General features: G+C 65.4%; 87 protein-coding genes and 1 tRNA gene (1 of these 88 running past the window's edge). 35 read left to right on the top strand and 53 right to left on the bottom strand.

The genetic code is table 11. The annotated features are described in order from the left end of the window. The first annotated feature begins 9 nt into the window (after nt 1-9). Nucleotides 10-1,356: a choice-of-anchor Q domain-containing protein gene (locus FG323_RS13945; RefSeq protein WP_141455262.1), complete on the top strand. Its 1,347-nt coding sequence runs from the start codon at nt 10-12 to the stop codon at nt 1,354-1,356. 95 nt (nt 1,357-1,451) lie between these two features. Continuing rightward, nucleotides 1,452-2,309: an alpha/beta hydrolase gene (locus FG323_RS13940; protein ID WP_141455261.1), complete on the top strand. Its 858-nt coding sequence runs from the start codon at nt 1,452-1,454 to the stop codon at nt 2,307-2,309. A gap of 55 nt (nt 2,310-2,364) precedes the next feature. Here the strand turns inward: FG323_RS13940 and FG323_RS13935 are convergent, their stop codons facing one another. Beyond that, complete coding sequence (locus FG323_RS13935; protein ID WP_141455260.1) at nt 2,365-3,375, bottom strand: glycoside hydrolase family 43 protein; 1,011 nt, start codon at nt 3,373-3,375, stop codon at nt 2,365-2,367. A 180-nt stretch (nt 3,376-3,555) separates the two neighbouring features. Here FG323_RS13935 and FG323_RS13930 point away from each other — a divergent pair, with 180 nt between their 5' ends. The 12 genes from FG323_RS13930 (at nt 3,556) to FG323_RS13875 (ending at nt 18,335) form a co-directional block, all read left to right on the top strand. After that, nucleotides 3,556-4,476 carry a 2-dehydro-3-deoxygalactonokinase gene (locus FG323_RS13930; RefSeq protein WP_141455259.1) on the top strand — a complete coding sequence of 307 codons (921 nt, stop codon included), beginning with the start codon at nt 3,556-3,558 and terminating at the stop codon, nt 4,474-4,476. A 142-nt stretch (nt 4,477-4,618) separates the two neighbouring features. After that, nucleotides 4,619-5,746, top strand: coding sequence for an aldose epimerase family protein (locus FG323_RS13925; RefSeq protein ID WP_181444233.1), 1,128 nt, complete (start codon nt 4,619-4,621; stop codon nt 5,744-5,746). A gap of 103 nt (nt 5,747-5,849) precedes the next feature. Next, nucleotides 5,850-7,001, top strand: a complete 1,152-nt coding sequence (locus FG323_RS13920) for a cellulase family glycosylhydrolase (RefSeq protein WP_141455257.1) — start codon at nt 5,850-5,852, stop codon at nt 6,999-7,001. Nucleotides 7,002-7,070: 69 nt separating this feature from the next. After that, nucleotides 7,071-9,830 (top strand): TonB-dependent receptor, encoded by a 2,760-nt coding sequence (locus FG323_RS13915; protein WP_141455256.1) that lies wholly within the window; start codon nt 7,071-7,073, stop codon nt 9,828-9,830. Then, nucleotides 9,827-11,407: an exo-alpha-sialidase gene (locus FG323_RS13910; protein ID WP_255470182.1), complete on the top strand. Its 1,581-nt coding sequence runs from the start codon at nt 9,827-9,829 to the stop codon at nt 11,405-11,407. Before FG323_RS13915 ends, FG323_RS13910 begins: the two co-directional genes overlap by 4 nt. 102 nt (nt 11,408-11,509) lie before the next feature. Continuing rightward, the gene (locus FG323_RS13905; RefSeq protein ID WP_141455255.1) at nt 11,510-12,229 is read left to right on the top strand and encodes a FadR/GntR family transcriptional regulator; all 720 of its coding nucleotides are present in this window, start codon (nt 11,510-11,512) and stop codon (nt 12,227-12,229) included. Between the two features lie 10 nt (nt 12,230-12,239). Further along, nucleotides 12,240-12,875, top strand: a complete 636-nt coding sequence (locus FG323_RS13900) for a 2-dehydro-3-deoxy-6-phosphogalactonate aldolase (RefSeq protein ID WP_141455254.1) — start codon at nt 12,240-12,242, stop codon at nt 12,873-12,875. Further along, nucleotides 12,872-14,020 (top strand): galactonate dehydratase, encoded by a 1,149-nt coding sequence (dgoD, locus tag FG323_RS13895; RefSeq protein WP_141455253.1) that lies wholly within the window; start codon nt 12,872-12,874, stop codon nt 14,018-14,020. The genes FG323_RS13900 and dgoD overlap by 4 nt, the downstream gene beginning before the upstream one ends. Nucleotides 14,021-14,025: 5 nt before the next feature. Further along, complete coding sequence (locus FG323_RS13890; RefSeq protein WP_141455252.1) at nt 14,026-14,811, top strand: SDR family oxidoreductase; 786 nt, start codon at nt 14,026-14,028, stop codon at nt 14,809-14,811. Between the two features lie 2 nt (nt 14,812-14,813). After that, complete coding sequence (locus FG323_RS13885; protein WP_141455251.1) at nt 14,814-15,710, top strand: SMP-30/gluconolactonase/LRE family protein; 897 nt, start codon at nt 14,814-14,816, stop codon at nt 15,708-15,710. 25 nt (nt 15,711-15,735) lie between these two features. After that, on the top strand, nt 15,736-17,295 hold the full coding sequence (locus tag FG323_RS13880; protein ID WP_141455250.1) for a sodium/sugar symporter: 1,560 nt from the start codon (nt 15,736-15,738) through the stop codon (nt 17,293-17,295). A gap of 35 nt (nt 17,296-17,330) precedes the next feature. Beyond that, nucleotides 17,331-18,335 (top strand): sialidase family protein, encoded by a 1,005-nt coding sequence (locus FG323_RS13875; RefSeq protein ID WP_141455249.1) that lies wholly within the window; start codon nt 17,331-17,333, stop codon nt 18,333-18,335. A 30-nt stretch (nt 18,336-18,365) separates the two neighbouring features. On the opposite strand, the gene FG323_RS13870 is transcribed toward FG323_RS13875, so the two are convergent. From FG323_RS13870 to FG323_RS13835, 8 genes are all read right to left on the bottom strand, one after another. Then, nucleotides 18,366-20,516 (bottom strand): TonB-dependent siderophore receptor, encoded by a 2,151-nt coding sequence (locus FG323_RS13870; RefSeq protein WP_255470181.1) that lies wholly within the window; start codon nt 20,514-20,516, stop codon nt 18,366-18,368. A 71-nt stretch (nt 20,517-20,587) separates the two neighbouring features. Then, nucleotides 20,588-20,920: a DUF3325 domain-containing protein gene (locus tag FG323_RS13865; protein ID WP_141455248.1), complete on the bottom strand. Its 333-nt coding sequence runs from the start codon at nt 20,918-20,920 to the stop codon at nt 20,588-20,590. Then, a complete protein-coding gene (locus tag FG323_RS13860) occupies nt 20,913-22,580 on the bottom strand; it encodes a PepSY-associated TM helix domain-containing protein (protein WP_141455247.1) in 1,668 nt (555 codons plus the stop codon). Before FG323_RS13860 ends, FG323_RS13865 begins: the two co-directional genes overlap by 8 nt. Nucleotides 22,581-22,594: 14 nt before the next feature. Continuing rightward, nucleotides 22,595-22,912: an iron uptake protein gene (locus FG323_RS13855; protein WP_141455246.1), complete on the bottom strand. Its 318-nt coding sequence runs from the start codon at nt 22,910-22,912 to the stop codon at nt 22,595-22,597. 35 nt (nt 22,913-22,947) lie between these two features. Then, nucleotides 22,948-25,131, bottom strand: coding sequence for a TonB-dependent siderophore receptor (locus FG323_RS13850; protein ID WP_141455245.1), 2,184 nt, complete (start codon nt 25,129-25,131; stop codon nt 22,948-22,950). Nucleotides 25,132-25,448: 317 nt separating this feature from the next. Further along, complete coding sequence (locus FG323_RS13845; RefSeq protein ID WP_220094162.1) at nt 25,449-27,038, bottom strand: MFS transporter; 1,590 nt, start codon at nt 27,036-27,038, stop codon at nt 25,449-25,451. Further along, entirely contained in the window at nt 27,035-28,036 is a 1,002-nt protein-coding gene (locus FG323_RS13840) for an HlyD family secretion protein (RefSeq protein ID WP_220094161.1), read from the bottom strand. The genes FG323_RS13845 and FG323_RS13840 overlap by 4 nt, the downstream gene beginning before the upstream one ends. A 134-nt stretch (nt 28,037-28,170) precedes the next feature. Beyond that, on the bottom strand, nt 28,171-28,926 hold the full coding sequence (locus FG323_RS13835; protein WP_141455243.1) for an SDR family oxidoreductase: 756 nt from the start codon (nt 28,924-28,926) through the stop codon (nt 28,171-28,173). Nucleotides 28,927-29,160: 234 nt separating this feature from the next. On the opposite strand from FG323_RS13835, the gene FG323_RS13830 reads away from it, so the two are divergent. Beyond that, nucleotides 29,161-30,735, top strand: coding sequence for a winged helix-turn-helix domain-containing tetratricopeptide repeat protein (locus FG323_RS13830; protein ID WP_141455242.1), 1,575 nt, complete (start codon nt 29,161-29,163; stop codon nt 30,733-30,735). A 42-nt stretch (nt 30,736-30,777) separates the two neighbouring features. On the opposite strand, the gene FG323_RS13825 is transcribed toward FG323_RS13830, so the two are convergent. Further along, entirely contained in the window at nt 30,778-31,782 is a 1,005-nt protein-coding gene (locus FG323_RS13825) for a LacI family DNA-binding transcriptional regulator (protein WP_141455241.1), read from the bottom strand. Nucleotides 31,783-31,874: 92 nt separating this feature from the next. On the opposite strand from FG323_RS13825, the gene FG323_RS13820 reads away from it, so the two are divergent. From FG323_RS13820 to FG323_RS13800, 5 genes are all read left to right on the top strand, one after another. After that, nucleotides 31,875-32,927 carry a sugar phosphate isomerase/epimerase gene (locus tag FG323_RS13820; protein WP_141455240.1) on the top strand — a complete coding sequence of 351 codons (1,053 nt, stop codon included), beginning with the start codon at nt 31,875-31,877 and terminating at the stop codon, nt 32,925-32,927. A 27-nt stretch (nt 32,928-32,954) separates the two neighbouring features. Continuing rightward, on the top strand, nt 32,955-34,172 hold the full coding sequence (locus tag FG323_RS13815) for a nucleoside permease (RefSeq protein WP_141455239.1): 1,218 nt from the start codon (nt 32,955-32,957) through the stop codon (nt 34,170-34,172). Between the two features lie 11 nt (nt 34,173-34,183). Continuing rightward, nucleotides 34,184-35,308, top strand: a complete 1,125-nt coding sequence (locus FG323_RS13810) for a Gfo/Idh/MocA family oxidoreductase (protein ID WP_141455238.1) — start codon at nt 34,184-34,186, stop codon at nt 35,306-35,308. Nucleotides 35,309-35,374: 66 nt separating this feature from the next. Beyond that, complete coding sequence (locus FG323_RS13805; protein ID WP_141455237.1) at nt 35,375-36,229, top strand: sugar phosphate isomerase/epimerase; 855 nt, start codon at nt 35,375-35,377, stop codon at nt 36,227-36,229. After that, the gene (locus FG323_RS13800; RefSeq protein WP_141455236.1) at nt 36,229-36,543 is read left to right on the top strand and encodes a cytochrome c; all 315 of its coding nucleotides are present in this window, start codon (nt 36,229-36,231) and stop codon (nt 36,541-36,543) included. Before FG323_RS13805 ends, FG323_RS13800 begins: the two co-directional genes overlap by 1 nt. A gap of 30 nt (nt 36,544-36,573) precedes the next feature. Here FG323_RS13800 and FG323_RS13795 read toward each other — a convergent pair whose 3' ends face one another. The 6 genes from FG323_RS13795 to FG323_RS13770 all read right to left on the bottom strand — a co-directional run bounded on the left by FG323_RS13795 (nt 36,574) and on the right by FG323_RS13770 (nt 42,801). Then, entirely contained in the window at nt 36,574-37,317 is a 744-nt protein-coding gene (locus FG323_RS13795) for a DUF1080 domain-containing protein (protein ID WP_141455332.1), read from the bottom strand. Nucleotides 37,318-37,361: 44 nt separating this feature from the next. Then, nucleotides 37,362-37,940 carry a gluconate 2-dehydrogenase subunit 3 family protein gene (locus FG323_RS13790; RefSeq protein ID WP_141455235.1) on the bottom strand — a complete coding sequence of 193 codons (579 nt, stop codon included), beginning with the start codon at nt 37,938-37,940 and terminating at the stop codon, nt 37,362-37,364. Continuing rightward, the gene (locus FG323_RS13785; RefSeq protein WP_141455234.1) at nt 37,940-39,625 is read right to left on the bottom strand and encodes a GMC family oxidoreductase; all 1,686 of its coding nucleotides are present in this window, start codon (nt 39,623-39,625) and stop codon (nt 37,940-37,942) included. Before FG323_RS13785 ends, FG323_RS13790 begins: the two co-directional genes overlap by 1 nt. Nucleotides 39,626-39,660: 35 nt before the next feature. Next, nucleotides 39,661-40,491: a TIM barrel protein gene (locus tag FG323_RS13780; protein WP_255470190.1), complete on the bottom strand. Its 831-nt coding sequence runs from the start codon at nt 40,489-40,491 to the stop codon at nt 39,661-39,663. 521 nt (nt 40,492-41,012) lie between these two features. Beyond that, nucleotides 41,013-41,798 (bottom strand): phytanoyl-CoA dioxygenase family protein, encoded by a 786-nt coding sequence (locus tag FG323_RS13775; RefSeq protein WP_141455233.1) that lies wholly within the window; start codon nt 41,796-41,798, stop codon nt 41,013-41,015. A gap of 154 nt (nt 41,799-41,952) precedes the next feature. Then, nucleotides 41,953-42,801 (bottom strand): LysR family transcriptional regulator, encoded by an 849-nt coding sequence (locus tag FG323_RS13770; protein ID WP_141455232.1) that lies wholly within the window; start codon nt 42,799-42,801, stop codon nt 41,953-41,955. A gap of 104 nt (nt 42,802-42,905) precedes the next feature. On the opposite strand from FG323_RS13770, the gene FG323_RS13765 reads away from it, so the two are divergent. Next, nucleotides 42,906-43,397, top strand: coding sequence for a lipocalin-like domain-containing protein (locus FG323_RS13765; protein ID WP_255470180.1), 492 nt, complete (start codon nt 42,906-42,908; stop codon nt 43,395-43,397). A 14-nt stretch (nt 43,398-43,411) separates the two neighbouring features. Here FG323_RS13765 and FG323_RS13760 read toward each other — a convergent pair whose 3' ends face one another. From FG323_RS13760 to FG323_RS13715, 11 genes are all read right to left on the bottom strand, one after another. Then, nucleotides 43,412-43,996, bottom strand: a complete 585-nt coding sequence (locus FG323_RS13760; protein ID WP_141455231.1) for a TetR/AcrR family transcriptional regulator — start codon at nt 43,994-43,996, stop codon at nt 43,412-43,414. A gap of 28 nt (nt 43,997-44,024) precedes the next feature. Continuing rightward, nucleotides 44,025-44,510 (bottom strand): hypothetical protein, encoded by a 486-nt coding sequence (locus FG323_RS13755; RefSeq protein WP_141455230.1) that lies wholly within the window; start codon nt 44,508-44,510, stop codon nt 44,025-44,027. 290 nt (nt 44,511-44,800) lie between these two features. After that, nucleotides 44,801-47,995 (bottom strand): TonB-dependent receptor, encoded by a 3,195-nt coding sequence (locus FG323_RS13750; RefSeq protein ID WP_141455229.1) that lies wholly within the window; start codon nt 47,993-47,995, stop codon nt 44,801-44,803. 468 nt (nt 47,996-48,463) lie between these two features. Then, the gene (locus FG323_RS19730) at nt 48,464-48,616 is read right to left on the bottom strand and encodes a hypothetical protein (RefSeq protein WP_181444231.1); all 153 of its coding nucleotides are present in this window, start codon (nt 48,614-48,616) and stop codon (nt 48,464-48,466) included. Between the two features lie 37 nt (nt 48,617-48,653). Then, complete coding sequence (locus FG323_RS13745) at nt 48,654-49,490, bottom strand: aldose epimerase (protein WP_141455228.1); 837 nt, start codon at nt 49,488-49,490, stop codon at nt 48,654-48,656. Further along, complete coding sequence (locus FG323_RS13740; protein WP_141455227.1) at nt 49,480-50,517, bottom strand: glycoside hydrolase family 43 protein; 1,038 nt, start codon at nt 50,515-50,517, stop codon at nt 49,480-49,482. The genes FG323_RS13745 and FG323_RS13740 overlap by 11 nt, the downstream gene beginning before the upstream one ends. Next, a complete protein-coding gene (locus tag FG323_RS13735) occupies nt 50,514-52,019 on the bottom strand; it encodes an MFS transporter (RefSeq protein ID WP_141455226.1) in 1,506 nt (501 codons plus the stop codon). The genes FG323_RS13740 and FG323_RS13735 overlap by 4 nt, the downstream gene beginning before the upstream one ends. 61 nt (nt 52,020-52,080) lie before the next feature. Continuing rightward, nucleotides 52,081-54,786, bottom strand: a complete 2,706-nt coding sequence (locus FG323_RS13730; RefSeq protein ID WP_141455225.1) for a glycoside hydrolase family 3 protein — start codon at nt 54,784-54,786, stop codon at nt 52,081-52,083. A 13-nt stretch (nt 54,787-54,799) separates the two neighbouring features. Next, nucleotides 54,800-56,491 (bottom strand): glycoside hydrolase family 43 protein, encoded by a 1,692-nt coding sequence (locus FG323_RS13725; protein ID WP_141455326.1) that lies wholly within the window; start codon nt 56,489-56,491, stop codon nt 54,800-54,802. Between the two features lie 92 nt (nt 56,492-56,583). Beyond that, nucleotides 56,584-58,530, bottom strand: coding sequence for a sialate O-acetylesterase (locus tag FG323_RS13720; RefSeq protein WP_181444242.1), 1,947 nt, complete (start codon nt 58,528-58,530; stop codon nt 56,584-56,586). A 50-nt stretch (nt 58,531-58,580) separates the two neighbouring features. Continuing rightward, nucleotides 58,581-60,701, bottom strand: coding sequence for an alpha-glucuronidase family glycosyl hydrolase (locus FG323_RS13715; RefSeq protein ID WP_255470189.1), 2,121 nt, complete (start codon nt 60,699-60,701; stop codon nt 58,581-58,583). A 194-nt stretch (nt 60,702-60,895) separates the two neighbouring features. On the opposite strand from FG323_RS13715, the gene FG323_RS13710 reads away from it, so the two are divergent. Continuing rightward, entirely contained in the window at nt 60,896-61,957 is a 1,062-nt protein-coding gene (locus tag FG323_RS13710) for a LacI family DNA-binding transcriptional regulator (protein WP_141455222.1), read from the top strand. A 276-nt stretch (nt 61,958-62,233) separates the two neighbouring features. On the opposite strand, the gene FG323_RS13705 is transcribed toward FG323_RS13710, so the two are convergent. From FG323_RS13705 to FG323_RS13675, 7 genes are all read right to left on the bottom strand, one after another. Beyond that, nucleotides 62,234-63,643, bottom strand: coding sequence for a sugar porter family MFS transporter (locus tag FG323_RS13705; protein WP_141455221.1), 1,410 nt, complete (start codon nt 63,641-63,643; stop codon nt 62,234-62,236). Between the two features lie 51 nt (nt 63,644-63,694). Then, entirely contained in the window at nt 63,695-65,029 is a 1,335-nt protein-coding gene (gene xylA / locus FG323_RS13700; protein ID WP_141455220.1) for a xylose isomerase, read from the bottom strand. Nucleotides 65,030-65,065: 36 nt separating this feature from the next. Next, nucleotides 65,066-66,559, bottom strand: a complete 1,494-nt coding sequence (gene xylB / locus FG323_RS13695; protein WP_141455219.1) for a xylulokinase — start codon at nt 66,557-66,559, stop codon at nt 65,066-65,068. A gap of 199 nt (nt 66,560-66,758) precedes the next feature. Next, nucleotides 66,759-68,288 carry a tryptophan halogenase family protein gene (locus tag FG323_RS13690; RefSeq protein ID WP_141455218.1) on the bottom strand — a complete coding sequence of 510 codons (1,530 nt, stop codon included), beginning with the start codon at nt 68,286-68,288 and terminating at the stop codon, nt 66,759-66,761. Between the two features lie 24 nt (nt 68,289-68,312). Beyond that, on the bottom strand, nt 68,313-69,335 hold the full coding sequence (locus tag FG323_RS13685) for a cupin-like domain-containing protein (protein WP_141455217.1): 1,023 nt from the start codon (nt 69,333-69,335) through the stop codon (nt 68,313-68,315). A gap of 3 nt (nt 69,336-69,338) precedes the next feature. Continuing rightward, nucleotides 69,339-70,082 carry a SapC family protein gene (locus tag FG323_RS13680; RefSeq protein WP_141455216.1) on the bottom strand — a complete coding sequence of 248 codons (744 nt, stop codon included), beginning with the start codon at nt 70,080-70,082 and terminating at the stop codon, nt 69,339-69,341. 166 nt (nt 70,083-70,248) lie between these two features. Beyond that, entirely contained in the window at nt 70,249-73,425 is a 3,177-nt protein-coding gene (locus FG323_RS13675; protein ID WP_181444230.1) for a TonB-dependent receptor, read from the bottom strand. A 460-nt stretch (nt 73,426-73,885) separates the two neighbouring features. Between FG323_RS13675 and FG323_RS13670 the strand changes: the two genes are divergently transcribed. Further along, nucleotides 73,886-74,959: a LacI family DNA-binding transcriptional regulator gene (locus tag FG323_RS13670; RefSeq protein WP_141455215.1), complete on the top strand. Its 1,074-nt coding sequence runs from the start codon at nt 73,886-73,888 to the stop codon at nt 74,957-74,959. A gap of 300 nt (nt 74,960-75,259) precedes the next feature. Next, nucleotides 75,260-76,594, top strand: coding sequence for an ATP-binding protein (locus FG323_RS13665; protein ID WP_181444229.1), 1,335 nt, complete (start codon nt 75,260-75,262; stop codon nt 76,592-76,594). Between the two features lie 49 nt (nt 76,595-76,643). On the opposite strand, the gene FG323_RS13660 is transcribed toward FG323_RS13665, so the two are convergent. After that, the gene (locus FG323_RS13660) at nt 76,644-77,015 is read right to left on the bottom strand and encodes a YciI family protein (protein ID WP_141455213.1); all 372 of its coding nucleotides are present in this window, start codon (nt 77,013-77,015) and stop codon (nt 76,644-76,646) included. 621 nt (nt 77,016-77,636) lie between these two features. Here FG323_RS13660 and FG323_RS13655 point away from each other — a divergent pair. Next, nucleotides 77,637-77,945 carry a hypothetical protein gene (locus tag FG323_RS13655; RefSeq protein ID WP_141455212.1) on the top strand — a complete coding sequence of 103 codons (309 nt, stop codon included), beginning with the start codon at nt 77,637-77,639 and terminating at the stop codon, nt 77,943-77,945. A gap of 191 nt (nt 77,946-78,136) precedes the next feature. On the opposite strand, the gene FG323_RS13650 is transcribed toward FG323_RS13655, so the two are convergent. The 6 genes from FG323_RS13650 to FG323_RS13625 all read right to left on the bottom strand — a co-directional run bounded on the left by FG323_RS13650 (nt 78,137) and on the right by FG323_RS13625 (nt 89,100). Continuing rightward, the gene (locus FG323_RS13650; RefSeq protein WP_181444228.1) at nt 78,137-78,469 is read right to left on the bottom strand and encodes a hypothetical protein; all 333 of its coding nucleotides are present in this window, start codon (nt 78,467-78,469) and stop codon (nt 78,137-78,139) included. 885 nt (nt 78,470-79,354) lie between these two features. After that, nucleotides 79,355-79,681, bottom strand: a complete 327-nt coding sequence (locus FG323_RS13645; protein ID WP_141455210.1) for a hypothetical protein — start codon at nt 79,679-79,681, stop codon at nt 79,355-79,357. A 406-nt stretch (nt 79,682-80,087) separates the two neighbouring features. Further along, on the bottom strand, nt 80,088-80,285 hold the full coding sequence (locus FG323_RS13640; RefSeq protein WP_141455209.1) for a hypothetical protein: 198 nt from the start codon (nt 80,283-80,285) through the stop codon (nt 80,088-80,090). 232 nt (nt 80,286-80,517) lie between these two features. Continuing rightward, nucleotides 80,518-80,892, bottom strand: a complete 375-nt coding sequence (locus tag FG323_RS13635; protein ID WP_141455208.1) for a DUF6869 domain-containing protein — start codon at nt 80,890-80,892, stop codon at nt 80,518-80,520. Continuing rightward, nucleotides 80,889-85,748, bottom strand: a complete 4,860-nt coding sequence (locus tag FG323_RS13630) for an RHS repeat protein (protein ID WP_181444227.1) — start codon at nt 85,746-85,748, stop codon at nt 80,889-80,891. The genes FG323_RS13635 and FG323_RS13630 overlap by 4 nt, the downstream gene beginning before the upstream one ends. A gap of 355 nt (nt 85,749-86,103) precedes the next feature. Then, nucleotides 86,104-89,100 carry a TonB-dependent receptor gene (locus FG323_RS13625; protein WP_141455206.1) on the bottom strand — a complete coding sequence of 999 codons (2,997 nt, stop codon included), beginning with the start codon at nt 89,098-89,100 and terminating at the stop codon, nt 86,104-86,106. Nucleotides 89,101-89,489: 389 nt separating this feature from the next. Between FG323_RS13625 and FG323_RS13620 the strand changes: the two genes are divergently transcribed. Beyond that, nucleotides 89,490-90,353, top strand: coding sequence for a hypothetical protein (locus FG323_RS13620; RefSeq protein ID WP_141455205.1), 864 nt, complete (start codon nt 89,490-89,492; stop codon nt 90,351-90,353). A 174-nt stretch (nt 90,354-90,527) separates the two neighbouring features. Here the strand turns inward: FG323_RS13620 and FG323_RS13615 are convergent, their stop codons facing one another. The 7 genes from FG323_RS13615 to FG323_RS13590 form a co-directional block, all read right to left on the bottom strand. Then, nucleotides 90,528-91,517, bottom strand: a complete 990-nt coding sequence (locus tag FG323_RS13615) for a cyanophycinase (RefSeq protein ID WP_181444226.1) — start codon at nt 91,515-91,517, stop codon at nt 90,528-90,530. A gap of 199 nt (nt 91,518-91,716) precedes the next feature. Continuing rightward, nucleotides 91,717-92,022, bottom strand: coding sequence for a hypothetical protein (locus FG323_RS19725; RefSeq protein ID WP_181444225.1), 306 nt, complete (start codon nt 92,020-92,022; stop codon nt 91,717-91,719). Between the two features lie 604 nt (nt 92,023-92,626). After that, nucleotides 92,627-92,914, bottom strand: a complete 288-nt coding sequence (locus FG323_RS13610; RefSeq protein ID WP_255431464.1) for a M48 family metallopeptidase — start codon at nt 92,912-92,914, stop codon at nt 92,627-92,629. Nucleotides 92,915-92,955: 41 nt separating this feature from the next. Beyond that, on the bottom strand, nt 92,956-95,904 hold the full coding sequence (locus tag FG323_RS13605) for an HsdR family type I site-specific deoxyribonuclease (RefSeq protein WP_141455202.1): 2,949 nt from the start codon (nt 95,902-95,904) through the stop codon (nt 92,956-92,958). After that, entirely contained in the window at nt 95,901-97,154 is a 1,254-nt protein-coding gene (locus FG323_RS13600) for a restriction endonuclease subunit S (protein WP_141455201.1), read from the bottom strand. Before FG323_RS13600 ends, FG323_RS13605 begins: the two co-directional genes overlap by 4 nt. Further along, the gene (locus FG323_RS13595; RefSeq protein WP_141455200.1) at nt 97,151-98,983 is read right to left on the bottom strand and encodes an N-6 DNA methylase; all 1,833 of its coding nucleotides are present in this window, start codon (nt 98,981-98,983) and stop codon (nt 97,151-97,153) included. The genes FG323_RS13600 and FG323_RS13595 overlap by 4 nt, the downstream gene beginning before the upstream one ends. Nucleotides 98,984-99,113: 130 nt before the next feature. Then, nucleotides 99,114-99,617, bottom strand: a complete 504-nt coding sequence (locus FG323_RS13590; RefSeq protein WP_141455199.1) for an Lrp/AsnC family transcriptional regulator — start codon at nt 99,615-99,617, stop codon at nt 99,114-99,116. 268 nt (nt 99,618-99,885) lie between these two features. Here FG323_RS13590 and FG323_RS13585 point away from each other — a divergent pair, with 268 nt between their 5' ends. From FG323_RS13585 to proC, 7 genes are read left to right on the top strand one after another with little or no spacing between them, the layout of a single operon-like run. Further along, nucleotides 99,886-102,135: a TonB-dependent receptor gene (locus tag FG323_RS13585; RefSeq protein WP_181444224.1), complete on the top strand. Its 2,250-nt coding sequence runs from the start codon at nt 99,886-99,888 to the stop codon at nt 102,133-102,135. 22 nt (nt 102,136-102,157) lie between these two features. Then, complete coding sequence (locus FG323_RS13580; RefSeq protein ID WP_255470179.1) at nt 102,158-103,693, top strand: amino acid permease; 1,536 nt, start codon at nt 102,158-102,160, stop codon at nt 103,691-103,693. Further along, nucleotides 103,690-105,129 (top strand): amidase family protein, encoded by a 1,440-nt coding sequence (locus FG323_RS13575; RefSeq protein ID WP_141455197.1) that lies wholly within the window; start codon nt 103,690-103,692, stop codon nt 105,127-105,129. Before FG323_RS13580 ends, FG323_RS13575 begins: the two co-directional genes overlap by 4 nt. Further along, the gene (locus tag FG323_RS13570) at nt 105,129-105,767 is read left to right on the top strand and encodes an FMN-binding negative transcriptional regulator (protein ID WP_141455196.1); all 639 of its coding nucleotides are present in this window, start codon (nt 105,129-105,131) and stop codon (nt 105,765-105,767) included. Before FG323_RS13575 ends, FG323_RS13570 begins: the two co-directional genes overlap by 1 nt. Next, nucleotides 105,764-106,756: an alpha/beta hydrolase gene (locus FG323_RS13565; protein WP_141455195.1), complete on the top strand. Its 993-nt coding sequence runs from the start codon at nt 105,764-105,766 to the stop codon at nt 106,754-106,756. The genes FG323_RS13570 and FG323_RS13565 overlap by 4 nt, the downstream gene beginning before the upstream one ends. Then, a complete protein-coding gene (locus FG323_RS13560) occupies nt 106,753-108,753 on the top strand; it encodes a S9 family peptidase (protein WP_255470178.1) in 2,001 nt (666 codons plus the stop codon). Before FG323_RS13565 ends, FG323_RS13560 begins: the two co-directional genes overlap by 4 nt. Then, nucleotides 108,750-109,571, top strand: a complete 822-nt coding sequence (proC, locus tag FG323_RS13555; protein WP_141455194.1) for a pyrroline-5-carboxylate reductase — start codon at nt 108,750-108,752, stop codon at nt 109,569-109,571. Before FG323_RS13560 ends, proC begins: the two co-directional genes overlap by 4 nt. 170 nt (nt 109,572-109,741) lie before the next feature. On the opposite strand, the gene FG323_RS13550 is transcribed toward proC, so the two are convergent. The 5 genes from FG323_RS13550 to dtd all read right to left on the bottom strand — a co-directional run bounded on the left by FG323_RS13550 (nt 109,742) and on the right by dtd (nt 113,963). Then, nucleotides 109,742-110,422: a L,D-transpeptidase gene (locus FG323_RS13550; RefSeq protein WP_141455318.1), complete on the bottom strand. Its 681-nt coding sequence runs from the start codon at nt 110,420-110,422 to the stop codon at nt 109,742-109,744. 162 nt (nt 110,423-110,584) lie between these two features. Continuing rightward, complete coding sequence (locus tag FG323_RS13545; protein WP_141455193.1) at nt 110,585-110,854, bottom strand: hypothetical protein; 270 nt, start codon at nt 110,852-110,854, stop codon at nt 110,585-110,587. 529 nt (nt 110,855-111,383) lie between these two features. After that, a tRNA-Ile gene (locus FG323_RS13540) sits at nt 111,384-111,459 on the bottom strand. Between the two features lie 94 nt (nt 111,460-111,553). Then, the gene (gene rpoD / locus FG323_RS13535) at nt 111,554-113,410 is read right to left on the bottom strand and encodes an RNA polymerase sigma factor RpoD (protein WP_141455192.1); all 1,857 of its coding nucleotides are present in this window, start codon (nt 113,408-113,410) and stop codon (nt 111,554-111,556) included. Nucleotides 113,411-113,522: 112 nt separating this feature from the next. Continuing rightward, nucleotides 113,523-113,963, bottom strand: coding sequence for a D-aminoacyl-tRNA deacylase (gene dtd / locus FG323_RS13530; protein WP_141455191.1), 441 nt, complete (start codon nt 113,961-113,963; stop codon nt 113,523-113,525). A gap of 52 nt (nt 113,964-114,015) precedes the next feature. Here dtd and FG323_RS13525 point away from each other — a divergent pair, with 52 nt between their 5' ends. Both FG323_RS13525 and FG323_RS13520 read left to right on the top strand, forming a co-directional pair. Beyond that, nucleotides 114,016-114,915, top strand: coding sequence for a lauroyl acyltransferase (locus tag FG323_RS13525; protein WP_141455190.1), 900 nt, complete (start codon nt 114,016-114,018; stop codon nt 114,913-114,915). Nucleotides 114,916-114,951: 36 nt separating this feature from the next. Next, on the top strand, nt 114,952-115,343 hold the start of the coding sequence (locus tag FG323_RS13520) for an SEL1-like repeat protein (protein ID WP_141455189.1). The gene runs 1,051 nt beyond the window's last position; only the first 392 of its 1,443 coding nucleotides appear in the window; its start codon is at nt 114,952-114,954; its stop codon lies off the right edge, out of view.

Raw genomic sequence — 115,343 nt, 5'->3', positions numbered from 1 at the left:
GATTCCGCCATGATGCGTCGTGGTTCGTTTGCAGGACTCCTGCTTGCCGTGTTGTCCGGGATGGCGGCGATCACCGGATCCGGCCAGGCGCGCGCGGCCACGATCACGGTGGGCAATTGCAATGACACTGGCCCCGGCAGCCTGCGCGCGGCAGTGGGTTCCGCCGCCAGCGGTGACATCATCGACCTGCGCGGCCTGGCCTGCTCGCGCATCGTGCTCGGTGGCAGCCTGTACTTCGGGCAGGCGGATCTGACCTTCAAGGGCCCTGGACGCGCGCGGCTGTCCATCGATGGCAACTGGTACGGCAACCGGGCCATCGAACACTGGGGGCGCGGGACGCTGCGCATCGAGGATCTTTCCATCGAGAATTCACGCGACGAGCTCGGCGGCTCGCACGACATGGGCGGCTGCATCAAGTCGCTGGGCAGCATCGAGATCGTGCGTTCCCGCGTGCATCACTGCCTGCTGGTCGTCCGCGATGACATCTACTGGACCGAGGAAGGCCGTGGCGGCGCGATCTACGCTTTCGGCAACGTGCTCATCGATCGCAGCATCGTGTCCGATGCCCACGTGACGACCTTCGGCTATGGCGGTGCGGTCAACGCGGGCGGCACGGTGACGGTCCTGGACAGCCAGATCCGCGACAGTTCGGCGTACTACGGCGGCGGCATCGCCGCGAACGACCTGACCCTGCGGCGTTCGGTCGTGAGCGGGAACCGGGCACGGGTCGGCGGCGGATTGAACATCGATGGCGCCGCGCTGATCGAGGACTCCACGATTTCCGGCAATGCCGCCTCCGAGCCGCAGCATCCTGCCCGCGACGAGGCCCTGGCCGGGGGAGGGATCAACGCCTATTCCGGTCCCGTCATCGTCAACAGCACCGTCAGCGGCAACACCGCCGAATACTGGGCGGCGATGCTTCTGCAGGGCGGCGGGGCAAGGATCCTCAACAGCACCATCGTCTTCAACGAGAACACCCTGGATTGCAGGGGCGCGCTGCGGTCGGTCCTGGAACTCGACCTGGAAAGCACCGTGGTCGCACGCAACACCTGCCTCGGCGCGCCATCCATCGACGTCTCCGTCTACGTCGATGGCGTCGTGGGCGGCCACAACCTGATCCCGTCGTCGCAGGCCTCGTTGCCGGCCGACACCCTCCAGGCCGATCCGCTGCTCTCGCCGCTGGCGGATCACGGCGGCCCGTCGCCCACCCACCTGCTCCTGCGCGGCAGCCCGGCCATCGATCGTGGCAGCAACCTGCTCGATCTCCGCCACGACCAGCGTGGGCGTCCGTTCGCGCGCGTGCGCGGCAACGCGCCGGACATCGGCGCGACCGAGAGCAGGTACCGCGCGGAGTGATCCCTGCAGGCCGGATGCCATCCGGCCGGCGGGATCCGTCCTTCAGGCATCCGCATCGGCGTGGGCGGACAGGAGCGCGAAGCAGCGGAGTCCACATGCGAACCACCACCGTCCAGGTCGACGCGATGACGCTCGCGGCCACCCTTGCCGGCGATGACCGGCTGCCACCGCTGCTGTTGCTGCATGGATGGCCCCATTGCCGCCACCTCTACGTCCCGGTAATCGACGCATTGGGCGGGCACGCGTTCGCGATGGCCCTCGATCTGCCGGAAATAGGCGAATCGCGCGGGCCGCCGCCCTCTTCCGGCAAGGCGGCCCTGGCCGACGTGGCGATCACGGCGGCCGAACGACTGGGGGGATCGCGCCCCGTCGTGGCCGGCATCGACGTCGGCGGAATGATTGCCTACGCGGCGGCCCGTTACCACGGCGGCCGCATTGCCGGAGCGATGGTGATGAACACGGCGGTGCCGGGACTCGATCCGTGGGATGAGGTGATGGCGAATCCGGCCATCTGGCATTTCGCTTTCCATCGTGTGCCGTCCCTTCCCGAAGCGCTGGTGGCGGGCCGGCAGCGTGCCTACTTCGATTACTTCATCGATGCCCTGTCACGCGACAGGCAGGCGATTGGAAGCGATGTGCGCCGACGGTTCGCCGAAGCCTACCGGCGACCGGAAGCCCTGCGCGCCGGATTCGAGTGGTACCGGGCCATGCCCGAGGACGCGAAGCGGAACCGGGAATGCGTGCCCTTCGATACGCCCCTGGCCTACGTTCGTGGCGATGCGGACCCCGCCGACCTGCAGGAGTACCTGGCTGGACTGCGCGCCGGCGGCGCGGTCAATCCCGCCGGAAGCCTGATCCCGCGATCCGGGGAACTTCTGCCGCTGGAGAATCCCTCGGCATTCGTCGCCACGGTGCTGGCGTTCATGCGGCGGGCAAACGCGTCGGGCCACTGACCGCGCGGCTAGCCGGGCGCACCGCCAGACGTCCGCGGACGCCACGGGCCGACTTTCATCTACGCTCGGCTGCGGGCGCGGCACTCTCGCCGACCGGCGGATCCAGCCAGGGGGTTCCGTCGTCGCGCCAGCGCACCGGCTGGATCCGCGGGGATCGTTTCGGCGTGCACTTCATGTCGGGCCCGGGATTGGCGTGATACACGATCCAGGTACTCCCGTCGGGCATGTCGAAGAAGCCGTTGTGGCCGGGTGCGTGGACATGGCCGGCGGGATTCTTCGCCAGGATGGGTTGCGTTGCCTTGGTCCACGACGACGCTTGCATCGGATCGCTTCCGGCACGCGCATGCAGCAGGCCGATCGCATAGTCGTCCGACCAGCAGGCGCTGCCCGAGTATGAGAGGAACAGATCGCCCCGGGGCCCGGCGAGGAATTCCGGCCCTTCCAGGATCTGCCGGCCGCCCTGCCGCTCCCAGGCCTGGTCCGGGCGCGCGAGGATGGTTTCCTCGCCGACCAGCGTCCACGGATCGGACATCGCCACGATCGCGAGCACGCTGTCCGGCCCGACGTAGGGCGAATAGACGAAGTAGCGCTTGTCGCCGATGGCGAACGTGGTGCCGTCGATGCCGGGATGCCGGGTGGCGAGGCGACCACGATCGCGCCATTCGCCGGTGGTCGGATCGGCGTTTCCGTTTTCCAGCACGAAGACGCCGCGATGATCGTCGTCATCGTGGCCGCTGGCCGCGGCGGTGTAGTACACGTACCACTTGCCGTCGATCCGATGCAGCTCCGGCGCCCAGATCGACTGGGCGTTCGGACCGCGCGCCGGCGGCCGCCAGATGGTCGTCTCTTCCGCCTCGGCCAGTCGCGCGAGATCGCGGGTCTTGCGGATCGCCAGCCGGTTGCCGTGCGTGCCCATGTAGTAATAGACCTCGCCGTCGCGGACGATCCAGGGATCCGGCCCGGAAGGCAGCAGCGGATTCCGGAATTCGGGGGGTTCGGCGGCGGTCGCCGCGATCGCGTGCAGCAGGATTGCGCCCAGCAGCAGGCGTGCCGGCCAATGGAACATGAGCCCTCCTCGGTGTCCGGTCGGTGCCGCCGCGTGATGCCCGGCGGCGGGGGGAACACGGGCCGCGCGCGACCCGGTTTGCATGGAGCCGCCAACGTAATCATATAATCCGACAATATACAAGCCGACTCCGCGCCGCTCGCCGGCAACGGATCGCACCGCCCACATTCGAGCCTCGCCATGGACCACGCGCACGCGGACAGCATCGTCGGAATCAACTGGGGCAGTTCCAATTTCCGCGCTTATCTCATCGCCGCGGACGGCCAGGTGATCGACACGTTCGAATCCGCCTCCGGCATCACCACGCTTTCGCGCGAGGGCATGGTCGATGTCGCCAATCGCGTGCGCGGACGCTGGCCGCAGGCCGATGCCGTCTACGCGGCCGGCATGATCGGCTCCAACATCGGCTGGATCGACGCGGGCTATGTCGACTGCCCGGCCGGCCTGCGGACCGTGGGCGAGAGCCTGGTCCCGGCCCGCATCGGGGACCTGCCGCTGCACATCGTGCCCGGCCTGGCCTGCGTGCGCGAGGCCGATGGCGCGCCGGACATCATGCGCGGCGAGGAAACCGAACTGTTCGGCCTGCTGGCCGGCGATCGCATCGGCGATTCACCCGTGATCGCCCTGCCCGGCACGCACACCAAATGGGTGCGCCTGCGTGACGGGCGCGTGCACGACTTCATGACCGCGATGTCAGGCGAATTGCACGACCGCCTGTCCGCGACGGGCCTGCTTGCCTCGGTCGTGGAAGGTCCGGGCCACGATGGTCCGGCGTTCCAGGAAGGCGTACGTGCGTCCGCGGCCCGCGCGCTCGGCCTGGGGGCGCTGCTGTTCGGCGTCCGCGCACGGGTGATTCGCGACCTGTTGCCGCGCGCGGACGCCAGCGCCTACCTGCGCGGCCTGTTGATCGGAGCCGAGATCGCCGACGCGCTGGCGCTGTTTCCGGAACTGCGCGCCGCCACCGTGCCGCTGGTCGGATCGGCACCGGTGTGCGCGCTGTACCGGGCCGCGCTGGCGGCGCTGGGCATCGCGTCGCGGCCGGTCGCCTCGGCGGACGCCGTGGTACGCGGGTTCACCAGCCTCCACGCGCTGCGCCGCTAGGCCACGGACATGGCCCATGCGGGCCAGGCGGCCGGGTCGCCGGCCATGTGCTGCGCCGCAACGTGCATATTGTCTGATTATATGTTTTTGTAACCTTCCACGCCGTTGGGAGAGGTCAAGAGCGATGTTGCTTGGCAAGGGGATGGCAGTTGGTTGCATGGGTGCGCTGGCGCTCGCGGTCGCCGCATCGGCGGGCGCGCAGCAGCGCACGGTTGTCGGTACGCTGCCGGACGGCACGAAGGTCGAATCGATCCTGCTGCGCGACGGCAGCGGCATGCAGGCGCGCGTGCTGACGCTGGGCGCGGCGCTGCATTCGCTGGAAGTGCCGGATCGCGAGGGCAAGTACGCCGACGTGGTGCTGGGTGACGCGACGCTGCAGGCCACGCTGGCCAAGCCGCAGTATTTCGGCACCGTCGTCGGGCGCTTCGCCAACCGCATCGCACGCGGCAGGTTCACCCTGGACGGGCGCGAGTACAGCGTGCCCGCCAATGATGGCCCCAACAGCCTGCACGGTGGCACCCGCGGCTTCGACAAGGTGGTCTGGGACGTGGTCGAGGCCAAGCCCGATCGCACCACCCTGCGCCATGTCAGCGCCGACGGCGACCAGGGCTATCCCGGCACGCTGACGGTCACCGCCACCTACGCGCTGGAAGGCGATGGCCGCCTGGCGATCGAATACCGCGCGACCACCGACGCGCCGACCATCGTCAACCTGAGCAACCACGCCTACTGGAACCTGTCCGGCGAAGGATCCGGCACGGCGATGGATCACGAACTGATGATCGCCGCCGACGCCTACACGCCGGTCGACGCCACCTTGATTCCCACCGGCGAATTCCGGCCGGTGGCCGGTACCGTGTTCGACTTCCGCACGCCCAAGCCAATTGGCCGCGATCTGCGCACCGGCAGCGAGCCGCAGTTGCTGCACGGCCGCGGCTACGACCATAACTGGGTGATCAGCCGCGAGCCGGCGAAGGAACCCCGCGAAGTGGCGCGCGTGCACGACCCGCGTTCCGGCCGGGTGATGTCGCTGGTGTCCGCGCAGCCCGGCCTGCAGTTCTATTCCGGCAACTTCCTGGACGGCACCACGGTCGGCAAGAGCGGCCGCGTGTACCGCCAGGGCGATGCCATCGCGCTCGAACCCCAGTTGTTTCCCGACACGCCGAACCAGCCCGCTTTCGGTTCGGCGCGCCTTGCGCCCGGCCAGCAGTACGTGAACCGCATGGTCTACCGGTTCTCCACGGACAAGGACGCCAGCAGCACCCGTTGATCCCGGCGCCTACCGGCGCCGCATGCCACCCACCGCGACGGCCCCGGCCGTCGTGGATGCCGGAGGCATGCCCGAATCCTCTCAGGTAATGGAGATGCATCCGATGCAAAAGTGGCTCACCCCCCTGCTGGCGATCCTGCTCGCCGCGACCGCGCCGATGGCGACGGCCGCCGACGGCGAACGCTGGTCGCCCGCCGAAGCGAAAAACTGGTACGAACAGCAGCCCTGGCTGGTCGGTGCCAACTACACCACCTCCAACGCGATCAACCAATTGGAGATGTTCCAGGCCGAGAGTTTTGATCCGGTGGCGATCGATCGCGAGCTCGGCTGGGCGCGCGAGAAGTTCGGCATGAACACCATGCGCGTCTACCTGCATGACCTGCTGTGGAAGCAGGACCAGAAAGGTTTCCTGAAGCGCCTCGACCAGTTCCTCGCCATCGCCGCGAAGCACGGCATCCGGCCGATGCTGGTGCTGTTCGACAGCTGCTGGGATCCGGATCCGGTGCTCGGCGCGCAGCACCGCCCGATTCCCGGCGTGCACAACTCCGGCTGGGTCCAGAGCCCGGGTCGCCACGAACTGGTCGATCCGGCCAGCGACGCGCACTTCCGCGCCTACGTGCAGGGCGTGGTCGGTGCCTTCGCCAACGACAAGCGGGTGCTGGCCTGGGACCTGTGGAACGAACCGGACAACCCCGGCGGCGGCAACTACATGGACAAGCAACTGGACCGCGAGCAGGCCCGCATCGGGGAACTGCTGCCGAAGGTCTTCGAATGGGCACGTGCGAAGAAGCCGATCCAGCCGCTCACCAGCGGCGTGTGGATCGGAGACGACTGGTCGCCGGGCGCCAAGAGCCTGAATGCCATCCAGCGCACCCAACTGGAACAGTCCGACGTCATCACCTTCCACAACTACGAACAGCCCGAAGCCTTCGAGGCGCGCGTCGCCCAGTTGCGCGGTTATGACCGTCCGCTGATCTGCACGGAGTGGCTGGCGCGCGGCAACGGCTCCAACGTGGACACCATCCTGCCGATCGCGCGGCGCGAGAACATCGGCATGATCAACTGGGGTTTCGTCGACGGCGCCATCCAGACCCGCTTCCCGTGGGACAGCTGGCAGCGCCCGTACACCATGCAGGAACCGACCCTGTGGTTCCACGACCTGCTCAAGGCCGACGGCACGCCCTACCGCGCGCGTGAAGCCGAGCTGTTCCGCAAGCTTGCCGATACGCCCGGGAACGCCGTTCCCAGTCACTGAACCGAGACGCCCCACCGGCCGCTCCCGCGGCCGGCGGGTCGCTCATGCCCCTCTTCCGGAGAAGATGTCATGAACACTCGTTTTCCCCGCTCGCTGCTGTCGCTTTCGATCCTGTCCGCCCTCATGTTGCCGACGCTGGCCATGGCCCAGGATGGCAACGCCGGTACGACCGCGCAGCAGGCGCCGGCCGACCAGAATCCTTCCTCCCAGGACGCCACCAACCTGGACACCGTCGTGGTCACCGCACTGCGCCAGAGCCTGCAGACCGCGCAGGCGATCAAGCAGGATGCGGACATGGTGGTCGATTCGATCGTCGCCGAGGACATCGGCAAGCTGCCCGACAACAGCGTGGCCGACGCGCTCCAGCGCGTGACCGGCGTGCAGATCGCGCAGGGCGGCCAGGGCGAGACGACCTCGGTGGTGATCCGCGGCCTGCCCAACGTCATCAGTACCCTCAACGGTCGCGAGATCTTCAGCGGTTCCGGGCGCGGTTACGCTTTCCAGAACCTGCCGGCCACCGCGGTGAAGACCCTGCGCGTCTACAAGAGCAGCGAGGCCAGCCTGCCGCTGGGCGGCATCGCCGGCCTGGTCGACATCGAGCTGCGCCGTCCGTTCGACTTCGACGGCGCCGAAGTGGCCGGCACCCTCACCGGTACCCACAGCGAGTACGGCGGCAAGGTCGATCCCAACGCCAGTCTGCTGCTCAGCAACCGTTGGGACACCGACGCCGGCGAATTCGGGGCGCTGGTCAACTTCGGCTATCTGGGCAAGCACTATGCCTACGACGCCGTTTGGGGCGACTTCCCGAAGATCGTCAACAGCGGCGGCGACACGCCTCCGCTGCGCACCGCCGAGGGCAACCTGATCGCCGCGCCGAACGGCTGGGGCACGGCCTACAACCAGGGCGATCGCAAGCGTGGCGCGTTCAACTACGCCCTGCAGTGGAAGCCCAACGATCGCACCGAGGTCTACCTGGAAGGGCTGTACGACTGGGTGCGCGATGATTTCGACCAGGCGTTCTACTTCTCGTTCCCGAATGGCGCGGTGGCCCCGTCGCAGCTCAACGTCGGCAACCACTGCTATGCCAACCAGCTGGACGGCCCGCTGGCCGGCGAGACCGTCTGTGACGCAACCGGCGGTTCCTGGACCGGCGACACCTACGCCGCGACCAGCACCCAGGCGCACAAGCAGCGCGGCCAGGACATCCAGAACGCGTTGGGGATGAAGTGGGATGGGGACCAACTGCACCTGTCCACCGAGTTCACCCGCACGTCCGGTTACTACCGCGACGAGAACTTCATCATCGACACCTTCCTGAGCGGTCCGATCACCACGGTCTGGGAAGGTACCTCCGGCAGCCACCAGAACTGGTATCTGGCCGGCGATCCGGCGCTGGATCCGTCGCGCTTCTACCTCAACGGCCTGTTCCAGACCTGGGCGCATTCGCGCGGCGAGGAGAACAGCTGGCGCGGTGACGGCCGCTTCGAGTTCCTCGACGGCCCGATCGCGTCGATCCAGTTCGGCCTGCGCTATGCGGATCGCACCGCCAGCGCCAAGGGCAGCGTGGAAATCTCCACGCCGCCGCCGGGCGGCGCGGGCACCGGCAACATCACCGCCAACCCGAACCCGGACAACCAGGTCGTGGGCCTGTTCCCGGCCTCCAGCTTCTTCTGCAGCAAGCGGGACAACGCCGCGCTGCACCAGAAATTCCTGGTGCCCTGCTACGACTACCTGATCGACAACGCCGACGCGCTGCGCGCGTTCTACGGCCTGCCTGCCGGATTGGCGCCGGAGAATCCCGGCCGCTTCTTCGATATCGGCGAACGCAAGGCCGCCGGCTACCTGCAGGCCAAGTATGACTTCGAACTGTTCGGCCTGCCGGTCGATGGCCTGGTCGGCGTGCGGGTGGAGAAGGTCAAGCGCGATCTCAGCGCCTTCTCCTTCGATGCCAGCACCAGCGTCTACAGCCCGATCACCCGCCAGACCGACGACATCAACACGTTGCCCAACGCCAGCATGAACCTGCACTTCAACGATGAATGGCAGTTGCGCCTGGTCGCGGCCAAGACCCTGAGCTATCCGGACTTCGGCGCACTCAATCCGTCGATCTCGCTGAATCCCGGCACCATCAACCGCCCCGGCATCGCCTCCAGCGGCAATCCGGATCTGAGCCCGATCGAGTCGATGAACTACGACGCCTCGCTGGAGTGGTACTTCTCGCCGGTGGGCTACGCCAGCGCGGGCGTGTTCTATCGCGACATCGATGGCTACATCCAGACCTACGTCACCAACGTGACCATCGGCGGCGCGCCGTACGAGCTGTCCTCGCCGCAGAGCGCGGGCAGCGGCCACCTGCAGGGCGTCGAGCTGGCCTACCAGCAGACCTTCGACTTCCTGCCCGGCGCCTGGAGCGGCCTGGGCGCGCAGTTGAACTACACCTACATCGATGGGTCCACCCGCTCGCCGCAGTTCATCGGCGGGCCGGAAATCTCGCGGCCGCTGCAGAACGTGTCGAAGAACAACTACAACGCGGTACTGTTCTACGAGAACCAGGGGCTTTCGGCGCGACTGGCCTACGGCTATCGCAGCCGCTACATCGACTTCTTCACCCAGCCCACGGTGTCGGGCAACGAAGACCAGGTCGAGCCGGCCAGCTCGCTGGACTTCTCGGTCAGCTACGACGTGACCCCGCAGACCACGCTGGTGTTCTCGGCCACCAACCTGCTGGGCAACAACCTGCACCAGTTCTGGGGCGACGGCGATACCCGTCCGCGCGATATCCGCTTCCAGGACAAGACTCTCGCCCTGGGCCTGCGGTTCAAGCTGTGAAGAAGCACGCGCCGCCCCGCGTGAAGTGGCTGGCACCGGCGCTGCTGTGCGCCGGTGCGGCCACCGCCGCGCCGGCCACGGACGATGCCGTCCGCGGTGCGCGCCTGGCCGCGGGGGTCGGTTACGTGTCGGCGGTCCAGTTGGCGCATCAGCCGCGTGCGGATGACAACGGGCGCATGCTGCTGGTGTTCGAGCCATCCGCCCCGGGCGGCATCCCGCTATACGAAAGCCGCGACGAAGGCGGACATTGGCGGCAGGTCGGCGAGATCACCGACCGGCCGCACGGCGACGCGCGCCGCTGGCAACTGCGCTGGCAACCGCACCTGAGCGAACTGGCCCGTTCCAGCGGCGACCTTCCGGCAGGCACCCTGCTGCTCGCCGCCAATTCGACCGGCCGCAACGAACATGATCAGGTGATCGCGCAGGATCTGCAGCTCTACGCCAGCCGTGACGGCGGCCGGCATTGGGAGTATCGCGGCAGCATCGTGCAGGGTGGCGGCCAGCCCTCCGATCGGCTCAACCAGGGGGTCTGGGAACCCTACATCGTGGTGCTGGACGACGGCCGCATGGTCGCCTTCTACTCCAGCGAGCAACACAAGCCGGCCGGTTTCAACCAGTTGCTGGCGCACAAGGTTTCACTCGACGGTGGCCGCAGCTGGGGCGAGGAGACCGTGGACGTCGCGCTCCCGGGCGGCGTCGAACGCCCCGGAATGGCCATCGTCGAACGCGTCCCCGGTCGCGGCTACGCGATGGTGTTCGAGAACATCGACGGTGAACGCAACGGCCAGGTCCATCTGAAATTCAGCGCCGATGGACTGGACTGGGGTGCGCCGGAGGATCCGGGCATCGCCCTGCGCACCGCCGCAGGCGCCTGGCCGGCGGCGTGCCCGAGCATCCGCTGGCTGCCTGGCGAAACCGCGGATGGCGTGTTGCTGGTGGCCGCGCAACGGGCCGGCGGCGGTGGCGATGCGGGTGGCCGCACGCTCTATCGCAATGACCATGGCGGACGCGGACCCTGGTGGGAAGTCGACGCCCCGGTGCGCAAGGCCAGCGGCAACATCCACGCCGGCTGGACCCAGGCCATGCTGGTCCGCGCCGATGGCCAGTTGCTGCACATCACCTCCTCCTCCATCGCCTCGGCGCCCGCGCGGGCCGAGTCCAACGAGATCCTGCATGCCACCGCGCCGCTGGCGCTGGGGCGGTACGAAGCCGAGAACGCGGCCCGCCGCCGCGCCGCGCAGATCGACGACGCCGGCGCATCGGCCGGCCGCAAGGTGCGCCTGGCCAGCGGCGCCGGCGCCGATCTCGTGTTCGAGGTCCGGGCCGGACGCGCCGGCGATCGGCACATCCGCCTGCGCTACGCCGACGTCGGCTTCGCCGCCGCGCCGCGCGTGCGGGTGAATGGCCGGGAGCTGCCCGCCCCCGCTTCCGCCGCCAGCACGCCCCGCGCCGGCTGGCGCGAGGCGGCGTTCGTCGCATCCCTGGAGGAAGGCGACAACCGCATCGTCGTCAGCAACGGCGACCGGCCGCTGGACTACGACTACCTGGACATCGCCCCCGCGACGGTGGCGCCATGATTTCCCGCGGTTCCCATGCCATGCCCCCAGTCGTGCTATACCCCTATTGTCGGATAATCAGAGTGGCCGCCGGACGCGGCGCACCGAACCCAAGGGGCTCCAGTGAAGCAAATCGCGGTACGCAATCTCTACGATCAGGTCATCCAGGCGATCGGCCGGATGATCGTCAGCGGCGAGATCAAGCCCGGCGAACTCCTGCCGCGCGAGGAAGTGCTGGCCCAGCGCATGGCGGTGAGCCGGACCGCGCTGCGGGAAGGATTGAAGGTACTCGGTTCCAAGGGCCTGATCGAAACCAAGCAGAAGACCGGCACCCGGGTGCGCGAACCGCGCCACTGGAACCAGCTCGACGGCGACATCCTGGCCTGGCGATGCGCCTCGATGCCGACCGAGGACTTCGTCGAGAAGCTGGTGGAGATGCGCGAAATCATCGAACCGGCCGCGGCGGCGGCGGCGGCACGGCGGCGCTCGCCGGAGCAGTTGGCGAAGATCAAGGCGGCCTACGAGGCGATGGCCGCGGCCACGGACCAGGATGCCTGGGCCAAGGCGGACCTGGACTTCCACGAGAGCGTGCTGGACGCGACCAACAACGAACTGATGGCTTCGCTGTTCTCGGTCATCGACGCGGCGCTGGGCGCGTACTTCCTGCTGTCGGCGCAGACCGCGGCGGACTTCAAGTACTCGTTGCCGCGCCACTTCGACGTCTACGACGCGATCCGGCTCAAGCGGCCGGAATCCGCGCGCGAGGCGATGCTCGGCATGATCGAGGACTCGCGCGCCAACATCAAGAAAGGACGAGGGCGCACGCGCAAGTCCGCCCGCTGAAGGAGTTCCCATGAGCACCGCCTGGATGCAACCCCTCCCTCTGGTTGCCATCCTGCGCGGGCTCACCCCGCAGGAAGCGCCGGCCATCGGCCTGGCGCTGGCCGAGGCCGGCTTCCGGATCCTGGAAGTCCCGCTCAACTCGCCGCAACCGCTGGAAAGCATCGCGCTGCTGGCGCGCGCGCTCGGTGACCATTGCCTGGTCGGCGCCGGCACGGTGCTCACGCCTCGCCAGGTCGAGGACGTGAAGGACGCCGGTGGCCGGCTGATCGTGATGCCGCACGCCGACGTCGACGTCATCGCCGCGGCGCACGCGCTCGGGCTGCGCTGCACGCCCGGCGTCGCCACCCCCACCGAGGCTTTCGCCGCGCTGCGCGCCGGCGCCGATGCGCTGAAGCTGTTTCCCGCCGAGCAACTGCCACCGCCGGTGCTGAAAGCCTGGCTCAGCGTGCTGCCGCGCGGCACCGGCGTGTTGCCGGTGGGCGGCATCACCCCCGAACGCATGGCCGCCTATCGCGATGCCGGTGCAACGGGCTTCGGCATCGGCTCGGCGCTGTACGCGCCCGGCACCCCGCCCACCGAAGTGGCGCGGCGCGCGCGCGCCTTCATCGATGCATGGAACAAGACCAACCGGGACCCCACCCCATGAAGATCACCGCCATCACGCCTTATCTCGTGCCGCCACGCTGGCTGTTCGTCCGCATCGATACCGATGCGGGCATCAGCGGCTGGGGCGAACCCATCGTGGAGGGCCGCGCGCATACCGTGGCCGCCGCGGTGGAGGAGCTGTCCGACTACCTCATCGGCCAGGATCCGCGCCTGATCGAGGATCACTGGAACGTGCTGTATCGCGGCGGTTTCTACCGCGGCGGGCCGGTGCTGATGAGCGCGCTGGCCGGGATCGACCAGGCGTTGTGGGATATCCACGGCAAGGCGCTGGGCGTGCCGGTGCACGCGCTGCTCGGTGGCAAGGTGCGCGACCGGATCCGGGTGTACTCGTGGATTGGCGGCGACCGCCCGGCCGACACCGCGCGCGCGGCGAAGGAAGCGGTAGCGCGTGGGTTCACCGCGGTCAAGATGAATGCCACCGAGGAAGTGCAGTTCGTCGATTCCCACGAAAAGGTCACCCACGTGCTGGAGAACGTGCAGGCCGTGCGCGACGCGGTCGGCCGCGAGATTGGCCTGGCGGTGGATTTCCATGGCCGCGTGCACAAGCCGATGGCCAAGGTGCTGATGCGCGAGTTGGCGCCATTCGGACTGATGTTCATCGAGGAGCCGGTGCTTTCCGAGCACCTGGAAGCCATCCCCGAGTTGGCCGCGCTGTCGCCCGCACCGATCGCGCTGGGCGAACGCCTGTACTCGCGCTTCGACTTCAAGCGCGTGCTGCAGACCGGTGGCGTCGACATCATCCAGCCGGATCCCTCGCACGCCGGCGGCATCACCGAGACCCGCAAGATCGCCGCGATGGCCGAAGCCTACGACGTCGCCCTGGCCCTGCACTGTCCGCTCGGGCCGATCGCGCTGGCCGCCAACCTGCAGCTGGACGCGATCTGCTACAACGCCTTCATCCAGGAGCAGAGCCTGGGCATCCACTACAACGCCGCCAACGATCTGCTCGACTACCTGGCCGACCGCGCGCCGTTCGCCTACAACGACGGCTACGTGGCGATTCCGGACGGGCCAGGCCTGGGCATCGAAATCAACCAGGCCTATGTGGACGAGCGGGCTTCGGAAGGACATCGCTGGCGCAATCCGGTCTGGCGCCATGCCGACGGCAGCGTGGCGGAGTGGTGATCCCGATGGCTGAAACGACACCTCCCACGGGCGCGATGGCGCGCTATCCCAGCCTCGTAGGCCGCAGCGTGCTGATCACCGGCGGCGCCACCGGCATCGGCGCCAGCTTCGTCGAGCACTTCGCCCGCCAGGGCGCGCGCGTCGCCTTCCTGGATATCGACGATGCCGGCGCGAAAGACCTGCTGGCCGGCCTCGGCGCGGTCGAGCACGTCCCCGTCTACCTGCGTTGCGACGTGACCGACCTGGATGCGCTGCACGCCGCCATCGCCGATGCGCGCCGGCACGTCGGGCCAATCGCGGTGCTGGTCAACAACGCCGCCAACGACGGGCGGCATGGCTTCGGCGACACCACGCCGGCCGACTTCGAGCGCAACATGGCGGTGAACCTGCGCCACCAGTACTTCGCGACCCAGGCGGTGGTGGACGACATGCGCGCGCTCGGCGGCGGCTCGGTGATCTGCCTGGGCTCCACCGGCTGGATGATCAAGAACGCCGGCTACCCGATGTATGCGATGGCCAAGTCCGCCGTGCATGGGCTGATCAACGGGCTGGCGCGCGAACTGGGCGCGGACCGCATCCGCATCAACGCGCTGGTGCCGGGCTGGGTGATCACCGAAAAGCAGCAGCGGTTGTGGCTGGATGCGGAAGGCGAGGCGCAGATCCGGCGCGCACAATGCCTGCCCGGCCATCTGCAGGCCGAAGACCTGGCGCGCGCGGCACTGTTCCTGGCCGCCGACGACAGCCGCATGTGCACCGGCCAGGACTTCATCGTCGACGGTGGCTGGGTGTGAACATGGACGTGAGCATCGTGGTGCCCGCCGGCAACCGGCTCGGCGAAGGCGTGCTGTGGTGCGATCGCGAGCAGGCGCTGTACTGGACCGACATCCATGCCGCGCGGCTGTGGCGGTACATCCCCGCAAACGGCAAGATCGACCAGTGGCCGCTGCCGGAGCGCCTGGCCTCGTTCGCGCTGTGCGAGGCGGAAGGGTGGCTGCTGCTGGCGCTGGCGTCGCGGCTGGCATTCTTCCACCCGCAGCGCTACGAACTGCGCGAACTGCACCGCATCGGCATCGTGCCCGAGACCCGCGCCAACGACGGCGCCTGCGACCGGCAGGGACGCTTCGTGTTCGGCACCCTGCACGAACCGGCGAGGGGGCCCCGATACGCGCTGGGCGGATTCCATCGCCTGCACGCCGACCTGTCGCTGGAGGCCCTGCCGCTGCCCCGCGTGGCGATCGCCAACAGCGTCGCCTTCAGCCCCGACGGCGCGACCATGTACTTCTGCGATTCACTACAGAAGATCATCCAGCGTTGCGACTATGGCGACGCATTGGGCCAGGCCTCCCCCTTTGCCGACCTGACCACGCAGGACGGCGAACCCGATGGCAGCGTGGTGGATGCCGAAGGCGGCCTCTGGAACGCGCAGTGGGGCGCGGCGCGGGTGGTGCGCTACCTGCCCGACGGCCGCGAGGATCGCCGCGTGTCGATTCCCGCCACGCAGCCGACCCGCCCGGTCTTCGGCGGCGCCGATCTGCGCACGCTGTATGTCACCAGCGCGCATGACGGCCTGGACGCAAACGCGCGCGAGCGTGATCGCCATGCCGGCGACGTGTTCGCCTTCACTCCCGGCATCGCCGGGCTGCCCGAGCCCCGGTTCGCCGGCAACCCCGACGCCAAGCCACGCCGCTGACGCGCGCCCCTCCCGCGGAGATTCCATGACGCTTTCCACCCTCGACGTTGGCATCGTGCTGGCCTACCTGGCCGCCATCTTCATCCTGGCCCAGTGGGTCTCGCGCGAGAAGGCCGGACACGAGAAATCCGCGCAGGATTATTTCCTCGCCAGCCGCGCCCTGCCCTGGTGGGCGATCGGCGCATCATTGATCGCGGCCAACATCTCGGCCGAACAGATCATCGGCATGTCCGGTTCCGGCTACGCGATCGGCCTGGCCATCGCCTCCTATGAGTGGATGGCGGCGCTGACCCTGTTGATCGTCGGCAAATGGTTCCTGCCGATCTTCCTGCGCAACGGCATCACCACCATGCCGCAGTTCCTGGAGGAGCGTTACGGCAATCGCATCCGCACCCTGATGGCGGTGTTCTGGCTGGGCCTGTACGTGTTCGTCAACCTGACCTCGATCCTGTGGCTGGGATCCATCGCGGTCTCGCAGGTGGCCGGCATCGATCAGAACCTGGCCCTGGTCCTGCTCGGCGCATTCGCCCTGGCCTACCAGTTGTACGGCGGGCTGAAGGCGGTGGCGTTGACCGACATCGTGCAGGTGTCGTTGCTGGTGCTGGGCGGCCTGCTGGTCACCGGCATCACCCTGGGCCAGATCGGCGACGGCAGCGTGATCGATGGGTTCACCACGCTGTGGCGGCAACAGCCGGAGAAGTTCGAGATGATCCTCGACCCGGCCAATCCCTTCTACAAGGATCTGCCCGGCCTGTCGGTGCTGCTGGGCGGCATGTGGATCGCCAACCTGAGCTACTGGGGTTTCAACCAGTACATCATCCAGCGCGCGCTCGCCGCCAAGGATATCCGCGAAGCGCAGAAGGGCGTGGTGTTCGCCGCGTTCCTCAAGCTGCTCATGCCGGTGATCGTGGTGCTGCCCGGCATCGCCGCGGTGGTGCTGGCGCCGCAACTGGAACGCCCGGACGCGGCCTATCCGACCATGATGCGGTTGCTGCCCAGCGGCGTCCTGGGCCTGGTGTTCGCCGCGCTGGTGGCGGCGATCGTCGCCTCGCTGGCGTCCAAGATCAATTCGGTGGCGACCATCTTCACCCTCGATTTCTACGCCAAGCGCGATCGCGAGGCCTCGCAGGCCAAGCTGGTGCGGGTGGGCCGCATCACCGCGGCCGTGGCGATCCTGGTGGCGGTGCTGACCGCGCGTCCGCTGCTGGGCGGCTTCGACCAGGGCTTCCAGTACATCCAGGAATTCACCGGTTTCTTCACCCCCGGCATCGTGGTGATCTTCCTGCTGGGGCTATTCTGGAAGCGCGCCAACGAAGCCGGCGCGCTCGCCGCCGCGGTCGGTTCGTTCCTGCTGTCGCTGCTGCTCAAGCTGGCGTGGCCGGCGCTGCCGTTCATGGATCGCATCGGCCTGGTGTTCCTGCTGGCGCTGGTCCTGGCCGTGGGCGTCGCGCTGGCGACACGCGCCAGCGGCGATCGCGATCGGATCCGCACCGCCGACGTCAGCTACGCCACCGCGCCGTCGTTCAACGTCGCCTCGCTCGCGGTGATCGCCATCCTGATCGCCCTGTACGCGGTTTTCTGGTGATGGGTATCCGGACCATTCGTGCCCCGCTTCAATGGATGCTGCTGGCTGGCCTGGCACTGATCGCGGCACCGATCTGGGCCGTGGAAGTGCGCTGGACCGATACCGCCACCGTCGCCGCACGGGACGCCGGTTGGGGACGCATGACGCGGCTGGAGGATGGCCGCTGGCTGGCGGTGACCACGCGCTTCCACAAGGACCGGCCGACCACCCTCGCGCTGTCCGTCAGCGAGGATCGCGCGCGCAGTTGGCAGCCCTGGTCCGAACTGGCCGAACCCGGACGCAAGATCGACAACGGCGAAGTCCTCGCCCTGCCCGATGGGCGGGTGCTGCTGGCGATGCGCTCGCTGGTGGACGGCGCCTCCTACCGGTTGCACCTCTACGCCAGCGATGACGGCGCCCGCAGCTGGCGGTTCCTGAGTGTCATCGACCAGAACGAAACGCCCGGCGGCCGCAACGATCGCGGCGTATGGGAACCGGTGCTCACCCTCCTCGACGACGGCACGCTGTCGGTCCTGTATGCGGACGAGACCCTGGCCGACGGCCAGCCCGCCTACAACCAGGTGGTCTCGCAACGCCTGTCGCGTGACGGGGGACGCAGTTGGGAATCCAAGGCGGTGATCGCCGCCCAGTCCGGCGGCGGCGCGCTGCGACCCGGCATGCCGGTGATGGCGCGGCGTCCACAGGGTGGCTACGTGCTGGTGTTCGAAATCTGCGGCGAGGACAAGCACTGCCCGGTTTCTTCGAAAATATCGCCCGATGGCCGTTCCTGGCCCGCCGGACTGGGCACGCCGCTGGCCGATCAGCGCTGCGGGCCGCAGATCACCACCACCACCCGCGGCACGATGTTCGTCACCTCCTGCCAGAACGAGATCAGCGCGAGCGAAGACGGTGGCGGAAACTGGCAACGCTTGCCCGAACCCGCCTGGCCAATCGGTTTCCGCCATTCATGGCCGGCGGTCTACGAGATCGCGCCGGACGAAATCGGCGTCATCAACGTCACCGAGGGCGGCCGCGTGCAGATCCGGTTCGGCACCTACTGAAACCGCGACATCGCGCGGCGAGGCGCAGGCTTACCAGTCGATCCGCAACGCGAGCGATCCGTTCCTGGCCTCGCCCAGGGTGTCCAGGTTCCAGTACCGCCGGTTGAACAGATTGTTGACGTTCGCGGTCACGGTGGCCATGCGTCCGCCGATCTGGGTCCGGTACTGCAAGCCCATGCTGGCCAGCGTGCGTCCGGGGATCAGCACCCGGTTCGCGTCCTCGTAGTACTGATCGCCGGAATGGCGCACGTTGCCGTGCAGGCTCAGGCCACTCACCGACGGCGGCCGGTATTCGAAATTGGCCACGATCTGGCGGCGCGAGGATCCGGCGGGGCGATTGCCCTGCAAAGCGGCGTTTTCCGGCGACAGATCCTCCAGGCTCGCGTCCAGCCACAGGAAACCCAGGCCGAGGTCGAGATCGTGGGTGACGCCGAAGCTGCCGATGGCCTCCAGGCCGCGATACAGGGTCAGGCCGTCCTGCACCCGATACCGCTCCGCGCCGCGCCACTGGTCCACCTGGGCCGCACGCTCGACGCGGAACGCCGCGGCGGTGAAGCCGAAGCGGCCGGCCTGGTACTTCGCGCCGATTTCATATTGTTTGCTGGTGGTCGGATCCAGCGCTTCGCCCGCATTGACGTAAGGCGGCTGCGCATCCATCGCCACCCGGCCGGCGGCCTCCAGCGATTCCACGTAGCTGGCATAGAGGGACAGTGAATCCACCGGCTTGTAGACGAGGGCGACCGTCGGCGTCAGCGAGGAGGTGGTGTAGCGCGAATCGGATTGGGGATCGCCATCCAGGTCCTTTTGCTCGTAGTCCACGTGGCGCACGCCCAGGACGGCCTGCCAGTGGTCGCCGAAATGCATCGTGTCGCTGACGAACAGCGACTTCTGCCGTTCGTCGTAATCGACCGGGCCAAAATCAAAGTCGGGGACGTGCGTCGACAGGAAATCCAGCCGCCGATACAGGTTGCCGTTGAAATCGTTGCTCCAGTACGACTCCCTTCCCCAGCGCTCCCACTTGCGCTGGTAACTGGCGCCGAACACCAGTTCGTGCCGGAGCGTTCCGGTCGTCGCTTCCCCCGTCACCAGCAACTGGCCCACGCTGTTGCGCAGATCACCGGCAAAGTTGTAGACGCTGCCGGCATAGTCGCCCGCCTCGTTCAGCAGGTCGGCGAACATCTTGTTGGAGTAGTGCTCGCGCCGGCTGCCGCCGATCGTCAGGTCGATGCGCCAGGCGTCGCCCACGCGCCATTCCAGCCCGGTGGTCGCGTGCAGCGTCTGGGATTTGTAGTAGGCGTTGCGGACGATGACATCTTCGTAGTCGTAGGTCGGCTTCGGCAGGCGCGCGCCCTCGTAGCGATCCCAATAGAAATACAGCGGTTCGTGCTTGAGCCTGCTGTCCTCGCGCACCACCTCGGCGTGCCAGCGCAGGGCTTCGCCGATGGGCCGATCCAGCGCCAGCGACAGCAGCGTGCGGTCGATGCCCGCGCCGTTGTAGGCGTCGCCCTGTTCGGTCGCCGCGTTGACGCGCAGGCCCAGCGAATCCGGGCCGTCCACCCGTTCGCTGGCGTCCACGCGCAACGCGTACGCGCCGTCGTCGCGATAGCCCAGCGTGGTGGCCAGCAGTGGCGTGGCCGTGGGGCGCTTGAGCCGGTAGCTGATGATCCCGCCGGGCGAACCGAAGCCATACATGAAACCGCCCAGGCCCTTGAGCGCCTGCACCGATTCCACGGCTTCCAGCGGGAATTCGCCACCCCATTCCATCAGCATGGGCACGCCGTCCACGTAGTGGTTCAGCACGCCGATGCCACGGATCTGCGTGCCCCACCAGTTGGTGGTGGCCGAAGGCTCTGCGGCGAACACCGACGGGTCGTTGATGAATACCTGGCCCAGCGTGGTGGCGCCACGCCTGTTGATGTCCTCTTCGTCCACCACCGTCACCGAGAACGGCGTGTCCAGCAGGCGCTTGTTGCCCAGCACGCCCACGCCGGCTTCCTGTTCCAGGTTCAGGCCGACACGCTGGCCCTCGACATGGACCGTATCCAGTTGCCTGGCCCCATCATCCGCGGGCGGATCCTGCGCGGTCGCTTCCTGCGCGCGCGCGCCGGAGATCGCCAGCATCAGGCCGAAGTAGAGGATGGAATGGCGCGGCAGCGCGGCGCGAATGGCATGCGGGAACAAGGCGGTACCCCTGGCGGAACGGAACGGGAGTCGTGATGTGGATACAGCGGGAAGCCGCGGGTGCGGCGATGTCAGCGGGCGGATCGCGTCCATGGCGCCAGCACGCGCAGCGCGCGCGGACGCCATGCCAGCGACATCGCGACCACCAACGCCGAAAACGCCAGCGCCATCACCCAGACCAGGACCGCCATGGAGGCGTGATCCACGCGCAGGCACAACACCAGGGCCACGCCGATGCCCGCGGTGCCCAGCCAGCGCAGCAGGCGCGATGCGGTGGCGGGCAATGCCCTGCCCCATACCTGCTGGGCGTGCGCCTGCATCGACAGCGCCAGCCAGCCCATGCCGGCCAGGCCGGCCAGTACGGCGGCCGCGAGCAGCCAGTTCGACACGGCAGTGTCAGACATGCGCGGCCTCCCCGCCTGTCATGCGCGCATCCGCCGCGACCGCGCGGCGCCTCAACCGGCGCGCGGCCAGTGCGGCCAGCCCGGCGGTGGCCAACAGCGCCAGATCGATGCCGGCCACCGGCCAGTAGCCGGCCGACAGCGTGCGCAGCAGATGATCGCCGGTGGTGACCCAGTTCAATCCGACCGCCGCCAGTGCGAACACGGCGATGGTCCAGCATTGTTCGCGCCATGCCGGGTTCGGCAGCCCCTTCGATACCGGCGCGCTGCGCAGGACGGCATGCACCAGCGCCAGGCACCACGTGCCCCAGAACGCGTATTTCTCCCAGTCGCCGCGCCCGGGCATCGTCTCCGGCAACCACCGGTTGGCGATCAGGATGCCCAGGGTCGCCAGCACCATGCCGGTCACCGTGGTGACGGCCAGCGCATCGACCACCCGCGCGCCCTGGCTGCCCTGCTGCGCGTGCTGGCGCTTGCGCTTTTCGACGAAAAAGATGAAACCGGTGGCGATGCACACCGCGCCGGCCAGTCCGCCCAGCACGTACAGCCAGCGCAGCAGCCAATGGCGGAAGTGCTGCAGGTGCAGGCCGGTGAGGAATTCGCTGACGCGGCCGACCGCGGTGGCGGGCGGATCCTCGCGGATCAGCTCGCCGGTGGCCGCCTTGAAGTGGACGCCGTCGCCGACCAGCGCGATGCGATCGGTACCGGCGCGGTACACGCTGACGTAGCCGTTGGCATCGCCCACGTGCTGCAACACCAGGAAGCCCACATCACCGGCCTTGTCCTTTGCCGCCCAGCGCCGCTTCGCCTCGGCCACCATCGCATCCACCGGGGCCAGCCCGGCCGGCACGCCGGCGCGCTCATGCGGCAGGCCGGTCTCCTGCGCTTCCACCTGCGCATGCAGGTCATGCAGCTCGTGCAGCTGGGTATGGCCGACCGGGAAATAGTAGGCGGCGGCGAAAATCACCAGGCCGGTGAAGGCGAAGAAGAAATGGAACGGCAGCGCCACCACGCCGGTCAGGTTGTGCAGATCCAGGGTGCTGCGCAGGCGCGCCTTGCCCGGGCGGAAGGTGAAGAACTCGCGGAACAGCTTGCGGTGCATGACCACGCCGCTGACCAGCGCGGCCAGCATCACCAGCGCCGAGAAACCGACGATCCAGAAACCCAGGTTCTTCCAGTCCCAGGTCAGGCTGTAGTGCATCGGATAGAAGAACTCGCTGCCGATCTTCAGCTGGTCGTCGCGCAGCGCCGTTCCATTGCGCGGATCGATGGTGCCGTAGGCCCAGATGGCTTCTTCCGGATCCTTGGCGTTGGGCACCTCGTAACCCGCGTACAGGGCCAGCACCGGATCGCGGTGGGTGGTGTAGGCGCTCCAGCTGACCACCGTGTCGAACCGCCGCGGCATGTCGCCGTTCACGCGTGGGCGCATCTGCTCGATCGCCTCGGACGTGGGCTGCATGCGTTCGAAGGCCGGACGCAGGACCTGTTCGAACGAAGGCATCGGCTGGGGCTCGAAACGGGTGGCCGGCAGCGCCCAGCGATCGAATTCGCGGTCGAACACCGACAGCGCCCCGAAGAAGAACGCGGCCATCAGCACGAAACCCAGCACCAGCCCGAACCAGGTATGCAGCCAGGCCATGGCCTGCCGGAAACTGTTGTGCATGGCGTCTCTCCGTCTCAGGCCAGCATCGATTGCAACAGCGAGGCCGCGCCGGCCATCAACGCGCCGCCCGCCAGCAGCACCGCCCACGCGCGGCCCAGCCGGCGCGTGGCGATGGTCCACAGGAACACCACCAGATAGGCCAGCAGGCCCAGCAGCGCGCCCATGAATTCGGCATCGTGGAAATCCAGACCGGCGGCGAACAGCAGCGCGGTCACCAGCGCGACCACGCCCCAGGCGAAGGCGTAGCCGCCCAGCACCGCCGCGCACACGCGCGAGGCCACGCGAAGGCGGGAGGGGCTGGTGGCCGGGGACAATGTCGTCGTGCGTGGCATGTCGGTACGGAAGCCTCTTCAGCGGAGAGCGGCGATCAGAAGCGCCAGTTCAGGCTCAGCGTGTAGTTCGCGGGCGCGCCGTAGTAACCGCTGTAGCGCAGCGTGTTGATGTATTTCTCGTCGGTCAGGTTGTTGGCGTTCAGGCGCACGGTGGCGTTGGGCAGGAAGTCCCAGGCCAGGTAGCCGTTGATCACCGCGTAGCTCCCCTGCCGCACGGTGAAGCCGTTGCTCTCCACATTGGAGATCTCGCTCTGCCAGCGGCCACCGATGCCGTAGGAGAACGCCGTGTGGCCCGGCAGGCGCGCGCTGAGCATCAGGTTGGCGGTGCGGCGCGGCACCCAGCGATAGGTGTCGTCGCCATCCTGGCCGGTCAGCTTCAGCGCGGTGGCGCCGAACACCAGGTTCATGTGCTCGCCGATCCGGCCGGTGGCCTCGAACTCGATGCCGCGGGATTCCACGTCCACGCCGGTGTAGTAGAACTGGCCGTTGTCGTTGTAGCCGGCGCCGGTGGCCAGGTTGTCCTGCTTGGCCTGGAACACCGCCAGCGTGGTCAGCAATCGCTTGTCCAGCCAGTCGGCCTTCACGCCGATTTCGTAGTTGGTGCCCTTGGTCGGATCGAGATAACGCTCGTTCTCGTCGGACTGGCTCTGCGGCTGGTAGATGTCCGAATAGCTGACATAGCCCAGCACATGCGCGTTGAAATCGAAGGTGAGGCCGGCGTAGGGGCTGGTGTGGCCTTCGGTCTGGTCGAACACCACGCCGTAGTTCACGCCATCGCGATGGTACTGCGCGTAGTTCGCGCCCACGACGGCCTTCAGGCGGTCGGTCAACGCCAGCCGGGTGGCGCCGAAGGCGCGCTTCAGGCGCTGGTTCAGGGTGCTGTAGAGCGAAGCGCTGCCCCACTCCGGCTCGGGGATGACGTTGCCGGCCCAAGGGAAGCCCGGCATCTCGATGTAGCCGAACAGATCGCTGTCATAGACCGCGTTGGCGTACTCGTAGCTGCGGGTCTCGCTCTTGGACCAGCTGACGCCGAACATCACTTCCTGATCGCGCCCGCCCATCTGGAAATGGCCGTTGGCGGTCAGCGTGCCCAGGTGCGCGGTCATCTCGTCCTCGCCGCGCCATGGATAGCCGTACAGGCCCAGGCGGGTGCCCGGTTCCAGCCCGGTGCCGGCGTAGTCGGTGGCGTAGAACAGCTTGTCGTCGTTCTCCACCTTGCGATAGTTGTAGGTCGCCTTCAGTTGCCAGTCCGCACCCAGCTGGTGGGTGTACTCGGCGAACGCGTTCTGCTGGGTGGTGTCCCAGTAGGTCCAGTCCTGGGTGGTGGAGGCGCTGCGATCCCACTCGGCCTGCGTGCCGTCGCTGTACATGAAGGCCAACGCGCCCCACATGTTGCCGTCGGTCTGGCCCTTCTGCCAGGAATAGCCGAGGGTGAGCGTGCCGTTCTCGCCGATCTGGCCATCGACGACGCCGTACAGGAAATCACGCTGATCCTGCTTGGCGCGCAGCCAGGAGTCGCCCTTCTCATGCGCGGCGACGACGCGCCCGGCCCAGCGACCATCGGCGGTGAACGGCGTCGAGTAATCGGCTTCGGCGCGCACCGTGGCCCAGGAACCGTAACTCAGTCCGAACACGCCCCGGCGCTCGTTGGTGGGGCGCTTGCGCACGTAGTTGATGGTGCCTGCGGCATTGCCCACGCCGGTCAGCAGGCCATTGGCGCCGCGGATGACTTCCAGCTTCTCGTAGCCGAACGTATCCATGGCACCGGTGACGATGCCCCAATCGTTGGGCAGGCCAACGCCATCGATCTGCGTGTTGGCGATGTCGAAGCCGCGCGAGGTGAAGGTGGTCCGGTTGGTTTCCCACTCGTCCACCTGGATGCCGGTGGCCAGGCGCAGCGCTTCATTGAGGCTGTCGGCGCCGAACTCGCGCATCTGGGTGGCGTCCACGACGCTGATGGACTGCGGCGTGTCCTTGATGTCCAGGTCCAGGTTGGTGGCGCCGTTGCTCACCCGGTTGGCGCGCTGCGCGACCACCAGCACGGTGTCCAGGTCGGTGGCGGCATCGCTGGCGACCGCCGTGACGGCGCCGGTTTCCTGGGCCGAGGCGAGGGAGGCCGCCGACAGGGTAGCCAGGGCCAGGCAAAGCCCCGCACCGAGGCGGTGGCTGGCGGGCAAGGCACGGAAGCGGAACGACGAGGACGGAGCGGTGTAACGCATGGGGGTGGTCTGCTGGTCGGAATGACGAGGGGGTGGCAGGAGGTCCGGCCGCCGTTCATCCGCGCGCGGCGCGCTGGACACAGCGCGGGCCGGCAGCGAGTTCCGGCGGCCCCTGCGGCCTCACATTAAATGCGAATGACTATCGTTTTGCAATTCATTCGCATTTGTTGTGCCCGGTTTGCCCGGGAAATGCCCTGTTCAGGGGGCTGGCGGCGGTCGTCGGCACCGGATCGGACATGAGTCCCTCCCCGCCTGGACCGGCTGCCACCGGTATGGCCGGGGCGTGCCGGTGGCCATCCCCCTTCCCCGCCCCGGCACTACGAACGGTTGCGGCGACCTGCGAATTTCGCCAGCGCGATCTTGGTCCCGAGCAATACCGGGACCGCCGCCACGAACAGCAATGCCACGGCCATGAACGCGGCGTCGAACGCGATGACCGTGGCCTGGCCTGCCATCGCCTTGCCCAGCAGACCAAACGACGCGCGGGTGGCGGACGCCAGGTCCATGCCGTGACCGGCGAGCATCGCAGTGGTTGCGGCCAGCCGTTCACCCAGGGGCACGCCACCGGCGGTGAGGTGGCCGCCAAGCACCGTCGCGTTGATGTGGGTTTCGTGCTCGATCAGGGTCTGCAGGCCGGCCACGCCGATCAGGCCGCCCAACTGGCGACCGGTATTGAACAGGGCCATGCCGCTGGCCAGGTTCCGCGAAGGCAGATGGCTGAAGGCAATCAGCGTGATCGACAGGAACAGCAAGCCCAGGCCGAATCCACGCAGCAGGATGGCGGCCATCATGTCGTCGGCGCCGCTTGCGCGATTCGATCCCGACAGCATCCACATGGCCGTCATGATCATCAGGATGCCAAACGGCACCGTGGCCACGGGCGGCAGCCGGCGCGCCTGCATCAGGTAAGCGGCGATCAGGAGCGCCACGATGAACAGGCCACCGCCGGGCAGGAGCAGTCGCCCGGCGTCGGTCAGGGTGAAACCCAGCACGGACACCGCGAACGCCGGGATCAGGTAACCGCTGCCGAACAACGCGGCGCCGGCCACGAAGCTGACGACGAAGGCAAAGCAGAATTCCTCGTCCGCGAATACCGAGAAGTCGACCAGGCCCCGGCCGCGCATCCGCAACTGCCAGCCGATGAACCCCAGCAGGCTCGTCGCGCCTATCGCGGTCATCCACGCAATGCGTGGTTCCTGGAACCAGTCCCACCGGTTGCCCTGGATCAGGGCATAGCCCAGGCAGAAAAACGCGACGCCCGCCAGGGCGAAGCCGATTCCGTCGAAAGGCGCGGGCGCGTCGTTCACCGGCAGGTCCGGCATCTCCGCCAGCAGCAGGATGCCCGCCGCCGCCAGCGCGATCGGCACCACGCCGAAGAAAATCCAGGTCCACGCCTGGGTATCGAGCAACCAGCCCTGCAGGGCGGGCGCCAGCGTCGCGGGTGCCACCACCGATCCCATCGCGAACAGCGCCTGCAAAAGTGGCTGGCGCGAACGCGGGAAGGCCAGGAACAGCAGCGCCTGCCCGGCGATCAGCAGCACGCCGCCGGAAACCCCCTGCAGGCAGCGCAGCGCGATCAGCAGATCCAGCCGCGCGGTGGCCGCGGCGAACAGGCAAGCCACTCCCATCATCAGCGCGGCGCCGGCAATCACATCGCGTGCCCGCAGGCGCGCGATCAGCCAGGGCGCCAGCAGGAAGCCGACCAGCTTCATCGCCACGTAGCCCACGTCCAGCCACGCGAATTCGTCCGGCGTGGCGTGGGTGTCGCCGATGATGTCGACCCGACCGAGCGACAGCACGGTACCGGCAACGGCTTCCGTCAGCGTGGCCAGCACGATGCCGGCGACGAGCAGCCAACTCGCTGCGGAACGATCGTGGTCCGGCGCGGCGGTGGCGGCCAGGTTCACGACCCGGCCCGTCGATCGATCCACACGCGCGCGCTCAGGCCGGGCACCAGCCGCGCCGGCAATGGTTGCCCGGTGAAGCGGATTTTCACCGGCACCCGCTGCACGACCCTGACGAAGTTGCCGGTGGCGTTGTCCACGGGCAACAGGCTGAAGGACGAGCCGCTGCCGGGCGCGAAGCTGTCGACCACGCCCTGGAACGCGGCGTCGGGGTAACCGTCGATCTCGATGCACACGCGCTGGCCGGGGCGGACGTCCGCCAGTTGCGTTTCCTTGAAATTCGCCACCAGCCACAGGTCATCGACCGGCACGATGTCCAGCAGCGGCGCGCCCGCCGTGACGAAGCGGCCGACCCGCACCTGGCGATTGCCGACGACACCGTCCAGCGGCGCCCGCACCACGGTGCCGTCCAGATCGATGCGCGCCAGGTCGCGCAGCGCGATGGCCTGGGCCACCGCCGCGAGCGCGGCTTCGCGCTGGGTGGCGAGCACGGCGATCCTGCGTGTCTGCGCTTCCACCGTCGCCGAAGCCGCCGATACGCCGGCCTCCGCGCGCGAGCGCGCCGCGTCGCTTTCATCCACCTGGTCCTGGCTGACGAAACGACCGCGGATCAGCTCGCGTCGTCGATCGGACACCTTCGCCGCCAGCCGCATCTCGGCCAGCTGCGAATGCCGTTGCGCACTGGCCTGGCGGATGAGCGCCTGTTGCAACGCGGTCTCCGCATCGACGTTGACCAGCCGCGCCCGCGCCGCCTGCACGTTGGCCTCGGCCTGGGCCAGCCGCGCCCGGTAATCGCTGTCGTCGATGCGGAACAGCACATCGCCCGCGCGCACCGCCTGGTTGTCCCCGACCTTCACTTCCCGGACGTAGCCGGCGACCTTGGGCGCCAGCGAGGTGACGTCCCCGCGCACGTAGGCGTTGTCGGTGGACACGCTGGCGCCAGCACGCACCCGGGCCCAGCCGGCCCCGACGGCGATGATCGCCCCAAGGCACAGCAGCACGCCGATTTTCCGGGCGTGGCCGCGCGGGTGTGCCGGTGCTCCCGGGTTGGGCGCCGCCCCCGCCCCGGCGCGGGTATTTTCTTCAGACGAAGGCATGTCGGTTCCTCCTCGCGATGGTCCTGACGGCGCTGCGGTCACGCAGCCGCGTTCGAACGGACCAGCCAGTCCTCGAAACGGATCGCGCCCAGGCGCGCATCGGGACCGGGCGTCAGCGACTGGTCGTCCAGTTCGCCGCCGAAGTAGCGCGCATGCACGTCCGCCACGACCTTGCGCGTGTCTCCCGTCACCGCGAACAGGCGCTTGGCCATTTCGTCGAGCGGCACGGCCTCCGGGCCGGCGATCTCGATCGTGCCGTCGATCGGCGTTGCCTGCGCGACGTCGGCCAGCGCGGCCACCACGTCGTCCGATGCAATGGTCTGGATGAGCGCGGGCGACAGGCGGACTTCATCGCCGACGACGGCCGCCTGGGCGATGCCGGCGACGAACTCGTGGAACTGGGTGGCGCGCACGATGGTGTACGGAAGTCCCGACGCCTTGATCAGGTTCTCCTGCGCCACCTTCGCGCGGAAGTAGCCGTTGTCGGGATTGCGTTCACTTCCGACGATGGACAGCGCCACGTGGTGGCGTACGCCGGCGGCGGCTTCGGCGGCCAACAGGTTGCGGCCGGAAGTCTCGAAGAAATCCAGCACCGCCTGGTCGTCCCAGGCCGGTGCGTTCGCCACGTCGACCACCACCTGAGCGCCGTCCATGGCCTCGGCCAGGCCTTCGCGGGTAATGGTGTTCACCCCCGTGCCCGGGGCGGCGGCCAATACTTCATGACCGTGATTGCGCAGGGTGGCGACCAGTTTCGAGCCAATCAGGCCGGTGCCCCCGATGACGACGATCTTCATGTGCATGTTCTCCGCTGGGTCAACGGCAGGACTTGCCGCCGATGGAGAAAGCTTGCGCGCCGGTCCCGGCGAAGTCCTTGCGGCGACCTTCAAGAAACCTTGGAATTCGCTTGGATTCGCGACGGCGCCGGGACTCGCCGCCGGCCTGGTTCGGTACGGCCGTGCGATTCAATCGGGTACCATGACGCGATTCCCTCGGGCACGGGGCGCGAGGGTTCGGCAAGGGCGTTGACCGTGCGATTCGCGTTCGAAGACTGCTTGCTCGATGACGAGCGCCGGGAACTGACGCTGCGCGGGCAGCCCGTTTCCATCGGCCCGCAGGTCTTCGATCTGTTGCTGTACCTGGTGCTCCATCGTGACCGCGTGGTCGGCAAGGACGAACTGCTGCAGGTGGTATGGAGCGGCCGGATCGTCTCCGAGTCCACGGTCGCCAGCCACATCAACGCCGTGCGCAAGGCGATCGCGGACACCGGCTCCGAACAGCGCCTGTTGCGCACCGTCGCGCGCAAGGGGTTCCGCTTCATCGGCGAGATCCGGGACGACGACATCGCGCCGGTCCCGGCGCTGCCGGATGCGCATGGCAGCGGCGTCGGCGCGCTGTCCGCACCGATGCTGCCCGACAAGCCCTCCATCGCCGTGCTGCCGTTCCAGAACCTGAGCGGTGACAGCGGCCAGGACTATTTCGCCGACGGCGTGGTCGAGGACGTCATCACCGCGCTCTCGCGCGTGCGCTGGCTGTTCGTCATCGCCCGCAACACCAGCTTCGCCTACAAGGACCATCGGGTGGATCCGCGGACGGTCGGCCGCGAGCTGGGCGTGCGCTACGTACTGGAAGGCAGCGTGCGCAGGGCTGGCAACAAGGTCCGCATCACCGGGCAGCTGATCGACGCCTCGACCGGCACGCACCTGTGGGCCGAGCGCTTCGAGGGCACGCTCGACGATATCTTCGAGCTGCAGGCGGAGGTTGCCGAAAGCGTGGTTGGCGCAATCTCTCCGCAGTTGGAGCGCGCGGAAATCGAACGCGCCAAGCGCAAGCCGACCCAGAACCTGGATGCGTACGACTACTACCTGCGCGGGGTCGCGAACCTGCACAGCGGCAGCCGCGAAACCATCGAGGAAGCGCTGCGCCAGTTCTATCGCGCCATCGAGCTGGATCCGGAATACGGTTCGGCCTACGGCGGGGCGGCCTGGTGCCATGTCTGGCGCAAGGTCAACGGCTGGATGATCGACCGGCCGGCGGAGGTCGCCGAGGGCGTGCGCCTGGCGAGGCTGGCGGTGACCTGGGGACGGGACGACGCGGTGGCGCTGACCCGCGGTGGCCATGCGCTGGGCCACCTGACCCGCGATCTGGACGGCGGCATCGCACTGCTGGATCGGGCGGTGCTGCTGAATCCGAACTTCGCACCGGCCTGGTTCCTGGGCGGTTTCCTGCGCATCTTCCACGGCGAATCGGAAAGCGCGATGGCGTTGTTTTCCCGCGCGGTTCGGCTAAGCCCGCTGGATCCGGAAATGTTCCGCATGCAGGCGGGCATCGCGCTGGCGCACTTCTTCGCTGGCGATTTCGATGCCGCATCGATCTGGGCGGAAAAAGCGCTCAGCAACCTGCCCTCGCTGCTGGTCGCCGCCGTGGTGGCGGCGGCGAGCCATGCGCTGGCCGGACGCGCGCGGCAGGCCAGCCTCGCCGTCGCGCACGTGCGCGCGCTGGATCCGTCGTTGTCCCAGTCCAGCCTCGCCGACTGGCTGCCCATCCATCGCCCGCAGGATCTCGCGCGGCTGACCGAAGGCCTGCGCCTGGCGGGCCTGCCCTGACGGCTGCCCGGCGGGATCATCCGGCCCTGTTCCGGAGCTTCGCTACGAGGCGGGCGCGGCGGTCGATCCGCGCAGCATCAGGCTGAAATCCAGCGTCTGCTGATGCGGCACGTCCACGCCCTCGATGATGGCGAGCAGCAGCTTGACCGCACGCATGCCGATCTCGCGCATCGGCTGGCTGATGGTGGTCAGCGGCGGGTTGAGGTAACGGGACGAGGCCAGATCGTCGAAGCCGACGATCGAGAAGTCCTCCGGCACGCGGACGCCCAGATCCCGGCACGCGGCGAGCATGCCCAGCGCCATCTGGTCACTGAAACAGAATGCGGCGGTCGGCGCGGCCGCCTGGCCCAGCAACTGCTTCGCGGCCGCATAGCCGGATTCCACCGAGAAGTCGCCCGGCACGATCGTCAGCTGACGCAGGCGGCCGCGCGCCCTGGCCGCGACCCGGGCCCCTTCCAGCCGCTGCTGGTGCAGGGGATTGTCGGGCGGTCCACCGATCACGGCGATCCGCTCGTGTCCCAGGCCGTAGAGGTGTTCCATCGCGGTGCGCGCGGCGGCGGCGTTGTCGATATGGACACTGGGAATGCCCAGCGCCGGATCGAATTCGCTGCCATTGACCACCGGCGCGGTGGCGCCGAGTTGCCGGACGATTTCCTGCGCCGTTGGCGGCAACCGGTGCCCCAGCACGATCAGGCCATCGGCTTCGTTGCGCGGAAGCATCTGCGCGTAGCGCTCCTCCCGATCCGGCTGGTGCTGGGTATCGCCGAGCAGCACCGCGTAGTCGGCCGCCTGCGCGGCTTCCTCCGCGCCCTGCAGGATCTGGGCGAAGAACGGGTTGGCGATGTCCGGGACGGTGACCAGGATCTTGCTGCTGCGCTGGGTCTTGAGGGTTCGGGCCACCGTGTTGGGGACATAGCCCAGCGCGGCCGCCGCCTGCTCGATGCGCGTGCGCGTGGCCGGCAGGACCTTTTCCGGACGCGACAGCGCGCGCGACACGGTGCCTGCCGAGACGCCGACGTGTTTCGCGATGTCGTAGATGGTCGCCATGTCAGTCCCGGGTTCCCCGATGCGGTGCACAACGCGTGTCCCGGGTACCCCATGCTAGGATAATGCAATCGATTGCATCGAGGCGGATTGACGTGAAAACACTCAAGGGTCCCGCGCTGTTCCTGGCGCAGTTCATCGGTGACAAGCCTCCTTTCAATCGGTTGGACACGCTGGCCGAATGGGCCGCCGGACTCGGCTATTCTGGCCTACAAATACCGACCAGCGCGCCCCATATCTTCGATCTTGCCCAGGCCGCGCAGAGCCAGGCCTATTGCGACGACGTGGCCGGCATGCTGGCCGGGCACGGTATCCGGATCACCGAACTGTCCACCCACCTGCAGGGACAACTGGTCGCCGTCCATCCCGCCTACGACGCGCTGTTCGACGGGTTCGCCCCGCCGGAGCTGCACGGCAAACCGGCCGCCCGGCAGGCCTGGGCGGTGGAACAGGTGAAACTGGCGGCCAAGGCCAGCCAGCGCCTGGGCCTGACCGCGCACGCGACGTTTTCCGGCGCGCTGGCCTGGCCCTACTTCTATCCCTGGCCGCAACGACCGGCCGGACTGGTGGAGGAAGCCTTCGCCGAACTCGGCCGCCGCTGGCGCCCGATCCTGGACACCTTCGACGCCTGCGGCGTGGATCTTTGCTACGAGATCCATCCGGGCGAGGACCTGCACGACGGCGCGACCTTCGAGCGTTTCCTCGACGCGGTCGATCACCATCCGCGCGCGAAGATTCTCTATGACCCCAGCCACCTGTTGCTGCAGCAGATGGACTATCTGGGCTTCATCGATCGCTACCACGACCGCATCGGCATCTTCCACGTCAAGGACGCCGAGTACCGCGCCAGCGCGCGCAGCGGCGTCTACGGCGGCTACGAGAACTGGATCGATCGACCCGGCCGGTTTCGCTCGCTGGGCGACGGCCAGATCGATTTCAAGGCGATCTTCTCCAAGTTCGCCCAGTACGACTTCCCGGGCTGGGCCGTGCTGGAATGGGAGTGCTGCCTGAAGCATCCGGAAGACGGCGCGCGCGAAGGCGCACCCTTCATCCGCGACCACATCATCCGCGTCACCGAGCGCGCCTTCGACGACTTCGCCGACAGCGGCGCCGATCCGGAAGCGCTGCGCGGCATGCTGGGGATTTGAACCAACACCGACCTGGGAGGGGAAGTCATGACGTTCGCCATGTCGCGCCTGAGCGCGATGATGTTCCTTCAGTTCTTCATCTGGGGCGCGTGGTTCGTGACCCTGGGAACGTACCTGGTGCAAGGACCGCTGAAAGCCAGCGCCAGCCAGGTGGCCACCGCGTTCCTCAGCCAGTCCATCGGCGCCATCGTCGCGCCGTTCCTGGTCGGGCTGATCGCCGACCGCTACTTCGCCGCGCAGCGCATCCTGGCCGCGCTGCACCTGGCCGGCGCGGTGTTGATGTGGGTCGCGTCCACAGCCACCAGCTTCAACACCTTCGCGACCTGCGTGATGGTGTACATGCTGCTGTTCATGCCGACGCTGGCGCTGGTCAACAGTATCGCCATGCGCCACATGCAGTCGCCGGAAAAGCAGTTCCCGCTCGTCCGCGTCTCCGGCACCATCGGCTGGATCGTCGCCGGTGTGCTGATCGGCTGGCTGGGCTGGGAACAGGCCCATCGCCTTGAACTCACCTTCCGGATGGCGGCGGCTGCTTCGCTGGCCCTTGGCCTGTATGCGCTCACCCTGCCGCACACGCCGCCGCTGGCGCAGCAGCGCAATGCGGGCGTCGGGCAGATCCTGGGCCTGGATGCGCTGCGCCTGCTGAAGTCGCGTTCGTACCTGGTGTTCTTCCTGGCCTCGATCGCGATCTGCGTCCCGCTGTCGTTCTACTACAACTTCACCAATCCCTATCTCAATGATCTGGGCGTGCGCGGCGCCGCCGGCCTGCAGTCGCTGGGCCAGGTGTCCGAAGTGCTGCTGATGCTGGCCATGCCGTTCCTGTTCGTGCGGCTGGGCGTGAAGACCATGCTGGCGGTCGGCATGGCGGCGTGGGTGCTGCGCTACGGCATGTTCGCCTATGGCGACGCGGGCAGCGGGTTCTCCCTGCTGGTGATCGGCATCGTGCTGCACGGCATCTGCTACGACTTCTTCTTCGTCACCGGCCAGATCTACACCGACGCGCATGCCGGTCCCGACACCCGCAGCAGCGCGCAGGGTTTCATCACCCTGGCCACGTATGGCGTCGGCATGCTGATCGGCACCTTCCTGTCCGGCGCGGTCGTGGAGCACTACACCACCGCGGCAGGTCCGGACTGGCGTCAGATCTGGCTGTTCCCGGCGGGTGTCGCGCTGGTCGTGCTGATTGCCTTCCTGTTCCTGTTCCGCGACCGGCCGGCCACCGCCGCCGCGCCGTCCGCACATTGAGGATTGCCTAGATGAGCAAGCTGGGAGTCGCCATTGTCGGCACCGGGATGATCGGCGCGGTGCATCGCCGCGCGGCATTGCTGGCGGGCGCCGACGTGCTGGGCGTGAGTGCGTCCTCGCCCGCACGCGCGGCGGAAGTGGCGCAGGCCTGGAATGTACCGCGCGCCTATCGCGACATCGAGGAAGCGCTTGCCGACCCGGGGGTGCAGGTCGTGCACGTGTGCACGCCCAACCACCTGCACCGGGCCATGGCGCAGGCCGCGCTGGAAGCCGGCAAGCACGTCATCTGCGAGAAGCCGCTGGCCACCACGCTGGACGACGCGAAGGCACTGGCCGCGCTGGCCGCCTCCACCGGATTGGTGGCCACGGTGCCGTTCGTCTACCGCTACCACCCGGTCGTGCGCGAGGCCCGCGCGCGCATCGCCCACGGTGAACTGGGGCCGCTGCGGCTCATCCACGGCAGCTACCTGCAGGACTGGCTGCTGGATCCGGCCAGCAACAACTGGCGCGTGGATCCCGCATTGGGCGGCGCCTCGCGCGTGTTCGCCGACATCGGCTCGCACTGGTGCGATCTGGTGGAATGGGTCAGCGGGGAACGTTTCGTCGATGTCAGCGCCGCCTTCGAAACCGTGATCGCCGAGCGCGCCGCCGCCACCGGCCAGAGTTTCGCCACGCCGGCGGCGGGTGGCGCGATGCAGGCGGTATCGAGCGAGGACGTCGCCGCGGCCCTGTTCAAGACCGCCAACGGCACCCTCGCCTCCTTGACCGTGAGCCAGGTGTCGGCCGGACGCCGGAACCGCCTGTGGTTCGAAATCGATGGCGCCCAGGCCAGCGTGGCGTTCGATCAGGAAGACAGCGAACGCCTGTGGATCGGCCTGCCCGACCAGCGCGAGGAAATCTTCACGCGCGGACCGGGTGCCGGAAGCGCCGAACAGCGCCGGCTCTCGGTGCTGCCGGCCGGCCACGCGCAGGGCTACGGCAACTGCTTCGAGGCCTTCGTCGCGGACACCTATCGCGCCATCTTGGCCGAACGGCCGGAAGGGTTGCCGACGTTCGAAGACGGACTGCGCTCGGCCCTGATCATCGATCGCGTCATCGCCTCGGCCCGCTCGCGCGCCTGGACGCCCATCACCTGAGCGCGCAACGACACCCCTGATCCCTTTTGTTTCCTGTAGTCATCGGAATCCCCGGAGGACACCCTGATGCGCACCACCCCACGCAAGATCGTGACCACCGCCCTGCTGCTCCTGGCGGCCCTGCCCGGCTTCGCCAGGGACGCCGCCACGCCGGCCCAACCCATCGCGGTGCAGATGTACACGCTGCGCAACGTCGCCACGCTGGATGAACAGCTGAAAATCGTCCACGACGCCGGCGTCCACGCGGTGGAAACCGTCGGCACGCAGGACGTCACCGCCGCCGAACTCAAGCAGCTGCTGGACAAATATGCGATCAAGGCCGTCTCCACCCACGTGCAGCTGGCGGATCTGCGCAAGGATCTCGATGGCGTGGTGGCGTTCAACCAGACGCTCGGCAACACCCATCTGGTCGTGCCGTATCTGGGCGACAAGGAACGTCCGACCGACGCTGCCGGCTGGACCACGCTGGGCAAGGAGCTGGGTGAAATCGCAAGCAAGGTCCAGGCCAGGGGCATGACCCTGGCCTACCACAACCACGACTTCGAACTGGTCGATTTCGGCGGCAAGACCGGTCTGGAACTGCTGTTCGACGCGGCCGGCCCCGCGCTCAAGTCCGAGCTGGATCTGGCCTGGGTGGCGCGCGCCGGCTACGACCCGGCCGCGATGCTCGGCAAGTTCAGCGGACGGGTGTTCGCGGTGCACGCCAAGGACAATGCGCCGAAGGGCGAGGCCGCGGACGAAGGCGGTTTCGCCGCCCTGGGCCAGGGCGTGCTGGACTGGAAGACCATTCTTCCCGCCGCAGCGAAGGCGGGCGTGCAGTGGTACATCATCGAGCACGATCAGCCGCGCGACCCGGCCGCCGTCGTCAAGGCCGGCGCGGACTACCTGCGCGAACACCTGCCGGCCGGCGCGACGCACTGATGCGCGGGCAGCGGAGGTTCAACTCCCTCGGCGTGGCGACCCTGGCCTTTGTCGCCGTTGCGTTGGCGACCGCCGCGGCTTCGGCGGAGGACGCCACCGCGGGCGCCAAGGTCTATGCCGCCAACTGCGCGGCCTGCCATGGCGCCAACCGCGCGGGCGTGGCAGGCGCGTTTCCGGCGCTCACCGATGTCGGCAAGCGGCTGGATCCGAAACAGATCAAGGAACGCATCCGGAAGGGCGGCGGCATGATGCCGCCCTTCGGCCATCTGTCGGAAAAGGATGTCGAAGACCTCGCGGCCTTCCTGAAGCAGTAGGACGCGCGGAGCCCCGCTCCGCGCCATCGCTTACAGCTCGCGCACCCAGATGTTGCGGAAGCTGACCCTGGAATCGTGATCCTGGATGTAGATCGGCGCGCAGCCATGCGGCGCGTAGGACGGCGCGCCGATGTATTCGGTCTTGCCGGACAGCACGGTATCGTTTTGCACCAGCACGCCGTTGTGCAGCACGGTGATGCGCGCGGGCGAGAGCAACCCGCCGCCTTCGGAAAAGCGCGGCGCCTTCCAGATGACGTCGTACGCCTGCCATTCGCCCGGCGCGCGCGAGGCGTTCACCAGCGGGATGGCCTGCTTGTAGATCGAGGCCGCCTGCCCGTTGGGATAGGTCGCGTTGTTGTAGCTGTCGAGCACCTGCAGTTCGTAGACCTCCTGCAGGAAAATGCCGCTGTTGCCGCGATGCTGGCCGTCGAAGCCTTTGGTCTCGGTGGGCGTGCGCCATTCCACGTGCAACTGGACGTCGCAGAACCGCTGCTTCGTGCGGATGCCCTTGCTGCCCGGCACCACGGTCACCGCGCCGTTGGCGACCGTCCAGGGCGCCTTGCCACCCAACTCGCTCTCCCAGGCCGAAAGGTCCTTGCCGTCGAACAGCACCACGGCGTCGGAAGGCGCGGCCTCGCGCGGCGTGGCCACCGTCGCCGGAATCGGCTTCCAGACCTCGGTCTTGGCAGGATCGCGTTGCGGGTCGGCCTGCGCCTGTGCGAGCGCGGGGCCCGCGGCCAGGAGGCAGGCCGCCAGCAGGATCGGTTTGCTCATCGTGTTCTCCAGCCAGAACGGTTCGGACGAAGCGCCCATGTCCATCAGTCGGTCGCCCAGGCGGGCGTGCCCGGAACGTAGGGCATGTCGCCGTCATAACGACCCGGCACGGCGACGTACTGCAGCACCTCGTTCGCTCCCACCTGCGAGGTGAAGAAGCTGAAGATCGACAGCTGCTTGAGCATGGTGAAGTAGTGCGGCTTCACCGGACCCTTGCTGGCGCCCCCGGCGGCCGCCTTGGCCGTGCTCAGGTAGTTGCGGGCTTCGGTGTCCAGGGTGCGCAGCAGGTCGGTGCGGGCCTGCGGCGCCAGCGCGACGAAACGACCACCGGCGCGCTTGTCCAGATCGGCCAGCCCGGCACGGAAGATCGCCAGGTTCTCCGGCGTGTAGCAGTCGGTCACGTACAGCGCCATGAAGGGGCCGGCGCCGGCGTCCTTGGCACCCGGCGTCTTGGTCCGCGGCAGGATGGTGTCCGCGACCTCGTCCAGCAGGGCGATGTCGGTGGCCGAGAAAGCGCTCTTGCCGTTCGGAGCCGGCGCCTGTCCGTAGACGAGGCCCGGAACACCGATCATGGCCGCGCCGGTGGCGGCGGCGATCATCTTCAGAAGTTCGCGACGTTCCATCACAGGTTCCCCGCCTTGAGTTCGCGCACCGCGTGATCCGCCGCCCGTGCCGTCATCGCCATGTAGGTCAGCGACGGATTCACGCAGGCACTGGAGGTCATGCAGGCGCCGTCGGTCACGTAGACGTTGGGCGCATCCCAGACCTGGTTGTGCTTGTTCAACACCGAGTTCTTCGGATCCCGGCCCATGCGCGCCGTACCCATCTCATGGATGCCCATGCCGGGCGCGTAGTCGCTGTCGTGGGTCCTGACGTCCTTGACGCCCGCGGCCTCCAGCATCTCGGCCGCATCCGCGCCCATGTCATGGCGCATGGCCAGCTCGTTCTCGCGCATGGACACGTCCATCGCCAGCACCGGCAGCCCCCACTTGTCCTTGCGATCCGGATCCAGGCTGATCCGGTTCTCGTGGTAGGGCAGCATCTCGCCGAAGGCGGTCATGCCGATGGACCAGTCACCCGGCACGGTCAGCGCGTCCTTCAGTTCGGCGCCGACGTTGAGTTCGGCGATTTCGCGCGACCAGCCGGAGCGGCTGGCCCCACCCTGGTAGCCGAAACCCCGGAGATAGTCGCGCTTGTCGTTGCCGACGTTGCGGAAGCGCGGAATGTAGAAACCGCAGGGACGACGACCGAAGTAATACTTGTCCTCGTAGCCATCGACCCGACCGGACGCGCCGACGCGGAAATGATGATCCATGACGTTGTGCCCCAACTCGCCGGAGGACGAGCCCAGTCCACCCTCCCAGATATCGGTGGCCGAATTCATCAGCACCCAGGTCGAGTTGAACGACGAGGCGTTGAGGAAGATGACGTTGGCCGTGTACTGGTAGGTCTGGCCGGTCTCGGCATCGATGACCTCCACCCCGCGTGCGCGCTTGCGATCCTTGTCGTACAGCACTTCCTTGACGATCGAGAACGGACGCAGGGTCAGGTTGCCCGTCTTCATCGCCGCCGGCAGCGTCGCCGACTGGGTCGAGAAGTACGCGCCGTAGGGGCAGCCCAGGATGCACTTGTTGCGGTACTGGCAGTTGACCCGGCCCTGCTCGGGCTTGGGCTGGGTGATGTTGGCGGTACGCGAGTGGATCATGTGGCGCGTGCCACCGAAAGCCTGCTTGATCCGCGCGGCCACGTCCTTCTCGACGATGTTCAGCGGAATGGGCGGCAGGAACTCGCCATCCGGCAGCACGTCCAGCCCCTCGCGGGTGCCGGCGATGCCGGCGAACTTCTCGACGTAGTCATACCAGGGCGCGATGTCGGCGTAACGGATCGGCCAGTCGGTGGCGATGCCTTCCTTGAGGTTCGCCTCGAAGTCCATTTCCGACAGGCGATAGCTCTGCCGGCCCCACAACAGCGAACGACCTCCCACGTGATAGCCGCGAAACCAGTCGAAGCGTTTGGTCTCGGTGTAGGGACAATCCTTTTCATCGGCCCACATCCCCATCGTTTCCTCGGAAAGCGGGTAGTCGCGCATCAGGACCGGATGTTCCGCGATCATCGCCTGGGTCGGCCGGCCACGATGCGGATAGTCCCACGACTCCTTCATCGCGTTGACGTAGTCCTTGACGTGCTCGATGTTGCGTCCGCGTTCCAGCATCAGGACCTTGAGGCCCTTCTCGGTCAGTTCCTTGGCAGCCCAGCCGCCACTGATTCCTGAGCCAACGACGATGGCGTCGTAGTGATTGTCTGCCATGGGTACTGTTTTTCCCTGGGTGGATAGCTGTTGTTTCAGGCGTCGCAGAGGCGGATCGCCTCACGCAGCGAGGCGACCGGATCCGGTGCGGCGGGCATGAACTCCTGCGCCAGATAGCCGTCGAAACCGGTGTCGCGAATCGCGCGACAGATGGCCGGATAGTTGAGCTCCTGGTCGTCGCCGATTTCGTGCCGGCCCGGTACGCCCGCCGTGTGGTAGTGGGTGAAGAATTCGTGGTGCTTGCGGATGGTGGCGATGACGTCGCCTTCCATGATCTGCATGTGGTAGATGTCGTACAGCAGGCTGAAATGCTTCGATCCCAGCCGCTTGCACAGGGCGACGCCCCAGTCGGAGTGATCGCACAGGTAATCGTGGTGATCCACCTTGGAATTCAACAGTTCCATCACCAGCATCACGCCGCGCTTTTCGGCATGTCCGAGGATGCGCTTCAGCCCGGCCTCGGCATTGGCCAGGCCCTGTTCGGGATCCATGCCGTTGCGGTTGCCGGAAAAGCAGATCAGGTTGCGATAGCCGGCGTCGGCCACCAGGTCGATGTGGCGGGTGTAGCGCGCCACCAGCTCGTCATGGAACTCGGCCCCGGCGAAGCCCTTCACCAGGTCGATCTCCGCACCGTTGCACATCGAGCTGTCGACGCCATGCGCCTTCAGCGTCGGCCAGTCTTCCGGCCCGACCAGATCGATGGCGGAGAAACCAATCCCTTTCACTATCTGGCACAGCTCGGCGACCGACTGTTTCGGAAACGTCCAACGGGCGACGGAATGCTTCAGCTTGCCCTTGAGCGCGAGCGGCTTCTCGGCGGCAAACCCGGGCATCACCCCGGCGGCGGCCAGTCCGATACCGCCCATCACCGCCGCGCGCAGCGCGCTCCGTCTCGTGAACTTCGGGTCCAGGGAATTCATCCCGGCGTCCTCACACCGCAAAGGAAAGCTTGCTCAACCAAATCTTTCGAGGCATGGCCCCTGCCACGGGAAGCACACCGACCTCGCATGCGGCGCGCCGGTTCGAACGAATAGACATCCATCCATCCCCCGGCCTCCCGACCGGCACGAAACCTCGAAGATTCGCCCTGATGCAATCGATTGCACCATAAAGCAGCCTCGCGTGTTCATGCAAGACTCCAGACGCGAAATCTTATGCTGCACGGCACAACAGCGACGTGCACCTCATCGCGTCATTTCCGCTCAGCGCCGGGTGACTTGCCACCAGGGTTCAGAGCGATGAACGCACGGCTCGCGATGCGCAAGCCGCCGCCAACGGAACGAAACATCACCCATGGTGATCGGTGCCTTGCTCCAACATGGCCACGATCGTTCCCGGATGCGCCTTGATGCGCGCTCGCCAGACATCGACGCGCTCAGGACGGCACTCAGGCTCCGCCGTCGTCTTTCTGGTCCGTGCTTCCGACCGCCTTGCGTTCGCCGGTGCGCTGGTTGACCTTCACCCGCCACGGATAGTGATCGCCCTCGCCTCCCGCGTCGCGTTGCTGGAGATGGTTGGTGACCGCCTTGCGCCAGGCGGGGCCGAGGTTGGCGGTGCTCATGTGCGGCGTCTTGGAATGATGGAACGCCACGTCGCCGCGCTGCATCGGGCAGATGACGGTGCGGGTTTCATCCACGGCGCAGGTGAGCAGATCGCTCTGCACGCCTTCGACCAGGCGATGCGGAAGGATGCCGAGCCGATGCCCTTCGTCGATGAAGTGCATGCAACCGTTGGTGGCGTCCACGTCCTGCAGGGGGATCCAGCCAGTGATGCCGCGGTCGGCTAGATTGCGCCCCCAGTAGCCCTCGTCCTGGTGCCACTCGGTGACCGCGCCATGTCCGGGCGGTTTGCCGAGGAACTGGTCGTACCAGAACGCCATGTCCAGCCCCATCAACTGGGACGAAAAACGTTCCAGCCACCGGCGATACGGCTGCACGGCGATATCCGCCCAGACCTTGCTCGGCGAGGACTGCACGATGCGGAAGCTGCGGTTCTCGCGGGACTCGCCCTGGCTCCATGCCCAGTCGTTGGCCAGCTCGTTCTTCTGGGCGATGAGGATGTCGCAGTAACTTTCCAGTTCGTCCAGCGCCGGTGGCGGAAGGGCCTGTCTCACCACCAGGTAACCATGCTCCCGGAAGAATCCGATCTGCGCGGCATCTGCATCCGGGTACATGACGGCACCTGAGAGAGGACGGAAGCGGCAGTAGATACTCCGGCCCGGAGTCGATCAATGTGGCGCCTTTACCTTGATGCCATAGAAAAAGTACGGATTGAATCGCGCCGCCCACTGGCTGCGGCACTGGCCGATGGCAGGCAAACCCGACGGCTCAACGTGCCTGCTGGAAAGCCAGCGATATCAGGCGCAAGGCCTCGCGCGATCGGCGATCGTTGAGGCTGCTGTAGAGCATCACTTCCTGTGCGGGAATCGGCGGCAAGGAGAGTATGTCGCCGGCGTCCACCGTGCCAGGGGGCGCGGTGCGCGGCGCCAGGACGGCAACGGCCATGCCGGCCGCCGCCGCCGCGCCGACCATGGCGGCGCCCCTGCCAACGAAGACTTCCTCCCACGCAACGCCGGCTTCATCGAGCGCGCGCGTGGCCGCGTTGCGAATGCGGCAGCCCTTGCCCTGCGTCGCCAGCGGCAAGGGCTGGCCGGGAACCGGCCGCCATCCCGGCGCCGATACCCAGGCCATCGGTTCCGCATGGATGGCCTTGCCCCGCTTGCGGCGATCATCCGGCCGCAGTACCCAGGCCGCATCGAGTTCATCCTGGTCGTACAGCGCCATCAGATCACGGCTGCCGCCCACGCGCATCTCCACCCGCAAAGCCGGATCGTGGGCGTTGATCCGTCGCAGGAGCGAAGGCAGTTCGCTGCCGATCAGTTCGTGGCTGATGCCAACCACCAGCCGGCGCGCTTCGACATCCCATGCCGCGACGGCGCGGTCGTGGGCCGAGAGCAATTCGCGCGCGACCTCCAGGAACGCCTGGCCTTCCGCGGAAAGCCGGACATGGCGAGGCGAACGCTCCATCAGCCGCCTGCCGAGCTGCGTCTCCAGCTTGCCCAGCCGGAGGCTGATGGCGGACTGCGTGGTCTCCAGCGCATCGGCGGCACGGGTGAAGCTCTGCAGTTCCGCCGCCGTCACGAAGGCCTGCACCGCGGTGATGTCCAGGGGCTTCATTTCAAGGATTCGATTTTGGAATGACAGATATCATCATGAATGCATTTTTGAAATGCTGGTGGCAGGGTACCGTTTTCACCAACCCCACGCACGGTTCCCCCGCCATGAATCCCATCCTCGGCATGACCCTCGCGATGCTCGCCGGCCTGGCCGCGCGCGACGCACGCGCCGCTTCACCGGAATCGCCCCTGCGGGGCACCTGGACACTGGTCGCGGCGGACAAGATCCTGCCCGGCGGAGAACGCGTCCGGGACTACGGCGAGTCCCCCACGGGCCGCCTGATCGTCGATGCCCGGGGGCGCTATTCCCTGCAGATCTTCAAGTCCGAACGCCTGCGGTTCGCATCGGACGACAAGGCACGCGGCAGCGCCGACGAGTATGCCTCGGCCGCGCTGGGTTCCAGCACCCACTACGGCACGATTGCGGTCGACGCCTCGCGGCACACCCTCACCTTCCGCATCGAAGGCGCCTCGTTCCCGAACTGGGAAGGCACCAGCCAGCAGCGCGAGTACACCCTGGACGACGGCGTGCTGACCTACCGGGTGCCGGCCAGATCGGACGGCTCGATTCCGGTTTCCGTGTGGAAGCTGGACTAGGCCGCTCGCCGGCTCTACACCGACCTCAACCGGTCGGTCGCCGCCTTCGCAATCTCCCAGAACACCGAGGCATTGCCGGTCGCCCGCGCGGAAAGCATGGCGCCGTGTATCGACGCCATGAACACGGACGCTTCCGCGGACGGAGTGTCGTTCAATCGCATGTTGTCCTGCTCCACGCCTTGCGCCAGGGTCCGGCCAATCCAGGCATGAAGGTCGTTGAAATGCGCCTTCACCTCATCCGCGACTTCCGCCGGCACTGCTGGCAATTCCGCCGCCAGCAGCGCGCAAATGCAGATGGGCGGATTGGAGGCCTGGATGCAGTCCGCCCAGTAGCGCGAATAGGCCAGCAGCCGCGCGAAAGCATCCGGGGTGGATTCGTCCAGCGCGCGCAGGCCGCGCCGGGTGGCCTCCCGATGCTGCGCCACCGTCGCCTTCACCAGATCCACTTTTGCGGGGAAGTGGTGGTGGATGCTGGCCTTGCGTACGTCGACCAGTTCCGCGATGTCCGCATAGCTGAAACCGTTGTACCCGCCGGAGGCCAGCAGTTCGTTCGTCCGCCGGATGATCTCCTGCGCCTTGGGCGAGTACTGCGGCTGCATGTCTGTTTCTGGAGTAGGCATCAATCGTTCACCCGGCCTGGAGGATTTTTTGCCTGCGCAGCGCGAGCATCTGCAAGGGGATGCCGATGATCAACGCCAGAAACAGCGCGCCCTGCACGCCGAGCAGCAGCGGGTCCTTCAAATCGGTCACCAGCGGATGGCCCACCGGCAGCCTGCGCAGGCTTTCGCTGACCGTGGGGACCATCAGCAGGAACACGCTGATGCTCAGGGCAATCGTTTGCACATGTTTCCAGAAGGTCTTCGCCGTTCGCCACCGCGCGATGCCGTAACCCAGCAACAGCATCGCCAGCGTGACGGACGCCACGATGGCGCTGATTGGCTGGTGCGCAATCGGATACACCGTCAGCACCCCCAGCAGCATGAACCAGAAATACGCACGCCCGGCGCGGGTTTCGGGAACGATCCGCCCGTACTTGAACAGCATGTAGGCGGCAAGGGGAATGGCCGGAAGGCTGCCCAGTGTGTGGAGCCAGCCGATAGGAGAAATGCCCACGGGGTCGTTCCTGTCAGAGAGTGAGGCGACTATACCTACTAGTAGGTAGACTGTCAATCGGTGAGAAGAACCGGTGCGTGTGGCGTCCCGCGCTATCAGGCAGGCAGGACGCTATCCACGTCTCCTCTCGCTGACCTGGCGCTGGCGGCCTTATTGCTGCCACCGGGACCCATTTGCTGGCCGCCGTGCATCAGCGCCTGGGAATCCACAGGCGAATGAGAGAAAGGCCGCCACGCAAGGTGACGGCCCTTCGGATTGCACGTCCGGGCCGCGACGTGCGTTTGCGCCGGTCAGTAGTCGTAACTGACGGTCAGGCGCGCATACGTGGGCGTCTGATAGGCGACCGGCTGGTTGTACAGCGGATTCAACGTCTTGTCGGGCAGCTGTGAGAACGGGTAAATGTTGGTCGCCGCATCCTCGTTGGTGACGTTGAAGACGTTGAAGCTGAAGGCCAGCTTGCCCTCGGCGAAGGCGGGCTTGTACAGCACGCCCAGGTCGATCTGGTTCACCCAACCCAGACGCCCCTGCGACCCGGGGGGTGAGGGTCGGCCGGTATCGGTGCTCGGGTCATAGCAGTAGTGGTACGGGCCGCCGGTGATCGCGCTGGTGCCATAGCCGGCCGGGTCCGTGCCGGTGTAGGTGTCGCCGTAGTAGTTGCCCAGGCAGTTGCGGGGCGCGCCGGAAATCATGCTCAGGTTGCCGGACACGCCCCACTCCGGAGTCAGCTGGTAGTAGCCATACAGCTTGATCTGGTGGCGATGATCATTGGACTGGTCGCCGTTGAAGTGTTCCATCAGCGCGGCGTGGTCCCAGCTCTGCGTGGTCGATACCGAGGCCTGGCCCTGGTAGCTGCCGAGCGCGCCACCGGTACGCCACAGGTCCGAACGCAACTGGCCCTCGGTGGTGCCATAGCTGTGCGACCACACGTAGTTGAACTTCGTGTACCACTTTCCGTCGAACGGACGCTCCAGATTGAACTCCACCGCCGAGTAGTTGCGCTTGAGTTCCGGGAATCCGGCCGCCTCGCGGGTCACCGTGACCTCATGGAACTGGCCATCGGTGCCAATCACACCCCAGGTGTTGGTCTTGCCCGGATTGATCAGCGCCGCGCCGGATACCTTCGACCAGTCAATGGTGATGCCCTGCGCGGCGGCCGCCTCGATCAAGGCGGTATTGGACACGTCATAGTTCTGGTCGTCGATGCTGGCATTCAGGCGTCGATGGGTAGCGCGGACACCGTAAACCCAGCCACTCTCCAGCTGCTTGGTGAAGCCCAGGATGATTTCGTCCTGGTTCTCCCCTTCGATGTCCTTGGCCACCGCGGTGCGCACATCCGCGATGCGGCCGAAGCGCGAGTTGGCCGACACCGCGGATCCCAACTGCTGGGAAATGATCGGCGTGCCGTCGGCGTTGATACCGCTGTAGGTGTAGTAGGTACTGGTATTTATCGCCGGCGTGAACAGGCCAACCGGTGACAGTGGCAGGCCGAGGTAGTAGCGGCCAAGGTTGCCGAACACCTTCAAGGTGGAATCGCCGTGGACGTCCCAGCTGAAACCGATGCGGGGTGCCCATGCGTCCTTGACCTCGATGTAGGCTTGGCCGAATGGCGTGTAATTGGTGAATTCGTCCTTGCGCAGGCCCAGGTTGAGCAGCAGGTTGTCGGTAATCTGCCACTTGTCCTCGATGTAGTACGCCTTCTGCTTGGCCTCGTAGGAATACAGACTGGTGTTGATGTTCCTGATGACGTAGTAGCCGCTGGCGCCATGCACCGGATCCACCAGGCCCGGGCTCGGTGCACCGATGCCCCCATCTTCATTCGCCGCCTGGGTGATCAGGCCGTTGGTTTGCAGGCCGTTGGGATCGTCGGTTCGGCCATAGGTCCATGAGTATCCGGGGCCGGACAGGATAGAGCCGATGTCGATGCCCTCGGACTTCTGGTTGTCGATGCCGAAGCTGAGCGTGTGGTCGCCGACCCGCCATTCCAGATTCAGGCGGGTATTGGTTTTCTTGTACTCGCGGTCCGGATCGCTGGTCGAGATGACCTTCTGCGTGCCGAGGATAGGCGCACCACCGGTGTACGCGGGATTCTGCTGCGTGGCGTCGGCGATCAGCGGGCCGTTGGCTGGGTCATAGCCGGATGGCGTCACCTCATCGGGTGTGGACATTTCGCCATACAGGGCGGTTACGGTGACGTTCTCGCCGAAATAGCCGGTGTACTTGCCAAGATACAGTGTGGGTCCGGCTTCCTGTCGGGAATCGTCGGCATAGTACGTGCCGCGCTCGCGGGTTAGGTAGTCGTAACGGTAGATCTGCCCGCTGGTTTCGTACTCGTCACTGGCGCCGGTAAGTTCGAGCAGATGATTGTCTGTGATGTACCAATCCAGCTTTGCGTACCAGCGCTGCTGGGTGTAGCTGTAGTCCGTCCAGCCGCCGTTGGCGCCGTTGGCGGAATCACGGTTGGACAGCACGCGCACGCCATCGGAATCCGCCTGTTCGGCGGCGACGAAAAAGAACAGCCGATCCTTGAATATCGGGCCGCCGGCATAGGCACTGTAGGTGGTCGTACTGGATTCGCTCTCACTCAACGGCTGGTACAGACCGTTGGCGGCCCGTGCGTAGTCGTAGGCAGTGTTTTTGTTGGTGCTGCCAAGGCTGTCGGGACGCCAGTAGATGTTCTTCTGCTTGGCCTTCAGCCCATTCGGTTCCCAGATCACCGCCGCGCCGAAATGCCACTCGTTGTCGCCGCGCTTGCCGACCTGGTTGATCACGCCGCCATTGCTGCGGCCGTACTGCGCGCCGTAGCCGCCGGTGAAGATTTCCTGCTGGTCGATCGCCCCGTAGGGCAGCGTCAGGCCGCCCAGGCTGTTGCTGGCCGTGGTGGTGTTGAAGCCGTTGAGGTAGTAGGCGTTTTCACTGGCGGCGGATCCACCGAAGCTGGGAAGCGAACCGCCCAGCGGACCATTGTCAAATCCGCCGCTGTTGCTGACCACGCCCGGCGCCAGCAGCGCGATGGCTTCGGCGGTGCGCCCCAATGGCAATTGCAGCAGCTGTTCAGAGGTCACCACCGTACGGGTATCCACCGTGGTGACATCGATGGGATTGAGTCGCGATCCGGTCACGCTGACCGTGCTCAGGGTCTGCAGGTCGCCCGTGCCCGCGAACGAAACGACAGTGCTGGCGCCCACGGTGATGGCCACGTTCTCTCGGGTTTCGACTGCCTCGCCGCCCTGCTTCACCGTGACCTTGTAGGTGCCCAGTGGCAGGTTGCCCAGTGCGTATCGACCACGCTCGTCCACCGCGACCTCGCGGCTGAAACCACTGTTGTTCTCGATGAGTACGGTCTTGCCGGCGCCATTGGCCACGTTGCCGGAGATGTTGCCGGTCGTGGATTGCGCCCATGCCGCGCTGCTGGCGAGCGCGAGTGTCAGGGCAAGCGCCAGCCTGCCAGCGCGGGGATGAGCGGTGCGGTATGTCTCTCTCTTCATTTGGAACCGGCTCCTGTTGTGGGGGGAGAAGCGACTACGGGACGCTGGGACGCGTCGCCGGTCTGCCGGCCCCCTTCCAAGCCGGAATTCCTGCGAATCCGAAAAACAAAGACGTTGTTGTACCGCGCCCCCTATCAGTTTTAGCTTTGCCGTAATGGCGTTGTAATAAATATCGGAGCCGTTTTGATAATGCAATGGCATGAACATCATTGCACCCAAGTGGTGCGTCGACGATGCAATGAGGTGAATGCCATCACCACTTTCATTACGCTTCAAGCGGACACTCGTGATAGAGATCACCGTTGACCGCCACCTGTCCTTGCACTGCAGGAGAGTCATTGGTCAATGCCCGTCCGCGGAGAGGCACGCTCATGAGCCTCGCATGGACAAAGGTGCTTTCTGCAAACCGCCCTTTTCTAAAGAGATGGCCTGCACGATCTTGCATATCGTGCAGGCTCATCCTCTTTGTCACATCGGATCGATGTCAGCGACCGGCGTGTTCAGCAGTTGCTGTCCCGCAGATGGGTCGATGCCGTTATCGGCAGCAAGCTGCTTGGGGAAAACGCCCAGCTTGGCCACGCGCTTGGCGAAGCGGCGGTTGCTGCCATTGAAGGTGTTCAATCCCCCGGCGTTCAATACTGGTGGAGCCGCCAACGCTTCATGACCACCGCAAGTCGATCCACATTGCCAGCACCTGTCCCGGCTCAACGATGCGCGGCGCAAGATTGAATCCATCCGGCGGCCCCGTCTGTGGTTCCACGCAGGTCGCGTGCCCGGCGCCGTCGTACACCACCCAGTGCGTGCAATCGGATGTGACGTGGAGTCGTTGCCGCGCGCGTTCCAGCACGGCGCCGTCTTCGGCGATGAAGCAGTCATCCCAGGGGCCGGGCCGGGGCGGCACCAGCGGGAGCGTCGCGATGCCATCGTGGTCCCGTGGATACATGGCCGAGGGATGGAAGACGAGCCGGTCGGGCTTGCGGAACCAGGGATGCCAGCCCAGCACGGCCGGCATGGGCTGGTCGCCGGCCTGTACCGACAGGTCCAGCCGCAGACCGTGGTCGTGCAGGGTGATTACCTGTCTCGCGAGACCGCCAAAAGGCCAGTAGCCATCCTGCGGCAGCAGCAGGGACAGGGTTGCGGTGTCGTCATCCTGCGACTCGATTCGCCAGGAGCGGGAAAAGCCGAGGCCATGGATGGCGTGGCCCCCGAAGTTCACCGGCAGTTGGTAGGCGCGCCCACCTGCCTGGAAGCGACCCGCGCGCACGCGTCCGGCCCACGGCACCATGGGATAACAACCCCACGCGATGGTGTCGGGCCAGCCATCGAGGGGACCAATCAGCCAATCCACGCCGTCGAACCGGATCCGGGCGACGCGGCCGCCGGCGGCCGGTGCCAGCTCGACCTCCAGCGATCCCCTGTGCAGACGAATCGTTTCGCCCGGCGGCATCGGTGCGGACGCATCGTCCCGGGGCAAACGACGGATCTCAGTCGCCATAGGGGTGGATGGTGCGGATGTGGCCGTGCGCGTCATGCTGCAGTTCCGTGCACTTGGCGGTGCGCAGGTGGGTGGCGCCGCCCGACAGCAGTGCGTCGTGATAGAACAGGTACCACTTGTCCGCGAACGCGCAGATGGAGTGGTGCGTGGTCCAGCCGACCACCGGAGTGAGGATCACGCCCTGGTAGGTGAACGGCCCATAGGGGCTGTCGCCCACCGCGTAACAGAGCAAATGGGTGTCGCCGGTGGAGTAGGAGAAGTAATAGCGGCCTGCATGCTTGTGCACCCAGGCGCCCTCGAAGAACCGTCGTTCGTGATCGCCGGCGCGCAGGGGTTGTCCCTGCTCGTCCAGGATCATGATTTCGCGCGCGGGTTCGGCCAGCGTCTTCATGCCGGTATCCAGGCGGGCCACCCGCGGCCCGAGCGCGGGCGCGTCCGGAGTCGGCTCCTCGTGCATGGCGTCATGGCGGTTGTCGCGGTACTTCTGCAGTTGCCCGCCCCAGATGCCGCCAAAGTAGAGGTAGTGCTCGCCGTCATCGTCCCGGAAGACCGCCGGGTCGATCGAGTAGACGCCCGCGATGGGTTCGGGCTCGGCGGTGAACGGTCCCTCCGGTCGCTCCGAAACGGCCACGCCGATCCGGAACAGGCCATCGGCCTGCTTGGCGGGAAAGTACAGGTAATACTTTCCATCGCGGCAAGCCGCGTCCGGCGCCCACATCTGCCGCTCCGCCCATGGCACATCGCGTACGTGCAGGGCGACGCCGCAATCGGTCGCCGGGCCATCCGGCGAATCCATCCGCAGCACGTGGTAGTCCTCCATGACGAAATGGCCACCGTCGTCATCGAAGGCGGCGCCGCCGTCGATGTCGTGGGACGGGTAGATGTACAGGCGCCCGTCGAACACATGCGCTGACGGATCCGCGGTGTACAGATGGGTGAGCAACGGCTGCGAGATGGCGCACGCGGCCAGTCGTTCCAGTTCGGCGGCCGGCGTTGCCGGCTCTCCGTGGGGGAGGATGTCGGTCATGGGGAGGAAACCTCGGCTTGCAGGGGGCGGTCGACGGCGCGGCGGCGCTGGTCGAGTTCGTGCTCGATGCGCACTTCCATCCGCTTGTCGATCTCGTAGATGAAGAGCAGCGCCACCGCGATCAGGAACGGAAGGGCGCAATAGACGCTGACGGTCAGGCGGATGCCGTCCACCACGGCGGCCGGTTGAGTTTCCAGCCCGGCCTGGTAGCCGTAATGGGCGAGGATGCCGGCGACCAGCGCACCGCCGGTGCTGAGGCCGATTTTCAGCCCGCACAGCATTGCCGAGAAGATGATCGCGGTGGCCCGTCGGTGGTTCTTCCATTCCGAATAGTCGGCCACGTCGGCGATCATCGCCCACAACAGCGGGATGGTGATGCCGTAGCAGAAGCCGTGCAGCATGAAGGCGACGAACACCCAGCCCACCGCGGTGGGCGGAAACAGGTAGAACGCCAGGAGGAACAGCGTGGAGACCAGCAGCGCGACGCCGAAGACATCGCGCTTGCCAAACCGATCGGCCAGGCGGCGCGACACGCCGATGCCCAGGATCATGCAGACGATGCCACCGCCATTGAACAGGCTGAAGGTGGACGTGGCCGGATCCTCCGGCCACTGGAAGCCGGCCAGTCCCGCGCCGGTCAGCATGGCGTTCAACGAAGCGATCAGGCCATTGAAACCGGAATCGCGCAGGAAAGCGGCCAGCGCGGCCTCGCTCATGTAGTACTGGAAGTAGTAGATGTAGGTGCCGCCCTTCAATGCCAGGTTGGTGAATACCAGCACCGTCAGGGCCAGCATCACCTGCCACGGCCGGTTGCGCAGCAGATCAGCCAGGTCCTGCAACACGCCGGCGGACTGCTCGCGGGTGGGAACGATGCGCTCGCGCGTGGTGAGGAAGGTGATCAGGAAGAACACCGTGCCAACCACCGCGAACAGGGTCATCACGCTCTCGAATCCCCTCACCCGATCCCCGTCGCCCAGGATCAGGACCAGCGGCAGCAGCAGCACCTGGATGATGAACTGGGCAATCATCACCGCCACGAACCGGTACGAGGACAGGCTGTTGCGCTGGGCCATGCTGCCGGTGAGCACGCCGCTGAGCGCCGAGTACGGCAGGTTGTTGGCCGCGTACACCAGCACCAGCAGGCTGTAGGTGGCCAGCGCGTAGATGATCTTGCCCCGCTCGCCCAGTTCCGGCGTACTGAAGGCCAGCAGCGACAGCACGCCGAATGGCACCGCGGTCCACAGGATCCAGGGCCGGAACTTGCCCCAGCGGGTGGAGGTGCGATCGGCGACGATGCCGATCACTGGCGTGAACACGAACGCGCCCAGCAGTCCCACCACGAAGATGATGGTGGCCGCGGTCGCCGGCGGCAGCCGGTAGACATCGGTGTAGAAGAACGCCAGATAGGTGATCAGCGTCTGGAAAATCAGGTTGGCCGCGAGATCGCCCAGGCTGTAGCCCAGCTTCTCGCGGATCGACAGCGGCTGTTCGCGGCTGGACATGCGTGTTTTCCCCCTGGCATCGGTGCCATGCAATTCCGGCGATGCCGGTCCCACGGTTGAATCAGTCATCGGCGCCCTTTACCTCGAATTGCGCACTGGCACGCGCGTCGGCGCTGGAGCCGCCCACCCGCACCTCGTAGCGCCCGGGTGGAACAATGTAGGCTTGGCGTGCTTCGTCGTAGCGTCGCAGGGCGGACTCCGGCACCAGGTCGAACGTCAGCGCGCGCCGTTCACCGGGCCGCAGGTGGATGCGCTGGAAACCGCGCAACTCCTGCCGCGCATCGCCGGGCCGGGCCTGGACGGGGCGGACATACAGTTGCACGACTTCATCACCGGCGCGCTCGCCGATGTTCTCCACCCGCAGCTTGATCCGCACCGTCGCGTCCGGCTTCACCGTACGCTTGTCCACCCGCAGGCGCTGGTAGTCGAAGCGGGTGTACGACAACCCATGCCCGAACGGATACAGCGGGGTGCCATCGAAGTAACGGTAGGTGCGTCCCTGCATGCGATAGTCGTCAAATGCAGGCAGTACTTCATCCGCCTTGTAGAACGTGACCGGCAGGCGGCCGGCCGGACTGATGTCGCCGAACAGCGCCTCGGCCACCGCCGAGCCCCCGCGTTGACCGGGATACCAGCTCATCAGGATGGCGCGCAGATTGGTGTCGGCCCAGTCCACCGCCAGCGCGGATCCGCCGGTCAGGACCAGCACCACCGGTTTGCCGGTGGCGTGCAGCGCTTCCAGCAGCTTGCGCTGGGTCGCCGGCAGGCGCAGATCGGTGCGGTCGCCGCCGGCGAAGCCGGGATAGTTGACGGTCATTTCCTCGCCTTCGACATCGCCGGTGAGTCCGCCCGCGAAAATCACCACGTCCGCGTCGCGCGCCGCATCCAGCGCCTCCTCGAACGGCGGCTTGGCGCCCGGCATGCGCCAGGCCAGCCGGACCGCGGCATCGCGTTCGCCATCGTAGTACTCCAGGCGCAGGTCGTAGGCGCGGCCAGCCTGAAGATCCAGCTCGACGCCATCGCTGCGCAGGCGATCGCTGGCGGTCCAGTGATCCAGCACCCGCACGCCATCCAGGTACAGGCGGAAGCCGTCGTCGGCCGCCGCCTCGATCCGGTACTTGCCCGACACCGGCGGCAGCAGTTGGCCGCTCCAGCGGATGCTGAAGCCGTCGCTCGGTATCCCCTGCCCCGGCGCCGCCTCGCCACGCGCGAGCAGGTTGTCGGTGGGCGATCCGCGATCCCAGCGGAATCCGATCTGCGCGTCGGTTCGCACCAGCGCCGGCGCGCCAGACAGATCCCGGCTGCGGAAGTACTCGCCGCGCAGGCCGCGTTCGACGGAATCGGCGGACGGTCGCAGGTAGGTCGCTTCGATCAGCGGGGTGGCAGCGGGGTCGTCGCGCCCCTCCACCAGATCCACGCCGCGCGCGTAGGTCACCCGGATCCCCGGCGCCGCGTCGCGGATGCCCTGCAACAGGGTCACCGGCGCGGCCGGCGTGCCGAAGTAGTTGCCGAGCAGCGCCATGGTGTCGTCGGCGGTCGGGCCGATCACCGCGATGCGCTTCAGGCTGCGCGACAACGGCAGGATGCTGTCGTTCTTCAGCAGCACCAGCGATTCGCGGGCGGCCTTGAGTGCCAGCGCATCGTGCGCCGGCGACTGGTTGACGGTGTACGGCATGCGCGCCCAGCGCACGCGCGACGCCGGATCGAACATGCCCAGCCGCATCCGCGCGGTGAACAGCCGCGTCACCGCCTCGTCGATTTCCGCCTCGCTGATCAGGCCCCGGCGCACGGCGGCGGGCAGCGTGGCGTATTCCTCGCCGCATTCCAGTTCGGTACCGTTCTTGACCGCCAGCGCGGCTGCTTCCTCGCGGGTGGCCACTATCTTGTGGTTCTTCCATACATCGACGATGGCCCAGCAATCGGACACCACGTAGCCGGTGAAGCCCCAATCTCGCCGTAGGAGATCGCGCATCAGGAACCGGCTGGCACTGGCCGACTCGCCGTAGAGGCGGTTGTAGGCGCCCATCACCGCGTCCACCTGGCCCTCCTTCACCAGCGCCTCGAACGCGGGCAGGTAGGTGTCGTACAGATCCCGCCGACTCGGACGGGCATCGAAATGATGGCGGTCGGCTTCCGGGCCACTGTGCACCGCGAAGTGCTTGGCGGTGGCGTCCAGCTTGCGGTGCGTCGGGTCGTCACCCTGCAGGCCGCGCACGAACGCCACGCCCATGCGCGCGGTCAGGTAGGGATCCTCGCCATAGGTTTCCTGGCCACGGCCCCAGCGCGGGTCCCGGAAGATGTTGATGTTCGGGGACCAGAAGGTCAGGCCCTGGTAGCGGCCATGCGCGCCCTCGCGCACGAACTGGTGGTGCTTGGCGCGCGCCTCGTCGCTGATGGCGGTGGCGACCTCGCCCATCAGCGGCACGTCGAAGGTGGCCGCCAGGCCGATCGCCTGCGGAAACACGGTAGCCTGGCCGGCGCGCGCGACCCCGTGCAGGCCCTCGTTCCACCAGTCGTAGGCGGGCACGCCGAGGCGTTCGATGGCGGGCGCGGCGTTCTGCATCTGCGCGGCCTTTTCCTCCAGCGTCATGCGCGCCACCAACGCCGCCGCGCGTTCCTCGAAGCCGCTGCGGGTATCCAGCCAGGGCGCTGGTTCATCCGCGGCCACGGGGCGCGCGGCGAGCAACGCGAGCGCGCACAGGGCCAGCGCACGCAGGCGCGGCGCGTTGCGGAGGTGTGCCTGGCATTTCGGTTCGGTGATGGTCATCGTTCTCTCCCGCTCAGTGGGCACGTTCGTCGCGCGCGAAGGGACCCAGCAACGTGCCGACGAAGCCCCCGGCCCGGTCGGTGCTCAGTACGGTGCCGTCGATGTCGCGCGCCAGCGATTGCCAGCCGCGGCCGTCGCCGGCATCGAAGGCGAATCCATAAGCGCCTTCGTCACCGTCGATCTTCAGGCGCAGCGCGCCACCGGCCTCGACCTCGCGGGTGGCAAGCGTGCGTGCGGCGCCGGTGCCCCACCGCCCCTCCAGGAACACCTGCAGCCTGCCGCCGCTTGTTCGGCGCGCACCGAGCAAATACCAATGCGTCTCGCTCTGGAACGCGGCCAGTCCGGCCGCGACACCGGCGCCGGGCAGCGACATCGCCGTGCTGGCATCGAAGCGAAGGTGCTGCTGGCGGCGTCCCAGGAACGCCGGGTTGCGCAGCGTGTCCAGGCCTTCGGCCAGCGGATGGAGGGCCAGCGCGCCCGGGCGCGTGGCCAGATCCGCCCAATCCCGCCTGGGCACGCGCACGCGCAGCCATTCGCGGGCCAGCGCCACGCCGTCGAACTCGTCGCGATGGACGAAATTTCCGGTGGACGGCGCCTGCGCGGCATCGGTGCGCATCCACGACGGCGCGCGTGCGATGTACGGGATGGTCTGGCCGGCCGGCAGGATCACCGGCCATCCGTCGCGCCATTGCACGGGCAGCAGATAGGTTTCGCGTCCGGTGTTGTAGTGGCGCTGCTGGTAATTGCGACTGGCCAGGAACACCGCCCACCACGTCCCGTCGGGCCCTTCGACCAGATCGGCATGCCCGGCGTTGGTGATCGGCAACGACCGATCGACCGGCAGATCGCGCTGGGTCAGGATCGGATTGCCCGGATACGGCACATACGGCCCCCACACCTGCCGGCTGCGCAGCACCACCTGCGAATGCTGCGGCCCGGTCCCGCCTTCGGCGTCGGACAGGTAATACCAGCCATCGCGCTGGTACAGATGCGGTCCTTCGATCCAGATCGGGTTCGTTTCCGGGGCGACGCCGCCATCGATCAGTACCTTGCGCGGGCCGATCGGCTGCAGGCGCTGCAGGTCGATCTCCTGCATCCAGATCGCGCGATGGCCATCGTAGCGCGGAGGACCGACCGGCTCGTCGTTGTTGAGCAGGTAGACCTTGCCGTCCTGATCGAAGAACAGTGACGGATCGATGCCGCCGATGGTCGGCAGCCAGTGCGGATCGGACCAGGGCCCAGCCGGATCGCGGGCGGTGGCGATGAAATTGCCGCCGCTGTCGGTGGCCGTGGTGACCACGTAGAACACCCCGTCGTGGTATTCGATGGTGGGCGCGAAGATGCCGCGCGAGACGCTCAGCCCGTCGAAATCCAGCTGGGTGGGCCGCTCGATGACGTTGCCGATCTGTTTCCAGTGGACCAGGTCGTCGCTCTCGAACACCGGGATGCCGGGATAGAAGGTGAAGCTGGAATTGACCAGGTAGAACTTGCCCCGCGCGGCGACGATGCTGGGATCGGCGTGGAAGCCGGCCAGCACCGGATTGCGATAGTGGCCGGCGGGCAGCGCCGGTTCGAACGCGGCATCGCGGCCGGCGTACTCGAACCAGTCGAAGAACACCGGCGCCGCGGCATCGGCTGGTGGCGCCGAATGCGCCGGCGCGGTGGCCAGCAGCAGGGCCAGGCCGCTGGCGAGCAGCCATCCCATCGTCCTTATTCGGGACGACGATGGCAGGCATGGCGACGTGTTGCGATCCGGATTGGGATCGCGCGCGCGAATTCCGTTGCGGAAGGATGCGTTCATCGGGTCGTCTCGGCCGCGGTGAGTGGAAGTTCGAAAGGTCCGGCGGGCAGGCCGGCGCCGTCACGCAGGGTGCAGGTCGGCCCGTCGGCCCAGCAGTAGCGCACCCGTCCGGCATCGCCGGACCGTTGCGGTGCACGCAGGACCACACGATGGCCATGGATCGTCGCGTCCACATAACGGCAACCGTCCGCTTCGCCACCGCACAGCTCAAAGCCGATCGGACCGGCCGCGCCCGTCGTCGCCAGCGCGCCGGTGACGCCATCGAACGTCACCACCACCGCATCGGCGGTCCGCCGCGCCTCGCGCGGCACCGGGCCGGAAGGCGCGAGCGCGCGCGCGCCGTAGATCACGTGGCGCGCCGCGCGCGCCAGCCGTCGCGCCAGTTCCTGCTTGTTCGGCGGATGGATGTCGTAGTGATCGCCGATGTCGATCGTTATCGCCAACCCCGAGCGCGGCTCCTCCGCCACCACCCGGCGCTGCGCTTCGCGGACCTCCGCCCATCCACTTTCCGTCGGTGCGGAAGGCGGCATGCCGTAACCGGCCAGTTGCGCCACCAGCATCGGCAAGCCGTCGCCCAGTTGCCGGCGCCAGTCCGCGCGCAGCGTGCGCAGTCGCGCCGCGTAGCGCGCGCCGTCGGCGGTGTTGGACTCGCCCTGGTACCAGAGGAAACCGCGCAGTCCGTAGCGACCGAGCGGCGCGATCATGCCGTTGTACAACGTCGACAGACCCGCCGCCGCCTGCCAGGGCGCGCTGGGCGGCGCGTCGGTACCGGGCGTGGGCCGGTAGCGCCAGTCCGCATCCAGCGGCACCCGGCTGCCGTCGTCAAAGCGCAGCGCATGCGCGGCCGCCGGTCCGGCGAGCCCGCCTTCGCGCCAGGTATCCAGCACGTTGACGACCACGCTGTTGGCGCCTTCCCGCAACAGGCCGCGCGGCAGCGCGTAGGCGCGCGCGGCATCGGCGCCATAGCTGCTACCGACGGGCACGCCATTGACCCAGGTCATGTCCGTTTCATCGGCCGCTCCCAGTTCGAGCACGGCTCCACGTGCGGCTTGCGCCGCGCTCAGTTCCACCTGTGCGCGGTACCACACCATGCCGTCGTAGGCCGCCAGTTCGGGGACACCCCAGCGCTCCCAGGCGCCGAGTCCGGCGGGCGCCGGCCGCCACGCCGGATCGGCCGGCGCATCCGCGCGCCACGGTTCGTCACCGGCGGCCGTTTCCTTGCGCGCATTCCACCAGCGCTGCCAGTACGCGCCCCAGCGCGCGACCGCGGCGATCGGGTCGGCGGCATACAGTGACAGCACGTCGAGCGCCTCGCCCCCCTGCCCGCCCGCGCGCAGCGCGTCCACACTGGTCCAGGCCTCGATCCGCGAACCGCCCCAGGCCGCCTGGACCAGTCCCATCGGCACGTCGATCGTCTTGCGCAGTTCGCGTGCGAAGTAGAAGCAGGCCGCCGAGAAATCCCGCACCGTGTCCGGCGATGCAATCCGCCAGGCGGTCGGTTCGGAGAAGTGCGACTGCGGCGTGATCGCACCGGCCCGCGGAACGGTGAACAGGCGGATGCGCGCGTCCGCGGCGGCGGCGATCTCCCCGCCCGCATCCAGCGAGCGCCAGACGGGCAGTTCCATGTTCGACTGCCCGGCGCACAGCCAGACATCGCCAAGCCATATGTCACGCACGGTCTGCACGGCATCGCCCGCTTCGACCCGCAGATCATGGGGTCCGCCAGCCGCCTGCGCGGGCAGGCGGATTTCCCATGCGCCGTCGTTCCCCGCCCGCGTCGCCGACGCGGCGCCGGCGAAGGACACGCTGACCTGCTGCCCCGGCGCGGCCTGGCCCCAGATACGCAGCGGCGCACCGCGCTGCAAGACCGCGTGATCCTGGAACAACTCATGCAGCAACGCCGGGCGGTTCGCTTCCTGCGCGTGCGTGCATGGCGCCGCCATGCACCACAGCGCGACCCAGGCGATGCCCCGGGCGAACAAGGCTCCCCGGTTCATCGTCCGTCTCCCGGCGCATAGGGAAATCGCAGGGACTGGTAGTACGCCAGCGGCCGCGGCGGCGGCGCTTCGCCTGCGGGCAGCGGCAACCCGTTGATGGACTGGAAGTAGGCCAGGCTCGCATCGCGCCACCACTGCGCCTCACGCTGCTGGATGCGCAGGAAAGCGGCCACTTCGCGATGCCGCGCGTCGTCCACCCGGCCACGCAGGCCCTCCCAGGTGGCGCGCATGTCGCCCACGCGGGCCACGCCGCGCGAATAGCGGTGAACCATTTCGTCCCACAGGGAACGCCCGGATTGCATGCGATGGTCCCAGCGCACGTGGTGGAACCACAGCAGGAGCGGCTCGGGCACGCGATCGACGTCGCCGAACACGCGCGCCACCGGCGGCATGTACTGGGCCACGGCATTGCTGCCGCTGACGCTGCGATCGAAACCGATGCCGTCGCGATCGGCGCGGTGATAGTAGACCGAGGTCCAGTCCGCGCGCGGACCACCGTCGACCCAGGGGCCGGGGCCGTAGTGATGACCGCGTGCCATCAGGTGATGCAGGCCCAGCGGGGTCATGTAGTCCACCGCCGCCTCGCGCGATGCCATCATCATGTCCACCACCGGCCGCACCACCGCCGGGTCGGGCGAGAAGGTCATCGCGACCCAGTCGCGGGCGATGTCACGCGCGGCCAGATGGGGATTCCACGCCAGCCGGCCGAACGCGTACCAGTTGGCCTGATCGAAGTGGGAACCGCTCCAGTTGCGATCGGCGCCCACGTTGGCCACGCCCGCCATGCCGGTCAGCGCCGCGCCGTGCAGCGAACCGTCCACGACCCGCGCCACCGTGGATCCGGCGCCGCGCGCATGGGTATCGGCGCGCAGCGTCTCTTCATAAAGCGTGCCCAGGTAGACCAGGTGGGTGGCGAAGCCCAGATACTCCTTGGTGATCTGGAACTCCATCATCAGCGGCGTTTTCGGCATCGCGCCGAACAGGGGATGGAACGGCTCCCTCGGCTGGAAATCGATCGGCCCGTTCTTCACCTGCAGCAGCACGTTCGGACGGAACCGGCCATCCTGGTGGACGAATTCGGCATGGGCCTGCCTGGCGCGATCGTCCGGGACCTCGTGCGAATAGACGAAGGCGCGCCACATCACCACGCCGCCGTAATCCGCCAGTGCGTCGGCGAGCAGGTTCGCGCCGTCGGCATGCGAGCGGCCGTAGTCCTGCGGGCCGGGCTGGCCCTCGGAATTGGCCTTCACCAGGAAGCCGCCGAAATCGGGAATCAGACCGTGGATCTCGCGCGCCTTCTCGCGCCACCAGCCCCGCACCCGCGGGTCCAGCGGATCGGCGCTGTCCAGCCCCCCGATCTCGATCGGCGCGCTGAAGCGCGCGCTCAGGTACACGCGGATGCCATACGGACGGAAGACATCCGCCAGCGCCGCCGCCTTTTCCAGGTACATCGGCGTCAGGCTCAGGGCATTGGCGTTGACGTTGTTGAGGACGGTGCCGTTGATTCCCAGCGACGCGTTCGCCCGCGCGTAGTCGGTGTAGCGCGGGTCTCGCCAATCCGGAAGCTTGTGCCAGTCCCACAGCGACGCGCCCGCATAGCCGCGTTCGACGTGCCCGTCCAGATCGTCCCAGTGGTTGAGCAATCGCAGCTTCAGCCGCGGGGCTTCGCGGATCTTCAGGGTCTGCAGCGAAGCACCGGTCTGCAACAGCCGCAGCAGATGGAACACGCCGTACAGCACGCCGATGTCACCGCCGCCTGCGACGACGAGGGTTTCTTTTCCGTCAATGTTCGTCTGGCGCAGGAGATAGCCTTCCGGCCCCAATCCGCGCACTTCATCGCCCAGCGTCGCGATCCACCGCGAGGAAGCGGGCGTGCCCAGCAGCAGCGTGCCCTCGCCGATGGGGCCGGAGGACACGCGCGGCGCCCGCCCCAGCAAGCCCTCCAGTCCGCGCAGCAGTTCGTCGCGCGCGGCGCGCTGGGTCGGCGTGGCCTCCGGCGCGACCAATTCGCGCAGGCGCGCCCGGGCTTCCACGGCCTGCGCCGGAGCCATCGGCACGTAGCGCATCCACAGCGCGTAGCCGTCCTCGGCGCGCGCCGTGCCCGCGATCAGCACCATCCACAGCAGCACGAACACGACCGGCACCGGCAGAACGCGCCGCCGGCCCGGGTCGCCTCGGCGCAAGGTTAGCGTTAACATTCGCCGGCCAGGCGGGCACGCGGGCGTGATGTGTTCCATCATCATCCTGCGAGCCTGGCCGGGTTCGGGCGGTCGCGGAAAGACGCGGCCATGGTCGAAGAAGGGAAAACAGGTTGGACAAGCCGAAGAAGTCGATCCGCCGCAAGAGCAGCGGCGTGACTATCGATGAGGTGGCCGCCCTGGCGGGCGTGTCGCCGATGACGGTCTCGCGCGTCATCAATGGCCAGGGAAAAGTGCGCGACACCACCCGCGAGCGGGTCATGCAGGCGGTGCGCGAACTGGACTACACGCCCAATCTGGCCGCCAGTTCGCTGGCGGCGGCCCAACACACCCGCATCGCCCTGATCTACACCAACCCCAGCGGCGCCTATCTTCGCGAACTGCTGGTGGGACTTCTGCGCGTGGCCTCGCGCACCGCGATCCAGCTGGTAGTGGATTACTGGGACGGCCTGGGTGGCGAAGCCGAGCGTGAAGCGGCGCGCGCGCTCGCCCGCCGCGTCGATGGCGTGATCCTGCCGCCGCCGTTGTGCGAATCCCGCGTCGCGGTGACCGAACTGGTCAAGGCCGGCGTGCCGGTGGTCGCGATCGCCTCGGGACGTTTCAGCAACGACATCTCCTGCGTCAGGATCGACGACTTCACCGCCGGCAAGGAGATGGCCGAGCACCTGATCGAACGCGGCCATGCCCGCATCGGCTTCATCCGCGGACGCAACGACCTGAGCGCCAGCTCGCGGCGCTATGACGGCTTCGTCACCGCGCTGCACGAAGCCGGCCTGGAAGTCGACGCCGACCTCGTCCAGCAGGGCGACTACACCTATCGCTCCGGACTCAAGGCCACCGAGAAACTGCTTGCGCACCGCAAGCCGCCGACCGCGATCTTCGCCAGCAACGACGACATGGGCGCCGCCGCGATCTCGGTCGCCCATCGGCGCGGGCTGGACGTGCCGCGTGATCTTTCGGTGGTCGGTTTCGACGATACCTCGGCCGCGACCACGGTCTGGCCGGAACTGACCACCATCCACCAACCCATCGCGTCCATGGCCAACGCGGCCGTGGACATCCTGCTGCGCAGCATCCGTCGCAAGGGCGACAGCACCCGCGTGCTGATGGACCACGTGGTCCCGCACCGGCTGGTCAGCCGCGAATCGGTGGCGGCACCGCCCAAACGTCGCTAGCGCGTCGCAAGGCCTGCCCGCACCGCACCCGGCAGCGGCATCGTCGACAGGCAGCGGCATACCGGCCCGGCGGACCAGCGCGCTTGCGATATCGGGGTTCCACATGCCCATGCTGTTTCCCGCCCCTCCCGATGACACGGATGCCTGATCAGCTGATCCGGTCGTCCACCCTGGTCCGTATTCCGTCCGAACAAATCTGCGTCGCGATGCACGGCGCACCACGCCTGCCGACTCCCACGCCGGCCCGCTCATCGCGATGCCGGCGCCGGTCCGGGCTCATCCCTCCATCTGTTCCAGTTCCTTGCCCTTGGTCTCGTGCACGTACTTAAGGACGAAGAACACCGAGATCACCGCCGCGGCCAGGTAGATGCCGTAGGTCGCCGCCAGGCCGATGGCGGCCAGCAGGATCGGAAAGGTCACGGTGATGGCGAAGTTGGACGTCCACTGCGCCGCACCCGCCACCGCCAGCGCGGAACCGCGGATCTGGTTGGGGAACATTTCCCCCAGCATCACCCACATCACCGGTCCCCAGGACAGGTTGAAGAACACCACATAGAGATTGGCCGCCACCAGCGCCAGCGTGCCCATGCCGCCGGGCAGTTGCAGGTGGCCGTCCACCAGCGATCCGCTGGCGAAGGCCCACACCACCAGTGCCAGCGACGCCGCCATGCCGGCCGAACCGATCCACAGCAGCGGCTTGCGCCCGATGCGGTCGATCAGCAGCACGGTGACGAGGCAGGCACCGATGCTCAGCGCGCCGGACAGCACGTTGATCAGCAGGGCGTCGTTTTCCGAGAAGCCCACCGCCTGCCAGAGCACCGCGCCGTAGTAGAACACCACGTTGATGCCCACCAGTTGCTGGAAGGTGGCCAGGCCGATGCCGACCCACACGATCGGACGAATCCGGCCGGTGGCCTTGTTCTTCAGATCCGACAGCCGCGGGCGATGGTGATCCTCGGACAGCGAGGCATCGATTTCGGCCAGTTTGACGCGCGCCTCGCCCGCGCCGAACAGACGGGTGAGCACGCGCATCGCTTCGTCCTTGCGGCGCTTGACCACCAGGTAGCGCGGGCTTTCCGGAATGGTCAGCAGCAGCACCAGGAACAGCAGCGAGGGAAACGCCTGCATCCAGAACATCCAGCGCCAGGCCGCCTGGCCGCCCCACAGCGCCCCGGTCGAGGCGCCCGCGGCGCGGGCCAGCAGATAGTTGCTCAGGAACGCCGCGAACAGGCCGCTGATGATGGCGATCTGCTGCACCGTGGCCAGCCGTCCGCGGTACCGCGCCGGCGCCACTTCGGCGATGTAGGCCGGCGATATCACGCTGGCCGCGCCCACCGCGAATCCGCCCAGCACGCGCGCGGCCACGAACACCAGTGAACTGTGCGCGGCACCGGCGCCAATCGCCGACAACAGGAACAGCGCCGCCGAGATGATCAGCACGCTGCGCCGGCCCCAGCGATCGGCCAGCCGGCCGGCGAAGAACGCGCCGACCGCGCACCCCAGCAGCATCGAGGCGACCTCGAAGCCCAGCCCCGCCTTGCTGGATCCGAACGCCTGCTGCAGGCCGTCCACGGTGCCGTTGATGACCCCGCTGTCGAATCCGAACAGGAATCCCCCGATGGTCGCCACCACGCTGATCAACACGATCAGCCGGGTGTTCTCGTTCTCCGTCAACGCCTGGCTCATGCCGTCCTCCCCTTGCTCAGTTCATGACCGTTGCGATGGCCACCCGACCGCTCAGCGCAACAGGTATTGGTTGAGCAGATTCTCGTAGCGCTCCTGCTTGCCACTGATCTGCCTGGGTTCACCGTTCCCGGCGGCCAGCGCCGCCAGTCCGGACAGGTCCAGCCTACCGCTTTCGAAGTCCTTGCCCGCGCCGCTGTCGAAGCTGGCGTAACGCTCGGCGCGCCATTGTTCCCACGGGGATTCGGTCAACAGCGCGTGCGCGACCTCCAGGCCGCGCGCGAATGCGTCCATGCCGCCGATGTGGGCCAGGAACAGGTCCTCCAGATCGGTCGACTCCCGGCGCACCTTGGCGTCGAAATTCAGCCCGCCCTCCAGCCCGCCCTGGCGCAGCACCACCAGCATCGCGCCGACGGTGTCGTACAGGTCGGTCGGGAACTGGTCGGTGTCCCAGCCATTCTGGGCATTGCCGCGATTGGCATCGATGCTGCCCAGCAGCCCGTGATCGGCCGCCACCTGCAGATCGTGTTCGAAAGTGTGGCCCGACAGGGTGGCGTGGTTGGCCTCGATGTTGAGCTTGAAGTCCTTCTCCAAGCCATGCTCCTTCAGGAAGCCGGCCACGGTGGCGCTGTCGAAGTCGTACTGGTGCTTCATCGGCTCCATCGGCTTGGGCTCGATCAGGAAGTTGCCCTTCAGCCCGATGCTGCGGCCGTAGTCGCGCGCCATGGTCAGGAAACGGGCGAAATGCGCGATCTCGCGCTTCATGTTGGTGTTGACCAACGAGGCGTAGCCTTCGCGACCGCCCCAGAACACGTAGTGCTCACCGCCCAGTTCCACCGTGGCTTCCAGCGCCGCCTTCACCTGCACCGCCGCGCGCGCGACCACGGCGAAGTCCGGATTGGTCGAGGCGCCATTCATGTAGCGCGGATGCGAGAACAGGTTGGCGGTGCCCCACAACAGCTTCATGCCGGTCGCCCGCTGGCGCTCCCCGGCCAGGCCGACCATGTGCCGGAGGTTCTTTTCGTAGGTGGCGATGTCTTCCGCGTCCGGCGCCAGATCCACATCGTGGAAGCACCAGTACGGCACGCCGAGCTTGGTGAAGAATTCGAACGCCGCATCCACCTTGGCTTCGGCGGTGGCCATCGGCGAACCGGCCTCCCACGGGAAGTGCCGCGTGCCGGGGCCGAACGGGTCATGGCCGGCATTGCAGAACGTATGCCAGTAGCAGACCGCGAACTTGAGGTGCTCGGCCATGGTCTTGCCGCCAATCCTGCGGTTCGCGTCGTAGACCTTGAAGGCCAGCGGATTGTCCGAGCCGCGGCCCTCAAACGGGATGCGGCCGATGCCGGGGAAGTATTCCTTGGCGCCGATGAAGGGCTGCGTGCTCATGCTGGATTTCCTTGGGTTGTGCCGGAGGGGGAAGCGTCAGCCGCGCTGCAGCGGCGTGACGGCATCGAGGTACTGGAGGAAGCGCCGGTAGCCGTTGGCGTACGCTTGCCTGCGTGATGGATCGGGCGTGGCCGACAACGCCGGGTCGGTCGTCACATGCGCCTGCACGACGGTGGCGATGGACGCGGAGTCGCCGTTCGCGCGAGCGCGGGCCCACAGCGCCTGCAGGGCCGCGCCAAAGGCCGCGCCTTCGGCCTGTCGCGGCACGTCCACCGGCAGGCCGAACACATCGGCCACCAATTGCCGCCAGGCCGCGCTGTTGGCGCCGCCGCCGGTCAGCACGATGCGATCGAAACGCATCCCGGCGCGGACGAAGGCGTCATAGCCGTACTTCAGGCTGTAGGTGGCTCCTTCCATCGCCGCGCGATACAGGTGCGCCGGACTGAGGTTGTGCACGTCCAGGCCGGCGAGCACGCCCTTGCCCAGCGGCAGATCCGGGGTGCGCTCGCCGTTGAGGAACGGCAGCATCACCAGCCCGTCGGCGCCGGCCGGCGTGGACTGCACGAGCGCGTCGCCGTCGCGCGCGTCGAAGCCGAACAGGCGCGCGACCTGCTCGGTCGCCACCGTGCAGTTCATCGTGCAGATCAGCGGCAGCCAACCGCCGGTGGACGAGCAGAATGCCGCCCACGCGCCGGCCGGATCGACCACCGGCGTGTCTGAGTACGCGAACAGCGTGCCCGAGGTGCCCAGGCTCATCGCCAGCCGGCCTTCGGCCACGCAGCCGGTGCCGATGGCCGCCATCATGTTGTCGCCGCCGCCGACCGCGACTTTGACGGTGGTGGGCAGGCCCAGCTTCGCGGCCATCGCCGGCATGATGTCGAACAGCGCGTCCGGCGCGGCGATCGGCGGCAGGCAGGCCGCCAGATCGCGATCCGGATCGGTGGCATGCAGCATCGCCTTCGACCAGCCGCGCGTGCGCACGTCCAGCCAACCGGTGCCGGAGGCATCGCCGTACTCGCAGAAGCGCTGTCCGGTCAGCACGAAATTCAGGTAGTCGTGCGGCAGCAGGATCGTCGCCAGCCGCGCGTAGGCCTCGGGACGATGCTTGCGCGTCCACGGCAGCTTGGAGGCGGTATAGCCGGCCAGGATCGGATTGCCGGCCAGCTCGATGGCGCCTTGCGCGCCGCCGACCGCCGCCATGATGTCGACGCACTCGCCGGCCGTGCTGGTGTCGTTCCACAACTTGGCCGGCGCCAGTACCTGTCCGTCGATGTCCACCGCCACGAAGCCGTGCTGCTGGCCGGACACCGCCAGCGCATCCACGCGCGCGCGGATCGTCGGGTCGATGCGATCGAAGCAATCGCGCATCGCCTCCACCCAGTCCGACGGATGCTGCTCGCGGCTGCCGTCCTCGCCACTGGTCAATGCCAGCGGCGCACTGGCATTGGCGACCACGACGCGGGCATCCGGGTCGTACACCACCACCTTGAGGCTTTGCGTGCCTGCGTCGATGCCTGCGGTCAGTGCCATGCGAAGTCCCCGGAACGAAAAGTTAGCGCTACCATTTCGGCGGTAAAAAAAATCCGCATCCGCGAATACCGCCGGGAAAGCCGCTGCCGCGGCCCGGTCCCTAGCCTGCGGCCACTGTATACACGACCGCGCCGGAGTACATGCTGCGGCGCAGAATCCCCGTCCCGACAAGGACTTGCGGACGACGGACCGTGCGCTTTCATGCCCGCTGCTCCCGCGCCGGGGCAGGACGTTGCCGCCACACCTCGGCGTTGGCCGGGCAGTAGCGTTCAATGAAGTCCTGCTGCGCTGGCATCGCCGCCACCGCCCGCGTGATCGGCGCGCGGATGCCGTCCAGCAGGCGCTTCAGATCCGGATCGGACAGGCCACGCGCCAGCGGATGGTGCGCCTGCGGCTGCAGGCCCTGGCCCAGCATCACGTGGGTCCAGGAATCGACGCGGAACAGTTCGTTGGCGCCCTGCCAGGCGTGCGCGCGCTCGCGCCACGCCTGCAGGCGGATCGCCAGCGAATCCGGCAATTCCATGTGGCGGCATTCGCGCCACATCGGTTCCTCGCGCTGGTTGGCGTGGTAATGCAGGATGATGAAGTCGCGCACGTGCTCCATCTCGATCCGGCTGGTCTCGTTGTACAGCCGCACCAGCGCGTCATCGATGCCATCGAGCGGAAACAGTTCGATCAACCGCACGATCGCGGTCATCGCCAGGTGCAGGCTGGTCGATTCCAGCGGCTCGATGAAACCGCTGGCCAGGCCCAGCGACACCACGTTCCTGTTCCAGGCCCGCAGGCGACGCCCGGTCCGGAACGGCACCCGCCATGGATCGCGCACCGGCGGCGCGCCGACGTCGGCAAGCAGTTTGGCGCTGGCTTCGTCGTCGGACATATGACGGCTCGAAAACACCAGGCCGCAACCGACCCGGTGCTGCAACGGGATGTGCCAGCGCCAGCCGGCCGCGTGCGCGATCGCGCGCGTGTACGGCACCGGTGCGTCGGTTGGCTCGGTCTGCACCGCCACCGCGCGGTCGCTGGGTAACCAGCGGTTCCAGTCCTCGTAGCCGGTTTGCAGGGTCTGTTCGATCAGCAGACCGCGAAAGCCGGTGCAATCGATGAACAGATCGCCCTCGACCACCTGGCCATCCTCCAGCAGCAACGCGCGCACGTCGCCGGTCCCGGCGTCCTGGCGCACCTCGCGGATCTTGCCCTCGATCCGCTTGAGTCCGTTGCGCTCGGCATGCCGGCGCAGGAAACGCGCGTACAGCCCGGCGTCCAGGTGGTAGGCGTAGTTGACCGCGGGCTGCCCGCCCAGGGCGAACCGATCCCGCAGCGACGCCTGGGTTTCCAGGCAGAAGTCGCCGAGCGCGGAGGCATGGCCGCGGCGCAGGCTCTCCAGCCAGAAATGGTGGAACGCGCAGACCAGGGTGCCCTGACCGGTGATGCCGAACGGATGGATATAGCGCTCGCCGTGCCGGCGCCAGTGCTCGAACGAGATCGACAGCTTGAACGTGCCGGCCACGGCCTGCAGGAATTCCTGCTCGTCGATCTGCAGGAAGCGATGGAAGCTGCGGATCGGCGGCACCGTCGATTCGCCGACGCCGACCGTGCCGATCTGCTCGGATTCGATCAGGGTGATGTCCAGCAGTTCGCGGAACTGGTGCGCCAGCGCGGCGCCAGCCAGCCAGCCGGCGCTGCCGCCACCGGCAATCACCACCCTGCGTATCCGTCCAGCTTCCATCCGTCCCCTCTCCCGGCGTGCCGGTCAGCGATTGAGTTTGTCGATCAGCATGGCGCGCAGTTGCCGCGCCATCGCTTCGTCCAGCGGCCCCATCACCCCGCGCGCATCTTGGGGCAGGTGCGCGCCAGCCTGATCGGCGGCGCCGAACACGTAATGATCGAAAATCGCGCGCCATCCCCGCTTCTCGCGCTCGGGCCGATCCCGAATCGTCCACAGCGCGTGGTACAGCGCGTGCATCGGCGTCGGCAGATAGGCCGGCGCGCTGCTCCACCAGTAGTTGATCAGTACGTTGAACGGCTCCAGCCCCTGCACGTGGTGCCACCACAGGCTCGGCATGAAGATCGCGTCGCCGGGTTCAAGCACCGCCTCGCGCGCGGTCGCCCACGCCTCGGCGAAGCGCGGGTGGCGCTGCAGATCCGGTGCGGCGAAATCCACGATGCTGACCGCCTGCCCGCCGGGCGTCGGCGCCAGGGGTCCCGGATACAGGTTGGCGATCTGTTCGGGCGGGAACAGGGTGAAGCGGCGCCGTCCGACGGCACAGCAGGCGATATTGTTCAGGGCGTCGTAATGGCATGACGCGGTCACCCGGTTGCCGATCCAGATGCTCGGCGGCGCGTGGATGCCCTGGGCCGCGAGCCCGAGATCGTTGCCGGCGCGCAGGCGCGGAAGACGGGCATCCACCGGCAACGACGCCACGTAGTAGGTCGGTGGCCGTTCGTCTTCGATGTGCCGTGCGATCCCGTCGAGTACATCACCCAGGCCATCGCGGCGCACCTCGCAGTTCAAGCCGGTGAAGCCGGCATCGTAGAACGGCCGTCCCGCCACCTCCGGCGCGCCCCACGAATAGGTGACCGGCTGGCCATTGTCGTGATCGCGCAGGTAGTCCATCGCGGCGCGCATCGAACTCCGGCCGGCCCGCACCAGTTCCCAATCGCGCGCGACCCCGCGCAGCACGACCGGCTCGCCGCCGGCCAGCAGCGCCTGCACGGGCACGTTCTCACCTGGCGACAGCGTCAGTTCGGGCAGCGGCGTGGCGGCAGGCAACATCGCTCAGGCCGCCCGTGCCTGGCGCAGGCGACGCTGCTTCTCGGCCATCAACCGGCGCAGGTTCTGCATCGACGCCTGGATCAGATACGCCCCTTCCAGATATCCGGCGCGGTGGAGCCCGTGCAGCGCCCCCGCGTCCAGCGCGGCCAGGCGCTCCCGATCCAGGCCATGCAGGCCGGCCAGGCTCACCCGGTGCTGGTCGTCCAGCTGCAATTCCAGGTCCAGCGGCTGGATCAGCTCCAGCGCGTCGAACGCGGCGAACATCGACGCGCCGGATTCGATGCCGTCGCGGACGCCGCGCAACACCGCCGAAACATGATCCAGGTAGGGACTGTGCCCGCCATGCGGCAGGAACACCGCTTCGCCTTCGCTGAAACTGGCGCGCGGATGATCCAGGTCGACATGGATCACCGGTTCGCGCCGGAGTTCGCCCTCCACGCTGCGCTCCTGGAACCCGATCAGGAACGGCCCCTTGGCGACGATGCCCGGCAGGTAGGTGGCGTTCCAGCGGCCATCGCGCAGGAACAGGTTCTCGCGCGCGTCGAAGCCCAGCAGGGCGACCGCCTGCCAGGCGCCGTCGCGGTTGCGGTCGCGACGGAAGAAAATCGGATACTCGCGCTGCAATTCGGCGAACTCGGTCGGGAACGCGGTGACCATGCCGACATCGTCGCCGAACTCCGGCCCGAAGCGGGTGATGACCCGCAGGTCCTTGTGGGCGACGTTGTTCAGCAGTTCGTGTCGTGCCATGGTGATTCGGGACCGGGTGGCGTGCGCGGAGTTATGCACCGTCCCTGCCGGAATTGGAAGGGCCGCCGCCGAAAGCCGGGCGGGCGACCGGTGGGTGAAAAGGGATCGCTGCCGAAGCAGCGATCCCATCCTTCACGATAGCCGGAGAGGGCGGTATCGCAGGACCCTAGAACTTGTAGCGGACACCGAGCATGTAGCGCGGACTCTGATCGACCAGCTTGATTACCTGCTTCTCCGAGCGGCCGTGCCAGCGCACGTCCTCGCCGGTCAGGTTGATCGCCTCGAAGCCCAGCGACCAGCGGTCCGACAGCGCGTAGTTGACGCTGAGATCCCACTGCTCGTATTCCTCGACGTAGTACGGATTGCGGTTGGATCCGTTCTGGTTCGCCGCGATGAGGTACTCGTCGCGCCAGTTCCACGCCAGGCGGACCGACCAGCCATACTTCTCGTACATCAGCATCAGGTTGGCGGTGTCGCTCAGGCCCAGCAGCGCGAACTGGTCGCGGTCCAGCACCGTGTTGTCGAAGCCGACGTCGCCATTGACGATGGTGTAGTTGGCGAACAGACCGAAACCGCTGTCACCGAGGAAGTACTGGCCGCCGATTTCCCAGCCGCGCAGCTTGGCCTTGTTCTGGTTGACCGGCCGGTTGACGTCGAACAGGTACAGCGGATCGTCCGCCTCGCCGACCAGGTTGTAGTCGGTCTCCATCTCCAGCACCTGCGCCGAGCTGCCGTCGTAGGCGGCCAGGCCACCGGTGGCACCGGCGTTGCGCAGCATGGCCAGGGCCGTGAACAGCGCCGTGTCGTTGGCCGAGCAGGCGGCGTCGACGTCGTTGCCGGCGCCGCTCACCTGGGTGACGCAAGCCTGGCTCTGCAGGAAGTCCAGCGCCGCCTGCGCATCCGGACCGGAGGTCGGATCGGTCAGGCCATACAGCGATTCGCGGACCACGGTGTTGCCGATGAAATTGTCGACCGCCTTGTTCCAGTAGGTCACCGACACGTAGCTGGCATCGGCGAAGTACCACTCCAGCGCCAGGTCCAGGTTGTCAGATTCCAGCGGCTCCAGCGCCGGATTCTGGGCGTCGCCGCCGGCGCGCGTGGACGGATTGACCAGCACCGAACCGGTCGGCTGGTTCGGGTTCGGACCGGCGTACAGGTTGCCGTACGGCGGACGCGCGATCGTCTTGCTGAACGAGGCGCGGCCCTTCAGGGTGTCGGTGAAATCAATCCCGAAGTCCAGGTTCGGCAGCAGGTAGCTGTAGCGGTTGGTCTCGCTGAACGGCTGCACCTCGTCCGAGCGCAGGATGCGGAAGTCGTTGTTGGCCGACCACTCGATCGCGTTGGGCACGGCCACCGCCGAAGTGGAGGTGACATCGGTGCGCTCGTAGCGCACGCCAATCCGCGTCTGGGTGGCCATGCCGCCGAGCTCGCCCTGCATTTCGAGCTGCAGGTAGACCGAATCGGTCTTTTCCTCGATCTTGTTGTCGGCCGCCAGTTGCGGGTTGTAGCGGTTGCTCGCCCCGTACTCGCCGGCCGCCCACCGCGCCAGGTCACTGGCGTTGCCTCGCCATGCGCCGGGCGCCGCGCCGTTGGCGCTGTAGTCGTCGAACAGGCCGATGATGCTGGTCCGCCGCAGCAGATCGGTCAGGCCCGGTTCGTCGCCGGCATTGGCCACGCCCCAGTCGCCGAGCGTGGCGTACATCTCGGTCGCCTGCCGCCGCCTCATCGTCATGCGCGAGGAATCGACGCCGAACTGGAAACGGCCATCCTCGAAATCGAACTCGCCGTCGATCCGGCCCTGCTTGATCTCGGTTTCCTGGGTCTGCGCGTTGATGCGCAGCACCTGCGAGCCCAGTTGCTCGGGCGGGAAGTCGGGATTCAGGGTGCCGCCGGTGCCGGCCACCGCCGATGCCGCGTCCGGATACCAGGTACGGGCGCCGAGCGGCAGGCCGTTGTTGAAGCGCAGCTCCTGCGCCCAGTTGCCGCCGCAATACGGACCGACCGTGCAGTTGTTGGTGCCGGCCAGGCTGAAGTAGGTCGCGCCGCCGCCGGTCAGCGGGTCGTTCGGCTTGCTGCTGGACTTGGTGTTGTGGGCGTCGAAGTTCAGCCGGAACCGATCGCTGACGTCCCACTTGGCGTTGAAGCCCAGCGAGTCCAGCTTGTACTTCTGCTCGTTGTGCTGCTGCTCGTAACCGAAGTCCTTGGCACCGACGATGTCGCGCAGGTAGACCGGCGTGGCGACGGCCTCGTTGGTATCGAATGCCAGGTGGGTGAAGCTGTTGGCGCGCTGCAGCCAGATTGTCTGCTCGCCGCGATCCTCGGAGATCTCGTTGGTCGAGTACGTGTAGTCCAGGGTCAGGGTCAGGCTGTCGATCGGAGCGAACTGGATCACCGCCTGGCCGTTGATGCGCTCGCGTTCGAAATCGGCGAAGGCATAGCGCAGGTCGTTCGGCATCGCGTAGAGCTGGCCGATGGCCGGCGCGTTGACCACCTCCGCGCCGGCGCGCAGCGCCGGATCGGTGCCGGTCCAGCGCTGGATGTTCCAGGCGTTCTCGGTCGCCTGCACCGAACCGCCGTGGCGCTTCTGGTAGCTGGCCGCCAGGCCGACGCCCCAGGTCTTGTCGTCATTGGTGTAGCTGAAGATGCCCGAGACTTCGGGCGTCATGTCGGTGTCGAACGGCTGCGAGTCGTCATAGACCGCCTTGGCGCCGGCGCTGGCGACCACGCCGGTATGGTTGAACGGCCGATCGGTCTGGATGTTGATGGTCGCGCCGATGCCGCCGCTGGGCACGGTGGCCTGGCCGGTCTTGAAGACCTCCAGCGCGCTGATCGCCTCGGAGGCCAATTGGGCGAAATTGAACGCGCGGGTGCCGCCGTCCACGCCGCCGATCGGGATCTGGCCCGGCGCGCCGAACGCGTCGGCGCCGGGAATCTGGCGACCGTTGAGGGTCACCATGTTGAACTGCGGGCCGAAGCCACGCGCGGTGACCTGCGCGCCCTCGCCGTCGCGGCGCTCGATGGAGATACCGGTGATGCGCTGCAGGGACTCGGCCAGGTTGGTGTCCGGAAACTTGCCGATGTCCTCGGCGGTGACGCCATCGACGACGCCGATGGCGTCGCGCTTCATCCCCATCGACTGATCCAGACTGCTGCGGATGCCGCTGACCACGACCGTGTCCAGGGTCTTGGCCTGGTCGGTCGCCTGCGACGCGGATTGCTGGGTGGTGTCCGCAGGCGTGGCCTGCGTGGTGGCGTCCTGGCCGAACGCGGGGTTGATGACCAGCACGCCCCCCACGAAGGTGAACATGGCCTTCGATTTGAATCTCGCCAACTTCCGGCTCATGAACTTGCCCTCAGGTCTGGAGTTGCACGGAAACTGCACGCGTTCATGGATCTCCCCTTTCACGATCAATGGATGTATCGCCCTCCCAAGGGCGCCCACGGGCATGGCCCGTTATTTCCAGACCGGAACCGGGCGCGGCGTCCGAGGACGCACGACCTGGTATTCCGGCTTCAAAACGTGTTTGGACGACTAGTGCGCGATGGAGGGGCAGGCCATTGACCGGGCTGTGCAGCAGTCGAGTGGTAGCGCTACCATTACGTTGGGCCGCAGACTAATCACGCCTCTTCGTCCTTGTCACCATGCAGCGCAGCAAATCGACGCAAAGTCCCCGAAACACCGCGCCGAGTACGTTGGGAGGAACCGTGATGGAAACGATTCCAGCCACGGGACTGCGCGTGTAATGGAGGTTTCCCGCCCGCAGGCCGCCTGAACCACGCAGAATGACCGGATGAATTCCCGCATGAACAAGACCAGCAAGTCGGTCCGCCGCAAGGGACGGGCCATCACCATCGACGAAGTCGCCGCGCACGCCGGTGTCTCGCCGATGACCGTGTCCCGCGTGATCAATGGCCACGAAGGCGTGCGTGACGCCAATCGCGAACGGGTGATGCGCAGCGTGCGCGAGCTCGGCTATCGGCCCAACCTGGCCGCCAGCGCGCTGGCCGCGGCGCAGCACACCTGCATCGCGCTGATCTACACCAACCCCAGCTCCAGCTACCTGCGCGAGCTGCTGGTCGGCGCCTTGCGCGGCTCGGCGCGCGCGGCCGCGCAATTGGTGATCGCCACCTGGGACACCCTCGACGCGGAAGGCCAGCGCGCCGCCGCGCGGCAGTTGGCGCAGAGCGTGGCGGGCGTGATCCTGCCGCCGCCGCTATGCGAGTCCAAGGCGATCGTCGCCGAGTTCGCGCAGGCCGGAATTCCGGTCGTCGCGATCGCGTCGGCGCATTTCAGCGACCGGATTTCCTGCGTGCGCATCGACGACCATCGCGCCAGCCACGAAATGACCACGCACCTGATCGCGCATGGCCATACCCGCATCGGCTACATCAAGGGCGATCCCAACCAGACCGCCAGCGCGCATCGCCTGCGCGGCTACCAGGAAGCCCTGGCCGAGGCCGGCCTCGCCTTCGACGAGGCGCTGGTCCAACCCGGCTATTTCACCTACCGCTCGGGCCTGGAAGCGGCGGAAAACCTGCTGGCCCTGCGCCGCCCGCCGACCGCCATCTTCGCCAGCAACGACGACATGGCCTCCGCCGTGGTCTCCGTCGCCCACCGCCGTGGCCTGGACGTGCCGCGCGATCTTTCCGTGGTCGGCTTCGACGACACCTCGGCGGCGACGATGGTCTGGCCCGAACTGACCACCATTCACCAGCCCGTCGCCTCGATGGCCGACGCGGCCATCGACATCCTGCTGCGCGAGATCCGGCGCGCCAACAGCTCGGCGCGCACGCTGGTCAACCACGTCGTCCCGCACCAGCTGGTGAAACGCGCCTCGGTGGAGACGCTCGTCAAGCGCAAGGCGGGCGGACGGTAGGAAATCGGATCAGGACGCTGTGCATCCATTCCCTGTCGCACACCTGACATGAGGATGTCCCGGTCGACGGACGCCCAGCATTATCAGGCGGGGGATCCCGGCTCACGTCCGGACGATTAACTTCCGGTTCGCGCTGCCTATAATCGCCCATCCTTTCGAACTGCGGTGGAAAATGCCGGTACCCGCGCGTGCCTTGCCCAATCCCGAATGCACGCTGGAAACGGCGCTGGCCCATTCCCCTGTCGATGCGACGAAGGAAGCGCGATGAATCGTTTCCTTCGTTGGTTGAGGAGCGCTCCCTTGTCCAACCCGGTGGATAGGCGCAACGCGCCCTTCTTCCAGGTGCTCCTGCTTTTCTTCGGGGTCTTCGTCCCGATCAACAAGGCCCTCTTCCTCTACGCGGTCGGTTCCGGACAGGCGCCCAGGCCGGATGCCTTGAAGTTGTCCGCGGACCTGGTCACCGACCTGCTGCTCGTCGGTGCGGCATGGGTCGCGCTGTGGCTTATCCGCAGGGGCCGTTTCCGACAGGGCGTGGCCCTGTTTCTGTCCGTTGCGTCCCTTTGCGTCGGCATGGCCTATGCCAGCGTTGGCATGGCGCGCGTGGGCCTGGACCCGATTCCCTTGGTGCTGCTGTCGTTGGCCGGCCTGGTGATGGGGCGGCGGGCCCTGTGGACCGTACTGGGCGCGCTGACGGCGATGCTGCTGGCCTGCATGGCCCTGGATATGGTGCATCGCGCCGATGCGGCGCCGCTGGCCTCCACGATTGGCAAGACCATTTCCATCGCCGGCATCTGGCTGATCATCGCGTTGGTACTGGATCGCACGGTGGCCGCCCTGCGCAACAGCCTGGAGGAGTCCGAGCAACGCAACCGGGCGTTGGAACTGGCCTATGCGCGTCTGGAGGAAGAAATCGCCGAGCGCGATCGCACCCGCGAGCAGTTGTTCCATTCGCGAAAGATGGACCTGACCGGACGGTTGGCCAGCGGCCTCGCACACGACTTCGGCAACGTCCTCACCGTCATCCTGGGATACGCCCAGAGACGGAACCGGCTGGCCGCCGACGGCGGTGAGCCAGCGCTCATATCGGCACTGGAACGCGTGGAGCTGGCCGCCCGCCGCGCCATGGCCATCAGCGGCAAGCTGCTGGATTTCAACCGCCTGGACCTTGCCCATCCGGAGACATTCGATGCCGGCGCCGCGCTGGACGACCTGCAGACGATGCTCCGCCAGTTGCTCGGCCCGGAGGTCCGTCTGTCGCTGGAGCGACCGGGCGTTCCCCTCCTCGTCCACATGGACAAGGGCAACTTCGAATTGACGATCCTCAACCTCGCCGGAAATGCCCGGGATGCGCTCCCGGAAGGCGGAACGTTCCGCATCGCCGCTTCACTCGACGACAAGACCAACTCGCTCGCCCTGATCCTCAGCGACAATGGTCCCGGGATTCCCGAGGCGATACGGGCCAACGTGTTCACGCCTTTCTTCACCACCAAGCCCAAAGGCGAAGGCACCGGACTGGGCCTGTCCGTGGCGCGCGACATAGTGATGGACGCGGGCGGTGAGATCAGCATCGAATGCCCGCCCGCGGGCGGAACTTCCGTGCAAATCACGCTTCCCTTGGCATCGACCGCCGGGTGATGTCCAGGGAACGGCTGCAGCAGAGCCTTCAACGCATTTGCCCACGCCCTCACGGGGCCAGGTAGAAATCCATGGGGATAAGTTCGACGGCCCACCCTCCCTCTTCGCCCAAGATGGCGGCCGGGTGCATGGAGGCGATGCGCAATGCCTCCTCAGGGCTGTCCGCCTCGATGATGAACAGACCACCCACCACCTCCTTCGCCTCGGCGTAGGGCCCATCGGTGACATGCGTCTTGCCGCCACGCGGACGGAGCGTTCGCCAGTTGCTGATGTCGCCCAGTGATGCGGACACCCGCACCTTGCCGGTGGCGAGCATCTTTTCGTCCAGTGCGGGGCACTGGCTCTCCAGCGCTTCCACTTCGTTTGGACTCATTGCGGCGAACTTTTCGGGGGAGAAATAGGCCAGGCCGAGATACTTCATGGGAGTTCCCAGAGGTGTGTTTGACGACGAAGCGGAGGGCTGGAAATCGACTGTGCTTACGCAAAACTGGGAAGAGGACTACTCCCTACATGGCCCACCCGCCATGGAAAGATACTCTGCCCCCCCTTTTTTAGCTTCACTTGGCGCATTTTTTTTCGCCGTAGCCCGATTCATGGCTACCCGGTGCTCCCGGGAGCACTAGCCTTTGTGCTCACACATGATTCTTGCCCCAGCATCTAGGCGCAAGCCATGTTCCTTGCAGGCGCATCGGGCACCGTGATAGCGTTCCGGAACCTCCAACATCCCGCTCGACATGAAGTATTGATGTGCAGGCAGATGGCCTGCTTCGCTACAGAATCCTGGATTCAATGAGCAAGGCTCATAAGCGAAAGGCAGTGGCCGGCTCCAGGCGCCAGCCCCCATACGAGAAGTTCCAGGCTTACGCTACGGCGAACATTCTCTTGTTCTATCTCAGAGTCCGCGGCTCATCAGCGAGATAGATCTACCTGACTACACACGCTGTACCTGCCAGCACTGGCATATGAATGCTCTATCAGGCGTAGACCCTGTCATGGCCTGACGGACATTTCCGCACAACTTCAACCAAAACAGGAAAGCGCTATGGGTAATTCACTCACTGGCGGCGTGCGCGTGCGCGCCGACAACGGAAAGTTCTATGACATTGAAGCAACCGACTTTGAGCTCGCAGAAAGTGGGCGCCGTCATCTTGGCGATGGGGAGTACCAGTTCGAGCGCCTGTACGTGGCCAATCTCTGGACCGACAACGTCAACATCGAAGTCCGGTTCGAGGTCGCTAGTCGAAATGGGATGGTGCGCGCCTATGTGCCGACCGTGGCCGATGCCACCTACATCGAGGACGATCTTGAGGAAGTAAACGTCGACGAGGATGAGGACGAGGACTCCGACTAACATCTCACTCGCAGAAGGTCCGGCGATGGCCGGACCTTCTCACACCTTCCTGAAGGTCTATCGAGCAAGTTTTCAGACTGAATGCGAATACCCACCGCTGTTGCTTGTGGGCCGGCGAACTGTTCCTAGCCAAATTCCTGGGCGGCGAAACAGTACCCCTTTGACCCCGCGAACAGAAGAACTCCAACCGACTACTTGGGTGCTCCACCTTCATCATCGAAGTGAATGACACCAATCCCATCCGCTTGCAGTGGCCGAGTAGCGCCCAAGGCTCCCTGGGCGCACCGTTCGTTATATTGCTCAACCATCTGCGCAAGCATGTTGTTCAAGTAAACCATTCTATCGAGCAGTTCATCAGGAAACAGTGGATTGTCGATGTTTCTAACCCATAGCTTCGCGTTGTCATTTGCGATGCGGGCCAAAGAAATCAGTGTGTCCCCATGCAAGCAAACCGCCGGCGTCGTTCTTGTGGGCAAGCGGACTATGGCGAGATTGGTTTCAGAACTCAATATTTCGGCATTCATCATCAGCGTCCCTTGGCGTCGAAAACTGACGCAGTCGGCCTCTAGCATGCTACTAGTAGCGATAGGCCAAGAGTCCGAATCCCGCCTCAAAGTATTTCATAAGTATTTCGGCTTCATGGACTGATGTTACGACCAGCCCCTCCAACAATATAGTGCAAGTCCCTTGCCTAGAATCAAACCTCCTGTCTGTCACTATAAGAAATCCATCAAAGCTAGCACCAGGCAAAGTGGAGTCCCTAGAAAACAAGAATGAAACCCTGTCTCCCACGGCCGGAACAGCGCAGAGATCAAGGCTTCCCGTGACATTCCCATAGGCATCATCTGGAGAAGTGAAAACTGAGAAATCAATCGCTACTTTCATCATTAGCTCTACCGAGATACAAAGGTGAATAGAACCTTCGCCATACAGTTCTATTCACCGCACCCTTTCCTAAAGCAGAATTACCCCCTGCTTTATCCTGATTCAGAGATCCGATGTCTCCACGGCGCTGCATGCCTAGCTGTGTCAGGCATTCCTAGAAAGGTAAAGATACCTCTCTGCGTCGGGGTAGTGAATCAAACCTCCATCAGAGGACTCGACGAGCACCCCAGACTTGAGATAGCCCCACTCATCAGCGGAGTATCCCGCCGCATAACGGCCAGCATCTATCACCGCCACGACAACACCGGTGGCTTCGCCACCAACAGCAACGACGTCGCCTAAGTTAGCTGGCGTACCATCTTTGTAGTTTCCTGTTCCCAACCCCTGTTTCCTCGCGATAGTCCGAAATACCGGTCACCTTGCTTCATCCGCGCCGATCAGCATGAACATAAGAACTAATGAAATAAGTTGCTCGCACAGGCGGCCGGCGGCATCAGTATGCTGGACCAATGACTACCAAGGCTTCACCTATATTTAGACTCCTCACGAACAAAACCTAGTCGTTCCAGCAACTGCATTGATCTTTCAACAGCGTCGCTATCATCAAATACATCCTCATCGCATGACACCATCCATTCAATGTCGCTCGATGCTTTGACTTGTTCACTGGGCACGCGAACTTCTGAAACCTTGAATGACATGCCTTTGGATCTCTGGCCTATCTCCAAGCTGCCGCCAATCGACAAGTAGTCATTCAACTGGGGAGTTCTAGACAGATCGACCGTTCCAGTCGCAAACCCGGCATGCCTGCCATCGGCCATCTTGAAATCGACAAAGACATAGCACTTCATTTTTCAGGCATACCCAGAATTCGAATGGCTATGAGGTAGATTCAGAGATCAAGAATATCCGACCGCTACCTCCATCTCTATTTCCTCCAAAAATTTAGCTGAAAATTTCCCTCCAACCACCGGACCACCTCAATCGCTTGCTCATCGCTCTCTAGGATGAGGTGCTCCATGTTCAACAACACGGCTACGGGCGATGTCTTGCTTGGGTAAATGATCCGGCTTTCGACCCTTAGCATGAGTGCATCTGCTGAAGCCCCTTGAGGACTCGCACCAAAATCAATGCTATCCCCTACTTGAGGATCGAAAGGAAGAGCAAGGCTCCCTTCACATTGCCCGTAGTAAGCGGAGTTGACGAAGATATTTATAAGAACTCGAGCGTCCAATCTTAGCCCCTTGATAAATTAGGCTAAGGTGCTTCACCCATGGACCTAAAAGCGTGAAGCCTAGCCAAGATGTAGTACCCAAAATCAGCCAGATCCTTCTCGTCAAACTCCATTCGGTCGAACCTCTTCTCGTCGATCTCTTTGAGCGTGATGGGCTCGCGCTGCTGCCATGATCTTGGCTGACCTGGGAACTCCTCAAGATCGTCCATGCTGATGAACATCCCCCTATCCTGAACTGTTAGACGCACAAGAACGCCACGCGTTGTTTTACTTGACTTCATTACTTACCCCACGGTGGCAGTGGCGCATCTATTCCTTCATTCCGACCGCTGAGACAGTTGCCTTATCTCAGCATTGCTTGTTGCTGGAAAACAGCAAATGCTATAGGCCACTTTTTCCAGACATAAGCCATACCTTACGAAAAGTACTCTGGCTCCTATTTTTCGATATCGTCTATCCAGAGAGTGCGTCAGCCTTTAGCTTTTGGAACTCTTCGTATACTCGCGGTGAAACGTCATCTTCATCTAAGAAAGTAAACCTAAAACATGACATTAGACGTTCATTTGTTCCAGCAAGAACAACCAGATCATCCATACATTCTTCACCATGATGGACGATGACTTCCTCTAAAACGCCCGCCCCAAGCGCCCCCACGACTTTCTCCGATGAGTCTATTTTCAGAATTTCGGTGACGATATGAATCAGCTTGCCTGGCTCACTGTATGCCAATTCAAATAACTCATCGACAGCCCAACTCAAGTCATCGTATTCCCGACTTTCAACATCGAACTTCTGAGCCAGAACCCAAGCATCAATCAACTTATTCATCGTCTTGTCGCCCAGTACCATGCATCGGGTGGAATCTGGCATCTGTTTGCCAATGCCTCGTTAAGAAGTTTCCTGAGATGTGCCTGCCTTCCCCTAAGCTGCTCCCAATGCGTATCTTGATCGATCTTTCCAACATTTTCGCGTAGCTGCCTAAACCGTCTTGCCACGCCATTTTTTGCAATATTTATCCGCCGTACAAGCTCGGCACAGCGCTCTTCATTGGCGTCGCATGTGTTGTTTAGTTTGTCACCTATTGTCTGTTCAAGTTGACTAAGGGTTCCCAAGCCCGACATCTGATACAGCCACTGCCCTAGTCTCTCGTCAAGCGGCACCTCCACCGTCGGCTTTGCTTGCGGCTGCCTCTGGGGCCAGCTTGGCCAACTTCCGCCTGAGGAACCCGACGACAGCCCCGAACCATCTGGGCTGTTTGGGTTATATGCCCCTCCCATCGCTCCCATGGAACCGGTCGCTCCAGAACCTGCCATGGATGAAGACTGGAGGCCAAGTGGGTCAACCATCGTCAATGGACGACCATGTACATAGCCGTACGAACTTATCCCCCCAGACAAACCAATCGGATCACTCTCCGCGTATCGGCCCGTGCTGGCGTCATAGTCCCTGAAGTAGTTCTGGTTGAGCGCTGAGGCCGCGTCATACCGCTGCCCCGGGAACCGCATGTCCAGCACGAAGGGAATGCCATCCCCATCCGGGTCCTGTTGCGGGGCGGTGCTGCCGAAGGCTTCGCCCTTCAGGTCCCAGGTCCACACCGGTACATTGCGGGCCGCTTCAATCACCACACGCGGGCTGCCCAGGTGGTCGGGCTGGAGGTAGTGGAGCTGCTGGCCGTTGGCCAGCAGGCCTACCGGCAGGTCGTCCATCCACAGGGCCTGCTGGACGGGCACGCCGGTGTCGTCATAGTCGCCCAGCCAGTGGCCGGCTTCGTCATAGACGGTGTAGGTGTTGGTGGTGCCCAGATAGCGCCGCACCTGCTCGCCGCGGCCGTTGTAGGCGTACTGCCGGGTGGTCGCGCCGGACTGCTGCACCCCGCTCATCCGGTTGGCGTCGTTGTAGGCGAAGCCACGGGTTCCGCCGATGGCGGTGGTGTTGCCGACCGCGTCATAGGTCCGGGGGACACCGGCCACGTCCGTCAGGCGATGGCTGGTCGTCGGGTACGTGTAGGCCGAGGTGCCCGCCGCCGTGGTGTGGGCGGTACGGTTGCCGGTGGCGTCGTAGGCATAGACGTCGATGGCGGCCTGGGTCGGGCCGTCCTCGGTGCGGGTCAGCCGGCCCAGGGCGTCGTAACCGAAGCGGATGGCCGGATTCGCCACGCCTTGCGCGCTGCCCAATTGGGTCAGGTTGCCCACCGCGTCATAACCAAAGCCCAGCGACAGGCCGCCGGTGTTGGGGTCTTCGACGGTGAGCGGGCGGTAGTCCTGGTCCAGGGTGCGGCTCAAGGTGCGGCCGTTGCCGTAGGTCCAGCCAGCGACTGGGCCGAAGGGGTGGTAGGTGGCCTGGTTCAGCAGCACCTGCCGCGGCTGGCCGCTGCGGGTGACGCCCACTTCGGTCACCTGTCCCTGCGCGTTGCGGCCGTAGTCCACCGTGGTGCCGTCCGGGTAGACCATGGCTTGCAGATTCCCGCCTAGGGTGTACGCGTAGCGGACCACGAAGCTCACCCCGTTCGTGGTCTGGACCTTGCGCACCAGATGACCAAAGCGGTTGTAGCAGTAGCGGGTGCTGCCGCTGGCATCGTCCATCCCGCTCAGCCGGCCCACGCCGAAGGTCTCCCCCGCTTCGCACGCGGTCGGCACCGTGTCGTAGGTGTAGCTGACGTTGAGGGCGACGTCCGGGTAATTCACCGCCGTCAGCCGGTTCAGGACGTCATGGGCGTAAGTCGTGGTGACCCCGCGTGCATCGGTCTGGCTGGCACGGTTGCCGGCGCTGTCGTAGGTGTAGGTGGTGGTGCCGGTGTCCGGGCTCTGCAACTGGGTCAGGTCGCCCAGTCCGTTGTAGGTGTAGGTGGTGTCCAGCCCCTTGGGGTCGGTCACCTTGGTCAGGTTATCCAGCGCGTCGTACTGGAACTTGGTCTCGGCGGCGATGCCGCCCACGTCCTGCAAGGTACGCGCCAGCCGGTTGAGCGGGTCGTGGTCGTGGTCGGTCACCCGGCCCAGTGCGTCCGTCACCGTGTTGGCGTTGCCGTTGGCGTCGTAGGTGAAGTCGGTCGGGTTGGCCTGCGCATCGGCCTGGGTCGCCAGTTGGCCCAGCTGGTTGTAGATGCGGCTCAGCGTTCGCTTGAGCACACCGCCCACATCCTTGGTCTCCTCGGCGATGCGGTTGCCGGCATTGTCCAGGACGTAGTGAATCGTGTTGCCGGCGTTGTCGCTGATGTCGGTCAGGCGATGGGCCGCGTCGTAGGTGTAAAGCGTGAAGGCGCCATCGGGCTGGGTGACCTGCTTCACCAGCCCAGTCGGCCAATACGCCACGCGGGTAATGGCGTCATCGGTCTCGACCGTGTCATTCGTGCCACGCACCTTGCTGGCAGTCAGCCAGCCACGCGGGTGGTACTCGTAGTCGGTGATGACGCCATTGGGGTCCTTGACTGACAACGGACGGCCGGCACCGTCATAGGCAAAGAACTCGGAAAACTGCCCAACAACGTTGTGCACTTTCCAGACATCACCTTTCTTGAAGGCGCACGCGCTCGGTATCCCTCCGCATCCGGGAGCATCGTTCAAGTGATAGGACACCTGCCGGAGCATCTTTCGGACGTTTCCACTGGAATAAAATTCCGAGAGCAAGGGTCCCATCGACGCGCAGGCTCCATTGGTCACGTCTGTTTCTGTGCAGTACACATACTCCGTCTGCCTGACCCCCGCAGGGGCCGCGCTGGCGGTTCCGCAAACATAGCTTGACGCCCCTGCTACCAGCGGGTCGTATTCACAGACGAACCCGGGAGAACCAGAGGTTGCGTATACGAAATCACGGCGACGACTGAGGATGTAGCCACTCGCATTCCGACCGTATGTCTCACTCTTGGTTATCCGAAAAAGACTGTCATACGCTAGATTCTGGACCCTCTCCTGCGGTTTTCCCACTGCGACCGCAATTCTGTTCACGAGATTTCTGTAGTAGCCGTAATCGGCTCTTGTCCCCGCTCTGTCCGTTTCAGAAGCAACGAATCCGCTGACGGTGTAGTCCCTCGTGACATTCCCTGTACTGGTAGCAACAGAGCGCACCCGGGGAAACTGAGCGGCCTCAAACCCCAACACCTGTGTTTCCTTGCCATCGGTCTCGACCTGTACGGAAGTCGCCGAGGTGTAACTAATCTTTACTTTCTCCACCAGTCCATCGCCTGCATGCAGCGAACTATCCGTCACCCATCCATTCGGGTTATAGGCAAAGGTTCCGTATCTACGGCCGTCCTCTGATTCAATTCCGGTTAGAAGATGCGAAAAATCCTGACCCGCGCCCAGACCACTCTCGTTGTAGGAATACTTCTTGACGCTACCGCCATAATCCACTTCACTGAGATTCCCTTGATTGTCATAGCGATAGAGTACGGATGCTCCATCCGGAAGCACGATCTCGCTCAGCCTATCGTTTTCATACGAAAAGACAGCCCTTCTCCCCGAAGAAGAAACCAGCTCTGACACCCGCCCATCAACATAGTTGATGTAGACGTCACTCTCGGAGCGCAATGGATTTCGTATCGAGACGAGGCGGTTCCCCATATCGAAGGTCTTTACATCCCCATTCGCCTTTCTAAGCGTGTATCGAACACCGCCGTTATTGACAAACGTGAGGATTGCATCGTTCTCGCCGCCAAAGGTTGAGTGCCCTCCCGCACTCAATGAAAGCGTAGGATCGAAGTAACCATCCTCCGTAATGTGGTAAGGCGCAGCACCTGCCACATCTACCATCCGCTCCTCGTACACATGCGACCATCCCTTGGAAAGTGAATTGGAACTTATCATTGCGAGCGAATGATAGTTCCGATAGAACGGCCTGCCTGCGAATACAAAATCCTCTTCTCGCCGGGATTTGTCCCCCGTCAATGGGTGACATGGATTTGCCGTTCCACAGGTTTTCACTTGGCTCACCCAGACCGATATGCTTTCCTGTCCGAGATTCGAGCGACAGAACTTCGTCTGTTCATAACCCATCGAAGGGATCGAAATACCGCCTGGATAGATGGGACCAAACCCAGTTGGGCATCGAAAGTGTTGACCTATATCGATAGAAGCAAATTTGTCCTTCAGCTCCCCATTACAGCTGACGACATACATGGTTCGATAGAAGTTTGACCACGGCGGCTCCAAGAAATGGCTGCCCCATGTCCCAGTCCCAAACGCATGTTGAAAGCGAAGGAAGCCAAACGTGCCGGAACCTGTTTTACGAACTGTGTATTCGGGGACTTCCTGCCGCTGCCCCACTCCAGACCCCGGTGAACTTATCAATTGACACGACCCGACCTCCCTCGCTTCCGAAAGCGTCCAATAAGCAGCAATCGCGGATGCTTCCGAAGAACAGTAATTAGTCAGAACGGGATCGTCTGTAGTACAGCCAGGCTGCTGTGTAAGCCCCTCTAGCTTCGGAACCGCATAGACCTTGTTATAAAAATGCTCTGGCGGCTGATCAGGATAGGTGTAGTAAATCCACTTTTTCCCATTGTAATAAGGCGTCTCTTCCTTCTTGACCAATAGACCTCCATGCAGAGCCGAGGCACGCATGGCGGCCTCGGCTTCTGGCAAGGAGGGATAGCAGACATTCTTATAGCAGTAGTTGTTTCCTACTGCCTTGGAGATCTGGGGAGCAATGCAGCCAACAAGTGCGAGGGCCAGCAGGAGTAACTTGCGCATGAGGTCCTTCTCTTCTGTTGAATTATTCGGTAGCGCATCAGGACCGTCCGCCTGGCATTGATGGCGTCGCCAAACGGTTAGGCTTTCTAACCACGGTCGAGGCACAGAATACCCGCTGGCACGCCTCAGCGCATTTCCACCACTTCCACTCCTTCCAGTCCTGCAGCAAGGTGTGGGCGTCATCCTAGGTAAGGGTGCCAGTTTTTTATGTTCACCCCGATGCGGCTCGATTAACCGATGCCTTCCTTTACTTTCATCAACTTAGTTCGTGTTACTCCATCTCGCTAGTAGGGTCCAAGTTGTCTTTGCCAAAAAAACCCGGCTTGCGCCGGGTCCAAGGGGATCGTGGGGAAACTCAGAACCGATAGGTCGCGCCCACATACAGCAGGCGGCCGATGCTGTCGTAGAGGGCGGAGCCGGTGCCGGAGCCGAAGTAGTTGAGCGGTGGGTTGCGGTTGAAGACGTTGTCGATGCCGAGATAGGTGCTGACGTCCGCCTTGGCGAATCGGTAGCCGACCTGCATGTTGTGGACGGCGTGGGACGCGTTTCGGATCGGTCGGGCTGATCCTGGGTTGCTCTCGTAACTGGATGGCCTGACGCGCAGGTTCCGGTGCACGAAGTTCACGTCCCAGGAGCCGCGCCAGTTGCCGCGGTTGTACTTGGCCTGGAGGTTGGCGCGCCAGCGGGGCGAGGTGATCGAGTCGACGTACTCCTCGAACTCGTCCGGGAAGTCCTGGAAGCTCCATTCGCGGTGCTGCAGCATCCGGGTGCCGGTGAAGCGCACGACCGCATCGCCCTCGAACAGGCCGAAGCGGTAGTCCATCTCCACATCGATGCCCTCCCGGCGCGACTTCGCCATGTTCTCGTTGATGCCCGTCCAGCTCGTGATGCTGTAGGCGGGGAAGTCGTTGCCCTTGGCATCCGTATACCCACCCACCGGGGCGCGGGTGATGAACGAGCAGAACTTGTTGTCGATGCCGCTGGGCGAATCCACGCAGCGGGTGGCGTTGGTCTGTCCGGTGACACGCCCGATGGCGTCTTCCAGGGTAACGCGCCAGTAATCCACGGACATGCCGAATCCTTCCAGGAATTCGGGCTGCCAGACAAACCCGAACGACAGGCTCTCCGCGGTTTCCGGCTGCAGCTTCGGATTGCCGCCGCTGATGCCCGGCCGGGTGGCGCTGAAGCTGTCGACCCAACCCACCGGAATACCCAGTGCCGAACAGTTCGCCCGCCGCAGCGCCGGATCCTTGGCCGTGTCGGGCCGGTTCGAGTTGACCTGGTTGTAGTTGCAGGGATCGGCGATGAACGCGTAGTTCTCCATCTGCCCGCTGTAAAGCTCGCCGATGGAAGGCACGCGGACGGCGCGGGCCTTGGTGGCACGGAAGCGCAGCGAAGGCAGGACGGTCCAGTCGATGCCCACGTTCCAGGTGGTCGTGGATCCCATGTTGCTGTAGTCGGAATAGCGTCCCGCCAGATCCAGAGCCAATCGCTCCACGCCGGGCAGGTCAGCCAGCAGCGGAACAGTGGTCTCGGCAAAGACCTCCTTGACCGCGTACTCGCCACCCTGACTGGGAATGGCGTTGAGGAAGGTCAAACCAAGCGCCGACAACGGATCGGTATTCTCGCGGCTGGTCTCCTTGCGGTACTCGACGCCACCGGCAAAGCCGACATCGCCCGCCGGCAGCGTGAACAGGGTGCTGTTGGCCACCGAGGCGGTGAACACCCGTTGCTCCAGCTTGGAACTGTTCAAGGAGTTGGTGTTGAACCAGTTTGCGGCTTCCTGGCTGACCGCGCCATGGCCGAAGACGCTGAAAGGCACGCAACCGGTGCGGGCGAGCGGCGAATAGACCGCGCCGGTGTGCGGATTGATCGCTGACGGATCGAGCGTGGTCCGACAGACCAGGTTGCCGTTTCCGTCGCGGGCCACGTCCAGTCCCGCCTGCCAGCGCTCGTTGATACGGTTGTTCAAGTTGACTCGATCAATCGTCGTCTGGCCGAAGTTGACGGACGCCTCGTACGTCCAGTCCTTGCCCAGAAAGCCTTCCACGCCAAAAACGGCTCGCACGGTCTGGCGGTCGACCTCCTCGCCCCGGCGTCCCGCGTCGAGGTTGAAACGGTTCAACGACAGCAGGCTGACGCCGTGCTGGTCCATCAACGCGCCGAGCTCGGCGGATACCAGCGGGTTCTGGCGCCGGATGCGGATGGGCTGGTCGAAGCTGGATTGCCCGAGGTAGTGGGACTCGGTCTTGCTGTACTTGCCTTCGAAGAACAGCCGGTGCGCGTCATTCAGATCGAAGTTGATGACCGTATTGAAGCTGGTCCGGTCGAACGCCGGCTGGAGATTCGCCACGGCATCCAGATCAAGGAAGTCGCAATCCACGCACGATGAATTGCTGGTCACCACCCCGTCGTAGCGGTTGGGACGGAAGGTCCCGTCGGGATTGAACAGGTAGCGGTTGCCATAGGTGGCCGGGTCCCGGAAGTCGAAACGCCCCAGGGTGAAGGTGCCGCCGTTGGACAGCGAATGCAGGCCACCGGGTCCCTGATACAGGTTCTGCGGGTTGTCCTGGGTGGGCGGCCGCGACGGGTCGTAGTTGGGATTGGGCACGGTGATGAGGTATTCACGCCCGATCTTGCGATCGCCACGTCCGAACCGATCCTGCTTGCTGTATTCCAGCGAGAAGGCAGCCGAACCCCGGTCATCCGCGAAGTTGCGCCCGGCCGAGAAGCTGACGAAAGAGCGGTTGAAACTCCCCTCTTCGGCCGCGCCATGCTGGCCGCGAAGCTCGAAACCGTCGAAGGACTTCTTCATGATGAAGTTGACCACGCCGGCCACCGCATCGGCACCGTAGACCGCCGAAGCGCCGCCCGTGATGACCTCGACCCGCTCAATCCATTCCACCGGAATCGTGTTGGTGTCCACCGCGGTCGAGCCCGGGCTGGAACCGACATGACGCCGACCGTTCACCAGCACCAGCGTGCGCGAGGTTCCCATGCCACGAAGATCCAGCAGGCCCAGTCCTGCCGTACCGATGAAGCGCGTGGAGTTGCCCAGCGTGTAGGTGGGCGTCAACTGCGGCATCCGGGCCATCAGATCACCGATGTTGGTCGCGCCCAGTGCCCGGATTTCCTCCGCGCTGATCGCCATCACCGGCGATGAGGTGACGAAGCCCACGCGCTGGATGCGCGAACCGGTGACCGTCACCTTGTCGAGGTCGGTGGTTTCGCTGGCCGGTGGTGATTCGGACTCCTGGGCGATGGCGGCAACCGGAACGCACGCGGCCAAGGCCAGCAGTACCGCTCCCCGGAGTGGGTGGTGTTTGAACCTGGATTGGTTACGGACTTGCATGACTCCCCTCTGTCGTTTGCAGAAAAACGGTCCGCGTGCGCGAACGCGCGACGCGGACCGGCAACGACCATAGGAAGAGAAAGATTCAGTTGCAAGTATTTGATTTCAAAGTATTTAATCTCACATTCTCGCGAACAGGATTCAGACTCAAAGCTTGCGCGGTCCTGTAGAGAGCATGCTGCACCATGGGCTCATTGTTAGCGCTAGAAAGCTAAAAACTCGTGAGGCACAAGCCAGCGCCAAGTATCCACATCGCCCTAGGCAAGAGTCGTACTATTCAAGCATCCGGATTAGGCTAGTTGCCGCATAGGATACTGCGGTGGGTACAAGTCTATGAATCAAATTCGTCCGAATAATTTCATTCATCACCAATGAGGAACTTGAGCGTTATGTCAATGGATGGCTTCTCACGTAAGGCCACAGAATCTCCCCAAGAAAAGGAAGGCCTGTACGCTCTTCGCTTCATTGTTCCGCTGTCCTTCGCGGCTCTTGTGGTGGTTTTCTTTTATCGATGGCGATTTGGCGCTTACCTTGCTGGCGATCAGAACATCTGGGGTTCTTTCGGCGATTACTTTGGTGGCCTCATGAATCCCATGATCGGATTCATTACCGTCATTCTTGTTCTTCGCACACTGCAGATCACTCGAAAGGAGTCAGAAGACAATCGTCGCGAACTAGCCCTTCAACGACTTGAGCTTGGCCGGCAGACAGAGGAAGCTATAAATCAAACTCGGATAACAGAGAAACAGCTGGCGATAGCGTTGAAGAACGAGGAACTTCGGGATATTCAGAAGTGTCTCGATTCTGTCGTTTTTCGCATTGAAGAACTTTTGAAGACACCGGTACGGCATGGTCTTCATATCGGCCTGCAACATGGCGGAAACTCCGTCAGAGTTGAAAACACCTTCACGTCTAGGCATGAAGTACTAACCGAAAGAAATATTGTTAGCTTGATATCCAATGCGGTCGAAATGAACAAACGGATGGGCGGCAAGTCTGGCTCATACGCAATGACACGCACTCAGTGGATAACCGAGTTCAGCCCGGTTATTTCACTCACTCGAGAGCTCGCCTACTACTGCTCAATATATGTTGATCTTTATGGTGACTCTTGGGTTCTTCAATACTATAAACGTCGAACTTTCCCGATTGCGTTTACACTTTCGCTCTTGGACCTTGTGCCGCAACCCGTATTGCTAGCACTCACACCATCTACTTTGCCGGAAGAGTTTAGGGGTGAGGGAGAAGATTGATATCGAGATATCCGGCCACTACGCCCTTTAACATTCGTGTGGCCGCAGTTAGGCGAACAGGATTTTATTGCCAGTTCTTTACTCATAAACCCTAAAAGTAACAACAAAAGTCTGGCCATAAGTCTCAGACTTCACAAACCTTGTGTTGATCTCACGGGCTGTCCGGACCGGCCCTCAGTAAGCCGAACCACCCGCCTGGGTGGAACTCAGCACACCGGCTTCGGCCGTGACCGTGTAGGTGGCTCCACCGACCGGCGCCCAGGTGACCAGATCGAAGCCATCGCCGGCGGCAATGCGTGCGACGCCGATGTTGCGGTAGGTCAGCGGTTGCTTGGCCGAGCACACCTGCGGCAATCCCGGCGCTTGCAGGAAGTACACCTTGCCGGTGCCGACCACGCTGGCATAGCCGCCGTTGGCGACCAGCAAGGCGGTCGCTTCATCGACGGCGATGCCACGCGGCGCGGAGCTCCAGCCATTGGCCGCCACGCGGCACAGGAAGGCGAGGTTGCGGCCCATGCGGTCACGGGCGGCGAAGTGGGGGTCGCCGATGATGCCCTGCAGCGTCGACACCGCGGCGAAGTCGCGGTCGAAGGTCAGGTAGCGATTGAACGGATCCGCCAGGGCCTGACTGCTGGTCGCGCCCTGGCTGGCGTTCGCGCTGTAGACGAACTGGGTGAGCACGTTGAGGCCGGCGCTCGTGCCGCCCACCGGCACGCCCTGCGCGATGCGCGCGTTGAGCGTGGACTGCACCGGCGTGCCCTTCCAGAAATTGATGTAGTTGGACTGATCGCCGCCGGCAATCCACACCACCTCCGCCTTGGCGATGATGGCCGCGACGTCCGCATGGTTCGCCGCCGTCGCGTCCGGAATGATCAGCGTGGCGACCGAGTTCGCGTTCGGGCACAGGCCCTGCACGTACGGGTTGTAGGCATCGGCGCCGGTGGCGCGGATGATCAGGAAATCCCCGTTGCCGCCCCGGTTGCAAAGCCACTGGAAGGCGGCATCCACATCGCTGCCGCCGCCCATCAGGACGGTGCCGGACGTGGTGGCCGGCGAGACATCGCTCGCACTGCCGACGCGGACATACGTGTAAGGCGGGGCCTTGCCGGCCATCGCGGAAGTAGCCAGGACCGAAGCGAACAGGAACAGCAGCAGACTGCGCATGGAACACCTCATCGTTGGGTGACAAAAACCCAGACGAGCCAGTTGTCCCAATCCCCCACGCACCGCGACAGGCGGTCGCGTGCGGGCGCCAGGCCCGAAACCCCTCTTACGCCCGTACCCTGGCTCTCCAGGACAGGCCCTGCCCCGTCAACGCATGCCAGGGCGGAACACATCGCCCTGGCATGACCGTCGCCCGGTGCTAGCGCATCGCGCGCTTGCGCTTCAGCACCTTTCGCTCGGACCCATCGCCGGCCTCGGGTGGCCGGACCGATATCCACTCCGACTGGCTCATGATCCGATCCACCTGGCGCTCCATGTTCTCGAAGCTCGCATACCAACGGTGAATCGCCATGGTCGGCTCGTTGTCCTCGTCGCCACCACACGCGGCGCTGAGACAGCTCATCAGATTGAGCTGGTTGCGCAACTGCTTCAGCTCGTAGATCGCGGCTTCGGAAAAGAAATAGCCCGTGCGTGGCAACGGGGTTGCGGGGGCATCAGAACTCATCGGCGGTACTCCAGTCCGTGGGGAAAGAACCCCGTTCGCTGAAGCGCAAACGGGGATGTCGGGAGGCTAGAAAACCGCGTAACGTCGGCGGGCGTATTCCCTCAAGAAGAGGTGTTTTATTAGCCGCCCTCCCGACGCAGATCTGACATGCGTCGGAGTACCGATATGGTGCTGGTACCAATGAGAGTCACCTAAAACTTCATCAGCGACTCTACGTTACGAAGGAGTTTCTAGACTCCAGAGGCGAGTCTGCCTTCGCTATCGAGCATGTTCAATGCTTTGGCGTTCAATGTTAGTGGAGTGACTCTCTCGTCCTGCAACTCTTGTTTTGTTTGTTGCAACGCTTGCTAGTGTGGTTCCGGCAATCGACCCTCATCACTTCATATATCTCATACAACGGCTAGTTCCCGAGACGTGAAAATCCGTTGCTAATGGGTTGTGCAGGGGTGGTCGAACGCACACATGTCTCGCAGGATATTCGACGCTCGCGACCGAAGCGATGAACAGGAAAGTTACTCAGATAAGGATGCGTTCCATGCTGAAAGCGAGTTTCCATATACCAAATGGAAAGCCTTCGCCCGGATACCTTCTCAATTTGTCGAAATCACTTTCTACCATCGGTGCACGTTTGATCCCGGATCTGTCTCGCTTCCATCACCTGCCACCCCGGAACATGCGCGCTCATCAACGCTTTAAAGACCCGCCCATGAGTTGCATAGCGCAGGTGCAGCAACTCGTGAACGATCACGTAGTCCTGGAATTTTGGCGGCTGGTCGAGGAGATCACAGGCCAACGTGACTATCCCCGACGAAGAGCAGGATCCCCACTTTCGACGCATTTCCTGCACTCGAACTACCCGAGGATTTACCTTTAGCTTTAGCGCCCACGCCATTGCGCGACGTTTCAGTTCTTGCTCTGGGTAAATGGGTGACTTCATCCGTCCGAATCCTCGATCAGCAATCCGAGTACTAGATCGACGGTGCGCGCACGTTTCTCGGGCGGCAATCCAAGCAATGGCTTGTAAATCGCCGCGCGCAAGCGGCGCTGCTCGTCGGGATTGACCTGAGCATTGGGGAAACGGCCCAACAGTTCCTCGATGTCCTTCGCCAGCGCCATTGTGTCCAAGCCAGCCGCCTTGACCGCAGCGTCCTCACGCAGCACCCAGAACACGCCGAAGGCCCGCGCCGAAAGGCCGCTGTCGCGCGCCTCCTTCATCGCGGCATCCTTCTCTGCCGCCAGCGCCGCAAGCTGATCCATCGCGGCAAGGCCCGTGGTCTTGCGCTCCTCTAGGTCTTTCAGGATGCGTTCGGCGCGTTCCTTCAACGGCTGCAACACCGGCGCGGCTGCGGCATCGTCGTCGATTTCCTTCTGCAAGCCACGCACGAGGTTGAACACCTTGCCCTCGTCCGAACCCTTGTCGCCGCGCAAAGATTGCAACGTCGCCACATCGAAGGTCACGCTCTTAGTCAGCCGCCCCAAGCCCTGCTGCTCGGCACTTTCCTCGATGAGCCGCCGCGTCTTGTAAGCCAAATCGGCGACGAAGCCAACCTTCTCCGCGTAGGCATTGCGCACCGCCGCGTAAAGCTGGCTCAACTGCTTGTAGCTGGCGATGTGATCCCGCAGTTCCGGCGAGGGCGAGAGGATTTCCCACAGCGCCTCGATTTCCTTGTACTGCTCGAAGAAGGTCTTGCGCGCTTCCGGTTCGAGGAAACGACCGAACACCAGCTTTTCCAACCGCTCGTCCGGTGCACCGTCCACGTTGGCATCGAGGTATTCCTGCTTGGCCTGCGCGATGCGTTGCAGGAAGTCCTGCAACAGGACGTCCAAGTCCTCGATCACGCCACCCACGTCGCTGGAGTCGAATTGCAGCGCCTTCTTCAGCTCACGCAATACGCCGACGAAGTCCACTACCAGTCCGACTCGCTTCTGCACACCGTTAGCGTCCACATAGGGCCGGTTCACGCGCGCGATAGATTGCAGCAGCACGTGGTCGCGCATGGGCTTGTCGAGATAAAGGCAGTAAAGCGGCGGCGCGTCGTAGCCGGTGAGCAGCTTGTCGGTGACGATCAGGATTTTCGGGTCTTCGGCTGGCTTCTTGAACAGCAAGCGCACTTGCTCTTCGGCTTCGTCGGAAAGCTGGAGCTTCGCCACCAGCGGGCGATCGATCACGTCCGCCGCGTTCGGCGTATAGACCGGCGCACTCCACTCCGGCGGCAGAAGTTTGTCCAGCGCCTGCTTGTACTTGGCGCAGGCTTCGCGGTTGACCGCGACGACAAACGCCTTGTAACCCAATGGCAGCACGTTTTCCTGGAAGTTCTCTGCGATGAAAGCCGCTACCTTTTCGATGCGGTCGTCAGCGGTGAGAAAGGTGCGCAAGCCTACGGCGCGGTCGAGCACCTTGTTAAGCTCCTCTACATCGGTGACGCCTTCGGCCTCCGCCAGGGCAAAGAATTCCTTGTCCAACCGCTCCGCAGGGACGGTCATCTCGCTGGGGGCCATCACATGCTTAATGGGCAGTGTGGTCTCGTCGGCGATGCTTTCGGCAATCGAATACTTGTCGAGATAGCCGGTGTCGTCCTGAGTACCGAAAATCTTGAACGTGCCCTCGCCCTGGGCGCTGTGGGCGATAGGCGTGCCGGTGAACCCGATGATGGTGGCCTCGGGCAAGGCCGCCATCAGGTACGTGCCCAGGTCCTTGGCCACGGAGCGATGCGCCTCGTCGATGAAGACGTAGACGTTTTCGCGCTGGTTGCTGTTTTTGCGGACCTCCTCGAACTTGTGAATCATCGAGATGATCAGGCCGCGGAAGTCAGCGTCCAGTAGGGCCTGCAGTTCCGCCTTATTGTTTGCGCGCCGGACAGCGATGTCCTGCTGCTGCATTTCGCCCAGCAAGCGCTCGACCCAGCCCTTTAGCTGGCCTTCCAGTTCGGTGCGATCTACCACCAGCAGAACGGTGGCATTGTCGAAGCGGGCCTTATCCTCCAGGATCAAGCGCGCGGCCGTTAGCAGAGTGAACGTCTTGCCAGAGCCCTGGGTGTGCCAAATGAGGCCGCGGTTCTTGGCGGGATCGGCGCAGCGGTCGAGGATGGCATCAATGGCGCGGCGCTGGTGTTGGCGCAGCACGGACTTGCGGGTTTCGCCGTCCTGCACATAGAACAGAATCCAATGCTGCAGGGTGCGCAGGAAGTCGGTCGGTTCGAAGAACGCCTGGACCGCGAAGCGGTAGGTTTCCTCCGGCGCCTGCTTCCAGCGTGCCATGTCGCGCCGGGTAGCATTCCAGGTCACGCCATACCAATAGTCCAGCAGATGAGTGACGTTGAACAACTGGGTTGTTGCCAGCAGCTCCGGTGTTTCGATCTCGTAGCGGCGCAGTTGCTTTATGGCGCGCTCGATGGCGCTCCCGTCTTTCGGGTTCTTGTGCTCGACGATAACCACGGGGATGCCGTTGATCACAAACATCACGTCGGCGCGGTTGCCCTTGGATCGTGCAGGCGGCTTTATCTTCCACTCCCAAGTAACGTGGAATTCATTCGCGGCCGGATGACCGAAGTCGATTAGCGTGACGGGACGGTGCCGCTTTTCCTCCTCGTCGTACCAGGAGCGCTCTCCACGCAACCAGGAGAGCAATTCGCGGTTGCCGTCGATAGTCGCCGGGAAGGCGTCCAAGGTTTCGACGATCGTCCGAACAGCATCTGGCGTCAGCCAGGGATTGAAGGCGGCGAGCTTGGCTTCAAGCACGTCGCGGAAAAAGGTGCCCGCATCGCCACCGCGCTTGGCGCGGGCGTCCCCAGGTGTGATCGGCGTCCAACCGACTTCGACGGCATGCTTGACCATCGGAAACTGCACGGTGCCCGCTTCGCTGATTTTCAAGGGCCTGCTCATGCCGCGACCTCCGTGGCTTGCGATTCTGTCAGTGTCGACAGATCCAGGTCGGCGACACGAATCTCGCCGTTCATCAGCTTGCGCAGCAGGGCCTGGAACAGTTCTTCGAGCACGGCGCGCTTTTGCCGGTGCAAGGCGATCTTGCGGTCTAGGGCGTCGAGGATGGCGACGATTTCGCGCTGTTCGTCGAGCGTGGGAGGCAGCGGGAACGGTAGGTCTTTCAGGAACACGCAGGTCAATGCGCCTTTCGTGCTGCCACCGCCTGATGCCACCTGCCGAAGATTGTCGTATTGGGTTTCGAGGTAGCCCCGGACGAACCCCGGCACTGCTCGCTCGATGTCGGTCTGAACGTACGCGACGTGTTGGCTGATGGTGGCTTCGATGTTGAGAACTGCGCAATGGCCAAGGGTCTTGCCCTGACCGGTAATCGCCATTAATACAGCGCCTGGTTTGACCCTCGGCAGATGGCATTCTTCCAATGCCGTTTCGGTGACGAACTGGTCTGCCTGCTCAATCTCGCGGTCATAGACCTTGGCACTCGTCAGCCACGGAAACTTGCCGCCAACCCAATATGCTGGAACCGTCCGCTTGGGTGTCGAGCCATTGCCAATCTTGCCAAGTGAGCCGAGTGACACAACCTCCCAATTTTGCGGCATCAGCCCGATCTCGGTTTCCTTCTGCGCCTCGCCACGCAGGCCGCGTGTGAACAGCTGGGTCATGGCGGCACGCTTAAGCTCTTCCGCGCTCTCAATTGCCGATTCGTACGTAATAAGCAAGTCGTTTACGTCCCACAGCAATCGCGCGATGGCCGCCTGCTCCCGATCATCGTGGCGAGGCAACTCGAATTGAGCGAGATGGCTCCACGACGTACGCGGATGGTGTGCCCCTGTTACGCCGGACATGGCGTGCTCAATAAAAGCGGGAGCGTGAACCGCACAGGCCAAGTACCGAGGGTCGACGCCGGGCTTGGCACGGAACACCAAAAGTTCCGTCGTGCATACACCATCGCCATCCGCAAGCACGGCTTTATCCAAGTAGGGACGGAGCTTGCCGTACAGCACATCATTACGCTGAAAGGCGAACTTGTGACTTTGCACGTCGGCGGCACGTCCAGATCCGATGGTTCTCATACGTCCTGGAGCCAAGTGCTCTAGTCCGAGATACGTCGCTTCCGGAATGTCGTTTGGATTCCGTTGAACGGAAACTAGGTCGCAAAGCTGGCCGAAAGCCGCAGAGTCACCGGTAGTCATGCCAATGCTCCGAGTTTCATGAGCGCGGCTTGCAAATCGGCCTCAAGCGCCTTCTCTGCAACGAGGCAGTCCTGAAAATTCTTCAACAACTTTCCCAAGTCCTTGGCATCGCCTTCGCCGCCATTTGACACCCATCGGCTCGGACTTAGGTTGTAGTCCGCGTCCTCCGCCTGCTGTGTGGTGATGACCGCAACTTCACCCTCCACCACCTCGCCATTGAGGTAAGCCGCCGCTAGAAGCTTGATGTCTTCCTCTGGCAAATAGTTCTTAGGCCGGCCCTTACGGAAGTGCTTGCTGGCGTTGAGCAGCGTGATCCTTCCCTTGCGAGCCATCGGCTTTCGCTTGTTCAGTACCACGATCACGCCTGCCGCCGTGGTGTTGTAGAACAAGTTCTCGGGCAGCAGGATCACACCGTCGATCAGGTCGTTGTCGACGAACCACCTGCGGATGTTGCGCTCCTTGTCCTCGTTCTTGCTACCGGAGCCGCGCGTCACCGCACCAGTGTCCAGCACCACCGCCGCACGACCATCTGCAGACAGGCAAGCCAGCGTGTGCTGCAGCCAGGCCCAGTCGCCCTTGCCGCTGGTGATGCCACCAGCCGTCTGGAAGCGGTCGAACGGGTCGTTCTTGAACAAGTCCTGCGCGAACGGCTGGTTCCACATCGGGTTGGCCACCACGATGTCGTGCCCACGAATCTTCCCGCTGGCATCGCGGAACTTGGGATTGATCATGGTGTCGCCGCGCGCCAGCTCCACCTCCATGTCATGGATGATGGCGTTCATGCGCGCCACTGCGAAGCTTTCGGCCTGCAGCTCCTGGCCGCTGAGCTTGACCGGGACGCGACTGGTTGGATCGAGTTCGCGCGCCACGAGCTGCAGCTTGATGAGCAGGCCCGCCGAGCCGCACGCATAGTCGTGGCAGGTTTCGCCAGGGCGCGGGCGCAGAATGTGCGCCATCAAGAAGCCCACCTCGGTCGGGGTGAAGAACTCGCCAGCGCTCTGACCCGAGCCTTCGGCAAACTTGCGTAGCAGATATTCGTAGGCACGGCCCAGGAAGTCCGGCTGCACATCGGCCAGGCCGAGGCGATAGCGCGGGTCGGAGAAAGTCTCGACCACACCCCGCAACTTGGCGGGGTTGATATCGCGCTCGCCATTGCGCTCCGCCGCGAAGTCCACCACATCGATGACACCCGAGAGGTCGGGGTTCTGTTTGACCACAGCGCGCACCGCCTTGGTCAGGTGCTCGCCAATGTCGCGTGGGGCCGTGGGGCGACCTTTGTCGTCCACCGGCCAGTTGTAGGTTTCGCGTCCGCTGATCACCGTCCAGCGCGCTTCGGGCGGCAAGTAGAACCGCAGCAGCGAGTGATCCGTTTCGGCGATTTCCAGCGCAGTGGCCTTGTCACCGTACTCTTCGGCTAGGCGCGCAATTTCGTCATCGAACACGTCTGACAAGCGCTTCAGGAACAAGAGCGGGAGCAGGTAGTCCTTGAATTTGGCGGCGTCCTTCTCCCCCCGAATGGAGCAAGCCGCGTCCCAGAGCATCTGCTCCATCGACTTGGTCGAGGGCACCACACCGGCACGGGTACGCGTGCGGCGTGCCAAAGCGGGGACGGCACCAGCCTCGGCTGCCTCCCCCTCTTCGACTCCAGCCTCCCAGGCCAGCGCAGCAATAGCCGCTGCCTGAGCGCGCTGGGGCTTGCTTGTCCCGCCTTCCCAGCGGTTCACTGTGGCGAAGGAAACACCAAGCCGGTCGGCAAGCTGTTCCTGAGTCAGGTCGAGCTTGGCCCGGATGGCGCGGAGGATGTGGGCGGTCGCGGCTTTATTTGTCATATTTGATATATTTGACATATAGCAAATTATTGTCAAGCCTTTCGCACATTCTTGAAATAGCCTCAGCGAGCTGCTCAGTCCCACCGGCGACCACTCTGTCGTAAGTGGCTGATTTCTTGAGCCACTCAGATCAACCCCCACCCCCACGCTGCGTCGTCGCCGCCTCCACCAGCGGATACCCACTGAACGGCTTGACCTCGTCCATCAGGAAGTAGGAGACGATCTTCTCCACGCCGTAGTCGCCGCCGAGCAGCAGGCGGGCGATGTCTTTCCAGTGGTGCACGTCGTTGACGATGACCCGCAGCAGGTAGTCGTACGCGCCTGAAATCCGGCAGGCCTCCACCACCTCGGGCATGGCCAGGATGCGGCGGTCGAATTCGGTGAATTCTTCCAGCGCGTGCTGCTTGAACGAGACCTGGGCCAGCACGACGGTCGCGGAGCGGATGCGGTCCACCGCCACGTGGGCCCGGTAGCCGCGGATGAGTCCCTTGGCCTCCAGCGTGCGCACGCGGGCCAGGCAGGCGCTGGGCGAGAGCGCGACCCGCTCGGCCAGGGCCTGGTTGGTGATGCGCGCGTCCTGCTGCAGCACATCCAGGATCTTCAGGTCGATGCGGTCCGGCGTTTTGGCGGTCATGGCTGTCCGGCGGTTGGGGGGTGCCGCAGGTTGTTCACCATTTGGCGGTCCTCGCCGCAGATTCTGCATATTTTTTGCGGGAGACCAACCACATCTACGGCATTCCGCACAGCAGCATCATTTGAATCAATCAGTTATGGAAACCCTGGCGTCCGTTGATTCTGCTGGACAGCGGTGGCCTTTTTCACTTTCACTCGGGTCAGCCATGTTGGCCGAGGCGCGAAAGCCGCCGGCGGCCCTTTCCATCGCCATCCCGGGGAACCGTGTCATGTCATCGCATCCGCGTCTTCGCAAGCTCACCCGCGCCATCCGTTTCGGTTGCTGTTTCGGCCTGATGGCCAGTACGCCTGCCTGGGGACAGGACGCGGCGCCACAGACGGACCCGGACGTCGCCACCAACCTGGAAACCGTGGTGGTCACCGCCGGCAAGTTGAACGAGTCCGTCCGCGAGATTGCCGGTTCGGTCTCGGCGGTCACCGACCAGCAGTTGCAGGACCTGGGTGCGCAGTCGTTGGCCGACTACATCCAGCGCACCCCCGGCGTGGTGTTCAACAGTTACCAGCCCGGCGTGTCCCATGTGGTGATGCGCGGCATCGCCACCAGTTCGGGCAATGTGCAGGGCCAGCCGACCACGGGCTACTTTCTCAACGAGGTGCCGCTGACCGAGCCGGGTTGGACCATCGCCATTCCCGATGTGGATGCCTTCGACCTCAACCGCGTCGAGGTGCTGCGCGGGCCGCAGGGCACGCTGTTCGGATCGGCGTCGATGGGCGGCGCGGTCAACTACGTGGCCAACGTGGCCGATGCCAGCGGGTTTGACGCCTCCGCCGAGCTCACCGTCAGCCAGACCAAGAACGCCGACGTGGGCTTTGCCGCCAAGGCGATGGTGAACGTGCCGCTCAAGGAGGACCTGCTGGCGGTGCGCGCGGTGGCGCAGTACCGCGATGCGCCGGGCTTTCTGGACAACATCGGTACGGGCCGGAAAGGCGCCAATGACAGCACGCTGGAGGGAGGCCGCCTGTCGGTGGTGCTCACTCCGAGCGAAGCGACCACCCTGACCTGGCTGAGCCTGTTGCAGAACAGCGACAGCGACGACAACAGCTACCGGATCGTTGGCCTCGGTGACCTAGAGCGCAACACCGCGCTGCCGGAATTCACCAATACCAAGATTGCCGTGCACAGCCTGCGGCTCGACCAGGATCTCGGCTTTGCGGATCTGACGGCGCTGCTGGCGCACCAGAAGAAACAGCAGGACTGGCGGTTCGACTACACGCCCATCCGTGCGGCCTACAACGCCGACCTGGGCCTGGATCTGAGCACGCCGCTGTACATCGTGTCCGGCGGCGAAAGCCGGGGCAAGAGCATCGAACTGCGTCTGGCGTCCAAGCCGGGCGGCCGCGTGGACTGGCTGATCGGCGGCATGTACTTCGACTCGGACAAGGATCTGTACGAGCGCATCGGCGCCGAAGGCGCGGCGGGGGCGTTCGACCGGTCGCCGCTGTTCGGGCCGGGCAGCGGCGCGGTCATCGCGCCGGACGGGCAGATATTCAACAGTTACTTCACCGATCTCGCCGGCTCGGAGGCCGCGCTTTTTGGCGAGGCCAGCTTCCATTTCAATGCGCAATGGAAGCTCACCGCCGGCGGCCGCCTGTTCCGCAACAAGGTGCAAACGACCAGCACCCAGGTCGGCTTCTCGACCTATCCCGGCAACCCGATCATTTCCCGGCAGCAGACCGAGGAGGACGGCTTCAATCCGAAGGTGGCGCTGACCTGGCAACCCAGCGCCGATGTGATGGTCTATGGCCTGGTCTCTGAGGGTTTTCGCTTTGGTGAGCCGAACACCGCCGGCCTCAGCGCGTATCCGGTGCCGTCGGGTTCCAAGAGCGACAGCCTGATCAACTATGAACTCGGTACGCGCACCACATGGGCCGATGGCCGTCTTCTGCTGGACGCGACGCTGTTCTACGTGGACTGGAAGGACATCCAGCTGCGCCTGCAGACGCCGGACCTGTTCAACTACGCGAGCAATGGCGGCAAGGCCTACAGCCGCGGCATCGAGGTGGCGGCCACCTGGCGTCCGACCGATGCCTTCGAATGGCAGGGTTCGGCGACCTGGCAGCGCGCGCGGCTGGACGAGGATCTGTTCATCCTCTACTACGGCACCGCGCCGGCCGGCTCGCAATTGCCGGGTTCGGCCGACTGGACGGTCAGCAATCTGCTGAGCTACCACTTCGACACGCGCTTCTCGCCGACGATTTCGCTGTCGCACCAGTATGTCGGCGGCGGCATCAGCGACCTCAACTCCGCGGTGCCGGGCGTCACTCCGAATCGCCAGGGCAACTACAACCTGTTCGACCTGCGCTATCGGATGACCTTCGGCAACACCGAGGTGACCCTGTTCGGCAGCAACCTCACCGACAAGCGCGGCATTACCCGCACCGTGCCCGAGACCAATGGCATCGGCCAGGGCGTGGTGCGGCCGCGCACCTACGGCGTGACCGTGCATTGGCGCTACTGACGCGATGGAAGGGAGCGGCTTAGTGAAAGGGCGTTCGATGGGACGCTGGCAGTTGGCCACCCGCCGCAAGTCGCTGGAGGCGGTGGTGGCCGACGGCGAGCGTGCCGGCCTGCATCGGCGGCTGGGCGCCGGCAGCCTGCTGGTGCTGGGCGTGGCCAACATTCTTGGCGCCGGCATCTATGTCGTCACCGGCACGGCGGCGGCCAGCTTCGCCGGTCCCGCCGTGGTGCTGGCCTTCGTGCTGGCGGCGTTGGCCTGCGGGTTCACCGGCCTGTGCTACGCGGAGCTGTCCTCGGTCATCCCGGTGTCGGGATCGGCGTATTCGTACTGCCAGGTGACCCTGGGCGAGGGTGCGGCGTGGGCGTTGGCGTGGATGGTGATCCTGGAGTATCTGCTGGCGGCCGCGGCGGTGGCGGCGGGGTTTGCCGGCTATCTCACCAGCCTGCTGGGTGATTGGCATGTCGCGGTACCGCTGGCGTTGGCCACTTCCAGCGTCACCGCCAGCCAGCAGGGCGGGCATACCGAGCTGGCGTTCAGCGGCGGCATCAATCTGGTCGCGATGTTGGCCGTGCTGGCCGCGGCGGCCGTGCAGATTGCCGGCGTGGGGCGCTCGGCCTGGGCGAACCTGGTGCTGGTGCTGATCAAGATCGCGGTGTTGCTGGCGTTCGTGGCGGTGGGTTCGCAGTTCATCGATGCGGCCAACTGGCGGCCGTTCCTTCCGCCGAACGAAGGCGGCTTTGCCTATGGCTGGCCTGGCGTACTGCGGGCGGCGGCGATGCTGTTCTTCGCCTACCTCGGGTTCGAGACCGTTTCGATGGCGGCCGCCGAAGCGCGCCAGCCGCGTCGGGATGTTCCGGTGGGCATCCTTGGTTCGCTGGTGGTCTGCACCGTTCTCTACATCGCCGCGGGCGCGGTGCTGACCGGCCTGGTGCCTTTCCGCGAACTCGGCGTGCCGGATCCGGTGGCGCTGGCGGTGGACCGCATCGGTTGGCCCGGCTTCGCGGTGCTGATCAAGATCGGGGCGCTGACCGGACTGGGCTCGGTGCTGCTGGCCAATGCCTACGGCGCCTCGCGTATCAGCCTGAGCATTGCGCGCGATGGCCTGCTGCCGACCTTCTTCACCCGCGTGCATCCGAAGCTGGGGACGCCCTGGCTGGCCAGCGTGGCCTTTGGCGCGGCCAGCGCGCTGCTGGCCGCGCTGCTGCCCATCACCATCTTGGGCGATTTGATCTGCCTGGGCATCGCCTCGGCCTTCATCGTGGTGTGCATCGCGGTGATGTGGCTGCGCTCCCGACGTCCGGACCTGCGCGGCGGTTTCCGTGTGCCGCTGGGCGGGGTGTGGATAGGCCGCACATGGATTGGCGTGGTCCCCGTGCTGGGCATCGTGATGTGCCTGGCGATGATGGCCCCGGTCCTGGGCGACATGGTGGCGCAGGTGCGGCGCGGTGATGTGCTGCCCGCCAGCATTCTGGTGGTTTACGTATTGGCAGGCGCCTCGCTTTATCTCGGTTATGGCCAGCGCCGCGCACGCCGGCAAGTCCAGGATTCCAACGCATGACCTCTCAAGCTTTTCCCCTGGCCCAGGCGCTGCAGCTGGGCTGCCTGGATGCGCACGATCAGTCCGCTTTGGTGCGTCGCGGTGAACTCTCGCCACGCGAGCTGACCGCCGCCGGCATCGTGCGCGCACGCCATCTCGATCCCACGCTGGGCGCGCTCAGCCATGCCGACTTCGAGGGCGCGCTGGATCGCGCCTCGCGCGTTTCTCCCGACGCGCCGATGGCCGGCGTGCCGTGGCTGCCGAAGGATTCGGTGCGCTATCCGGGCATGCCCACGCGTGGCGGCTCGCGTTCGCGCAGCAGTGTTCCGGCGACCGACGCGCCGCCCTTCGTCCAGCGGTTTGATGCGGCCGGACTGGTGGCGATTGGCAAGAGCGCCATGCCCGAGTTCGGTCTGATGGGATCCACCGAGCCCCTGCTCGGCCCGGTCACGCGCAATCCCTGGCGCCTGGATCATTCGCCCGGCGGTTCCAGCGGTGGCGCGGGCGCCGCGCTCGCCGCCGGCATCGTGCCATTGGCCCATGGCAGCGACGGCGCCGGGTCGATCCGCATTCCCGCCTCCGCCTGCGGTGTGGTCGGCCTGAAGCCGGGGCGCGGCGCCACGGTGGCGGTGCGTGGTCGTCATGCCATCGAGGATCTGATCGTGGCCGATAGCCTGATGTCGCGCAGTGTGCGCGACACGGCGTGGGCGTTCGCGGCCGCCTACCCGGATGCCGACTTCAGCGTGCAGGCGCTGACGCGCCCGCCCAGGCGTTTGCGAATCGGCGTGATTGACGCTTCCTTGCCCGGGTTGGCGCCCGATCCCGCGGTTTCCCGCGTGCTGGAGGATGTGATCGCGCTCTGTTCGTCGCTCGGCCACGAGGTCGAGACCACGCACTATCCGCTGCCCGGTTCTGATGTTTGGCAGGCGCTGTACACGCTGTGGTCCCGGCTTGGCCTGGATGCCGTGGAGATGGCGGCCGCGCAAGGCGGCGACGACTTCGCCGCCCGGTCGCTGGAGCCGTGGACGCACGGGCTCGCCCGCTACCATCGCACGCGTTGCGGCATGGCGGAGCTGGAACAGGCGTATGCGGTTGTGGCCGCGTTGCCCACCGCGTTCGCCGCACTTCATCAACATGTGGACGTATTGCTGACGCCAACGCTGCGCAGCCCGCCTCCCCCGCTAGGTGAATTGGCGCCGGATCGCGACTTCGAGGCACTGCTTCCCGCGATGTTCCATTGGATGAGCTATACCCCGCTGCAGAATCTGGCGGGCACGCCGGCGATATCGCTGCCGTTGGGGCAAAGCGATCGATTGCCGATTGGCGTGCAGTTCGCCGCCGATCGCGGGCAGGAGCCACTGCTGCTGCAACTGGCCGCCGAACTCGAACAGGCGGCGCCCTGGCATGGCCGTTGGCCTGATGTTTCCGCCGCCGCCGCAGTGAAGGAGATCCGCTGATGGGACATGCCCGTGACAGCCGCTACGCGGCGCGAACGCAGGACGACGTGCTGCGCCTGCTGGCCGTCCATCCGCTCGCCTGGCTTGTGTCATGCGGGGGCGAGGATGCCGCGTTCACGCCGCTTCCGTTGCGTGCGGAGTGCGACGCCGACGGCACGCTGGTGGCGCTGCGCGGCCATCTGGCCAAGCGCAATCCGCATGTCGCTCGCCTGCAGCGTGATGGCCGCGCGCAGGCACTAGTGATGGGGCCGCAGGCCTATGTGTCTCCCAGCTGGCTGGATGACCGCACCCAGGCGCCCAGCTGGAACTATGCCGCCGTGGCTTTCGACCTGGAGGTCACGGTGAGTTCGGACGAGGGCGACATCCGGACGGAACTCGAGGCGCTGACGGCGCAGATGGAGGCCGGTCGTCCGCGTGCCTGGTCGCTGGAGGAGATGGGCGAGCGCTATGCGCGATTGGCCTCGGGCGTTGTCGCGTTGCGTGGTTCGGTGCTGGAGGTGCAAGCCACCTTCAAGCTTGGCCAGGACGAAGCGCGGCATGACTTCGCTCAATTGCTGGCCGGGCTGGAAGCCGGTGGCGAGCACGCACTGGTCAACTGGATGCGGGATTTCGCCGGTGATGCGAAGGAGCGCGCATGAGCCGCAGCCTGGAGGCGCTGGACCCGCAGATCCGCCGTTTCATCGAAGACGTCTGCCGGGAAGGCGCGCGGCTGCGCGGTGGCCGCGCGCTGGACTGGCCCGAGCGCCGACTCATCGCGGCCCAGGCGCGCACGCCGTGGCGCGAAGGCGGTCCCCGCATGCTTGCCACCCGGGACTATCGCCTGCCCTCTGCGCACGGTGAGTTTGGTCTTCGCGTGTTGTATCCGCAGGTCATGGAGGCACCGCCCTCCCCCGCGCTGGTGTACTTGCATGGCGGCGGATGGTGCATGTTCGGACTCGATACGCATGACCGTCTTCTGCGGGAGTACGCCGACGCTTCGCGCCGGGTGGTGGTGGCAATCGACTACAGCCTGGCCCCCGAACATCCCTATCCGGCCGCGCTCGATCAGGTCGTCATTGCGCTGGATTGGTTGAAAGAGAACGGAGCGGAGGCGGGTATCGATACCCGGCACATTGCGTTGGGCGGTGATTCCGCTGGCGCCAATCTGGCCGTGGCGGCCGCGCTGCGCCTTCGCCAGGCCGGACAGCTGGCGCGCATATCGGCGTTGGTCCTCAACTATGGCGCCTGGACGCCGGTTCTATCCGCTGTCGCGCGCCAGAGCCTGGGGACGTCCGAGGACATGCTCAGCGGCGCGGAGATGGATGAGTTCTGGGCCGCGTATCTGGGGCCCGAGTCGGAGCGCACGGTCACTCCGCTGTCGGCGCCGCTTCTTGCGGAACTGCATGACCTGCCACCCGCCCTGCTGCTCTGGGGCGACCGTGACGTCCTGGCCGAACAGAACGCGGCGATGGCGCAACGGCTGCAACAGGCCGGCGTGCAGGTAAGCACCCACGTCTATCCCGGCGCGCCACACAGCTTCATCGAGGCGATGTCGGTCTCCGATCAGGCGCGCGACGCCATTGCCCGTGGGGCAGAATGGGTACGCCGACACACTCCTGTTTTCTCCTCGCAAGGACTCCCTGCATGAGGCCGATGCTTCACCGTCTGTTCGTCATCGGCCTGATGATGGCGGCTCTACCGACCTTGGCCTTGGCACAGGCGTCACCGGTGATCCCCACGCCGGACATGATCATGGCGCTCAAGATCGTCGGCGATCCGCAGATCGATCGCGAGGGCCGCTGGATCGCCTACACCGTGGGGACACCCCGGAGCCACGGGAAACGGCCGCTCAGCCGCATCTGGCGCGTGCCGGCGACGGGCAAAGGGGGCGCCCAGGAAGTCATCGCTCCCGAAGACGCCAACGAGGAACATCCACGATGGAGTGCGGACGGCCGCTACCTGTACTTCATCTCCACTCGACCTTCATCCGCGGCGGATGACTCCAAGGACGTGGCCGACGCCCAGGTGTGGCGGGTGGACGCGAACGGTGAAAATCCAACCGTCCTGACGCATTCGCCAGGTGATGTCAGTGCGTTCGAAGTCGCGCGCGACGGAAGCCGCATCGCCTATCTGGCTGCGGATGCACCCAGCGCCGCCACCGTCGCCGCGCGCGAGGCCAAGGATGACGCGGCGCTGGCGGATCACTCCACTCAGTTCTCACGCGTGTGGCTGCGTGACCTGGGCAACGGGGAAGCCCGGGCACTGACCGCGCCGGATCTCCAGGTTCACGACCTGGCCTGGTCCCCGGATGGGCGACGCCTTGCCATGCGGGTATCCCGTGGCACCACCCTCAATGACTATTGGTATCGCTCGCGCGTGGTGCTGATTGACGCCGATACCGGCGAGCTGGCCAGGGAACTGGAAGCACGCGCATCTGCGCATCCCCTGCAATGGTCGCCCGATGGAACGCGACTGCTCTATGGCCACCTGGGCGAGTACGGCATGGTCGCCGACGTCACCGTGCACGACCTCGGGAGTGATCGGAAGACGGTGTTGGCACCCGGCTGGAACGGCACGTTGTGGCTGGCGCGCTGGCAGGATGATCGCACCCTGCTGGGCTTGGGCCAGCGCGGTGTGCGGGGCGCGTTCCTGCGTCTGGATGCGACGACCGGCCAGTGGCGCGAAGTCGCACGCCCCCGGATTCCGTTTGCTTCATTCACCACGACGAGCACCGGTCGAAGCGCCTATCTGGGCATTCGCGACGACCAGCCCGCCGAGGTGTGGACCCTGGATGGCGGCACGCTCGCCGCGCGCACCGACACGCATCCGCAGGTCGCCGGATGGGCGCACGGCCAGGTGCGGGAACTGGCCTGGACGTCCTCGCGCGATGGCATGGGCATCACCGGCCTGCTGGTCACGCCGCCCGGCTGGAAACCCGGCACGCCGTTGCCCACGCTGGTGCAGGGCCATGGTGGCCCGGCCTGGGCCTGGTGGTCGGGCTGGCTGGGCTCCTGGCATGACTGGGCGCAGTTGCTGGCGACCCATGGCTATGCGGTGTTCCTGCCCAATCCACGCGGCTCGGAGGGCGGCGGCCACGCCTTCGCCGAAATGGCGCGTGGCGACTGGGGCGGCGGGGATTTCCAGGACATCCTCGATGGCCTGGACATGCTGGAAAAGGAAGGTGTGGTCGATCCTCAGCGACTGGCCATCGGCGGCTGGAGCTACGGGGGCTACATGGCGGCCTGGGCGGTCACGCAGAGCGACCGCTTCCGCACCGCGATCGTCGGCGCGGGCGTCATCGACATCGGCGCGATGGCGCTCACCACCGACACGCCCGACTATCTTCCAGGTTACTTCGGTGATCCGGTAACGCAGCGCACGCGCTATGACGCGCATTCGCCGATTCGTTACGCCGAACGGGTGAAAGTACCGGTGCTGATCCTGCATGGCGAAGAGGACAAGCGCGTGCCGCTGTCGCAGGGCGAGATGTTGCATCGCGCGCTCGTCTTCAACGGCACGCCGGTGACCCTGGTCACCTATCCGCGAGGACCGCACTGGTTCTTCGAAACCGCCCACGGTCGCGATGTCCAGCAACGTGTTCTGGACTGGCTGGATCGGCAACTGGGAATGGAGCGGTCCCCATGAGTTTCGGTATGGAGGTCGCCTTCATCGGGGGCGGGCACATGGCGCGCTGCCTGGTGGAGGGATTGCTGAGCCAGGGTCGGGACCCGGCACGGATCGCGGTGGCCGATCCCCTGGCGGCCACCCGCGATGCCTTGTCCACGCAGTTGCAGGTCCGCGTGTTCGAGCAGGGCATCGACGCGGTCGCCACCGCCGACTTGTGGGTGCTGGCAGTAAAACCACAGGTGGCGCGCGCGGTTTGCGAGGCGCTGGCCGGACAGGCGGCGCGGACGCGACCATTGGTCATCTCGGTCATGGCCGGCATCACCCATGCGCAGCTGAGGCAATGGCTGGGGATCGACACCCTCGTGCGCAGCATGCCGAATCAGCCTGCCGCCGTAGGCGCGGGAATCACCGCGCTGTATGCGGATCCCGCGCTGGACGTCACGTCGCGGACGATCGCCGAGGCGGTCTTCAGCAGCACTGGCACCACCGTCTGGATCGAGCACGAGACACAGATGGATATGGTCACCGCGATCTCCGGCAGTGGCCCGGCCTATCTGTACCGGTTGGCCGAAGCCATGGAGGGCGCCGCCTGCGCGCGCGATCTGCCGCCCGAGATCGCACACCATCTCGTGGTGCAAACCCTGCTGGGCGCCGCGCGCATGCTGCAGGTTTCGGAAAAATCACCTGCGCAACTGCGCGGACGGGTCACCTCTCCCGGCGGCACCACCGAGGCGGCCATCCAGACCCTGGAAAATGGCGGTTGGGCGAAGCTGATCGATGAGGCCGTGGACGCCGCGCATGCGCGCGGACGCGTGCTGGCCGAACAGTTTGGTTGAAGCGGGGAAGCGGCCCACTTCCGTGGGTTGATACCTGGCCCGCTCATTCGCGGGCGCGCGCTCCAGGGCGAATGTCGCCGCTACCTTCCGGGCAAGCTATCGACCGAGGGTGACCGTAGGCCGGTTGACGAGCCGCGTCAGCCACTGCGCTGTCTCCACTCAAGGCAACTTCACCGGCGCGCGGAGCGTTTGCCTTTTCCCTCGCCGCGTTGCGTGGTTGCGTGACCCTGCGCGAACTCCGGGAAGGTCTCCGCCAAACTATCCGCATCCGGCAGGATGTAGAACACGCCGCCCCGCTCGAACGTCGACTGGATGATTTTCTCGTAAAACTCCGGCGAGACGTTGATGCAGCCGTGAGTAACGCGGTTGTCGTCCGGGGTAGGCGATGCAAGGCGTTCGGCGCGTTTCTCGGCAGGGACGCCCGTGGCGGTCGGGTGGATGGAGACGGCGGACTCGTAGTCCACCCACAGCACGCGCCCGGCGTCGATGGACGGACCGAAACCGCCGACAAAGCGGCCCGCGGGCGTCGTGCGATCCCGACCCGGAATCTCGCGCAGCGCGAGGCCGGCGATGCCGGGAGCGGTATGGTCGCCGACCGCCGAGCCAAACAGCCCGGGCGCCGCGCCACGAAGCCGGCCATCGCCACCGAACACCAGCACCTGTGCGGCGGCCTTGTCGATGACCGCGAACGGATAGCCCTGGTTGTCCTTGCTTGCGACGACCCAGCCCGCGAGTTCGATCACCGTGTCGGACACTTCCTGGCCTTTCGGAAGCTCGTCGACGGCGGCGACCGGTTGCGCGTCGGCCTGCCTGGCGCTGGCCACGCCGATGTTCGCGAATGCCAGCGTCAGCGCCAGCGCGCCATAGACGGCCCGGATCGCGGTGTGTATGCACGTACGAATGGGATGATTCCTTGGAAGAACGAAAACGGGATGAATATTCAAGGAGACCGGTGGCCCGCGAAGGCCACCCGGTCCCGGTTCAAATCGTTCGTCGCGACTAGGCGGGAGCGATTAACCGCGCGGCGCGCGACGCGGCGCCGTTTCGAGCTTCTGCACGCGGCTTTCCATCTGATCCAACCGCTGGTTGGCCTGCTGCGCGGACTGATTGGCGGATTCGGCGCTCTGGGCCGCACTCTGCACCTTCGTATCGAGCTGATCGAGGCGCGAGTTGATTCCCGCAAACTCGTCGTCATAGGTGGCGCAACCGGCAAGGCCCGCGGTCGCGACGATCGCCACGGCGAACATGCGTGCCATTGCCGGAAGTTGTTTGGTCGTAAACATTCCACTCTCCTTTCTCTAGGGGTCTCGAAATATACCGGCCATTTGGCCGAGCTCATCAGCAGCCTTCAGCTGACATTGGCGTACGTCGATGCAGCGTGAAGATGGGGAACTACCGAGCGCTGGAAGCTTGAATCCGCCCGCCTTCGCGGAAGATTCGCGGCACTTTATCCGCCACCACCTTAATCGCGTCCAGACAGTCGACAGGCATTCTTGCGAGGCGTCATTACGCACGATGCGTAATTTCCGCTCCAGTTCGAACGCGGATATCGCACCAGCGAATCAAGATGCTGTTACCGATGGAGAATCGGAGCCGCCCACTGCGAAGAGCCCGAGATCGGTTCTTGCCGATTCACCCGCTCCGAGTGGGAACATTTATTTTGTCGAGCGGCTATTTCGCCTCATGGGCGCAGCTGGCACGCGGGTCCTTCCACGCCTTCATGGCGTGGCACGCAAGTCGTCGATTCAAGAGGAAAGGCGTCGCGTCATTGCCAGCTTGCGCCAAGACGCGCGACACACCCGAAGCGCGCTTTGGTGGGCCCACCAGGACTCGAACCTGGAACCAAAGGATTATGAGTCCTCTGCTCTAACCATTGAGCTATAGGCCCGCTGCCGGGCCATTGTAGCGGGGGACGGGTGCGGAAACGAAGAACCCGCCTTTCGGCGGGTTCTTCGTTTGCTCGATTTGCCTGCTGGCTGGAATCAGTCGATGTCCAGGAAGCTGCGCAGCTGCTCGGATCGGCTGGGATGGCGCAGCTTGCGCAGGGCCTTGGCCTCTATCTGGCGGATGCGCTCGCGTGTGACGTCGAACTGCTTGCCCACTTCTTCCAGGGTGTGATCGGTGTTCATGTCGATGCCGAAGCGCATGCGCAGCACCTTGGCTTCCCGCGGGGTCAGGCCGGCCAGCACGTCACGGACGGTTTCCTGCAGGTTGATGTTGGTGGTGTTGTCGATCGGGGACTCCACGTTGGTGTCCTCGATGAAGTCGCCCAGGTGGGAATCCTCGTCGTCGCCGATCGGGGTTTCCATGGAGATGGGCTCCTTGGCGATCTTCATGACCTTGCGGATCTTGTCCTCGGGCATGTCCATTTCCTTGGCCAGTTCCTCCGGGGTGGCCTCGCGGCCGTACTGCTGGAGCATCTGGCGGGAAATGCGGTTCAACTTGTTGATCGTCTCGATCATGTGCACCGGGATGCGGATGGTGCGCGCCTGGTCGGCGATCGAGCGGGTGATCGCCTGGCGGATCCACCAGGTGGCGTAGGTCGAGAACTTGTAGCCGCGGCGGTATTCGAACTTGTCCACGGCCTTCATCAGGCCGATGTTGCCTTCCTGGATGAGGTCGAGGAACTGCAGGCCGCGGTTGGTGTACTTCTTGGCGATGGAGATCACCAGGCGCAGGTTGGCCTCGACCATCTCCTTCTTGGCCTTGCGGGCCTTGGCTTCGCCGTAGGCCATGGCGCGGCTGATTTCCTTGATCTCGGCCAGCGGCAGGTGCATCGCCTGTTCGACGGCGATGGTGGCTTCCTGCTCGGCGATGATCTGGTCCTTGACCTCGCGCAGGCCGGAGGACCACTTCTGCTTGCGCTTGAGGACCTCGTCCACCCAGCCCAGGTTGGTCTGGTTGCCTTCCCAGGCGCGCAGGAAGTCCTTGCGCGGCATCTTGGCGATGTTGGCCGACAGGTGCATCACGCGGCGCTCGTGGTCCTTGATCTCGTTGACCACGTCGCGCAGCTTGCGAACCAGGGTGTCGGTCAGGGCCAGCGGCAGCTTGAGGGTGACGAAGACCTCGGCCATCTCGGTGCGGATCTTGGTGACGGCCTTGTTGTCCGGGCCGTTCTTGGCATGCGCCTTCTTGAACTTGGCGTAGCCGTCGGCCAGTGCCTGCATGCGGCGGGCGACTTCTTCCGGATCCGGACCGGTGGGCGCCGCCTCTTCGGCCGCGTCGTCACCGCTGTCGTCGTCGTCATCGTCGCTGTCGGCGTCGCTGTCGGAGGCCTCGACGGCTTCCGGAACCTCTTCCGCCGGTTCCTCGACGTCGTTGAAGCCGACCACGACTTCGGCCAGGCGCTTCTTGCCGGTCTTGTGCAGTTCGTACTCTTCCAGCAGCAGTTCGATCGACCACGGGAAGTTGCCGAGCGAGGCCTGGACCTGGCCCAGGCCTTCCTCGATGCGCTTGGCGATGGCGATTTCGCCTTCGCGGGTCAGCAGCTCGACGGTGCCCATTTCGCGCATGTACATGCGCACCGGGTCGGTGGTGCGGCCACCTTCGGTGTCGAGCGAGGTCAGCGCGGCGGCGGCTTCCTCGGCCGCGGTCTCGTCGACTTCGCGACCGCCGGTGTTGCCGTCGGACAGCAGCAGGGTTTCGGCATCGGGGGCGACTTCATGGACGTCGATGCCCATGCCGTTGATCATGCCGATGATGTCTTCGATCTGTTCCGGATCGACCAGGTCGTCCGGCAGGTGATCGTTGACTTCGGCGTAGGTCAGGTAGCCCTGCTCAAGACCCTTGCTGATCAGCAGCTTGATTTCAGATTGTTGGGCAGGACGTTCGTTGGCCATGGAGGTTGCGCCACCGGCATGAATGGAGGAAGGAACCTAGTATTATACCAGCCCGGACCACCCCTCGTCCCTGAAAACCACGGTGGGGACGCTGTGTCCGCCCGTCTTAACGTCAGGGGCGGAGCAGGAAGGTCACGGGCCCGTCATTGACCAGGCTGACGACCATATGGGCACCGAAACGCCCGGTTTCCACCCCTGGCGCGTGTTTTTGCCGGCAGATTTCGACCAACCGGTTGAATCCCCGTTCAGCCTCCTCCGGCGGGGCGGCGGTGGTGAAGCTGGGACGCATCCCGGAGCGGGTGTCGGCGGCCAGGGTGAACTGGCTGACCAGCAGCAGGCCGCCACCGGTATCGGCCAGGGAGCGGTTCATCTTTCCGGCTTCATCGGCGAATACCCGGTAGCCCAGCAGGCGCTCGGCCATGCGCTGGAACTGCGGCTCGGCATCGCCCGGCTCCACCGCCACCAGGGCCAGCAGACCGCCACCAATGGCGCCCACGGTTTCGTCGTCCACGGTCACCGACGCCCGGGTGACCCGCTGTATCAAGGCAAGCATGCGGCCATGCTCGCGGCCCGGCCGGTCATGGTCAACCGCTAGACTGATCACGATGAAGCCGCAGACCACCGCCCTCCTCCTCTACACCGCCATCGCCTGGTTCATGCGCCTGCCCTGGCCGCTGCTGCGGTGGCTGGGGGATCGGCTGGCGTGGCTGTGGCTGCGCACCGACGCCCGCGAGAGCCGGGTGGCCCGGCGCAATCTGGAACTGGCCTTCCCCGGCCTGGGCGAGCGCGAGCGCCAGGCGCTGCACCGGGCCATCCTGCGCGCCACCACCCGCCAGCTGATGGAAACCCTGCGCTTCTGGACCCAGCCGCACGCGCGGAACCTGGCCTGCCTGCGCGAGCTGCACGGCGCCGAGCTGTACGACCAGGCCCGCGCCGCCGGCCGCAGCGTGATCATCGCCGCGCCCCACTATGGCAACTGGGAACTGCTGAACCAGTGGCTGGCCTCGCGCGGGCCGTACGCGTTCGTGTACCGGGTGCCGGAATCGCCGGTGGGCGACGCCTTCCTGCTGCGCGCGCGCGGCGCGGCCAACATCACCCAGGTCCGTGCCGAAGGGCCGGCGGTGCGCCAGTTGTGGAAGCAGCTCAAGGACGGCGGCGTGGTGGCGATCCTGCCGGACCAGCAGCCCAAGGCCGGCGACGGCGAGTTCGCGCCGTTCTTCGGCGTGCAGGCGCTGACCATGACGCTGCTGTCGCGGCTGGCCGAGCGCACCGGCGCGGTGGTGCTGTTCGCCTGGTGCGAGCGGATCGGCGACGGCCCGGATTTCGCCCTGCACATCGAACCGGCCGAGCCGGCCATCGCCGATCCGGATCCGGTGGTGGCGGTGACCGCGCTCAACACCGGCGTGGAGCGGATCGCGCGCCGCGATCCGGCCCAGTACCAGTGGACGTACAAACGCTATACCCTGCGGCCACCGGGCAGCGGCGAGGACAATCCTTACCTCTGAACCCGCGTGACGATTCGAACGCGACAAGGGGAAGACATGCGTGCAATGGGATTGTGGCTGGCGCTGTGGGCGGCGCCGGCGCTGGCGGCGGGCGACGATCTGGCCGAAATGAACGCGGTCAGCCGCGCGTGGGACCGCTATGCGGAGCTGGTAAACGCGAACAAGCCCGAAAGCACGGATCTGCTGGCGGCCTCCAGCTTCACCCATTTCACTTTCCTGCGCGATGCCGCGCTGTACGCCTCGGCCGACCAGCTGCGGCGCCTGCCTTCCGATGATCGGATCAAGGCCTACCTGCTGCGCGCCACCCAGGATGAGGCCGCGCTGAAGAAGATGGACGGCGTCGCGGTGGCGCGCCTGTTCGCCAGCAAGGGCTGGATCTCGGTGCGCAGCGACGAGCAGGAGGGCCCCGTCTCGCTGACCCACGTGAC

Source organism: Pseudoxanthomonas sp. z9 (assembly GCF_006542425.1).
In the GTDB taxonomy this organism is placed as follows: Bacteria; Pseudomonadota; Gammaproteobacteria; order Xanthomonadales; family Xanthomonadaceae; genus Pseudoxanthomonas_A.
This window is presented reverse-complemented; position numbering and strand designations above follow the sequence as displayed.

Excerpts from the sequence above, each read along its gene's own strand:
- FG323_RS13945 (WP_141455262.1), top strand. The coding sequence starts at position 10 with ATGATGCGTCGTGGTTCGTTTGCAGGACTCCTGCTTGCCGTGTTGTCC.
- FG323_RS13940 (WP_141455261.1), top strand. The coding sequence starts at position 1,452 with ATGCGAACCACCACCGTCCAGGTCGACGCGATGACGCTCGCGGCCACC.
- FG323_RS13935 (WP_141455260.1), bottom strand. The coding sequence starts at position 3,375 with ATGTTCCATTGGCCGGCACGCCTGCTGCTGGGCGCAATCCTGCTGCAC.
- FG323_RS13930 (WP_141455259.1), top strand. The coding sequence starts at position 3,556 with ATGGACCACGCGCACGCGGACAGCATCGTCGGAATCAACTGGGGCAGT.
- FG323_RS13925 (WP_181444233.1), top strand. The coding sequence starts at position 4,619 with ATGGCAGTTGGTTGCATGGGTGCGCTGGCGCTCGCGGTCGCCGCATCG.
- FG323_RS13920 (WP_141455257.1), top strand. The coding sequence starts at position 5,850 with ATGCAAAAGTGGCTCACCCCCCTGCTGGCGATCCTGCTCGCCGCGACC.
- FG323_RS13915 (WP_141455256.1), top strand. The coding sequence starts at position 7,071 with ATGAACACTCGTTTTCCCCGCTCGCTGCTGTCGCTTTCGATCCTGTCC.
- FG323_RS13900 (WP_141455254.1), top strand. The coding sequence starts at position 12,240 with ATGAGCACCGCCTGGATGCAACCCCTCCCTCTGGTTGCCATCCTGCGC.
- dgoD (WP_141455253.1), top strand. The coding sequence starts at position 12,872 with ATGAAGATCACCGCCATCACGCCTTATCTCGTGCCGCCACGCTGGCTG.
- FG323_RS13890 (WP_141455252.1), top strand. The coding sequence starts at position 14,026 with ATGGCTGAAACGACACCTCCCACGGGCGCGATGGCGCGCTATCCCAGC.
- FG323_RS13885 (WP_141455251.1), top strand. The coding sequence starts at position 14,814 with ATGGACGTGAGCATCGTGGTGCCCGCCGGCAACCGGCTCGGCGAAGGC.
- FG323_RS13880 (WP_141455250.1), top strand. The coding sequence starts at position 15,736 with ATGACGCTTTCCACCCTCGACGTTGGCATCGTGCTGGCCTACCTGGCC.
- FG323_RS13875 (WP_141455249.1), top strand. The coding sequence starts at position 17,331 with ATGCTGCTGGCTGGCCTGGCACTGATCGCGGCACCGATCTGGGCCGTG.
- FG323_RS13865 (WP_141455248.1), bottom strand. The coding sequence starts at position 20,920 with ATGTCTGACACTGCCGTGTCGAACTGGCTGCTCGCGGCCGCCGTACTG.
- FG323_RS13860 (WP_141455247.1), bottom strand. The coding sequence starts at position 22,580 with ATGCACAACAGTTTCCGGCAGGCCATGGCCTGGCTGCATACCTGGTTC.
- FG323_RS13855 (WP_141455246.1), bottom strand. The coding sequence starts at position 22,912 with ATGCCACGCACGACGACATTGTCCCCGGCCACCAGCCCCTCCCGCCTT.
- FG323_RS13850 (WP_141455245.1), bottom strand. The coding sequence starts at position 25,131 with ATGCGTTACACCGCTCCGTCCTCGTCGTTCCGCTTCCGTGCCTTGCCC.
- FG323_RS13835 (WP_141455243.1), bottom strand. The coding sequence starts at position 28,926 with ATGAAGATCGTCGTCATCGGGGGCACCGGCCTGATTGGCTCGAAACTG.
- FG323_RS13825 (WP_141455241.1), bottom strand. The coding sequence starts at position 31,782 with ATGGCGACCATCTACGACATCGCGAAACACGTCGGCGTCTCGGCAGGC.
- FG323_RS13815 (WP_141455239.1), top strand. The coding sequence starts at position 32,955 with ATGACGTTCGCCATGTCGCGCCTGAGCGCGATGATGTTCCTTCAGTTC.
- FG323_RS13810 (WP_141455238.1), top strand. The coding sequence starts at position 34,184 with ATGAGCAAGCTGGGAGTCGCCATTGTCGGCACCGGGATGATCGGCGCG.
- FG323_RS13805 (WP_141455237.1), top strand. The coding sequence starts at position 35,375 with ATGCGCACCACCCCACGCAAGATCGTGACCACCGCCCTGCTGCTCCTG.
- FG323_RS13800 (WP_141455236.1), top strand. The coding sequence starts at position 36,229 with ATGCGCGGGCAGCGGAGGTTCAACTCCCTCGGCGTGGCGACCCTGGCC.
- FG323_RS13795 (WP_141455332.1), bottom strand. The coding sequence starts at position 37,317 with ATGAGCAAACCGATCCTGCTGGCGGCCTGCCTCCTGGCCGCGGGCCCC.
- FG323_RS13790 (WP_141455235.1), bottom strand. The coding sequence starts at position 37,940 with ATGGAACGTCGCGAACTTCTGAAGATGATCGCCGCCGCCACCGGCGCG.
- FG323_RS13785 (WP_141455234.1), bottom strand. The coding sequence starts at position 39,625 with ATGGCAGACAATCACTACGACGCCATCGTCGTTGGCTCAGGAATCAGT.
- FG323_RS13780 (WP_255470190.1), bottom strand. The coding sequence starts at position 40,491 with ATGGGCGGTATCGGACTGGCCGCCGCCGGGGTGATGCCCGGGTTTGCC.
- FG323_RS13775 (WP_141455233.1), bottom strand. The coding sequence starts at position 41,798 with ATGTACCCGGATGCAGATGCCGCGCAGATCGGATTCTTCCGGGAGCAT.
- FG323_RS13770 (WP_141455232.1), bottom strand. The coding sequence starts at position 42,801 with ATGAAGCCCCTGGACATCACCGCGGTGCAGGCCTTCGTGACGGCGGCG.
- FG323_RS13765 (WP_255470180.1), top strand. The coding sequence starts at position 42,906 with ATGAATCCCATCCTCGGCATGACCCTCGCGATGCTCGCCGGCCTGGCC.
- FG323_RS13760 (WP_141455231.1), bottom strand. The coding sequence starts at position 43,996 with ATGCAGCCGCAGTACTCGCCCAAGGCGCAGGAGATCATCCGGCGGACG.
- FG323_RS13750 (WP_141455229.1), bottom strand. The coding sequence starts at position 47,995 with ATGAAGAGAGAGACATACCGCACCGCTCATCCCCGCGCTGGCAGGCTG.
- FG323_RS13745 (WP_141455228.1), bottom strand. The coding sequence starts at position 49,490 with ATGGCGACTGAGATCCGTCGTTTGCCCCGGGACGATGCGTCCGCACCG.
- FG323_RS13740 (WP_141455227.1), bottom strand. The coding sequence starts at position 50,517 with ATGACCGACATCCTCCCCCACGGAGAGCCGGCAACGCCGGCCGCCGAA.
- FG323_RS13735 (WP_141455226.1), bottom strand. The coding sequence starts at position 52,019 with ATGTCCAGCCGCGAACAGCCGCTGTCGATCCGCGAGAAGCTGGGCTAC.
- FG323_RS13730 (WP_141455225.1), bottom strand. The coding sequence starts at position 54,786 with ATGACCATCACCGAACCGAAATGCCAGGCACACCTCCGCAACGCGCCG.
- FG323_RS13725 (WP_141455326.1), bottom strand. The coding sequence starts at position 56,491 with ATGGGATGGCTGCTCGCCAGCGGCCTGGCCCTGCTGCTGGCCACCGCG.
- FG323_RS13720 (WP_181444242.1), bottom strand. The coding sequence starts at position 58,530 with ATGGCGGCGCCATGCACGCACGCGCAGGAAGCGAACCGCCCGGCGTTG.
- FG323_RS13715 (WP_255470189.1), bottom strand. The coding sequence starts at position 60,701 with ATGGTGCTGATCGCGGGCACGGCGCGCGCCGAGGACGGCTACGCGCTG.
- FG323_RS13705 (WP_141455221.1), bottom strand. The coding sequence starts at position 63,643 with ATGAGCCAGGCGTTGACGGAGAACGAGAACACCCGGCTGATCGTGTTG.
- xylA (WP_141455220.1), bottom strand. The coding sequence starts at position 65,029 with ATGAGCACGCAGCCCTTCATCGGCGCCAAGGAATACTTCCCCGGCATC.
- xylB (WP_141455219.1), bottom strand. The coding sequence starts at position 66,559 with ATGGCACTGACCGCAGGCATCGACGCAGGCACGCAAAGCCTCAAGGTG.
- FG323_RS13690 (WP_141455218.1), bottom strand. The coding sequence starts at position 68,288 with ATGGAAGCTGGACGGATACGCAGGGTGGTGATTGCCGGTGGCGGCAGC.
- FG323_RS13685 (WP_141455217.1), bottom strand. The coding sequence starts at position 69,335 with ATGTTGCCTGCCGCCACGCCGCTGCCCGAACTGACGCTGTCGCCAGGT.
- FG323_RS13680 (WP_141455216.1), bottom strand. The coding sequence starts at position 70,082 with ATGGCACGACACGAACTGCTGAACAACGTCGCCCACAAGGACCTGCGG.
- FG323_RS13675 (WP_181444230.1), bottom strand. The coding sequence starts at position 73,425 with ATGAGCCGGAAGTTGGCGAGATTCAAATCGAAGGCCATGTTCACCTTC.
- FG323_RS13670 (WP_141455215.1), top strand. The coding sequence starts at position 73,886 with ATGAACAAGACCAGCAAGTCGGTCCGCCGCAAGGGACGGGCCATCACC.
- FG323_RS13660 (WP_141455213.1), bottom strand. The coding sequence starts at position 77,015 with ATGAAGTATCTCGGCCTGGCCTATTTCTCCCCCGAAAAGTTCGCCGCA.
- FG323_RS13655 (WP_141455212.1), top strand. The coding sequence starts at position 77,637 with ATGGGTAATTCACTCACTGGCGGCGTGCGCGTGCGCGCCGACAACGGA.
- FG323_RS13650 (WP_181444228.1), bottom strand. The coding sequence starts at position 78,469 with ATGAATGCCGAAATATTGAGTTCTGAAACCAATCTCGCCATAGTCCGC.
- FG323_RS13645 (WP_141455210.1), bottom strand. The coding sequence starts at position 79,681 with ATGAAGTGCTATGTCTTTGTCGATTTCAAGATGGCCGATGGCAGGCAT.
- FG323_RS13640 (WP_141455209.1), bottom strand. The coding sequence starts at position 80,285 with ATGTTCATCAGCATGGACGATCTTGAGGAGTTCCCAGGTCAGCCAAGA.
- FG323_RS13635 (WP_141455208.1), bottom strand. The coding sequence starts at position 80,892 with ATGAATAAGTTGATTGATGCTTGGGTTCTGGCTCAGAAGTTCGATGTT.
- FG323_RS13630 (WP_181444227.1), bottom strand. The coding sequence starts at position 85,748 with ATGCGCAAGTTACTCCTGCTGGCCCTCGCACTTGTTGGCTGCATTGCT.
- FG323_RS13625 (WP_141455206.1), bottom strand. The coding sequence starts at position 89,100 with ATGCAAGTCCGTAACCAATCCAGGTTCAAACACCACCCACTCCGGGGA.
- FG323_RS13620 (WP_141455205.1), top strand. The coding sequence starts at position 89,490 with ATGTCAATGGATGGCTTCTCACGTAAGGCCACAGAATCTCCCCAAGAA.
- FG323_RS13615 (WP_181444226.1), bottom strand. The coding sequence starts at position 91,517 with ATGCGCAGTCTGCTGCTGTTCCTGTTCGCTTCGGTCCTGGCTACTTCC.
- FG323_RS19725 (WP_181444225.1), bottom strand. The coding sequence starts at position 92,022 with ATGAGTTCTGATGCCCCCGCAACCCCGTTGCCACGCACGGGCTATTTC.
- FG323_RS13610 (WP_255431464.1), bottom strand. The coding sequence starts at position 92,914 with ATGGCGTGGGCGCTAAAGCTAAAGGTAAATCCTCGGGTAGTTCGAGTG.
- FG323_RS13605 (WP_141455202.1), bottom strand. The coding sequence starts at position 95,904 with ATGAGCAGGCCCTTGAAAATCAGCGAAGCGGGCACCGTGCAGTTTCCG.
- FG323_RS13600 (WP_141455201.1), bottom strand. The coding sequence starts at position 97,154 with ATGACTACCGGTGACTCTGCGGCTTTCGGCCAGCTTTGCGACCTAGTT.
- FG323_RS13595 (WP_141455200.1), bottom strand. The coding sequence starts at position 98,983 with ATGACAAATAAAGCCGCGACCGCCCACATCCTCCGCGCCATCCGGGCC.
- FG323_RS13590 (WP_141455199.1), bottom strand. The coding sequence starts at position 99,617 with ATGACCGCCAAAACGCCGGACCGCATCGACCTGAAGATCCTGGATGTG.
- FG323_RS13585 (WP_181444224.1), top strand. The coding sequence starts at position 99,886 with ATGTCATCGCATCCGCGTCTTCGCAAGCTCACCCGCGCCATCCGTTTC.
- FG323_RS13575 (WP_141455197.1), top strand. The coding sequence starts at position 103,690 with ATGACCTCTCAAGCTTTTCCCCTGGCCCAGGCGCTGCAGCTGGGCTGC.
- FG323_RS13570 (WP_141455196.1), top strand. The coding sequence starts at position 105,129 with ATGGGACATGCCCGTGACAGCCGCTACGCGGCGCGAACGCAGGACGAC.
- FG323_RS13565 (WP_141455195.1), top strand. The coding sequence starts at position 105,764 with ATGAGCCGCAGCCTGGAGGCGCTGGACCCGCAGATCCGCCGTTTCATC.
- FG323_RS13560 (WP_255470178.1), top strand. The coding sequence starts at position 106,753 with ATGAGGCCGATGCTTCACCGTCTGTTCGTCATCGGCCTGATGATGGCG.
- proC (WP_141455194.1), top strand. The coding sequence starts at position 108,750 with ATGAGTTTCGGTATGGAGGTCGCCTTCATCGGGGGCGGGCACATGGCG.
- FG323_RS13545 (WP_141455193.1), bottom strand. The coding sequence starts at position 110,854 with ATGTTTACGACCAAACAACTTCCGGCAATGGCACGCATGTTCGCCGTG.
- rpoD (WP_141455192.1), bottom strand. The coding sequence starts at position 113,410 with ATGGCCAACGAACGTCCTGCCCAACAATCTGAAATCAAGCTGCTGATC.
- dtd (WP_141455191.1), bottom strand. The coding sequence starts at position 113,963 with ATGCTTGCCTTGATACAGCGGGTCACCCGGGCGTCGGTGACCGTGGAC.
- FG323_RS13525 (WP_141455190.1), top strand. The coding sequence starts at position 114,016 with ATGAAGCCGCAGACCACCGCCCTCCTCCTCTACACCGCCATCGCCTGG.